Origin of the sequence: Acinetobacter sp. ANC 4558, assembly GCF_002135375.1 — a bacterium.
In the GTDB taxonomy this organism is placed as follows: Bacteria; Pseudomonadota; Gammaproteobacteria; order Pseudomonadales; family Moraxellaceae; genus Acinetobacter.
In genome coordinates this window covers 173,014-288,356 of record NZ_NEGH01000003.1, presented here as the reverse complement: position 1 = coordinate 288,356, position 115,343 = coordinate 173,014, and the positions used below count along the sequence as shown (strand labels likewise).

Here is a 115,343-nt window from a genome sequence, read left to right as displayed (position 1 = left end):
CTAAAATCATTCAATTCTGGTTTTCATAAAATTAATCAAGATGACGTGTTATGGCATGTAATGATCAAGGATTATCCAGATCAGCGTTATATTTTAATTCGTGATTACACGTTATTTGAAAGCAATAAAATTTATTTAATTTTAATTATTCTCGCGATTTTTTTGACCAGTGGCGTGCTAAGTTTAGGTTTAGTACTTCTCACTATTCGTTTTATTGTGCATCCGATTGAACAACTTGAACGTTTGGTGCGTCAACAATATCAGGCTGAGAACATGCTTCAATTGAGTCAACATTTTCCTGAAAATGAAATTGGTCGTGTTGCACAGGCCTTTGATGACGTTTATCAGAAATTATTTATTACATTACAACGTGAAAAGTTATTCAGTGCAGATTTAAGTCATGAATTACGTAGTCCTTTAATGGTGATTTTAAGCAGTTGTGAATTATTAAGTCAAAATTCAATGACAGAAAAACAGTTGAATCGAATCTTGAAAATTCAAAAATCAGCGGAAAATATTTTGGCACGTGTACAGGTATATCTTGATTTAGCACGGCAAAATCCAATTGATCAAAATATTGAAAAAATGTTTTTATTTGAGATTGCAGAGCAGGCGATTGCAGATTGTCAGGATTTAGCCCAAAACAATCAAATTGAATTAATTTTACGGCAACAGCAAACTACGAATATATCTTATCCGTATATTTTCACTTATACGATTTTAATGAATTTAATCAAAAATGCGGTTGAATATGGTGGTGTGCACACTCAAGTTACCATTGTACTTGAAGATACAGGTTTTTGTGTCTTTGACAATGGAATTGGTATAGATGAAGTTGAACAATCTGATGTTTTCGATCCATTTGTACGCTATCAGCATGCTTCTCAGCATAATTTAGGTTTAGGATTATCATTGGTACAGCGTATTTGCCAATACCTTGATTGGAAAATTACGTTGTCTTCAAGTCCTAACCATGGTTCACATTTTCAGATTAAATCATCTAAAAGCTTACATGACATCGCTCCACATTCGTAGTAAATTATGATAATTTCCAGTCAGTTGTAATAAAGCATTTGGATGAGCATGTTCAGCAGTTAAGGTCTGAATTGCAATATCCATATCAAAAAGAATGGAACGTTGTGATTGTTCGCGAACTAAACTTTCTATCCAAAAAAATGCAGCAAAACGTTCGCCATCTGTGACTGGATTGACGCGATGTACACTGGTTCCAGGATAAACAATCATGTCTCCAGCTTTGAGTTTAATTTTTTGTTCGCCATAGGTATCGCGAATGACTAATTCACCGCCTTCATAGCTATCGGGATCGGACAAAAATAATGTAGCGGATAAATCTGTACGAACACGTTCTTTGACACCTTTAATGCCACGAATTGCATTATCAATATGAAAACCAAAATGCCCACCATGATGATAACGGTTAAAGAGAGGCGGATAGATGCGTTTAGGCAAAGAAAATGACATAAATAATGCATTTTGACTGATACGTTGAATTAACTCTTGACCTAACTGGATTGCAAAAGGATTATCTTCATCTAACTGTAAATTTTCTTTCACTTGTGATGATTGTATACCAGCAGTTTGTTTGCCATTCACCCATGATTGTATCTTTAATTGTTGACATAATTGTGCAGCTTCGTCTGGACTGAATACGGATTTTATTTCAATGATCATATGATTATCTGTCGATATTTCAAAATGGTTGCAGAAGAATGTTTTGAGTTTATGATTGACCTTATCGAGAATAAGGTCAATCTTGATAAGATTTAAAATCTAAAGTTTAAAAATGAAAATCAACAGTTGCAACAAATGTACGTCCAGCACCTGGAATACCATAGAGTTGATAACCATCCAAAGAAGCAGCAATTCGGCTGTAATAAAACTTATTGAAAAGATTATCAATATTTAAACCAAAACCGATTTGATCGTTGTATTTATAATGTGTAGCAACTGAAGACAACCAGTAACTTGGTGCTCTTTCATTATCTTTGACCATGACTGGATAAAGTTTGCCATTATAAATTGCATTACTGCTGTTGTTGGATAAACCACCTACGTAAATATTATCACTATAACGACGCTCACCTACATATTGTAGCCCATAGCTTAGGTTCAACTGATCACTGACATTATAAGTGTTCCATAAACTGAAACTATTTTTAGGTAAATTCTTTGGTTCAGCGCCTTCATTGACACCTTTGGTAATTTTGCCATGCATATAGCTATAACTTGTCGTGATATTCCAACGATCAGTAATTTGCCCTGATGCGGTGAGTTCCAAACCATCAACTCGTTTCGCAGGCAACTGACGTACGACATATTCATCGTCACCATATTCCCAACTATCTGAAAGTTCAGTACGATAAAGTGCCGCAGTTAATGATAATTGTTGATTAAGCACATCCCACTTTGTGCCTAATTCTGTCGTTTTGGCTTTGGCAGGTTTGTAATTGCTCTCTGAATTTGAACCATAAATGTTATTATTTGTGGTTGCACCAACTGCTGAAGGTTGTTGAGCTTGGCTGTAGGAAATATAAATACTGCCATTTTCTGCTGGTTTATACGTCAAGCCAGCTCTGGTGCTCCATACACCATCATTTTGCTTATATTCTACTAAGGCATTATTTTTAGTGACCTGTTGCTTTAGGTCAAATCGATCATAACGTAGTCCTAAATTTAGTAGCCATTTAGGGCCAAATTTAAGCGTATCATTAAAATAATATCCGATATTATGAATGGTTGCTTTATTTGTTGCATCTCCAACACGTGTGCTGACAGCACCTAAATCAAAACCTTTATCTTGTGTTGATAAATCAATTGTTGGATTTAAGCTTGCTTTTAAAGTATTACGAGCTAAATCACCATAGCTTTCACGATAAAGTTCAACCCCAGTGGCAACATCATGCTGAACGATTCCTGTATTAAATTTAAATTCAGCATTGGTTTGGTTGGCTGCGATGATATAACGTTTAGACGTGGTAAGCGAGGTTAGACGTAACTTTGCCAAAGGATCTAAACCAGAAGTAATTGGAGTTGAACCGTGCAAAATACCATCAGATAAATCTGACCCAACATAACCATAAGATTCGCCAAGAAGATTGTTAAAACGGGCAGGGCTTAAAATAGTTAAACGATCAGTTTGTTGATAGCGGCTGATATTACTTAATTTAATATTCTTGCTGAGATCATGTTCAATTTTAAATGTGGTTTGATCATTTTTAATTTGATCTGTATACAGGTTTTTATCACCATACCAAGCGTCACGTGCCACAGTTGGCATCCGTTTTCCACCTGTACCACGTTGAATTGGTAAACCAGTATCTGGAGTATTATCATCATCTTGATGCAGATAGTTGAGATGAATACGTGTTGCCGTACCTAAACCTGTGGCAAGATCAATTGCGCCGCCCCAACGATCGTTATTGACGACATTACGTTCAGATACTTCATTATAATGTCGCATTAAGTTGATACGAACAACCGAAGTTTCATCAATTTGTTGGTTAATATCAGCAGTAGCACGACGATATTGATCAGAACCTAAACCAAAACTAAAATCACGTGAATTGCCTAAGTGCGCTTTTTTATTGACAAGGTTTACACTACCACCCACTGCTGATGCACCCGATTCAATTGAACCTGTTCCTTTGAACACTTCAGCTTGCTCAAGGTTGAAACTCTCAGTGCGGTTGGACATACCTGCATCTCGAATTCCATCTACAGTAATGGCTTGCTCCGCAGAAAAACCACGAATTGAAAATAAATCGCCCCAACCTAAATTGCCCTCTCCAGACATAAAGGTAATTCCTGCGACATTTTTCAAAACATCTTGAAGGCTTTGTGCATTTTGTTCATTGATTGTTTTAGATGAGACAATACTGACACTTTGTGGCGTATCTAAGAGAGGTTGAGTGAATTTGTTTGAATCAATTTTGGCAGGTTGATTGGATACAGCTTCAAGCTTGATTAAAGGGAGTGCCACTGCAGGAGATTCGGCTGCACGGGTATGTCCGATAAAAGAACTACCAATAAGCATCCCTAAAGAGGATAACTTTAATAACTGAATGGATTTATCTCTGATGCCATAAGTATTTGATGACATTACACACCTCAAAAGCGAAAGATTTTCAATTGCATTTGGAGTATATTTTTTTAGTTGTTAATATTTTGTTAAGATGAGGGGAATAAGGAGAAAGAATTTAAAATTTTCGTTGAAGTCAGAATTTTTTCAAGAATTAAGTTGGCTTGATACTTTGTTATCACTTGGGTAGCGTAGATTTAGGGTATAGAAGGTGTTATTTTAAATCGTGCTGATTTTTAGAAATTTGAACAAAAGTTTACTCATTTATGCTGAATTATTAGAAGTTTAAAGTTTTAAGTAATGTAAGAACGATAGTCCAACATTAAATAAGAATACGTAATTGTCTTGCTTTATCTTAAATTTAAGCAATTTAGATCTTGTAATGATTCAATATATCTAAATTAAATTTTATCAAATGATGAGCTTTTTTATAGTTTGGTATAGTATAGGAAATCACATACAAAAATATATATTTATGTCTGATTTATATAAATATCGATATACTCGAATTGGTACGACAGGGTGCATACCAACACATAAAATTTTTATTAATACCCAAGATAATAAAATTGCGAAATTTGTATTTGCAGATGATACTTTTATCTATGGTGTGGTTTCTGATTGGTTTTTGAGGAATTCTGATTTTGATACGCGAAGACCAATATGGAGTGAGGAAAGCCCATCTTTTATCGAGAATGAAAAAAGATTATTGGAAATATATAAGGCTTCCCATCCATTATTTAAAACTGAAATCAATACAAATTAGATTGAGTTATAGATCAAAATTAGATTTCTCCTGCTTAAAACTCATATGATTTAATCAGGAGAAGAAAAATAAGGTTTTGATCAGCAGTTTAATGATCATCAAAGAATTAACTGCATTTCATGCCACTTTTCGCCACCGTGACTAGATTCTGAAATTTTACAATATTCAAAACCAAACTTTGCATAAAATTTGACGTACTGATCTTTGCAGATTAACTGAATGCTCTGTTTATTGAGGTCTTTCATTATTTTAATAAAATTATGAATAAGCTGAGAAGAATAGCCTAAACTTTGGAATTCAGGATGTATTACCACAGACATAATTACAATATGAGAGGCACTAGACGAATGTCCTATTAATTCTTTAAAATTTTCATCAGACATCACCACTTCATCTGTACATCCACTATTCATAAAACCAATAACTTTATGATTGAGTTCTAAAACAATAAATCCCTCAGGATATTGTTCAGCACGTATTCTGATTTTTTCAAGCGTGGCTGCTTCTTCTGCAGGATATGCAGCAGATTCTATTTCAAAGCAATGATCAATATCATTCGGAGTTACTTGGCGAATTGCAATATTCATAGATCGGTGCGGTTCTTTAAAGATGGAAGTTATTATTCTAAAATATTTTATAAGTGTATATGATGCAATTTATTCTATCAAATAATGAAATTTATGCATTTAATTCCCCATAATTTTGATCTTAATTTACTTTCAGTTTTCTATGCTTTGTATAGACATCACAATGTTATTCAGGCTGCAGAATCATTATTTATTAGCCCTTCTGCTTTTAGTCATGCTTTAAATCGGCTCAGGACTGTTTTAAACGATCCACTTTTTATACGAATTGAGGGTGAAATGAAGCCGACAAAAAAAGCGGAGGAGATCGCACCATTTATTTTTAATAGTCTTGAAACACTGTCGATAAATTTATTCAGCAATGAAGAGTTTAATTGTGAAAGTAGCACTTATGAATTTTATATTAATTCCACTGAATATACGGCATTTAGTATATTACCTTCACTTATTCAAAGATGTAGACAATTGGCACCTAATATTCGCTTTAAGATTCTGCATGAAAATAAAAGTAATTCTTTTAAGAATATACAACTTGGAAAGATCGATTTAACCATCGGGTATTTGGAGCAAGAAGAAACTTTACCCAAAAATATAGAATCTGTTAAGTGCTTTACTGATCGATATGTTGTTGTGGTTCCAAAAGGAAAATACCAATCGATTGATTTAGATGTGTATATTAAAAATAACCATATTCGTATCAATGCTTGGCATGATCATGAAGGAATCATTGATCAATCTTTAAAAAAACTGGGCTTAACCAGAAATATAGTAGTTGAATTGCCTCATATTATGAGTAGTCCTTATATGATAGAAAATTCAGATTTAATGATTAGCTTGCCGTATAGAGCAGCAAAAGTACTTAAAGATATTTATCCGATTGAAATATTTGAACTATCATTTAATGTGCCAGAGTACGAAATTACGATATTTTCATTACAGCAAGAGCATTTAAATGATGCTCAAGCTTGGCTAATGAGTCAGATTAATGAGATATTTAAATGATAAAAATAGTTTTTAATTTAAGTTTGTATATTTCTTGAATTAAATTGATTTTTAATTAAATGTTTACATTAAATTTGAGCATGTTCAGCAACAATTTTGAATATTTTTAGATGATACTCTATGAAATTTCTCTCCATTATTTATTGATTATACTGGTTGTTAAATCATCATAGAGATTTGTTAAATCGTCGTACAGCTTTGTACACTTAGATCATTGCTGCACAACTTTAGAGCCAAGAATGAAAAAATCATTATTTATCAGTTGTATATTATTATTGATATCAAACTTTACGTCTGCTGGAAAAATTTATACAGAATTTCCATCTCAGGTGGATGCTAATCAGAAATATGTATTTTATTCTCATGGTTTGATTTTAGAGGGAAATATTGATACACCCATTAACCCTAAAAAACCACAATGGGGGATGTATGATTTTCCAAATGTTAAGGAACAATTAAGTGACAATGCATATAATCTAATTGCATATCATCGACCTAAAAATACCGATAAATATGAATATGCACATAAGTTAAAACATGACGTAGAACACTTAATACGTTTGGGGGTGAAGGCTGAAAATATATCATTAATTGGCTTTTCTAGAGGTGGAGAAATAACGCTTTTGGCATCTAATGCTTTAAAAAATGAAAAAATTAATTATGTAATTCTTGCAGCATGTTTGGGTGATATTGAACGTGATCCGAATATAAAACTCTATGGACGGGTTTTATCGATTTATGAAACCTCTGATGAGGTTGGGTCTTGTAAGACAATTCAAGAAAGAAGCCCACGAATAACATCTTTCACAGAAAAAGCAATTACGACTAATCAACAACATGGTGCTTTTTTTAGACCAAATCAAATTTGGATTGAACCGATAAAAACGTGGATCAATGCATTTTAAGAATTGATCATTCATTTAAAAGTGTGAGGTAAATATTCACACTTTTAAATATATCGATGAATGGATGAATTGTATTAAGGTTCTACATTTAAACCATATTGAATTAAATTTGGATATTCATAGGGCGAATCTTCCGCAGGATAGCGTAAATTTTTAACCCCATAAATCTTTGCAATATTCCATAAAATACTTTCGCCAGCAGGAAGTGTTTGAAATTGTAGCTGGTAAATTGGATCTTGATAGGCACGATCACTGTCTATAAAGGTCCAACCTTGATGTTTAAATGCTTGAATGATATCTTCTAACCATGCCGCATTAATTGCTCTAACATGTAATAAAAGTACATGCTTTGGCGAACGCCCGATAGTTTGTAATGCTAAACCATCATAATATTGTGCTCGGTCAAGCAAATGATGGATATACGCTTGTTTGAGTTTATTTATACTATTTTGATCATTTTCTTGCTGATATTTTAAGAAGAGTAAATTGTAATACCAATCACTAGCATCAATGCTAACCGCACCAGATTGATAATGATTTTCTGTTAGCCATTGACGGACACCGTCCCGTTTTTCGATTGTATTTCCTTCTTTTAAGTAAGGGAATCGATATCTAGGAGTAAAACCTGTTAAATCCTTGAAAGCTTGATGACCTTGTTGCATATCTTGCAAATAATTAGATAAGGTTACTTCACTTTTATTTAAATTAAGATGTAAGTTGGAGTGATTGCCAATTCGATGACCTTGTTCTCCCCACTTTTCAACAATACTTAATCCATTTTGTGATCCGACTTTGCTGAGGCTTGGATATAAAATGACTGAAATTTCATTTTTCTTTAATGTATTTAGAATTGCATCATTAATCTGAGATGCATCTGGATTCGTATCAGGATCTAATCCGTCATCAAAGCTTAAGGTGAGGCTTTTTGCAATGGCGATATGAGATAAGCTTAGTAAATATAAACTAAGAATAATTTTTTTAAACATAAAAAGGCTCTATTCTTCCATTTTGTAGAGGTAAGTGATATCACGCATTAAGATGCTGTTATGTCCGTATTTGAAAGTTGATCGTTCAATCTATTTGATAAATATTACTTGGTTATTCTATATGATAAATACTTTTATACATAAAAACACATGAATTTGGGTGCTTAGGGCATTAAAGTGATTTATCGCAAAGATGTTTAAGGTAAAGATCGCATAGATTGTTATTAATTTTATTGAGATTAATTGATTTTTTAGTTTACTTTCAAAATAATTTATTTCTACTGATATCGTATTTTACTTAAGAAAATTAGTTGTTATTATTCAAAATAATGTGAAATTTAAAACTAATTCAAGATATTTTGAAAAATCTATTTAAATTTATAAAATATTGTTTTAAATAAAGTTAATTAAAATTTTTTAATCAAAACATAAAGACACAAATCCCTGATTGCTATGAAGTTTATACTGGAATATGTTGGTAAATACCAATAAATATTCGAGTTAAATCATGAATAATCAAAAAAAATATATGGGTGAAACAGTACTTAATAATTCGCTTTTAAATCAGGGAACAGCTTTTTCAATAGAAGAGCGAAAACGACTTGGTTTATTAGGTTTATTACCTGAGAAAGTTGAAACTGAAGATGAACAATTGCAACGTGTTTTGTTTCAAGTAAAAAGTCGTGCAAATGATTTAGATCGTTACATTTATTTATCCGCATTGCTTGATACCGATGAGGTTTTGTATTTTAAAACGCTTATGTCAGATCCAGCTTACTTTATGCCATTAGTCTATACTCCGACAGTAGGTGAGGCATGCCAAAAATTTGATGAAATTATGCGTCGTCCCCGAGGTTTATATTTACCTATTACTCGACAGGCAGAGCTTGATGAAATTTTAAAAAATTGGTATGAACCAGATGTTAGATTTATTGTCGTGACTGATGGTCAGCGTATTTTGGGTTTAGGTGACCAAGGTATTGGAGGAATGGGAATTCCAATTGGTAAATTATCCCTTTACACTGCATGTGCAGGGGTTCCTCCTCAAGTAACTTTGCCGATTACATTAGATGTTGGTACCGATAATGCCGATCGTTTAAATGATCCAATGTATTTAGGTTTAAAACAACCGCGTGTAACTGGTGAAAAGTATGATGAATTCATTGATGCTTTTATTCAATCTGTGCAGCGAGTTTTTCCTAAAGCATGTATACAGTTTGAAGATTTTGCTTTCGCACACGCAGCACCAATACTTGAAAAATATCGTGAAAAAGTTTGCTGTTTTAATGATGATATTCAAGGTACTGCAGCAGTTGCACTGGCGGGTATTCAAACAGCTTTGAGAATTACTCAAGCGAAGTTATCCGCACAAAGAATTTTATTTTTTGGCGCAGGCACAGCGGCTGTTGGAATTGCGACCTTATTTACCAAAGCTTTAATGATGGAAGGATTGAGTGAGGAAGAGGCGAGAACACATTGCTGGATGTTTGATATTCATGGTTTATTACAGAGTCAACGTCATGATTTAGCCGATTTCCAAAGACCATTTGCTCACGAGCATTCTGCTGTTGGTCGTTTTGTTGATGCAATTAACACACTTAAACCAACCGCAATTATTGGTGTTTCTACGGTTGGAAAAGCCTTTGATCAAGCAGTAATTGAAGCGATGGCGCAACATAATAGCCGACCGATTATTTTCCCTTATTCAAACCCTACTGAACATTCAGAGTGCTCAGCACAAGAAGCTTATCAGTGGTCAAATGGTCAAGCTGTTTTTGCCAGCGGTAGCCCATTTCCACCGGTACATTTTAACAATAAAGTCTTTGTTCCAGGGCAAGGAAATAATGTTTATATTTTTCCTGCAATGGGAATGGCAATTTATGCAACTGGTGCAAAGTTAGTTACGGATGAAATGTTCATTGTTGCAGCACAAGCACTCTCGAAAGAGGTTTCTAACGAATATTTAGATATGGGCCTAATTTATCCACCACAAAAAGAAATTTTAACGGTATCGTTAAAAGTTGCCGCTAAAATTGCTGAATATATTTTTCAACATGGTTTTGCTTCTCTTGATCAACCCGAAGATATTAGTGTTTATATTCAACAGCTTGCCTATACTCCTACTTATCCAGCGGTGTAATACGCGTTTAAGGCAGTATTGGAACATCTGACTGGGAGTTGACTATGCTACATATTATTCTTTCTGCGATGGGGCCAATTATTGTTGGCTTACTTGTCGGATTTATCTGTGGGAAAAAGAAATATTTTAAGGAAGAAACAGAACAAGCTTTCGCTGATTTTGTTGTAAAAATTGCTTTACCAGCAGCACTTTTTGTTTCTGCTGCAACCGTTTCACCCAGTATTTTATTGAATTTTGATTATTTTTTATCTTTAGCTGCGGGCTTAATCATCACCTTTATTATTGGTTTGATTGTTGCCAAGTTTATTTTTAAACGTAATCGACGTGATGGAACAATGCAGGCCTTGACGATGTCATTTCCTGATATGGCGTATTGTGGACCACCAGTACTTTTAGCGACCGTTGGTTCTTCAGGACTCATTGCTATGGTCATGGGTAATTTAATTTATACCGTGATCATTCTACCTATTGCAATGTTGCTATTAGGCAATGGCGATAAAAAGCAAAGTATAGGCCGTGCAATTTGGAAAAGTGTTTATCAGCCCTTAGTCATTTTACCTATTCTTGGTGCGATTGTCGCAATCTCTGGAATTAAACTTCCAACCGTATTTTATAATTCAGTTGATGAGCTGGGTAAATGTGCGGGTGGTGTAGCCTTATTTTTCCTTGGTTTAATGATTTCTCACATTAAGCTAAAATTCAATTTTGAGATGCTTTGCAATATTTTTATTAAGAATATTCTACAGGCGATTATTATTTTGGTCGTTGCGATTGGTTTAGGTTTAGAAGGTGGATTGTTAAAATCAGCTTTTATTATTGGTATTTTACCAACAGCAACTGCTGTGCCAGCACTTGCAATGAGTTATAAAGCATATGAAGAAAACGCAGCAGCAGCTGTATTTTTAAGTACTTTGTGTTCTTTGGTCACAATCGTGTTAGGGATTATTGTCATTGAAACATGGTTATAAGATTGAGTTATATAGAATAAATTTCTATAGACACATAAAGGCAGGATCGCAATCGCGATCCTTCTCTTTTTAGGACTAGTTCTGAATTGAAGTCATGAGGTGTTCTTTGGAATCATCAAAGCGCTGAACAGTCTAAAGTTGTGCGCCATTTTAGCGATAAGTACAACAAAGTAACTTACGATTCTTGGCTTGCGCATGTTCAAATGAATGATTTAAAAGTTAACTTAGAAAAAATGAACAAAGCCCATGCGTTGCAAATTAAAAATAAAACACGTTCAGCGAATGACAAACATTACGATAAGTTTAAACAAGCCAATTATGCTTAAAAGATTTAACCACATTACATAAAAATGAAGATGATGCAAAAGTCCTTAAAAATTGAGTTAAAGATACATCAGGTGTCAGATCAGCTGAATTTCAAGGGGGACTTAAATTATCTGTGGCAAGAATGTATGTGATTGGTTGTAGGATAATCAGTTTAAAAGAAGGTTCAAAATAATTTTTTATTTATCTGCTTTAAGTAGAGTTACAATATCAAGATTAATAACAATGGATATAATATAATTATTTTATGAAAAATAAATAAAAATTAAGCACATACAAAAAAGAATTTATAGATTCTTTTTTGGTATAAGTAAAATACAGATTATAGCCAAAACTACAACATATGTAATGTTCTAAGTCTATAAAATGATCCTAGAAAGCTCTTGTAAATAGTCGATTCAAGAAAAATTTTGAGTTGATTTTTCACTTTTAATGATTGTGAAAAAGTGAGTAGAACACCAAAATTACACCATTAATATGTAAGGTACTGATAATTATAAGGAGTATCTATATAATGATTTTAGTAACAGGTGGGTTAGGCTTTTTAGGTTCTCATATTGCTATAAGCTTAATAACTAAAGGACACGATATTGTCATTGTAGATAATTTATCTAATTCTAATCTTCAAATTTTAAAACGCCTTGAATATATCGCTCAAAAATATATTGCATTTGTTAAAGTAGATTTACGGAATACCCCAGCATTAATAAAAGTTTTAGAATCTTATCCAATTACTGCAGTAATTCATGCAGCAGGCTTTAAGTCGCTTGCCGAATCTGTGATAAAACCTTTGGAATATTATAACGCAAATGTTAGTTGTATTATGAGTTTGTTTCGTGCAATGCAACAAACAGGCATTCGAACATGTATATATTTATCAAGTTTACAAGTTTATGGAAGATCGAGTCTAAATTTAACAGAAGATACTGTAATTAATTATGCTTACGATAATCCTTATATAAGATCACAACAGATGGTTGAGCAAATTATTCAGGATACTTTTATTACTGATAATGAATGGAAAATTACTATTTTACGAGTAGGAAATGTGGTTGGTGCATTTGAACATGCTATTTTGGGTGAAATGATTCCGCCATTCCCTAAAAATATTGTGTCTTTAGCTTTGCAAGCTTCTATAGGAATTCGTGAGAATATTGAGTTAAAAAGATGTTCATCGACACAAGACTTTACCGTAGAGCGTAGTTTTGTCCATGTTCTAGATTTATGTTCAGCTGTGGAACAGAGTTTAAAATGGTTATCTTTACAATCACATATATTAGAAATATTTAATATCGGTGGTTATACATTGTCTATTATCGGTCTAATACAAGTGATTGAAAATGTGACTGGGCAAAAAATTAATGCCATTAGCCATGCGTATGATAATTTTCATGAGCTCGCACAAATTGGTACACAAAGCATAAAGGCCAAAGAAAGTTTATCTTGGCAAGCAAAAAGAACAATTCAGCAAATGATTTCAGATCAATGGCAATTTTATAATCAAGTGTTAAATGGGCGGTAATATTGGGTTAAAATTTAAGAGATTTTTTTGTAAATAATTATCATTTACAAAATCATTTAAATTACATAATATAAATGTGTAGCCATAGCATGCAGATTTTGCTAGCGCCAAGAAATTAATAAGGATTTAGAGGTTAACTATGCAAACACGTATTGAACATGACACAATGGGCGAAGTTGCTGTACCAAGCAACGCTTTGTGGGGTGCACAAACTCAACGTAGTTTACAGAATTTTAAAATTGGTGGGGAAAGACTTCCAAGACCAATGATTCGTGCAATGGGGCTAGTGAAAAAAGCCGCAGCAATTACCAATGCTGAATTAAAACAAATTCCACAAGAATTAACGAATTATATTGTGGGTGCAGCAGATGAAGTAATTTCTGGTCAGTGGGATGAACAATTTCCATTGGTCGTTTGGCAAACGGGTTCTGGCACTCAAAGTAATATGAACTGTAATGAAGTCATTGCTAATATTGCGAATCAAAAGTTAGGAAACCCTTTAGGTTCACAAAAACCAGTACATCCAAATGACCACGTAAATCGTGCGCAATCAACGAATGATTCATTTCCAACTGCAATTCATGTGGCGGCAAGTCTACAAATTAATGAACTTTTAATCCCTGCCGTAACTCATTTACGTAATACTTTAGAAGAAAAATCTAAAGCATTTTCTGAGATTGTCAAAATTGGACGCACCCACTTACAAGATGCAACACCATTAACGTTAGGACAAGAGTTTAGTGGTTATGTTTCTCAGCTTGATCATGGACTAAAACGTTTACAACAGGCATTGGAAGGTTTATATGAGCTTCCTTTGGGAGGGACAGCAGTGGGTACTGGGTTAAATGCACACCCAGATTATGCTGAAAAAGTTGCAACTGAATTGGCAAATTTAACAGGCTTACCGTTTATTACCGCACCGAATAAGTTTGAAGCTTTAGCTGGGCGTGATGCGGCAGTATTTGCCTCAGGTGCATTAAAAACATTAGCAGCAAGTTTAAATAAAATAGCCAATGATATTCGTTGGTTAGCGAGTGGACCTCGATGTGGTTTTGGTGAATTAAGTATTCCAGAAAATGAACCAGGTTCAAGTATTATGCCAGGTAAAGTGAATCCAACTCAAAGTGAAGCAATGACAATGGTTGTTGCTCAAGTGCTTGGCAATGACACAACAATTAATGTTGCTGGAGCATCGGGTAATTTCGAGCTTAATGTATTTATGCCAGTGATTGCATTTAATTTATTACAATCTATCCAATTACTTGGAGATTCATGTAATAGTTTCAATGAGCATTGTGCCGTAGGTATTGAGCCGAATTACGAAAAAATCGATCATTTTTTACATGATTCTTTAATGTTAGTGACAGCTCTTAATCCAGTGATTGGTTATGAAAATGCTGCTAAGGTTGCAAAAACAGCTTATAAAGAAGGCAAAACATTAAAGCACGTTGCGGTTGAACTAGGACTTGTTACAGCAGAGCAGTTTGATGAAGTTGTTCGACCAGAAAATATGGTTTCACCAAATGCGAAATGATGAGTGTAAAATTGACATTAATTTGATCGTATCATAAATCTTAAATTGAATGATCAGTAATTTTATTTTTTATGCAGTACTATATAAAAGATATTATTACTGATTTTTTACGTTGAGGGTGTGTCTCAAATAATATGTAATAAACATTATGCTCTTAGGAATGGTTAAATATTTGAATTAAAATGTACCAATCACATAAAAAAATTGAATAAATAGCACAATTAAAAAATGCAATTAGTTATACATATTAAAAAATCACAAGATATAGATTTAATCATTCGATAAAGTACTTCCAGTTATTACTGGAAAGCTTGAAGAATTGTGATTGAATAACTTGTTATAATTGTTAAAATACATTTCAGTTTTTCTTGCTATTTTTTTATTTACATTGATTTGTAAAATTTTGAATTAGTGAATATAAAACAGTAATTTACTGAAGGAATACCTTAATGCTTGCGATTTATTTAACAGATGCGAAAAAAGAAGTTCAATTTAATGATTACCCAGGCGAGCATCCTGTTAAATTTATTTTAGATTTGAAGAAAATTTTTCCAAGTGTAATGGAGCTTTTACTTCCTGTTTTACCAGAAAATGAAAATATGGAAGAAATTACATGGGAATCAACGTCTCAAGATTTTGAGTTATTTCAATTATTGTTAAGCGGATGGGGAGTAATCGAACTTAGATTAGTCACAATTGCACAATTCAGAGATAAAGTATTCGCAGATGGGATTGTTAAAAAAGCACAAACTAAACGCAAAGAATTGGCAAAAACTCAAACAAAATTAACAACAGTTGAATTGGACTATTTAATGATGCATGAAATTCATGCACAAATTGATGCAGAATTAGTCGAAGTAGGCGAGAAGTTTTATTTACCAATTTTACGTGATTTATGGAAGAATAAAATTTCTCTGAATGTGGTAGAGGCAAAATTTTAAAAAAATAAAAATGATGTTAATTATTTTTAATAAATCATTTTTATAGATTGTTTTGTAATGTTTTATAAGACATTTTTATGAATTTATCAGCTGAGTAAATTGAAAATTAAAATGTGTGCTACATTATTAACGGTCATATTTTAAATGTTATTATTTTAGATGAATAACATGAAATATATTCATTTAATCACTGTTATAGGATGCATTTATGTCAAATCAGTTTATTGATTTAATTACACAACGCCGTACAATTTACGCCATTGGTAAAAATATTGAACAAAGCCCAGAATATTTAATCGATTTGATACAAAATGCGATAAAACAAAGCCCTTCTTCATTTAACTCACAGTCATCACGTGCTGTTATTTTATTAAATGCAGAAAATGAAAAGTTCTGGAATTTTGTAAAAGAAAAATTAAAATCATATGCTAAAGATGAAGAATCAGCAGCAAAAACTGCAGCAAAAATGGATAGTTTTTCTGCAGGAACTGGGACGGTTTTGTTTTTTGAAGATCTAGATGTGGTAAAAGGTTTACAGAAACAATTTCCATCTTATGCAGAAAATTTTCCAATTTGGTCAGAGCATTCAACAGCAATTGCTCAATTCGCAACTTGGGCTGCATTGCATACAGAAGGTCTAGGTGCATCTTTACAACACTATAATCCTATTGTAGATGAAGAAGTTCATCAAGCATGGGATATTCCTGTGAATTGGAAATTACGAGCACAACTTGTTTTTGGTTCAATCGAGGGCGAAGCAAAAGCAAAAGAATATATGAATGATGATCATCGTTTTAAAGTTTTTAAATAAAATAATGTTTATAAGTAAAAAATCCCAGATCATGGGATTTTTTACTTTCAGTTGAATTGATTTTTAATTTATATCGTTTATCTCTTTAATGTTGTTTTTGATCATGTAGTAAAAAGTAGAAAATAATGCAAATAAACGCTGAAATACCACTATATAAATAAAGTTGGGCGTAATTGATATAATTTAAAGCGATACCCAGAAAGTATGGACCAAAGCCTAACCCTGCATCTAAAAAGATATAAAATGTTGATGTTGCAAAACCCATACGCTCTAAAGATGCACTTTTAACAGCAATAGTTTGGCATACTGATTGTATATTGCCATAGCCAAATCCAAGTAATCCAGCACAAAGTAAAAATATAGAAGAGGTCTGTGCAAAACTTAACAATATTAAGGCGCAGCCCATGAGAATAAAAGCAGGGTAAATAATAATATTTTCACCTCTTTTATCCATCAAGGGACCTGTAAAAGGGCGTGAAACTAAAATAGCAATGGCATACATTAAAAAGAAAAATGAGGCAGCAGGAACAAGATCAATTTCTTTAGCATACAAGTTAATAAAAGAGAGTACACCTGAATAACAGATGGAGGTAAAAAGAATAATGATTGAAATAGGAAGCGCTTTAGGCTCAATAAATCGAGAAATAAATGTTGGTTTTAGTGGTTGTTGCGTCGGATTGAGATGTTGTTTTTGGGTGAGAGATATATGTGAGATATTAATAAAAAATGCAACAATAAGGCAATTAATTGAAATTGCAGTCGAAAGTAAGAAAATAGCGTCATAACTGAGATTAAACATCATCCAAATAGCCAAGAAAGGGCCAATTGCTGTACCCAGTGTACTACTCATGCTGTAATAACCGATACCTTCTCCACGACGGGGAGCAGGTAAAATTTGAGCAATAATGGTACCGAGTACAGATGAGGCAATACCCATCATGAAACCATGGCTAAAACGGATTAAAAGTAGCATTTCTAAGTTTAAGGGAAGAAAATATAATATAGAGAAAATTAAAAAGCCTGAAAGACCCATAATGAGCGTTTTTTTTCGCCCTAATTTATCCAAAAACTGCCCAACAATAAGACGACCAATAAGCGTGCCAACAATGAATAAACCTGAAACTAAACCAGCATTCGCTGTCGTTGCATTTAATTCGGTAACGGCATAGCCAACAATTACAACGACTAGTAAATAAAAAATGAGAACCAATTGGAAATTTATAGCACTGACTAGAATAAAATTTCTTGTCCATAAGCGAGCAGCTGAATTACTCATGAAGATCACCACGTCTTGATTTTTCTAATTGATCAGTTAATTGTTGTAGAAGAGTCGTAGACTGCTTCACCTGTTCTGAATCCAAAGTTTGTATTAATCGAGATTCAAACTCATCAACCACATGTGAACATTGTTTAAATAACTCTCGACCAGTTGGACTTAATATGAGTTTCTTTTGGCGTTTGTCATCTGTTTCAACTTGTTGTAAAACATTTAACAACATTAAACTGTGAATTCGTTTTGCAATGGAGGGCTTTGAAACATTTAAATAATCTGCGATTTCTATAGAGGTACATCCATGACGATCTTCGATCACAAACAGCACTTGCCAAAGTGAATAATTGAGCTTGTATGGTACTAAGAGTGTATTGATTTCATCACTCATTATTCTGGCGCAACGCAATATGGAAGTACGAAACTTTAAAGAGGTATTCAAAATAGTTAATCAGGGTAACCAAATGAGGTAACTCTACTCTGAAGACTTATTAAATGCAAGTTGAGTTAAAATAGCCTAAGCAATATTAAATATAAAAATAAAAACATCATAAAATTAAAAAATGCAGTACTATTAAAACTCGTTAAATATTAAGATAGAACACAAATGTCACAAAAAACCGCAAAAATGTCACCACTACAAGAACTCATCGCAGAACAAAAACTATTATGTGAAGAATTTGAATCTGCTTATATTGAGTTAAATGGTCATGATGTGGTTGCAGTTGCTGTACAAACACTGAATCAAGAACCTATTGTCGGGATTCGAAAACCACCAAGTACTGAAGAAGGTGTAAGTTGGTATATTTATGGTGGAGAATTACAAGAGGGTGAGGATTTTTTTGAAACAATGACCATTAAAAAATTACAAGATATTATTCCAGAAGTGCTTCCATACTTGGCATTAGATATTGGCTATAGATTTATGATTGATGGTGATGATTATGAAGATGTTTGGAAAGAAGGCGATCTAGAGTAATTTTATAATAAAGACGTGAGTAAACCAAAAAATATATAGAACATAAAAGAAAGTATAGGCTTTCTTTTATGATTTTCATTCTGGTATGACATTCTGAAAATGATAAATATGACAATTTCATGAATATTTAAAATTGTGTTTATGCTTAAATTTTTTCTTAATAAGAATTATTTGTCGAATATCTTTTTCTATCGTAAATATAATATGTTATAAAAAGATATAAAAAATAATAGTAATAAAACTGATGAAGATAAAAATAAATCAATATATGGGGGTATTGGGCATGGGATTCATATTGATGAGTACATATACCTTTGCTCAAAATAATCTAGATTATGAAATATGTATGAAAGCAGCTAAAAATCAAATGAAGGAATTGAAATCATGCCAAATGGATGAATACAAATTACAAGAAAAACGCGTGGATGTGCAACTAAAAAAATTGCTTTCAAAATTAGAAGATAATCAACGTGAATTATTACAGATCAATCAAGATCGTTGGCTCATACAGCGTAAAAAAATGTGTGGTATTAGAAGCGTAGAAATTCAAGATGCACCAATTGTACAGCTACATTGTCTGGTCAAGGCGACAGTAACTCGGGCAGAATTATTAGAAGTCCAACTTCGTAATAAAAATTTGCTCTAAACATGTAAATCCATATAAAACATGCGGCAAAACAAGGTATCATTAGCTGTTATAAATTTTGACCTTGGAGACACCTTAAGTGGATCGACCGACAATTAGTGCTGAAAATTTACAGGAAGCTGCTGAAAACTTAATAACCATTCGTGATTTTATTCGATTTGGGGTTTCAGCTTTACGTCAATACGATGCTCACTTAGGTCAAGGAACAGAAGATTATTTTGCTGAAAGTTCAGCTTTAGTATTACAGACACTTTCATTAGATTGGAATGCAGATGCTCAAATATTAGATGCTAAACTGCTTCCAAGCGAGATTGCTGAGTTTTTAAGTTTACTAGAACGTCGAATTAATGAAAAAGTTCCTACATCATATTTATTGAATTTAGCTTATTTCTATAATAAGCCATTTTACGTTGATGAACGTGTACTCATTCCACGTTCACCAATAGCAGAGCTTATTGAGAATCGATTTGCACCCTATTTCTTAGGTGAAAATGAAGAAATGGGAGCTGCTGTTAATAATTTACCAGAAAATGCGACCCCTAAAGCACCACAACGCATTTTAGACATGTGTACAGGTTCCGGCTGTATAGCAATTGCTTTAGCATATGCTTTCCCTGATGCAGAAATTGATGCGACAGATCTTTCTAAAGAAGCATTAGAAGTTGCTCAAATTAACTGTGAACATCATAATAAACAATATCAAGTGGCTTTACTTGAATCCGATTTATTTGAAAAAATTCCAGCTGAAAATCAATATGATTTAATTGTATCAAATCCACCTTATGTCGATGCAGAAGATATGGCTGATCTTCCAGAAGAGTTTCTACATGAGCCAGAATTAGCATTGGCTGCAGGACAAGATGGTCTTGATTTAGTGAGAAAAATGTTGGTTCAAGCAGCTGATTACCTAACTGTAGATGGCTTAATTGTCATTGAAGTGGGTAATTCTGAATGGGCAATGCGTCAAAATTTCCATACGGTTGATTTTTACTGGTTACAATTTCAAAAAGGCGGTACTGGAATTTTTGCATTAACAGCAGAACAGTGCCGTAAATTCCGTGAGTTATTCATTCAATCTATTCAAGCATAAGGAGTCGTTGAACGTGGCAGGTAATAGTATCGGACAACTTTTCCGTGTAACGACTTGTGGTGAATCTCATGGCGTTGGCTTAATGGCTATTGTTGATGGTGTTCCACCTGGAATTGAGCTTTCTGAAGCAGATCTACAAAAAGATTTAGATCGTCGTAAACCAGGAACATCTAAATTTGCCACTCAACGTAAAGAACCCGATGAAGTTGAAATTATCTCTGGTGTATTTGAAGGTAAAACAACAGGAACTTCTATTGGATTATTAATTCGTAATACTGACCAAAAATCTAAAGATTATGGAAATATTGCGCAAACATTCCGTCCAGGACACGCAGATTATACCTATACACAAAAATATGGTTTCCGTGATTATCGTGGAGGTGGGCGTTCTAGTGCGAGAGAAACTGCAATGCGAGTCGCAGCAGGAGCAATTGCAAAAAAATATCTCTTAGAAAAATTTGGCATTGAAATTCGTGGACATGTAACTCAAATTGGTCTTGAGAAAACTGAAAAGTTAGATTGGGCGGAAGTCACGAATAACCCATTCTTTTGTGGTGATGTTGATGCTATTCCACGTTTTGAAGCATTAGTTACGTCTCTACGTGAACAAGGAACGAGCTGTGGTGCTAAACTTGAAATTATTGCATCAAATGTGCCTGTAGGTTGGGGTGAGCCTGTATTTGATCGATTAGATGCTGATATTGCACATGCCATGATGTCAATTAATGCGGTAAAAGGTGTTGAAATTGGTGATGGTTTTGCAGTAGCAGAGCAATTTGGACATGAATCTCGTGATGAGCTGACAACGGAAGGTTTCCTTGCAAATCATGCTGGCGGAATTTTAGGTGGTATCTCAAGTGGTCAAGACATTCGTGTTGCCATTGCTTTAAAGCCAACAGCTTCAATTACGACATCTGGAAAAACGATTAATTTAAATCGTGAAGATACGGATGTATTAACCAAAGGTCGTCATGATCCTTGCGTAGGGGTAAGAGCTACCCCAATTGCTGAAGCAATGTTTGCAATTGTACTCATGGATCACTTTATGCGTCATCGTGCCCAAAATGCAGATGTAATTGTGCCATTTGAACCGATTTAAATTAAATAAGTTTAAAAAACCAGACATGATGTCTGGTTTTTTATGATGCTAATCGTCAATTATTATTAACAAAAAAAATTGTAGTTTTTTTAAAAAGATAGATTATTAATAATAATTAAATTAATGATCAATAAGAATGAAAATTTTGCATTTAAATGAATTAAACGGTGTTAAAGTTGTCATCAATAGCATTTTAAAAAGGTTTTTTATACAAGAAAAAATTCACTTTTTTAGTTTAATTCTTGTGATTGTAATTTCATCTGTTTTATCTGTATTAGCGCCTTATATATTTTCACTTGTTATTAATGAAATCAATGAAAATAACTATTTAACTCAATTTAGTACAGGTTTATTTATTTATGCAATTTTAATTGGATTATCTTTAGTTTTTAAAGATGCTGTGACTTATATTGCTGTTATTATGGCAGAAAAAATAAAATATATTAGTTCGATGATTTTTTTTAATAAACTTATTCAAAAATCGTCAACATTTTTTATAAAATATAATCCTGCAGAAATACAAGCGATGCAAGATATAGGAATATCGGCTTTAAATAGAGGAACACAACTTTTAATTACATATTTTATACCTGCAATTATACAAGTAGTACTTTCTTGCTTGCTATTGGGCATAAAGTTAAACGTGACCGTTATGCTGATTATTTTACTGTATGGCGTTTTTTTTATTAGTGTTGCTTATTATGCGAATAAAAATATTAATAAATATTTAGATGTTGCAATCAATGAAGAGCAATTAAAAGCACAAATAATTGGGAATACAATATCGATGATTGAAACATTACGATATTTTAACGCAGGTATCTGGATAGAGAAAAAAATAAAAAAAGCTTCAGATGTTGTACTTAAAAATATAACTTTATATGCATTAAAAAATATCCAATATTCAATTGTTTTTGGTGTTGGAATCTGTATACAGTTTTTTATTACATTTTATATATTTATACCAGAGGTTCAAGCAGGTCACCTGAATATAGGGGATTTGGTACTTTTTAATACCTTATTACTTCAACTAAATAAACCTTTTGAATATATTGGAATGTGTATTTTAGAGTTTAATGCAGCTTATATAGAACTTAAACCTTTTGCAAAAATGTGGAATGTATTTGAATTTTATGAACAAACCAATCAAAAAAGAATATTAAAACATAATATTGGAAAATTACAATTTAATACCGTTTCATTTCATTATGAAAATGGAAAAGGGATTGAGAATATTAGTTTTAATGCGCAAAGAGGTCGCATTGTTTTTTTATTCGGAGAAAGCGGCAAGGGAAAATCAACAATATTTAAACTTGCGTTAAAAGAATTAGAACTTGAGCGAGGAGAAATATTAATTAATGATATTCCTCTAAATTGTATTTCTCGAAATGAGTGGTTTTCTAAAATTGGCGTGATTCCTCAAGAAGTAATGTTATTGAATGATTCAATTCAAAATAATATTTGTTTAGGGCGAAATTATGATCAAAATAAGTTATATCGAGCAGCAGAAAAAGCACAAATACTCACACGTATATTAGAGATGCAAGATGGATTTGATACCGTTATTGGAGAACGAGGATTAATGCTTTCAGGTGGGGAGAAACAAAGAATCGCAATTGCTCGGGCTTTATATGCAGAACCTGAATTTTTATTTTTGGATGAAGCAAGTTCAAGTTTAGATCAAGAAACTGAAATTGAGTTTATGTCCTATATTCGGACATTACAAAATGATGTCACGATTATAGTCATCACGCATCAAAAAAGTTTGATGAATTCTAATGATTATATTTTTCACCTATAAAAATACAGCTATATAATTAAAATTTAGAAAAGTATAAATACATTGTCAAATATGCTTTGGCATATTTGATAGGATTATGCATGTTTAAAATTGTGACCTAAGGCGATGTTTTTAAGTAATTTATTATGAACTAGTCGGAATTTTGAAAAATATTGTTAAGTTTTTTACAAAATGTATACATATAGAAAATATTGAACAACAATTGGTTAACTATTTGTTGTATTTAATTTTTTTTTCTTAACTTACATTCGAAAGATCACATGAATATAAATTAATTTAAAGTAAATAAAAGGACAATAGATATCATGATTCTTTCGACAAAATCTGAGTCTCATTCTTTAGGTAATTTTATGATCGCTCCATCTTTAAGAGCTGATTTATGGATTGAATTACTTTCAAAAGCTCGTTTACTTGCATCTAAACCAGAACAAAAAGTAGTAGATGAATATTCGAAGCATTTAGAGCATATCCGAAAAATTGAAAAGTATTTTGCATTCCCGAGTTTAGAAAAATTGCATGAATTAGATATTCTGTTGAAAGAACAAGAATATAAAGCATTACTGAAAAATACTCAGTTTATTGCAACAGCAATTATTTCTGAAAAATATATGCACGATGCAAGTCTATTTGAGGATCGATATTTAGATGATACTGTAATCGCAGATCGAACTCCTTCTGCAATTAGTAGCTCAAATTATCGTCCATATTTTGAGGTTTTGAGCGTCGTTCCTCATGAGATTTCCCGCTGGCAACATATTGTGCACGAAGCACGACAAATGCGTCGTCCTGAAGACGAATTTGTATATGAACCTGTTGTTGTCGGAAATGCAACAGATGCACTCACTGCGATTATATTAAATTCTCAAATCAATGCTGTTGTTTTATATCAAGGTTTTACTACTCATGCCAGTGAAGATAACTCTATTATTGAGGGTTTAAAATCTGCTTTAAATTTAGATCTTGGTGAAGATGAATCTGAACATGCGATTAAATTAGCGAAGATTATTCATCATTTACGACCTGAAATTGATATTTATTTATTAAGTGATTTTGAAGTTGAAAAAATTGTAAGTTCAGCTGAAAGTAAATGTATTCGTCGTGTATTTTATCAAGTAGAAGAACCATTAGAGCTACATTTATCAATTATTGAGGGTATTCATGAGCGTTATGAAACTCCATTTTTCAATAATCTTAAAAAGTATGCATTAAAACCAATTTCAACTTTCCATGCATTACCAATTGCCCGTGGTAAGTCTGTGTTTAAATCCAACTGGATTAGAGATATGGGGGAGTTCTATGGCGTTAATTTATTCTTAGCTGAAAGTTCTGCAACAACAGGTGGTTTAGATAGTTTGCTTGAGCCAACTGGAAACATTAAAGTATCTCAAGAACGTGCTGCAAAAGCATTTGGGGCAAAAGAAGCTTATTTTGTCACGAACGGTACTTCAACCAGTAATAAAATTGTATTACAGGCTTTACTTGCACCTGGTGATATTGCCGTAATTGACCGTAATTGTCATAAGTCACATCATTACGGCTGTGTCTTAGCAGGGGCACAACCATATTATGTGGAAGCTTATCCATTAACTGAATATTCGATGTATGGTGCCGTACCATTACGTGAAATTAAAACAGCATTGCTAAATTTACGTGATGAGGGGTTGTTAGATCGTGTGAAATTGGTTGATCTAACTAACTGTACTTTTGATGGGCAAGTTTATAATGTGCGTCTCGTGATGGAGGAGTGTTTGGCAATTAAGCCAGATTTAGTTTTCCTTTGGGATGAAGCATGGTTTGGCTTTGCACATTGGTCGCCATTATTGCGTAAACGTACCGCAATGGGGGCAGCGAAAGAATTAACAGAGTGGTTTACCACAGCAGAAGCTCAAAAAAATTATGATGATCAACAAGCTACACTTGGTGCTCACCCATCAAAAGAAACATTATTAAATACGCGACTTTATCCAGATCCAAGTCAGGCGGTTGTGCGTGTCTATCAGACGAATTCCGTACATAAGTCTATGTCAGCATTACGTCAGGGTTCTATTATTTTGGCACATGATGTTTATCATCATCAATTATTGGGACGCTTTAAAGAAGCAATATTCACACATTCTACAACCAGTCCGAATCAGCAGTTGATTGCTTCATTAGATATTGCACGTAGACAAATGGAGCTAGAAGGTTATGGTTTGGTCAATAATTCGATTCAGGTTGCTTTAACAATTCGTCGTGAAGTCAATAATCATCCTTTAATTTCAAAATACTTTAGAATTTTAACCAATGAAGAGATGGTACCAGAAGCATATCGTGTTAGTGGTGTGAAAGATTATACTTCTCATGAAATTTCTTGGGCGGATGCAGCACGAAGCATTCAGGAAGATGAGTTTTTATTGGATCCAACGCGTATTACTTTATTCTGTGGTTCTGCTGGGTTTGATGGTACGTCACTAAAAAAATTACTAGCAGACAAATATAATATTCAATTAAATAAAACCTCTAGAAATAGCGTATTACTCCAATCGAATATTAATAATACACGAAGTGATGTTGCTGCATTAATGCGTGTTCTGATGGAAATATCAAGTGATTTAGAAGACAAATTAAAAGAAGATGGGCAAAGAATTATTTTCGATAGTAATGTTAAATCTTTAGTGGAAGATGTACCTCATTTGCCGAATTTCAGCAGATTTGAATCACGCTATAAAGATGATCAAGCCAAAGAATCAAAACAAGGTGATATTCGTCGCGCCTTTTTTGATGCCTATGATGATCAAAACTGTAGTTATATTTTATTAAATGATCATAAATTAGATGAGCTAATTGCTCAGGATAAAGAGCTTATTTCAGCAAACTTTGTGATTCCTTATCCACCTGGGTTTCCAATTTTAGTCCCAGGTCAAATTATAACTTTAGATGTTGTTACGTTTATGCGTAAATTAGATGTCAAAGAAGTTCATGGCTACGATGCCATTAAAGGATTAAAAGTCATTGGCTTATTTTAAATTGTAAATATTTAGGAAACTTTATAGTCTGGCTTAAATTTAATGTCAAAACCCATCGTTTTATGCGGTGGGTTTTCACTCATTAGAAATGCCAAAACTTAAGAGCTATACATTCAAGCATAGATTTATATGGTTATTTATCATCGCAAAGATCGCGATATTAAGGAAAGCATATGCAATTATATCACTGGTTTGAGACTACGCTACGTAGTTACCCAGAGTTAGCTATTTTCCTCTCGGTAGCTTTGGGCTTTTTAGTTGGTCAATGGAAATTCAAAAGTTTTAGTTTAGGTGCAGTGACTGGCACATTATTGATGGGAATTGTGATTGGTCAAATTGGGATCGATATTTCATCACAAATCAAATCTATCTTCTTCATCATGTTCTTATTTTCGGTTGGATTTGGTGTGGGACCACAATTTGTTCGTGGTGTAGCAAGTGATGGTTTACCTCAAGCAGTATTTGCTGTTGTAATTTGTTTACTTTGTTTAGGCTGTATTTATATTGCTTCGGTTATTGCTGGATATGGTCCAGGTTTAACAGCAGGTTTATTGGCAGGATCACAGACAATTTCTGCCTCTATTGGGCTTGCAACAAATGCAATTACTCAATTAGATTTATCGCCCGAGGCTGTTCAAACTGAGCTTTCGCAAATTCCAGTTGCTTATGCTGTGACGTATATTTTTGGAACAATCGGTACAGGATGGATTTTGGCATTTTTAGGACCAAAATTAATAGGTGTCAATTTAGAAGATGAATGTGCTCGTTATGAACGAGATATGGCGCAAGGGACACCTGAAAATGGGATGCAATCTGCATGGCATGAATATATTATTCGTGCCTATGAGCTATCTCATGAAAAGCTGTCAGAAGAAGATATTGCAGGTAAAACAGTTCGACAAGCTGAAGAGCTTGCACCTGAGCGCGTATTTGTAGAGCGTATTCGTCGAGATGGAAAAATCATTCCATTTGATGCAAATACTGTGCTCAAAGTTGGTGATATTGTTGCCGTTTCTGGTAAACATGAAATATTAGTACATTGGTCAAATCGTGCAACAGAAGTTGCAGATAAAGAGATTATTGATATTCCCGTTGAAGAAGTCGATGTCATTATTACCAATAAAAGTGCTAATAAGAAAACACTGTTGGAATTGTCGAAGTCTCCTCAGACGAAAGGTATTTTTATTCGACGTATTCGTCGAGGTTCTATGGGGGTGGATATTCCAGTATTTGCGCAAACCAAACTTTACCGTGGTGATATTCTTACCATCAGTGGAAGCACTAAAAATGTAGCAGCTGCAGTCGCAGAATATGGCTTTGCGGATCGAGCAACAAGTGTTACAGATATGGTATTTGTTGGTTTTGGTATTGTCATTGGTGGACTGATCGGTGCAATTGTTATTCCTATTCATGGTGTGCCGATAACACTGTCAACTGCAGGAGGGGCATTAATATCGGGTCTATTCTTTGGTTGGTTACGAAGTTTTCAACCAAAATTAGGAAGCGTGCCAAGTGCTACCTTATGGTTTATGAACTCTGTGGGTTTGAATATTTTTATTGCTGTGGTTGGTATTACCGCAGGGCCTACCTTTGTGAAAGGTGTACAACAAGTCGGCTTTGAAATGTTTTTTTGGGGAATATTTGTCACTGGAGTACCTATGCTTTTAGCTCCATTGATTGGGAAATATATTTTCAAATTCGATCCAGCAATTAACTTGGGATGTTGTGGTGGAGCAAGAACCAGTACGGCATCTGTTGCAATGGTTGCTGAAGTCGCTAAAAGTAATGTTCCAATGTTGGGGTATACGGTTCCTTATGCCGTCAGTAATACACTATTAACATTATGGGGTATGGTTGTTATCTTATTAATTAGTTAGTAAGTTTTAGAATAAAATGGGTATCTTAAGATGCCCATTTTATTTATAGCGTCTGATTTAAGTATTAAAAAATCATAATCTCTATCATAATTAAAAAATTATATATATTTCATATTAATATAAAAATTTTAAAATTTATAACCTATGCCAATATTAAAGGAATTTAATAATTTGTTATCAATCGCATTATTTGACTTAGTGCCTTCATAACCAATATCAACGAGAAAATTAGGTGTAATATTGATTTGCGTACCTACGCCATAAGTTAACGATGGTGATCTACGATGATATTCTTCTTGTTGTGATACAGTATTTTTAGTTAATGTTGCATTTGTGACACCTAATCCAAGTAATCCATAAAAGTTAAGATATTTATTAACTTTATAGGTTGGACCTACTGATGCTGAGAAATATTTTGTTAAACTGTCACTTTGATAATATGAGTTCGCAGTTTCAGTCGTGGCTTTTGATTGACCTTGCATAAAGTTGAGAGAGTAAATAACGCCCCATTTATCATTTAAGTCATTTGTAGCCTTTAGATTTAAGCCTTGAAGTTTGTCTCCATCAGTTATTTTAGCATGTGAATATCCTAAAGAAAAAGAACCGCCAGCGAAAGCAGTTGATGTAAGTAATGTAGAAACCGTAAAAATGTAGAAAATTTTCATAATATAAATCCATCTGATTAAAAATAATATTTAACTTATTAACTAAATAATAAATTTTGACGGATTCTATAGTTTAAATTTTTATAAATCTATATTTGGGGTTCTATCGATATGGCTATTTGAATTGATTTTAATTTTTATTTAATGAATAGTAAGATATAAATAAGTTTTAAATTATGCATAATTTAATTATTTTATGAATAATGTGAATTAATTATATCAAAATCATTGTTCTCATTTTAAATTAAAAAATAACTTAGAATTATAATGTTTTAATTTGTAAATTAATTGTGTTTTTAATCATTATAATTAAAATGGAAAAAACATAAATAAAAAAGAGCACATTTTGTGCTCTTTTTTATTAGGAATTGACTATTGAATGAACCAAGTATAATAGCCTAGAATCATTAATGGCCACGCAATCCATGGACTGAATAACCATTTCCAAAGCCAAAATCTTGGCTGAAATCCGACACCATGAATAAATCCACCAGAGATTCCGATCATGATAAACATCATGGCGCGGTGACTATATCCGCCATCTGCATCTAACATCGCAGATGGATGAACCAGTAAAACTGCTGCAAGTGGGAATGCCAATAAACATGAAATGATCATCGCATATTTATTTGGTTTTTTTTCTACTGAATTCGAAATCATCGTGACATCATTCATTTAACTATTCCTCATCAAGATCTTGATGATTTTCCATGTAAAGTGCACTGAGTACACCAGCAAAGCAGGCCATCAAAACACCTAGAATCCATGCAAAATACCACATAATTTATTCTCCTGTACAAGACCTTAGTAAAGGCTATGCGTATTTTCTTTAATATGTTTAGTCGTAACAACCCCCCACATTTTGTAATAACACCAAGTGGTGTAAATTAAAATGAGTGGTACAAAAATACACGCAGCGACAGTCATGACAGTCAATGTCATATGGCTAGAAACAGCATCCCACATCGTCAAGCTTGATACAGGGTTAGTACTAGATGGCATTAAGAATGGGAATAATGCAAAACCAGCAGTTAAGATTGCACCTACAACTGAAAGAGATGTTCCTAAGAAAGTTAAACCAGCTTTAATTTTTCCTGCGGAACCTATCACAATGAGTGAGCCTAAAATTGCCATAATCGGCGCAATCATCGTAATTGGATATAGACTGTAATTATTCATCCAACCTGGATTTGCATCAGTGATGACCACTTTAGCCAATGGATTTGCAACACCATTAACATCATAAGGTTGTTGTAATGTATAACCTTGAATCCCACCAAAGTATAACCAAGCACCAGCACCAAGGAAGCATACTAAAAATACAATTCCCATGATTTGCGTTGCTTTAGATGCACGCTTTTGTAATGCGCCATCGGTACGTAGCATTAACCAAGCACCGCCATGTGCACAAAGCATAGATAAGCTTACAATTCCACAGACAAGTGCGAAAGGGTTAAGCAGGGCAAAAAAACTACCTTCATAGAATGAACGTAAAGTTGGGTCAAAATGGAATGGTACACCAAGGAACATGTTTCCAAAAGCGACACCAAAAACAAGGGCTGGTACCGCACCACCAATTGCTAAACCCCAATCCCAAGAATTACGCCATTTAGTATTCTCAAGTTTAGATCGATAATCAAACCCGACGGGTCTTAAGAACAAGGCGAATAAGACTAAGAGTAGTGCCCAATACATTCCTGAAAAGGCAGTCGCGTAGAGCATTGGCCAAGCAGCAAATAAAGCCCCTCCAGCCGTAATAAACCAAACTTGGTTACCATCCCAGTGCGGTGCAATGGTATTAATTGCTGCACGGCGTTCATCATCCGTTTTTCCAACAAATGGCATGATGGCCATTGAACCCATATCGAAACCATCTGTGAGTGCAAAACCGATAAGTAATACACCAACAAGAACCCACCAAATTATTTTGAGAATTTCATATTCGATCATGCTTGAGACTCCTCATTTGCCTTTTTAGCAGCTTCAAGTTTCTCGAAGTGGTATTTCCCCGTATGCAGAGAACTTGGGCCAAGACGTGAGAATTTGATCATTAAATATAATTCAATGACAAGTAACACGGTATAGAATAATGCCAGAGCTGTAATAGAGCCAATAACATCTGCTTCACTTAAACTAGAAGCCGAAAGATAAGTTGGTAAAACTTCACCAATGGTCCAAGGTTGGCGACCGACTTCTGCAACATACCAACCAGTTTGAGCAGCAAGCCATGGAAGCGGTAATGCAAAAAGTGCAAATTTTAATAGCCATGGTTTATGTTCTGCATTGCGTTTAGCGACAGCATACGCAGCTAAGACAAAGAGCAATAGCATTAAGAATCCTGATGCAACCATAATACGGAATGCGTAGAACAACGTAGGAACATCTGGAATACTATCTTTTGCAGCAGATTTAATTTGTTGCTCATTGGCATCAACTACATTGGTGGTATATTTTTTAAGTAATAAGCCGTAACCTAAATCTTTTTGCGATTCAGCAAAAGCAGCTTTAAGTTCAGGACTTTGATCACCACCACGTAATCTTTCAAGATGGTCATATGCAACCATACCATTACGAATACGTTGTTCATGTAGGGTGATGAGCTCTTTGACGCCCATAATCGGGGTATCTAAAGAACGTGTCGCAATAATACCCAAAACATAAGGTATTTTTATCGCATACTTGGTGGTCATGGTATCGCTATCAGGGAAACCAATTAAGGTAATTGCCGCTGGAGGAGGTTGAGTTTCCCATTCAGCTTCAATTGCCGCAAGTTTAGATTTCTGGACATCACCAACTTCATAACCAGATTCATCACCTAATAAAATAACAGAAAGTGTTGAAGCTAAGCCAAAGACAGCGGCAATAGCAAATGAGCGGCGTGCAAATGGTAAATCACGTTTTTTTAATAAATAAAAACTTGAAATCGCGAGTACAAAAATAGCGCCTGTCACATAACCAGCTGAAACGGTATGTACAAATTTTACTTGAGCTACTGGGTTGAAAATTAGCGCACTAAAGTCCACTAACTCCATTCGCATTGTTTCATAATTAAATGCTGAGCCGACAGGGTTTTGCATCCAACCATTCGCAACAAGAATCCATAATGCAGACATATTGGAGCCTAAAGCAACCAACCAAGTTACGCATAAATGCTGTACTTTTGAAAGTCGATCCCATCCAAAAAAGAACAACCCAATGAAGGTCGATTCTAAGAAGAAAGCCATTAAACCTTCAATGGCTAATGGTGCCCCAAAAATATCACCCACGTAGTGCGAGTAATATGCCCAGTTTGTACCAAATTGAAACTCCATAGTTAACCCAGTTGTGACACCGAGTGCAAAGTTAATACCGAAGAGTTTTCCCCAGAATTTGGTCATGTCTTTATAAATTTCTTTACCAGAAATCACATATGTGGTTTCCATGATGGCAAGTATAAAAGCGAGACCTAAAGTGAGTGGAACAAATATAAAGTGATACATCGCAGTCATTGCAAATTGGAACCGCGATAGATCGACCACGCTTTCAGAAATCATCAACGTGTCTCCTTGTTTATGGAAGGGCTGCCAGCTATCCGCTCGGCAACTTGATTGTCAAAATTTTTTGGAATCGTTGGCTCATCAAACCAAATGTTTTTTATGACAAGTAAAATAACAACTTTAATAATTAATATCGCTGTTATTTCACGAATGATACGTTTGTTAAAATCATTACGTTTTGTGCTCATATCGATAAGCCATATTTTTAAAATATGATTTATATTATTGATAATTTATGAGAAAAAAGAAATAGACTAATCAGTTTTAATGAATAATATATTTTATTTCGTTTAAAATCATGTTGTTACATTTTATTTTTGCTTTAAAATTATACTAATTATTCATTTTATTAATCCTGACTATTTTAGTCGAAATTAATAAATATAATGTAGACTAAAATAGTCAGGATTAATTTAATACTAATAATTTTATGCTGATTAAAATAACTAAATTTTCTTATAAAATAATTTTAAAAATAGTTTTTAAAAAATAATTTAAATAAATATTACAGTACAGTTATTGTATTTAATCTGAAAATTTAAAACAATAAGTGTAATATATTGGATTAACAAATTTACGCAATACAAACTTAAAATTACGTTTGATAACAAATAAATTACATAAAGTAAAAATAATCAATAAGTAAACAATAAAATCAGATAAATATGCAATTATTGATCTAGAAGCTGATTTAATTTTGCTATGCGTTTAGCAATATAATGAGATTTTTGTTGTTTAATAAGTAGAACTTGGGCACTTAGTTCAAGTTCACCAAACTCAGGTTCGACTTGAATATGATGTAATTGACCATATTCATCTCGTACGCGAGCTTGAGCAGAAGAACCAGGTCTTGCATTCCCACTAGAAACCGTGGCTAAACGACCAATTAATATAATATTGCCACGATGCATTTTAGGTTTAATCACTTGATCAAGGCAATGAATCATAAATACTGTGAAAAAAACTGCAATAATTAATACAGGAATAAAAATATAGTATGAAGGAACAAAGGTATCAAATTTAGCAAAAATGACGAATTCGATAAAATAACCAGCAACACTAAAATTTAATAATAAAAATATGAAAATTAGTATCTTAGAGAACTTTACATTAATAAGAGGAGAGTTTTTAAGTGATTTTGGGAAAAAAGCTTTAAAAAAAGAACTTGGTTTTATATTGAAATAATAACCTGTGGTTTCAATTATGCTCAGTACCACAAGAATGATCAAACTTAAGTGAAATGGAATTAAGTTAGAATCAAAAAGGAAGTTTTGCATAAAAGAAACCTCAGTAAATAAATATATTAATCTACAAGATAAATGCCACCATCAGAATGCACATTAATATGAACTTTTTCAAGAGATTGACCTTGGCATGGCCCTGAAATACATTCACCTGTTTCAACAATGAATAAAGCACCATGTGTAGAACATTCGATATATTCTTGATCACGATCTAAAAATTGATTTTCTAAAAACTCAAGTTCAACTTGTAGATGTGGGCAAATATTTTGATAGGCAAAAAAATGACCATCTCTTTGTGTGATAAAAATAATTTCGCCATTTGGTATTTCAAAAGCACGTGCCTCACGCTCAGGAATATCGTCTGTACTACACACTTTAAACATTAAATTCAGCCTTGTTTGAATTCTTCAAATAATTTTACATATTCTTTTAGCTCTAAGCGAGGACCAAATTTAGAAACAACTTCACTTGAAATTAATACAGCGAGTTCAGCCGATTGTTGAAAAGTATGCTCAGAATTTAGAGCATATAAAAAAGCCCCAGCAAATGAGTCACCAGCGCCAACCGTATCCACAGCTTTAACTGAACGCCCGTTTACTGTAAATTCATGACCATCGGTAGAGATTAAAGCACCTTTATCTCCCAATGTAATGACAATGTGTTGACTAAGTAATTTCAATTTAATTAATGCAGCTGCAATATGATCAGTCTCTGTATACATCAATGCTTCTTGTTCATTACAAAATAATAAATCAACGCCATCTGCAATAATTTCATTCAGACCATCACGTGCATATTGCACCATCGCAGGATCAGATAAGGTGAGTGCAACTTTGACCTGATTTGCTTTTGCAATTTTACGAGCTTGCTTCACTGCAATACGCGCACTATCACTGCTTGATAAATAACCTTCTATATACAGCCATTGTGCTGTTTTTAGGGGCTCAAAATCAATTTGTTGTTCATTTAACTCAGCTGTAATACCCAAGTAAGTTTGCATCGTACGTTCAGAATCTTCAGTTACGAGAACCATACAAGTACCAGTAACACCGTCACTGACCGATTTGGGTGATGATTTGATTCCTGAGTTTGTTAGATCGGTGAGGTAGATTTTACCTAATTCATCATTTCCAACTCGACAGGCATAAAATGCAGATCCACCTAATGCGGAAAATGCGACTGTTGTATTTGCGGCAGAACCACCAGCGGCTTGACCTTTATAATTTTGAGTTTTCAATAAGTTGTTGTATAAATTTGTTTGTGTTTCACCATCTGCTAGCTGCATATTGCCTTTTTGTAGGTTTTGTTGAGTTAAGAAATCGTTAGAAACTCTGAATTCTTGGTCAATTAATGCATTTCCAATTGCAAAAAGGTCAACTGTAGCCATGTTTTTGAATCACGTTAAAAATAAGATGGACAGTTTACATGAATGCTCAGCATTGCAGTAGTTTAATGAATAAAATTCAACATTCTATATAATAGCTGGATGAGTTTTATGAAAGATAGACAGGAATTGGTCAGGAATTATATGAAGATAGTGATTAAAGAAGCAAAGATACTCCCACAAGAAATTGTAGAGCTAGAAAAAGAGGCCAACGAGGAAAGTTTTAATTTTGTTACAACGTTAATTGATGAGTTTAACAGTGGAAAAAACTGTTTTAACCAACCTGGGGAGTTTTTTTTAACTGCATATGAAAATAACAAATTGATTGCGTGTGGTGGGTTAAATCAGCAATGGAATGAAAAAGATTTAGAAACGCGCATTGGTCGTGTGCGTCGTTTCTATGTTTTACCGCAATATCGTAAATATGGTGTAGGAAAACAGCTTTTACAACATTTAGAGAAAAAAGCAATCACTCATTTTTCAGCCTTATGTCTATATACAGATACGCATCCTGCGGCTCATTTTTATCAAAAAATGAATTATGTATTTGTAGAAAACCATCCGAATTATAATTATTTCAAGTATTTGATTTCGTAATTTAAGTATTAAAAGCTATATTGTATGAAATCTCTATAATATAGCTATTTTATAAAATTTGAATTTTTTATCACTTTTTTAATTTTGTGTTAAGTATTTTGATAAATACTTTAAGAATCAGGATTATTGATTTTTTCTAATGAACACACACGACTTAAAAATACAACAAACAGAAGATTTAATTCAAAAAGTTCCTCAAATAACAGTCATATTTTGGTTAACCAAAATATTTGCTACCACTTTTGGTGAAATAGCAGGTGATGCTGTTTCAATGTCGCTGAATTTAGGTTATCTGATCAGCACAGTAATTTTTGCTATTCTGTTCATTACTTTTGTTGTTTGGCAAATTAAATCATCAAAATACCGCCCCTTTATTTATTGGTTTACAATTATTGCAAGTACGACAGTGGGCACAACATTAGCAGATTTTGTAGATCGATCGTTAGGAATAGGCTATTGGGGGGGAAGTAGTTTATTATTCCTCTGTGTTAGTCTTTCATTATGGCTTTGGTATAAAACTGAAGGAAGTATTTCACCTCATGTTGCCCATGCTCCTCGGATAGAATTATTTTACTGGATAACGATAACGTTCTCACAAACATTAGGTACAGCATTGGGAGATTGGTCTGCAGATACAGCAGGACTCGGATACTTAGGAGGCGTTGCTTTATTTGCCTGTTTAATTTTATTTACTTTATATTTATATCTATTCACACCTATTTCACGAGTTTTATTATTTTGGACAGCATTTGTATTAACACGACCACTTGGCGCAGTTGTCGGAGATTTTTTAGATAAACCACTGAGTTCTGGAGGTTTAGATTTAAGTCGTTTTACTGCATCTATCGTGTTATTTTTTGTGATGATGGTTTGCGTATTTTGGGAGCATTGGAACTATCAAAAACGACATAAATAAGACTACATTTAAATACAGATAAAAAGCAGCCATAAATAAGTAATTTTTATTTTGACAAAATACCAATCAATCTGCTTGGAATATAGAGAATATATCATTTTCTTCTGGTTTTTAGCGTATAATGTAGAGTCTTAAAAGCATTTATTTTGGAGCTAGCATGACTGTAGATGTCACTGAAACCATTACTCAAACTGTTCATCCTGCGTTTCAGTTGATACGTCAACACCATGTGGAAGCCTTAGATATTTTAGTCTCAGAATATCAACATAAAGTGACAGGCGCTGTACATTATCATTTGGCAACAAATCATGATGAAAATGTATTTTTGGTAGCTTTTCGTACTCAACCCATGGATTCAAAAGGTGAAGCACATATTTTAGAACATACAGCTTTATGTGGTTCTGAAAAATTTCCGGTGCGTGATCCGTTTTTTTTAATGATTCGTCGTTCACTTAATACATTTATGAACGCATTTACGGCAGCGGATTGGACTGCATATCCTTTTGCTACGCAAAATAAAAAAGATTTCCAAAACTTATTAACTGTTTATTTAGATGCAGCATTTGCCGCAAATTTAAACCCACTTGATTTTTCTCAAGAAGGTATTCGAATTGAGTTAGAAAATGGTGAGCCTGTGTATAAAGGTGTGGTATTTAATGAAATGAAAGGGGCAATGAGCTCTCCTTCAGATCAGCTATATCATCAATTGGCACATCATTTGTTCCCAGAAACAACGTATCATTATAATTCTGGTGGTGACCCAAAAGATATTCCAGATTTAACTTACGAAGAGTTAGTTAGTTTCTATAAATCTCATTACCACCCAAGTAATGCCGTATTTATGACGTTTGGTAATGAATCTGCATATCATTTACAAGAGCAATTCGAAACATTGGCGCTGCATAAGTTTCAAAAAGGTGAAACATTATATTCAAAACCAGAACGTCGATTAACAGCACCTATTGAAGTGACTGAGACTTATGCCGTAGATGCAGAAGATTTAAAAGATAAAACTTATCATATTATTTCTTGGTTATTGCCTGAAGCGAGTAACATTAAATTACGTTTAGGAATGCGTCTTGTTGAAGGTGTTTTATTAGAAAATTCTGCCTCACCTTTACGTCATTATTTAGAAACATGTGGTTATGCACAATCTACAGGTCCAATTATGGGCGTAGATGATTCTAATTTTGAAATGACATTTTTCTGTGGGGTACAAGGTTCAAACCCTGAATATGCAGAAGAATTTAAAAATGGCGTATTGAATATTCTAACAGAAATGGCATCTAAGCCTGTCGATACTGCGTTGGTTGATGCAATATTACATCAAATTGAATTACATCAACGTGAAATTAATGGGGATGGCACGCCATATGGTTTAAGTCTCATCTTAAATGGTTTAGGAAGTGCGATTCATCATTCAGACCCAATTCATGTTTGGGATGTAGACACTGCAATAGAACAAGTCAAAGAAGAATTAAAAGATCCAATGTGGCTGTCTCATTTAATTCAACAGCATTTATTGGACAATCCACATCGTGTTCAAATGACGTTGGTTCCAGATGCAACTAAATCGGTGAAAGAAGCAGAAGTTGAAAAATCACGTTTAGCCGCTATTGGTCAAAAATTAACAGAGGATGAGAAAACTGAAATTATTGCGCAAACTGAAGCATTAAAAATTCGCCAAGATACGCCAGATGATTTAAGTTTGTTACCTAAAGTGGGCTTGCAAGATGTTCCAGCAGCCTTACAGATTGTACAAGGCCAGCTGCGTGAAATTATTTCAAATCAAATTGATACACCATTAAACTTATATCATGCTGGCACGAATGGAATTTACTATCAGCAGGTCATCATTAAAATTCCAAATGAAATTGTCATGTCGCCATATTTTAATCTGTTATCTATTTTAATGGGTGAAGTGGGTGCTGGAGAATATGATTATCTTGAGCTTCAACAGCTTCAAACCGCTGTAAGTGGTGGTTTAGGAATGGGGGCATCGCTGCGCTCAAAAGTAGATGATAAAAATGAAATCAGTGCATGGTTGACGCTTACAACAAAATCATTGGTGCATAATTTTGAAGCGATTCGATTGCTTAAATTAGCATTTGAACAGCTAAGATTTGATGAAAAAGATCGAATTATTGAGCTTTTACAACAACGTAAAACACGTTGGGCTTCACGTATTTCTGGCTCTGGGCATAGCTATGCAATGCAAATAGCAGGTCGTCATCATAGTGCTTTAGCATTACGTGATTATCACAATACCGGTTTGGGTGCCTTAAATTGGTTAACAGATTTAGTTTCATCAATTGAAAAAGATGATGCAGCTTATGATGCTTTAATCAATGAATTAAAAACGATTCATACTTTGTTATTGCAAGCGCCGAAGCAATTTTTATTGGTTTGCGAAGAACCACAATCTGATCGTTTAGTTGAAGAAATTCAAAATGTTTGGGACAAATTAGCTGTTCCTGAGATTACGCAAACTTTAACGCCTGTGTCTGTGAATAATACAACTGATAATGAGGCATGGTTGATTCAAGCAAATGTTCAATTTTGCTCATCGGCTTATCAGGCTGTTGAAGTTTCACATCCAGATGCTGCACCATTAATGGTTCTTGCTGCTTACTTACGTAATGGTTTCTTGCATAGTGCAATTCGTGAGAAAGGTGGGGCTTATGGTGGTGGAGCAAGCTATGATGGAAATGCATGTTCTTTCCGTTTTTATAGTTATCGTGATCCACGGTTAGCAGAAACGTTTAAAGATTTTGAAGCAAGTGTTGAATGGTTATTTAATACAGAACAGCAAGAGCATCAGCTTGAAGAAGCAATTTTAGGATTAATTGCTGGAATGGATAAACCTGGCTCTCCTGCGGGCGAGGCAATTACAGCATGTTATGCATATTTGCATGCACGTACACCAGCTTTTAGAAATCTATTGCGTGAACGCTTATTGGCTGTTAGTTTAGAAGACTTAAAACGAGTTGCAAATCAGTATTTGCAACAGCAAACACCTGAAAAAGCGGTAGTTGCGCCAATAACAAAACGTGAAGAATTAGTGAATTTAGGCTTTAATATTCAACAGGTCAAATAAACACTATTTCTTGGAAATAGTATGATATCTAACTCTTATCAGTACACAACAAGGGCGTTGTGTACAATGATTGTATGCTTGATAGCGCCTTTGAAAACCTCTGCTCAAAATGCGGGGAGTATATTTGAGAATATGACCCCTGAACAATGCTCTGCCTTAGTTTCTAATGCAGAGCGTTTAGCATGTTATGACTATAGATTTAGGCAGCATGTTATAGAAACACCTGCGGTTTTTTTTCAGCAAGATGAATCGCAGTCCTTAGAGCGTTTATCTAATACAGCTAATATAATTACTCAACAATCAGATCAATTACATCCGTTTAAGTCATCCAAAAATATATCTTTATTAGATCAACGGTGGGAATTGACACCAGAAACTAAAAAAGGAGTTTGGCGTTTAAGTGCCTTTCAACCTGTTTACGCACTGCCACTATTTTGGACCACACGTAAAAATGAATTACCAACCAGTCCAAATCCACGAAATACTGTGCCTAAAAGTGATCAAGAAAACTTAAACTCAATGGAATCTAAATTCCAGATTTCAATGAAAACCAAAGCAATTGAAAATATTTTTGGAAATAATGGTGATTTGTGGTTAGGTTATACACAATCATCTCATTGGCAGGTCTATAATTCAAAGGAATCACGACCATTTCGTGCAACCAATTATGAACCTGAAGCGAGTTTGATGTTCCGCACCAATTATAACATTTTAGGCTTAAATGGTCGTTTATTGGGCGTAGGATTTAATCATCAGTCGAATGGGAGTTCAGATCCTTTTTCAAGAAGTTGGAATAGGGTGATGTTTAATATTGGATTTGAACGAGAAAATTTTGTTTTAATGATTCGTCCTTGGTTTCGAGTTCCTGAAACAGGCAAAGATGATGATAACCCAAATATTATCGATTATATGGGTCGAGGTGATATCACGACTTTTTACAAATGGAAAGATCAACATTTTTCGTTAATGCTTCGTCATAATTTGAAAACAGGTTCAAATGCGCATGGGGCTGCACAATTTGATTGGACATTTCCAATTAATGGAAATTTAAGAGGGTATTTACAGCTATTTGATGGTTATGGTGAAAGTTTAATTGATTATAACCATAGAGCAACCTATATCGGTTTAGGAGTATCTTTGGTCGATTGGTATTAATTTGAATAATGTATTTTATTTTTCCGTTAAAGCCATTCCTTAGGAATGGCTTTTTTATCCAATTTGAATATCGGTGTTGGGATGATGAATTCTCGATTTTTGCGGTGTTGCAATTAGATATGCCAAGGTTAATGGACCCAATCGACCTGCAAACATGAGTAGCATTAATATAAATAAACTTTCAGGTCGAAGTTCATCTGTAATACCCCGAGATAAACCAACGGTACATGCTGCTGAAACTGCTTCGAATAATAAATCGATAAAATTATGCCTAGGTTCTAAAATAAGAAGAGAAAATAAACCTATAAAAATCAAACTGACAGTAATAAAAATGACAGCTAATGCTTTAAATGATGTATGGCGAGGTACGGAATGATTAAATATACGTAGTTCCGGACTCCGTCGTAAGAAAGTAATGACACTAAGTAGAACAATCACAAAAGTACCTACTTTAATACCGCCTGCAGTACTTAATGAACCACCACCAATAAACATTAAAAGCATAGTGACCAAGGCTGAAGCTTCTGTCATGTCAGATAAATTAAGACTGTTAAATCCAGAAGATCTAGGTACAGTTGCTTGGAACCAAGCATTCACAGCTTGATCGCCGATTGACATCGGAGCCAAGGTTAAAGGATTGGAAGCTTCTAAAATCCAAATCACAATAAAAGCAATAAGATTAATACAGGCGATGGATGTTAAAATTAATTTACTATTTGGGGAGAGTGTTTGCCATCGTTTGGCTTGCTTGATATCCATTAGAATAACAAACCCAATTCCACCAATAATATAAAGCATACTAATTGTAAAAGTAATAAGATATTGACCTGAAAAGCTCATTAAGCTATTGGGAAATAAAGAGAATCCACCATTATTAAATGCAGATACACTATAGAAACTCGCATAAAAAAAGGCTTGTAAGAAATTATAATCTTTCATCCAAGCAATGGTTAAAATAGTGGTGCCAATTGCTTCAAAAAACAAAGAATAAAGTAAGACGCCTTTAATCGTAAAAGATACTTTGCTTAAGCTGGTTTGCCCAATAACTTGCTGTGCCATTACTTGTTGCTTTAGGCCTAATTTATCAGACAGGCTTAATGCCGCTAAAATTGCAAAGGTCATAAAACCTAAACCACCACATTGCAGTAGAATCATGATGATTATTTTACCAAACACGGTATAGGCTTCGCCGACATTCACGACCGATAATCCAGTAATGGTAACAGCTGATGTTGCAGTAAAAATTGCATTAATCCAGCTTAAATCTCCTCGGTGAGCAAAGGGTAATTTAAGTAAAAGTGAGCCGATAATGATAAAACTTAAAAAGCCTAGTGCCAATAAACTAGGTGGGCTCAAATTGATAAATCTTGAATTGGAAGTCTGAGGCGATGTTTTTATAAATTTCATTATCTTGGCTTTAAGGTAGAAAATGTTTAGATAATCTGCGTAGGGGCTCAAGTAACCCTTCTACAATAATGATGTCATCTTTTTGCAAGATTAAATTCGGATCAGGATGATAAGATATTTCTACTTCTCTTTTATGTAAGATGGTTTTGACTTCTGGAACATGATCCATAATGCTATGTAAACGAAGACCTTGTAAATTCTCTTTAATTTCAACCTTTACAATATAGTGATCATCACTTAAAGCCATATAACGGCTCACCATGGGATAGCTTAACGATTGAGCTATCCGAATTCCCATATCCTCTTCAGGATGAATAATTTTATCTACATTTAAATGCGTTAAAATCATATGGTGTGCTTTTGACTTTGCTTTTGCCCAGATTTTTTTAATGCCTAAATTTTTTAAGTGCAGTACGCAAAGAATACTTGCTTCAATATCTTCTCCGATTGCGACGACGACAGCATCACAATTTTGAATATTTAATTCGTTTAAAACATGTTCATCCGTTGCATCAGCAATTGCAGCATGAGTAATGTTTTCAGAAATGTTTTCTACATTTTTTTTTTCAGAATCTATACCCAATACATCGTGTTTTAATTTGACTAATTCTGTTGCTATGGTTGCACCAAAACTTCCTAAGCCAATAACTGCAAATTGAGCCATTGTAAACCTTTTAGATTTCAAGTGATTAATTTCTATTTTTATAATAGCGTTTAAAAGGTAAAAGTGCAGTAATTATTAAATTAAGTTAATTCTATAATTTGGTTTTGAAACTATTATGCTTGAATTGTGATATATTTTATTTATATTATATAAAAAATAAATAACATCAAAAATATACAATATACAGATAACTCGTTAGTTAAAATGTTTTATTGTGTTAATATTGTCACATATTGGCAAGCCTTAAGGCTTTTAATGATGATCTCAAAATCTAAAATTTTAGTTATTTTATTCGTGAGCGTATTCCTTATTTCTTGCTCAAAAAAAGAAGGTTCCATCTTTGAAGATAGTAATGCTACCTATCAAGCCGAAGGTACAACAATCGTAGACGAACAGAATAATACTTCGACCATACAACCACTTGTTCAGCAAAGACCTGAAGTTTTATTAATGCCTCATATAAATGAAATTGAACAGCGTCATCAGATGGTTCGTGAAGCAAATATTCAATTTACAACGCAAGATACCATTAAAACGGCACTAGCTATTGATAAAATGACAATAGATTTTGGTGGTTATGTTGAACAAAAAAATATAAATTTTCAGATTATTGATGTGAAAGTACAAAAAGTTGCAGATGGTAAAATTAAAATTTTTGAAAAAATAAACCCTGTTGCAGATATTATTGTTCGTATACCAAATGAAAAAGCAGCTAATTTTGTGAATGATCTTTTACCGTTAATGCATTTTTTAAATCAGCAACTATATTCTGCCAAACGATATGAGTTAAAGTTATTAGAAGGCGAGGTTAATGAAGCACAAAATAAAAATGAAAAAGTTAATAATATTTCTCATTTGAGCCAGCTTGAAATTCGTGACCGAGCCTGCTATAGCACAATCATTATCAATATAAATCAGCCTGTAATTGTACGTGAACGAACAGATATTGATATTGATACTATTGCCCATTTAAATACAGATGGTTTTTGGATAAGAGCGTGGCGTGGAATCCAATGTGGATGGATTGTGACATTAGATTTTATTGTGATTTTAATTGCTATTTGGCCACTTTATTTATTAATTATCATCGGGGTTCTGGTTTATTATTTCATAAAATCTATTTTAGAAAAATATAAATAGTAATATATTTAGTTTCTACTAAAAAAGGCATACTAAATACCTTTTTTAGTTTTATTTAGACTAGTCTAAACATTCTATTATGCTTTTCCAATACGCCATTGGTAAGGTGGCAAGGTTCCATTTACACTAAAGTCGCCCACAATGCGGTCTTTAAATATGCGAGGATTATGCGATGCGAGCGTACGGATATTTCTCCAATAACGATCCAAGGCTAAATTTTTATCGGTTGCTGAGGCACCTAATGCATCAAAAATAATACTTGAAGCATTTAATGCCAAATCGATAATAATTGTTTGTGATTGTGCAATTTCAAGTTCAGCAATTGCATTTTGATCGGCTTCTAAAAGTTCATTTTGACTAAATGCTGATTCATAGGCACGTTGTAGTGCTTGTGCATTTTTTTCAATGATTGCATTGGATGTGTAAGCTGCTCCACGAACCTTTCCTACGACTTGTAAAACTTGTGGATCTTGACGTACGTGTTGGGCATTAGCATGACTATAATTTCGTGTACGTTTATCAACCAATTCTGAGAGTTCATATGTCGCACTACGGGTTAAACCTGTAATGATTGCAAGTTGAATTAATTGATAATATGCTGCAGAGTATTTGAATCGATCATCATCTGGTAGGATATCTGTCGGATTGACTTCAACATTTTCAAAAATAGTGGTACCGCTTGCAGTGAGCACTTGTCCGAAACCATTCCAGTCATCCAGAATAGTGACACCTGTACGATTTCTTGGTACTAAAATGGATGCAGACTCGCCTTGAAGATCACTGATGCCGACATCAATCCAATCTGCGTATAAGCTGCCAGTGGTATAATATTTTTTCCCATTCAAATGAACAGTGCCATCGTCTTTTTTTACCAAGTGAGTGCTAAACTGATCTCTTGCTTCCTGTCCGCCTTCAGACCATGCACTGCCGACTGTTTCGCCTTGACCAATACGTGTCAGCCACGTCGTTTTAAACTCAGAATCTGGACTTAATAGTACATCTTCAGTAAAACCAAAATGGACGCGTAATATTTGAGGTAAGTTTGCATCGGCTTCTGCTAATTCTACTAATAAAGTAAATAACTCAGGAATTGTTGCGTCAAAGCCATTATATTCTTTTGGAATACGAAGGCGGGTAAAACCTGAATCTTTTAACCATTGTAATTGTTCAAAAGGTAAAATATGTTCTTTTTCTCGAACATTGACCGATGCTTTAATTTTTTCAAAAATAGGGCGAAATTGCGCGGCTAATTCATCATATCGAGCAGAAGGTCCTTGACCCCAGACTTGATAGATCAGTGAATCGATACTTGGTCGATGCTTTAATTGAGTTGATTGTTGTAACTCTACTAATGAAGTCATAATCAATATATATGTAGCTATAAAACCAAAATTATTATTCTTATGTATCTAACAATAAATTAACAAAAATATATAATGAAATATTGAATTATTATTAACATATAAATAGAAAAGCATATTCAAAAATTGAAATTAGAGTGAAAAACTAACAGTAAAATATAAAAAATATTTATTTTCAATTGGTTGTATGGTTTTTGTGTAAATGAATCGAAATATGGGAGAGAGATAAAAGTTTAAATTTCATTAAAAAAAATAAATTTGGATAATTAATAATCAAATTCAGCACCAATATAGTGCTTTTTTATTTCTTATAAATTATACGCATAACGTTATGCATATTTTTCAAATGAAATAAAAAGATAAGCATTTTTAATTTTAGTATTTATATAACAAAATATCTTTGCTAATAATTCATATTATCAAACCTGAATCTTGTTCAAATTTAATCTTATGACTATTTCGACCCAACTCCCAACGGTGCAATCTATTATCCAAGCACATACCTATTTGAAACAACAAAAACCTTTGGTGCAATGTCTTACGAATAGTGTATCTGTTAATTTTATGGCAAATGTATTACTAAGTGCGGGTGCATCTCCTGCTATGGTGGATAATCCTGAAGAGGCTGCTGAATTTGTACATTTTGCTCAGGCAGTAGTGGTAAATTTAGGCACACCAACTTCCGCACTAGTTGAGTCTATGAAACTCGCGATTACTGAAGCACATAAAATCAATAAGCCTTGGATTTTAGATCCAATTGCGGCAGGAGCTTTGTCATGGCGTGGACAGTTAGCAGCCGATTTTTTACAGTTTAAACCAACCATTATTCGTGGAAATGCATCTGAAATTATTGGATTGGCAGGCTTGGGTTCAAATCGTAAAGGGTTTGATAGTTCAAATGATCCTGCACATTCTGTACAAGCGGCAAAAGCACTACTTGAGTATACCTCAGCAGTTTCTGCATCTGGTGAGGTCGATCATATTGTGGCAAAAACCTACATTGATCAGAAAGAACAATATTGGGTTGCTAAAATTAAAGGGGGGAGCTATTTCTTTCCACTTGTTACCGCTTCAGGTTGTTCATTAGGTGCATTGGTCGCTGCTTATAGTGCTGTAACTGATCCCTTTAATGCAGTGGTGAGCGCACATGCACATTTTGCAGTTGCAGGTCAAAAAGCCCATTTAAAAGCGGATGCTCCTGGAGATTTTCAACGCGAATTTATTAATGAATTGTACAGAGTATCTGCTGAAGATTTTGAAATTTACTTAAATTTTCAAATTGAAGAATTAATTCTTGTATGAGTTATTTAATCCAAGCTCCTGAGTTGGTGCAGCAACTCAGTAAAGTACAGCTTTTCGAGGTGGGTGCAAAAACAGCAAATTTAGATGCTGCACAAATTGCATATCAGGAGTTTTTAAATGCGCATATTCCATTAGCGCAATATGTAGACTTACATCAAGATTTTTGCAATTTAAATACACATTTACAGTATCAGTGTCCAACTGAAATTGAAATGCATGTGTCGATTCAGAAATTTAATATTGATTGGCATAAACCTGTTGTTATATACGATCGAGAAAATCATATTTGGGCAGCACGACTATTCTGGGTTTTAACTGCGTATGGACATCCTGATGTTCGATTATTAAATGGCGGGTTACATACTTGGAAAACCTTAGGTTATGAGATCCATCAAGGTCAAAGTCAGATTGTAACTCCGTTATCAAAGTACATTTATCCGAAACTGAATACCGATTATTTTGCAAATTTAAATGATGTCAAAAATATTATAGAACATGATTCACCTGTTCAATTATTGAATGTTCTTCGTGAAGTTGTTTTTCGTGGTGATGAGCTACGTTACGCACGAGCAGGACATATTCCCAGAAGTATTAATATCCCGTTTTCATTTTTCTTAGATGAAAATGGTCAATTTATAGAACCAATTTTAGATGTATTTGCTCATTTTGAGCTCGATTTAAACCGAGAAATTATTATTTACTGTGGTAGCGGCGTGACTGCAAGCGGTGCTGCATTGGCACTTCTACAGGCGCGAGCAAAATCTGTCAAAATTTATGATGGATCAATGTCTGAATGGAGTGAACATTCAGAACTGCCACTGAAAATAATAAACTGATGTAAGAGGAATAAAGTATGGCGATTAAAGCATTATGGTATTTAAGTACCGCAGATGGACATTATCCATGGATACCTGAAGGTTTCTTCCCCGTAGATTTTGAGCGCTATAAAAAACTTGCTCAAACGATTGATCAAGGTGGATTTTTTGGTGCTTTAGTTGCAACTTGGCCAAATGATCCATTGACTTCAGCTGCGTCAGTTGCGGGTTTTACGCAGAAAATGAAATTTTTAGTGGCTGAATATGCTGGATTAACGCCTGCAAAGTTACTTGCGGAACAAGCGCTAACATTTGAAAAATTTCATGGTAGTCGTTTGCTATTTAATCATATTAATGGAACACCACAACGAATTTCAACGTACGGCATTAGCTTAGAAGCTGAAAAACGTTATGCTTTAGGGCAAAGTTACTGGGAAGAATTTCAAGAACATTATCAAAAAGGCTATCGTTCTTTATTTCCAAATACTGATTTTACCATTGAGCCAACCTCAGAAAAAGGGATTCCACTCTGGGGAACTGGAGATTCTACAGCAGGCGTTCAACATGCTGGGCAAGTTGTTAATGTTTATTTATTGATGCTTCGTGAATTAGATCGAGTGAAAGATCAATTTTCACGGGCTGTGGAGGCAGCTCAACAGAATGGCCGACGTTATGACGACTTAGGTGCATTAACCAGTGTCACAGTACGAAAAAATCAACATGATGCTGAAAAACATTTCTATCAAATTTTTGAGAAGACTGGTGTAGATTTACTTAAGCAGAAATTAGATGTCTCTATTCAGCGTAAAACTGGAGGAGATGAAAATATCAATACGTTTCAAGCACCTGATGCTCAGCGTCAAGAATGGGTGGATTACATTCGTCAAGGGAAATTACCTCCTTTGGAATCATTGCGTTTAGAAAATAATTTATATGCGGGTATGAGTGCTTGGTCTTCACTTGATATTTTTGGTTATGCATCCTCTGCGGCCTATTTGGTTGGTAGTCCGGAAAATATTGCAGCACAGGTTGAGCAATACCATAAAGAAACAGGTTTGAGCGCATTGATTATGTCGGGCTGGCCTTTAATTGAAGAAGCGCAAATAACATCTGAGTTATTACTTCCTTTATTAAAGGAAATTGGTGAGTAATGCAGTATCAACTTTCACATCATGCAACTGGGATTACTTTAAATTGTCAAGCGGTGCTATTCGACTTAGATGGCACACTTGTTCAATCCACATCACTCATTTCAGATATTTTACGAGCATGGGCGATTGAGCAACAGTTGGATCCAATTCAAGTCATTGATTATAGTCATGGAAAACGTACACAAGATATTGTGGTGCATTTTATTGAAGATGAATGTCATTCAATTCATTATGAGGCATTAACCCAAAAATTTTTGGAGGCAGCACATCAAACTCAAGCCATAAAGGGGGCGATTGCATTTATTCAATTATTAAATGCACAGAATATCCCTTGGGCGATTGTCAGCTCTTCAGAAAATGCGCTAATTCATTCACGTATGTCAGCTGCAGGATTTCCAAAGCCTCAGTCTGTCGTTTCAGCAGAAATGATTCAACAAGGAAAACCTCATCCTGAAGGTTATTTATTGGCAGCAGAAATGTTGCAAGTAAGCATTCAACATTGCCTAATTTTTGAAGACTCATCAGCTGGCATATTGGCTGCTGAAGCTGCAGGTGGTCAACTGATTGTCGTTGGTCATTCTCAGAAAAATTATATTTGTATTCAAGACTTCAAAGAGTTTAACTAATATTCTTTTTACTTAATACAGTGGATGATCCTTGAAGAGTTGTAAAATCCAAGCGATGAACACTTGTTGTCGTGGTGAAACAAGTGTTTTCGAAGGGTAAAGTAAAGAGACGGGTAATGATGGCGCTGGGATATTCGTCAAAATTTCGCATAAACTGCCATTTTGAATCTCTGAGGCAAGGGCATAGTGTGGAACCTGAATGATTCCCAGACTTTGCTTTGCTGCAGCTGTGTAAGTATGAGCACCATTCACTTGAATTTTAATCGGTAAATCATAAGCTTCTACTTCATGATTGTGTAAAAATTCAAGTGGAAGATTTTTTTGTCGAGCTGTCGAGTAAAATCCCACCATAAAGTGCGCATTGAGTTGATCTACATTGCTTGGTGTTCCATATTCTTGTAAATATTGTGGACTGGCTAAAGTCACTTGTTTAATTTGTCCAAGATGTCGCACAATGAGGTCGCTATTATTTAATTGACCAACACGAATAACACAATCAATTCCTTCTTTAATCACATTAACATAGCGATCACTTTCTGAAAGTTGTAATTGTATTTGTGGAAATTCTTTTAGAAATTGGTGTATATGTGGAAGAATAAAATGAGATGCAAAAATACCATGTACTTCAATTCTTAATATACCTTGTGGTTTTGCATGCAAAAAATCATGATCAGATTCGTGAATATAACTTAATATATATTTACAACGTTCATAATAAATATGACCTTCATGCGTTGGTTTTACTTGTCGTGTCGTTCTAAATAATAAACGCGTATTTAATTGTGATTCGAGCTGCTTAATGACATCTGTGAGCGTAGAGCGTGGTATCCCTAATATGTGCGCAGCTTTGGTAAAACTTTGTTGTTCTACAACGTGTATAAATGCAGACATCGCATTTAATTTATCCATCTTTTTTATGCTCACATTGTTCGGGTTATTCGGATAAAGATGTCAGTTTATACTAGATTATCTTGCTTTTAATGAACAGTATCATAGCAGCAGTTGATCGATAAAGGCATCATGAAATGACGGCAAGAAATGATTCTAAGCAAAAAAAAGTGATATTAATTACAGGTGCTTCAAGAGGGATTGGTGCATATACGGCTTGTTTACTGGCAAGCCAAGGTCATCAGGTTATTATTAATTATGCACATAATGATCAAGAAGCAAATCGTATTGTAGATAAGATTCAAACGGCTGGTGGTTCTGCATCTGCATTTAAAGCCAATATTCAGTATGCAAATGAAGTTAAAAATTTATTTGATTATGTAATACAGACGTATGGAAAATTAGATGTATTGATTAATAATGCTGGAATCTTACGTTTAAATAAAATTGAACAATTAGATGATGACAGCATTGATGAAGTTTTTGCAATTAATGTCAAAGGTGCAATTTATACCATGCGAGAAGCTGCCCAACGACTTGAACAAGGTGGAAAAATTATTAATTTATCAAGCAGTGTTGTTGGTATGAATTTAGAGGGATATGGGGTCTATACTGCCTCAAAAGCTGCAATTGAATCTCTAACAGTTATTTTAGCAAAGGAATTAAGAGGGCGAAATATTACGGTAAATGCGATTGCCCCTGGACCAACAGCGACTGAGCTTTTTCTAAATGGTAAAAGTGAAGAGCTAATTTCTAAACTCAGTTTAGCAGCGCCTTTAGAACGCTTAGGTACTGTGGAGGATATTGCAGCTGTTTTAGATTTTGCGGTCAATGACGGAAGTAATTGGGTGAATGGACAAACATTACGTGTAAACGGTGGAATTATCTAAGCATTGTGTATGACTCATTGACGTGAATCAAGAACAAAACATTTTTTGTTCTTGATAGTTATTTTTACGGTATGGTTTTATACCACTGTGTGGTTTGAGTTTCAGTCGTGAAAATTTGCCCCATTTCAGGGGTAAGGGTATGAATGCCATAAGATTGCATCAATGGAACACTCTGAATGACGGACTCATTCCAATGATGTAATGCCATACTATAAGCTCCCCAATGTACTGGAACTACAGCCTTTGCACCAATATCTTTTGCTGCTTGCGCTGTTTGTGCAGGACTCATATGTATTGCAGACCACTTTTCATCATATTGTCCATTTTCCAAAAAGGCGAGATCAATAGCGGGAAAGCGCCGTCCAACCTCTGCATAATGGATACCATAACCATTATCACCGCTATAAAAAATGGTCTGTTGAGTATCTTGAATAATCCATCCCGCCCATAAAGATTGATTTGTATCACGTAGACCTCGGCCTGATGCGTGATGTGCTTCTGTTGCTGTAATTTTCACTTGATCCAGTTGATAATCTTGCCACCAATCCAGTGCAATAATGTTTTGACTCGCGACCCCCCATTTTTCTAATGTTTTGTCTAGACCTAAAGGAACTACATACTGTGTTTCAGGAGAATGCTTAACTAAATATTGAATGGTCTTTTTTTCTAGGTGGTCATAGTGATTATGAGAAATAATCACTAGATCGATGAATGGAAACTCATGAATCTGTGCGGGAGCATCTTGAAAACGATGCATCATAAAACCCAAAGGGACAACCGATTTACCAAAAACAGGATCAACGGCAATGGTTTTCCCACTGACACGCATAAGTAGGTTCGAGTGCCCAAACCAAATAAATTGATTGTCTTGAGGGTTACTCAAAAATACATTCCAATCTGGTTTTTGCATAGGGAGCGTGTGTGCTGGGGCACGTTTTTTTTCATTGTAGAACATATCCCAAAGTGTACGAACGGCGACTGAAAAGGAAATCGGTTCTTCAATAGGATGGCGATTTACAAATTGTTGTTGAGTGACATTATAATGATCACTCTGGGGTAAGTTTAAATTTTGTGGCATAGCAGAGAGATAACTTAGTGGGGTTATGAGGAGAAACGTAGGAATCCAAATTCTTTTTTTCATGTGTGAATCAACATTAAAAATGAGTATATATTCAGTGAGTAACGTTAAACGTTATTCTTATTTGAAAGTGGCGTCATCACGTAGCGTATCAATTAATGCACGTAATCCTGCAGGAATTAAACGATGACCTGGGAAATATAAAGCCATACCTTCATAGGTAATTTCATAGTCTTTTAAGATAGGAACTAACTCACCTCTTGCAAGTTCCTCTCGAATACTCCAATCATTAATATAAGCAATACCTGATCCATCTTTAGCGGCATCAATTGCAATATTTTGATTATTTACAATCAGATTTCCTTTGGGTTTTATGTCGATAAATATGCCATTATCCGTGAACTCCCAATGGTAAATTTTTCCAGACGTAAAACGAAAAGCAATACAATTGTGTTGACTGAGATCATGCGGAGAGGACGGCACACCATATTTTTCAAAATATTCAGGAGAGGCAACCACCAGCGGACGGAAATATTCAGGTCCAACAGGAATACAAATCATATCTTTAGGTACTAGACTCTTAAGACGAATCCCTGCATCCATACCTTCTTTTACAATATCGACTAAATGTTCTTGGACAATAAGTTCCAATGTAAGCTCAGGATATAATTTTGAAAATTTATTGAGTATTGATGGAAAAAGAATTCTAGCTGCTACTTCAGCAGTGCTGATTTTTAAAACGCCTTTGGGGGTATTTCGAAATTCAGTAACATCATCTAAAACACTTTCTAATTCAGCAAGCGCGGGACTCAGGCGTTGTAAAAATGCTTGTCCAGCATCAGATAAGAATACACTGCGAGTTGTTCGGTTAAATAGACGAATCCCCATGTCTGCTTCTAATGATGAAATTGCATTGCTAAGTGTCGATGCAGATACACCGAGAGACTGTGCTGCTTTACGAAAATTACGATGTTTTTCTATCGCAATCACAGCTTGTAGGTCAAATAAAGTTGTTTTAGCAAATTTCATCATTGTTTCATCTTAGGATAGAATATTTAGGGATTTAAAGCGTATTTTAGGTGATATGCCGATATCGTAGCCAAATACCCCCTGCATCTAATGCTTCTGTATGTATGAGCTGATAAGCTGTCGATACCGCATTATTTAATTCATTTGTACCATGAAAGAGTGTTATCGCGTGATCATCGCCAGAAATGACTGGAGAAATAATTAAGCTAATTTCATCGATATAATTTTCTTTTAAAAAATAACCATTAGTACGTCCGCCACCAGAAACAATTAAGGTTTTTATTCCAAATAAATTAGATAACTTTTCTAAGGCTAAGCCTAAATCTAATTGATTTTCTCCAGCAAAAATATATGAAATTTTCCGTTGTTTTAAGTATGAAACATATTCATCTTTCACCTGATGTGTTAATACTTCAACAATATGGGCAGCGGGTCGATCTTGATAATGTAGCGTATTACTTTCCCACGCAACTTTTCCAGTGGTATCAATCACCACCATATAAATTTGAGCATGGGGTTCTGCGATATAATCTTCTTTAGGATATATCGGTGCATCTATTTCAAACATGGGCTGTTTGAAAAAAGTAAAACTCTCTTCCATCGAAATACGACCACTGAGCCAAGCAGTTGCATGAAATGTATGATTAATTCTTTCATATGCAGTTGTTGCAGGAATAATCTCTGGGGAGGCTAAGAAATCACCAGATGTTTTCCCATCTAAAGAAGTCAACATATGACAAATAATATAGGGTCTTTTCATTGTATTTCTCTAAGATAACTTATTTTCTTGGCAATTGTGTACGTGCAAATTTTTCGTAATTTTCATCACTGAATTCACGTCGCGCACGAACCAATTGTTCAACACCATAAGGTGAACAATAACGTAGCTTATCTGTGGAATCTGTGGTTGCATCAAAAATATCTTGTGCGACTTGTTCTACCGAAGCTGCGCCAATTGCCATTTTTCCCATTGCATTATTTACATTTTCAATGAAACTATCGTAGCTTGTAATATCACTATTTCCTGTATTTTCTTCTGCTGCACGTTGATGAAATGGGCTTATAATGCCACCTGGTTCATAAATTTTGGTGATAATATTTTGTGATGCTAATTCATAAGAGATCGATTCTATAAACCCTTCTAAAGCAAATTTAGTTGATGCATAAATTGAAATGAGAGGGAGCCCCACAATTCCACCACAAGAGCTGACATTTAAAATCACTCCACCACCTTGTTGGCGAAAAATAGGGGTCATTTGTTGAATAACATTCATTACTCCAAATACATTGACATCAAAATTTTTCCGCACTTTATCCATAGGCATTCCTTCAAAAATGCCATATTGTCCAAAGCCTGCATTATTAATGACGAAATTGATTTGTCCGAATATTTTAATACCTTCTGTTATTGCATGTTGAATGCTTGAAATATCTTCGACATCTAATCTGACTTTAATTAAGTTTTTAATTCCATCTAAGCTTGTATTAGCTTCAGGTGATCGCATTGTTGCAATCACACTAAAACCTTTTGCTGCAAATAATTTCGCAGTTGCTTCGCCAACACCTGATGAACAACCTGTGATTAAAACCGTATTTGACATTGAATATTCCTCATGATCTGTTGTTAAAATCCTAGCGAAAAATGATTAATTTGTTAATCCGAAATATATGCATGAACTGTTTTGAATTTCAAAACAATAATATTAAATTTTAAGTTGACATATTGTATTACAATAATATAATAAAAATATTAACGAGACAAAGGAATGCGTATGTCACTTAAAAGTGAAGTCATCGGTTTTATTGGTTTGGGAATGATGGGTTTACCTATGGTTCAACAAATCAATAAGCACGGATATAAAATATATGTTTCAGATCTTGATCATGCAAAAGTAGATAAAGCATTAAGTTTTGATGGTATTGAGCAATTGGATTTAAATAGGCTTCATCAGATAGATATTTTGATTACCATGTTGCCAAATTCAAATATTGTAGAAAAAGCATTACTCGGAGACGAAGACAGGGACGGAGTTTGCGCCCAGTTAAGAGAAAATACAGTCATTATTGATATGAGCTCCTCTGAGCCGTTACGCTCAAGAGCATTAGCAAAGACTTTATCTTTAAAGGGCTTTCAATATTTAGATGCGCCTGTTTCAGGAGGAGTAAAAAAAGCGGTCTCTGGTGAGATCACTATCATGGTTGGCGGACCTCGCCAATTATTTAATGAACACATTGCATTGCTCAAGAGTATGGGAAGTAAAATTATTTATGTCGGTACGAGTGGTTCAGGTCATGCAGCAAAAGCATTAAATAATTATGTGTCGGCAGCTGCGATGACAGCAACAATAGAGGCTTTAAAAGTTGCTGAAAAATTTGGTATCGATCCAGACATTATGACAGATGTCTTGAACTCATCATCAGGTAAAACCAATGCATCTGAAAATAAAATTAAACAATTTGTTTTAAATGAAACATATGCTTCAGGTTTCTCACTTATTTTAATGAATAAGGATTTAAATATTGCTAAAAATTTAACAGAAAATTTGCAATTTAATTTGCCTTTGAGTGATGCCGTTTTTAAGTTTTGGAACACATCGGCAAAAGAATGTCAGGCTAATGTAGATCATACGGAAATTTATAAAAAAATTGGTAATCTAGATGGATAACATGATGAAAATTGATCAGTTTTATATTAATGGACAATGGACTCAACCACATGGAACAAATGTATTAGAACTCATTAACCCATCTAATGAAGACGTGGTTGGGGTGTTATCTTTGGGTAATCAAGAAGATGTGAATGAGGCCGTTAAAGCAGCACGAAATGCATTTTTAAGCTATTCGAATAGTACCGTAGAATATCGAATTAACCTTTTAGAAAATATTCTGAACATTTATAAAGAAAAAATGGATGAATTTGCAGAATTAATTCGTATAGAAATGGGATCTCCCATTACTTTTTCTAAAAATGCTCAAGCTTTACGTGGTGTGGTTCATTTAGAAGCAGCAATATTGGCTTTGAAAAATTTTAATTTTCAGAAGTGTACAAATACAGGTTTTATTTTGCATGAACCAATTGGTGTTTGTGGTTTGATTACACCTTGGAACTGGCCGATTAATCAAATTATGGTGAAAGTAGCTCCTGCTTTAGCGACGGGCTGTACTGTTGTACTTAAGCCAAGTGAATATTCATCTTTAAGTACACAATTGTTTGCACAAGTTTTACATGAAGCTGGTGTACCTCATGGGGTATTTAACTTGGTTTATGGTGATTATGAAGTCGGTGAAGCCATTTCATTGCATCCCGATATTGATATGATTTCTTTTACTGGCTCGACGCAAGCAGGAATTAAAGTTGCTCAAAATGCAGCTCTTACCGTAAAACGTGTTGCACAAGAGCTAGGTGGAAAGTCACCAAATATTGTCTTGGATGATGTTGACTTTGATACGGTAATTACTCTAGCAGTTGCTGCTTGCTTCACGAATTCAGGGCAATCTTGTTCAATTCCGACGAGATTATTAGTCCCTCAAAGTCAGTTAAAGCATGTCGAAACAATTGCAATTAAAGCCGCACAGTCTTATGTCGTAGGTGATACATCAAATGAATTAACGACACTAGGGCCTTTGGTTAATTTAAAACAGTATGAACGAGTTCAGTCTTTGATTCAGACTGCAATTAATGAAGGTGCAACATTAATTCATGGTGGTCTAGGTAAACCAGAAGGGTTAGAGAAAGGATATTTTGTAAAACCAACTATTTTTTCTGATGTGCACTCGAAAATGATCATTGCTCAAGAAGAAATTTTTGGTCCTGTACTGGTCATACTTCCATATTTTTCTGAATCTGAGGCGATTGATATTGCAAACGATAGCCCATATGGGCTGGCATCTTATATTCAATCGAATGATGAAAATAGGGCATTTGAAATTGCCAAAAGAATACGTGCAGGTAACGTACAAATTAACTATCCACCTCCAGATTTTAATGCACCTTTTGGCGGTTATAAACAGTCTGGCAATGGTCGTGAATGGGGCGAGTATGGATTACATGAATATTTAGAAATTAAAGCAGTGATTAAACGTAATGGAGTATGTAAATAATGACAAATTCAAATTTTGATCAAGGATTTAAAAACAGAAAACAGGTTTTAGGTGCAGTACATGTTGAAAAATCTTGGGAAAATGCGGATGAGCTGAATAAACCCATGCAAGAGTTAGTCACAGAATATTGTTGGGGTGCTGTCTGGGGAGATGAGACTTTAGACTACAAAACTAGAAGTATGTTGAATATCGCAATGTTGACCGTTTTAAGCCAACATCATGAACTGAGCGTACATGTTCGAGGTGCGATTACCAATGGTGTTTCACATGAAGAAATTGCAGCAATTATTCGGCAAGCTGCTGTTTATGGAGGAGTACCGTGTGGTTTAGCAGCAATGAGAGTTGCTTCAGATGTGATCAAGTCAGTTTGAATCTTTGAGGGGTAATTTACCCCTCATGACTTTAATATTTATTTTGTAGCATATTCTTGATGTATTTTCTCAAGAATCTTTAAAGCTGTTTTTTCTGCATTTTCAACATGTTTATTTGATAGTTTTTCAGTTAGATCGTGGTTTCTAGCCCGAATCGCATCAAGAATTTCTTTAATTTCAAATATACTTTCTTGTAGTCGTTGTTCATCAAGTAGAGAGGTTTTACGTAAAATATTGACTCTTGAATTAATGCTATTAATGACATCTTGAATTAAGGTGTTACCACAATGTTGGAATAATATTTCGTAAATTTTATTTTTAGAATGAATAATAGATATTTTTTCTTTGCTTTCTAAATCTTTTTCTAAATCATTGACTGCATTTGCTAATAATTCAATTTGTTCAAGTGTCGAATTTTGTGAAAATAATTTAAAAGCATAACCTTCCATGACTTTTCTTAGGGCATAGATATCTTTTGCCTCTTGGATCGAAATCAAAGTCACAATTGGACCTTTGTGAGGAATAATAATAATTAATTTTTCAGCTTCAAGTTTCCTCAATGCTTCTCTTATTGATGTTCGGCTCACACCCAACATTTCACAAAGTTCTCGTTCGACTAACTTCTGATTTGGGTGGAAATATCCAGTAAGAATACACTCTCTCAATTTATTTTCCACTTGCCCTCTTAATGTTTCGGGTTGGATTAATAACTGATCTTGACTATTCATATGCTGTTGAAAAATTCGAATGAAATGATATCGATCATATAAGATATATGATTGTAATACAATATGTATATTTTTAAAGATTTAGGTAAAATAGATTGAAAAAATTATAATAACGTATTATTGTAATACAAAATTTACTTAAGGGAATTAAAGTGAATACCAAAGCAGCTGTTTTAAGAAATATGAATTGTAAGTTTCCTTATGCACAAAGCCGCCCTTTAATCATTGAGGAAATTGAGCTTTTGCCTCCTGGTCCTGATGAGGTTCTATTAAAAATAAAGGCTGCCGGCATTTGCCATTCAGATTTATCGATTATAGAAGGTGTGCGTCCACGACCACTGCCGATGGTTATTGGGCATGAAGCTTCAGGGGAAATTGTTGAAGTTGGAAGTAATGTCAAAAATTTTGCGATTGGAGACCATGTTGTTTGTAGCTTTGTACCTTCATGTGGAGAATGTTTACCATGTTCGATTGGCAAACCATCTTTATGTGAACCAGGTGCAATTTCAGGGGCTAAAGGCACGCTTTTTTCAGGCGCTCAAAAAATTAAAAAAGATACAGAATTCTTTTTCCATCACTCAGGTATTTCAGCTTTCTCTGAATATGCAGTGGTATCAAAGCACTCTTTAGTGAAAATAAAACAAGATATTCCTTATGAATATTCAGCTTTATTTGGCTGTGCAGTATTAACGGGTGTCGGTGCAGCATTAAATTCATCTAGTTTAAAAATGGGTTCTACTGTTGCCATTATTGGTATGGGTGGAGTTGGAATGTCTGCTTTACTGGGCTGTATTGCTGCGGGTGCTAAGGAAATTATTGCAATTGATGTAAATGATAAAAAGCTCGAATTTTGTAAGGAATTGGGTGCAGATCTTTGTATTAATTCAAATGATCCTGAGGCAGATCATAAAATTAAAGAATTGACGCATGGAGGAGTCGATATTGTGTTGGAGTTTGCAGGTCATCCAAGTGCGATTGAATTTGCATGGAAAATAACAAAAAGAGGCGGAGAAATTGTCAGTGCGAGTTTAGCCAAACCCAATGCAACATTTCAGCTTCCCTTAACCAATTTAGTCACAGATGAAAAAAAAATCTCAGGATGTTATATGGGTTCAAGCGTACCGCGCCGTGATATTCCAAATTATATCGATTTATTTTTAAAAGGAAAATTACCTGTAGATCGATTAATTACGCATAAATTGAAATTAGAAGAAATTAACGAAAGTATGGACCGTCTAAAGTCAGGTGAAGCGATTCGTCAAATTATTATGTTTTAAGTAAACGTATAGGAAATGAATATGGAAAAGGAAATAAATTCCATAGCAGGGCAACCTGCTGAACACATGGAAGTTCCAGATCAAGCAACAAAAAAAGTCATCTTTGCTGCATCTGTCGGAACCGTATTTGAGTGGTATGAGTTCACTCTTTATGGTGCACTTGCAGCTGTGATTGCATTAAACTTTTTTTCGGGTTTAGACCCATCTACAGGATTTATCTTTGCATTATTAATTTTCGCGGTCGGTTTTATTATGCGGCCTGTTGGTGCAGTTGTATTCGGTCGGATAGGCGATAAACTTGGCCGAAAAAAGACCTTTATGATTACAGTGATTATTATGGGAATTAGTACCGTGATTGTCGGTTTACTTCCAACATATAATCAGATTGGCATTTGGGCCCCCTTATTGTTGATTACAATGCGAATGATTCAGGGATTGGCGCTAGGTGGTGAATACGGTGGGGCAGCAACGTATGTTGCAGAACACTCAACTTCTAAAAATAGAGGGCTCAATACTTCTTGGATTTCAGCAACTGGAACACTTGGATTATTATTGGCATTTGCAGTCATTATGATTTCACGCTGGCTGACTGGAGATGAGTTTAATGAATGGGGATGGCGTATTCCATTCTTATTTTCGTTATTACTGTTACTTTTTTCAATAAAAATTCGTAAAGGTATGGATGAGTCACCTGCATTTAAAAAAATGCAGAAAGAAAAAACATTATCTAAATCGCCATTAAGAGATACATTTTTAGACCCAACAAATATTAAAAGATTATTAATTGCATTCTTTGGAATTTGTGGGGGAATGACATGTGCTTACTATATTGCAGTACTTTATCCGACTTTCTTTTTAACGCAAATTTTAAAAGTTGATCCCCAAATAGCAAATTCTGTTGTCACAATATCATTGATCGCTGGGATACCAATGTTTCTCTTTTCAGGGTGGTTGTCAGATAGAATCGGTCGTAAAAAAACACTTTTAATCGGTTTTACATTAACTGCTTTGGTGATTTTTCCTATATTTAAAGGCGTTGCATATTTTGCAAACCCAAGTATGGTCGCAAGTTTGGAAAAAACACCTATTTATTTAAACTTACCCACAGAAGAAAAATGCTCCTTTATGTTTAATCCGACGGGAACTCGACAATTTACTAAACCGTGTGATTTAGCAAAACAAGCATTAGCAAATAGTGGGTTAAGTTATACAACAGTACAAGACGCGAATATCTCGAATGTATCTATTACGGTTGGCAATACTCATATTGAAAACTTTCAAGTAGGGGAAGAAGGATATAAAGAAACGATTGCTAAGATTACGACCAATTTAAAAGAGAATTTAGCAGCCAATAACATTCCAACAGAAGCAAATGCAGATGAGTTTCGAAAAGGACCTGTCATTGCATTACTTATTGTACTGGTATGGTGCGGTTTATTTACCTTAACGCCTGTTGCACCAGCATTGCTTGAAATGTTTCCTGCTAAAATTCGTTATACATCAATGTCATTCCCTTATCATTTTGCAAGTGGATGGGTTGGTGGACTTTTACCAACAATTGCATTTGCCATTTCAATCCAAACAGGAAATATATACTTTGGTTTATGGTATCCCGTGTGTTGGATTGTTTTATCTTTATTCGTTTGTTTGATCTTCTTTAAAGAAACAAAAAATGTAGATATTAACAAGTAGTACGAATAAAGAAAGCTCACGCATTGTGAGCTTTCTTTATAAAAAAGCGAAGAATTAAAATATATTTCTTCTTTAAAAGACATAATATAAAGTTAAAAATTAGATTTTAGCGATGATATTAAATTGAAGGCATGTAACTTTCATTGTCATAACGCGATAAAAAATAAAATTAAATGTCTTTATATTAAATGTACTTTTCTTATAGTATAAATTTAATTTACATTCAGGCTATTATTAGCTCCATCTATTATGATCGACCTCAACTTAGTCAAAGTATTTATTACAATTTACGATACGCGTAGTGTTAGTATTGCGGCTGAACGTTTAAATATTACTCAGCCTTCAGTGAGTCATAATTTATCTAGATTAAGACATATATTTAAAGATCAATTATTTACAAGAACAAAAGAAGGTATGATTCCAACGGCGTATTCCGTCCAATTATATGAATCTTTGAATCAACCCTTAATTGATATTGAAAACACCATTGGTGAAGTGACAAATTTTGATATTAAAAATAGTGAGCGTTGTTTTAAAATTGCCTTAACAGATATTGGTGGAATGTATTTTTTACCTAAAATTTATGAAGATTTAGAAAAAATTGCACCAAATATCTCTTTGGAAGTGGTAACTGTCGATATGAATAAATTATCAGACTGGCTCATTACTGGGAAAATTGATGCAGCAATTTGTAATAAAAATCTCGAAGAAAGAAACTTAAATACGCTTAGATTATTTCAAGAAAAATATGTGTGTTTAGTTAGCCGAAATATAAAGCTTATCAACAACAAGTTGGATTTAGATACGTTTCTTAAAGAAAATCATGCAGTTGTTTCAGCATCTACGGGTCATAATTTAGTTGAAAGTTATTTGAATCAAAAAGGTCTAAGAAGAAAAATAAAATTGCGCGTTCCACAGTTTAGTATTCTGAATGAATTAATTGAAAAACATAATTTAATAGTGACAGTGCCTTCGAGAATCGGGGCATATTTTGAAGCGAATGAAAACATTAATATTTATGAGCCACCATTTCAATTACCAGAGTTTGATGTCACCTTACATTGGTATAAAAAAGCAGGAGATGTCATTGCACAAAAATGGTTTATTAATTTTTTACAAGATACACTTTCATGATTGAGTATTCATGCAAAAACAACATTTTACTCATACTTTGTATTCAGGTGAAATAGAAGCAAAAAAATTATAAATATAGATTTAAACTATAATTAATAATATTTATTATTCATTTGATCTATATTTTTAATCCTCCTATGATTTGTGTATAACACCACAATCAGGGAATTATTGTGAAGACAGTTCATCACTATACTTATGAAATTTTAAGAAATAATGAAATAACGACAATATTTGGAAATCCAGGTTCAAATGAACTTCCTTTTTTAAAGGATTTCCCTGTAGATTTTCAGTATATTTTAGGCTTACATGAAGGTGCTGTGGTTGGGATGGCAGATGGATATGCCCAAGCAACTGGACGCCCTGCATTTGTTAATCTACATTCAGCAGCAGGGACAGGGAATGCGATGGGCGCTTTAAGCAATGCTTGGAATTCTCATACGCCTTTAGTGATTACATCGGGACAGCAAACTCGTGCAATGATGGGTGTTGAGGCCTTACTGACAAACTTAGAGGCAGCACAATTACCTAAGCCATTAGTAAAGTGGAGTCACGAACCAGCAAGTGCAGAAGAAGTTCCACATGCAATTAAACGTGCAATTGATATTGCAGGTGCTGAAGCTGCGGGGCCTGTGTATGTCTCTATTCCTTATAGTGATTGGGATGTTGAAGTAGACGAGCAAAATGATCATTTACTGACGAAGAAAGTTGTTGATTCACAATGTTTGTCTCATCATTATTTAAATATAATTGCTGGAAAAATTAATCAAGCTACAAATGTTGCCATTGTTTTTGGAACAGATATTGATCGACAATATGCAAATGAAAGTGCCATTAAATTTGCTGAAAATTTAAATGCTCCTGTCTGGGTTGCACCATCCTCTCCTCGTTGCCCATTTCCAACAACGCATCCCCATTTTCAGGGAATTTTACCTGCCAGTATTGCAGGTATTTCAAGCATATTTGAGCAATATGATCTTGTACTTGTTTTTGGTGCACCTGTATTTCGTTATCACCAATATGAACCAGGTGAATATTTAGCAGCACAAACCAAACTCATTGCATTTTCGTGTGATATTCATGAAGCGGCCAGAGCTGCAATGGGAACGAATTATATTTGCGATCTAGAGGATTGTTTAACTCGATTAAGTGAAATTGTAGAGACAAAAACGACGAATGTCCCATTGCGCCCAACAGTTGAATTAGCGGAGTCAAGTCAACATCAGTTTATTCAACCTGAACGTTTATTCGATTTGATTAATCAGTTCAGTCCTGAGCACACAATTTATACCAATGAATCAACCTCTACCACCAATATACTTTGGGAGCGTTTAAGCTTAACAGGACAAGGCAGTTATTATTTTGCAGCCGCAGGTGGTCTTGGATTTGCAATGCCAGCAGCGGTTGGAATTCAATTGGCACAGTCACAGCGAAAAGTTGTTGCAATTATTGGCGATGGTTCTGCGAATTATAGTATTACTGCGTTATGGACTGCTGCTCAGTATAAAATTCCTGTTATTTTTATTATTCTTAAAAATGGAACATATGGTGCATTACGTTGGTTTGCAGATGTTTTGAATGCTAAAAATGTACCTGGAATGGATGTCCCAGATATCAATTTTAGCCAAATTGCTCAAGGTTATGGCGTAAATGCTTATAGTGTTTGTCAAGATGAAGAATTTATTTACACTTTTCAGCAGGCATTAAATTCAGATAAGCCAACATTGATTGAGGTTTTAACAGCAAATCATCAGTAAATGATGAAATCCAAAGGGTAAGGTAGCAGGGTGCAAAGGAGTAGCAACGTGCAAAATGATCCAATTATTCAAGCATTTCAAAAAATTTTAAAGCCAACTCAAATATTGATTGAAAAGCCGATTATGTCACCTTATTTGAAAGGATTTAGAGTTGGAAAAGGAGATGCAATTGCTGTTGTTATTCCCCATACTTTACTTGAATTATGGAATATCTTAGTGTGCTGTGTCACACACGATGTTGTGATGATTTTACAAGCAGCAAACACAGGAGTTACAGGTGGTTCTACGCCTGACGCGGACGATTATGACCGAAATGTTGTGGTGGTCAGCACCAAAAAATTAAAAGGTTTACATTTATTAGAACAAGTGAATCAAGTCCTTGCCTTTCCTGGAACCTCATTAACAGAGTTAGAAAATGCACTGAAGCCTTATGGAAGAGAACCACATTCCGTTATTGGTTCTTCATGTATTGGTGCTTCTGTAATCGGGGGTGTTTGTAATAATTCAGGTGGCTCCTTAATTCATCGAGGTCCTGCTTATACAGAAAAAGCATTATTTGCGCAGATTGATGAAAATGGAGCATTAATCTTAGTGAATCATTTAGGCATAGAATTAGGTAGTACACCTGAGGAAATTTTTCAAAATTTAGAACAGAAAAATTATCAAATTGAACAAAATGATTTGTGGGATGGTCGAATTTGGGCAGAAAATTATGCAGAGAATTTACGGGATATACATACCCCAACACCAACCCGATATAACGGTAATCCTACATACTTATATGAAGCTGCTGGATGTTCAGGAAAACTCGCAGTCTTTGCAGTGAGATTACCGACTTTTGAACAAGCTACAGATTCTGTGACCTTTTTGATTGGAAGCCATGATGAATTAGCACTAATTCAATTACGTCAATATTTATTAAAGCATTTGTCGGTGTTGCCAAGTCAAGCAGAGTATATTCATCAACACGCATTTCAATTAACACAGCGTTATGCAAAACATATGTATAAAGCCATTGATATTTGGGGTGCTGAAAAAATTCCTGAACTATTCAATTTAAAATTCAAAATTGACCGTTTTTTTCAAAAAGCGCCATTTTTTCCAAAAAATATGGCTGATCGTTTCATTCAACTCTTTAATCGCATGACTCCCTCTTGGATTGAACCGAGAATATTAAACTTTCATCAGCAATATCCCCACTTGCTGATGCTTAAAATAGATGCACAACAAAGGCATGAATTACAGCAGTTATTGACTCATTTTTCATCTGAAAAACCAATACAGTTTTTCCAATGTACAGCAAAAGAAGAAAAAAATATTTTTCTCATTCGTTTTGCTGTCGGTGGGTGCATTATTTACTATTGTGAAAGCCATGAAATTGATCCAAATCAGCGCTTGGTTTCATTTGATGTGGCATTTTGTAGAACAGACCAGCAATGGTTAATTCAATTACCAGAACACTTACAGAATCAGGTTTTAATGGAAAGTTGCTGTGGGCATTTTTTCTGTTTTGTTTCTCATCAAGATTATTTATTAAAAGATGGTGTAGATATAAAACAGTTTAAAAATGAAGTTCTTACTTATCTAGAATCTCGTGGAGCTAAATATCCTGCAGAACATAATGTAGGACATTTATACAGTGCATCCGCAGATTATCAAGCACATTTAAAACAACTAGACCCAACAAATAGTTTTAATCCTGGTATCGGCAAAACCAGCAAATACAAGTATTGGAATCCAATTGGAAAAATCTAGTTTAAATGAAATAAAGGAAGTCACTTTGTCTCGTAAATTAATTAATGTAGAAGATTATCGCCTGCAAGCGAAAGCAACCTTACCTCGGATCATTTTTGATTATTTGGATGGGGGTGCTGAAGATGAAAAAGGATTACAGCAGAATAGAGCGGTATTTGATCAATGGCGGTTTAAACCTCACCGCTTAATTGATATTAGCCGTAGAGATATTTCTTGTGAATTATTTAATAAAAAATGGGATGCTCCATTTGCCATCGCACCGACGGGTTTGAATGGTTCATTATGGCCTAAGGCTGATAGCCTATTAGCAAAAAGCGCAGCCAAAGCAAATATTCCATTCATGCTTTCAACGGCATCAAATATGTCGATAGAAGACGTTGCACAAGCATGTGATGGCGAAAAATGGTTTCAGCTCTATGTTGTACATCAAGAGCTCGCTATACAAATGGTCAATCGGGCTTTAAAAGCAGGATATACAACCTTAATTATTACACTTGATGTTGGTGTAAATGGGTATAGAGAACGAGATATTAGAAATGAATTTAGTTTACCTTTACGTTTATCACCGAGTTTAGTGATGGATAGTTTATTACATCCTGCATGGTCTTTAAGATTTTTACGTAGTGGTATGCCTGAATTAGCAAACTTTGTGACTTCCGAGGCAAATAGTTTAGAAGTTCAAGCGGCACTTATGAGCAGACAAATGGATGCAAGTTTTGATCTGGAGAGTTTAAAAAGAATTCGAGAAATTTGGCCACATACATTATTGGTTAAAGGTATTGTTCGTCTTGAAGATGCACAACGTAGTATTGAATGTGGTGCAGATGGAGTTATTCTATCTAATCATGGTGGTCGACAGTTAGATTGCAGCATTTCACCTATGGAAACACTGAATACAGTTGCTCAAAATATGCAAGGTGCTGTCTTAATTGATAGTGGTTTTAGACGAGGCTCTGATATTGTTAAAGCTTTATGCTTAGGGGCAGACATGGTTTGCTTAGGACGCGCGACGTTATATGGTCTAGCAGCAAAAGGAGAGCAAGGTGTGGATGATGTGATTCATTTACTTAAGCAAGATATTGACCGTACATTAGCGCAATTAGGCTGTAGTTCGATCAAAAAATTAAGTGCTGAGTACTTGGTGAAAATTTAATATTTTCAATCTATTATTTGATGAATGATATAAATCCTAATGAATGAGTAAAAGGTTATTTTGAGACTGAAAAGAGAAACGTTACATATCGGAAAAATGAGCATTAATAGTAATTCATGACTGATATGTAAAAGCTTTTTTAACACTTAATTTAAAATAGATAGCGGATGATCAATAGACGGAAATGAATATCATTTATTTAACGATTCAAAATATAAGTCTAAAAAATTTGAAGAAAACTTGCAGATGAAGAGAAATATATACTTTAATATATTGTGTTTTTCATAAGTAATTGTATTTATAGATATAAAAATAATTGGGTAAAATAAATATTCATATTTTTAAGTTTTTTGATGAATAGAACTTGTATTCAGATTGTTTTTTTATATAATTGAGTGATTACTCATTTTAAGTTTTTATATATTATGGCTCGTCCGCTCAGCCCAGAAAAACATCAAGCACTTCTGATGTCAGCAATGCAAGCAATTGCAGAGCAAGGCGTATTAGCGACGACCTCTATAATTGCAAAAAAAGCGGGTGTTGCTGAAGGAACCTTGTTTACCTATTTTGAAAATAAGGACAAGTTATTTCAGGAATTATATCTGTATTTAAAAAAAACATTGTCTGATTCTATGATGCCAAATTATCCACATCATGAAAAACATCAGGTTCAATTACAATATTTGTTCCAAGGTTATGTGCGTTGGGGATTGCGAAATCCTGAAGGTCGCCGTGCACTGACACAATTAATGGTTTCAGGACTTATTTCAGAAGATTCTATTGCAGTTGCGTCCGAACCATTCTTAGATGTTTATCATATGTTTGAAGATGCTGTTATTCAAAAAATTTTAATGGAAGCTCCAATTTCATTTATGACTTCCATTATTGAAGATATTGCGAATACCACCATTAACTCAATGACAAACAATGAAAAAGAGACAGATTACTATATGTCTTTAGGCTTCGAAATTGTTTGGAAAGCAATTCGATATTAATTTTTTTAAATATTAAATGATTGATTAATCACTCACTAAAAGGTAAATACAATGGCAAAATGGTTTATTACAGGTGCTTCTAGCGGACTAGGTTTAGAACTGACTAAAAAATTACTGGTTGAAGGGCATACTGTTGTCGCAGCTGTACGCCGTACAAATATTCTTGAGGAATTACGACAAGAATACCCACAAACATTAATAGTTGAATCACTTGATGTTACCGAGACAGCACAAATTAAACGCGTAGCATTAAGACATCCAGATGTTGATGTTGTGGTAAATAATGCGGGTGGAGCAATTATTGGGGCTATGGAAGAGTTGACAGAGCAAGATATTCAACAACAAATTTCATTAAATTTGCTTGCTCCAATTCATATAACACGGGCTTTTTTACCTACATTTCGGGCCAAAAGCTCAGGAACATTTATTCATATTACCAGTATTGGGGGGAGAGTGAGTTTTGCAGCAGGCTCTTTATATCATGCTGCTAAATTTGGTTTAGAAGGTTTTGCAGAATCAGTAAGCCAAGAAGTTTCTGAATTTGGAATAAAAACACTCATCATAGAACCTGGTTCAATTAAGACAGGCTTTGTTGCTAATATTCAATGGACGAATGAATCAGATTTTTATAAGAATAGTACAGTCGGTCATTTACGCCATTGGATTCAAGAAAATGGTGAGGAAACAACATCTGGAGATCCTAAAAAAATGGCAAATGTTATTTTTAATTTAAGTCAGTTGGAACATCCACCATTACGGACAACCCTAGGTATTGATGCTTATAGCACGTTAGAAAAAGCATATCAAAATAGTTTGTCGATCTTGCAATCACAAAAAGAGTTAGCTGAGTCTGTTGCATTTGAAGGAAAAATGGGTTTTATCCCAAGTTAGTTAAATATCACGTGATGATATGTGTAAAAGAATGATATGAATCGATGTCATATTTCAACTGAATACACTCAAAAAACATGAGATACAGGCAATTTAAGAAGGTAAAAAAATGTCAAAAGTTTGGTTAATAACTGGTGCTGCACGTGGATTAGGTTATTCTATTGTTAATGCGGTTTTAAATAATGGTGATTATGTTGTTGCAACAGCTAGAAATACATCTGTATTTTCTGAACTTAAAGAACAATACCCAGAACATTTTACAAGTTTCGAATTAGATGTGACGAATGAACAACAAGCACAAGATGCTGTAAATTATACTCTTCAGCATTTTGGTCGTTTTGATGTATTGGTAAATAATGCGGGGTATGGCGAAATTCAACCCTTTGAACACGTATCCTCGGTAGACTTTAGAGCACAAGTTGAAACAAATTTGTTTGGTGTTGTGAATATGACTCGAGCAGCCATTACACCTATGCGCAAGCAAGGTTATGGCACAATTTTGCAAATATCTTCGGCAGGCGGTCGTTTAAGTAGTCCTGGATTATCTGCATATCAGGCTGCAAAATGGGCTGTTGGGGGCTTTAGTGATGTTGTGGCATTAGAAGTCGCACCTTTTGGTATCCGAGTTTGTACTTTAGAACCAGGTGGAATGCGTACAGATTGGGGACATCATGCGCGTTCAACAATCGACAAATTACCTGATGATTATCAAGAGAGCTTAGCAACATTTAAGTCTTTTATTGACACCTATGCTGGTCAGGAAGTCGGAGATCCTGAACGGATCTCGAAAATCATCATTGGTCTTGCAGCACAGTCGCAACTTCCAAACCGCTTATTACTTGGTTCAGATGCATTGCAATATGTAAGCGCTGCTGAACAAGTTCGTGATAACGATTTAAAACATTGGAAAAATGTAACATTAGCTGCTGACTTTGGTTCAGAAAATGTAGAATTTCCAAACTAATATGCTATTCATTATGATTATTCAAGAATGTGAGATTCATGTTCTTGAATAATTGGTAGTGTATTAAGAATGTTCTTTTATATTTTAATCATCAATATAGTATTTTTTATTAAAAATGTATAAAAAAAATACAATTAATCAATAAAATAATGATAAGTTAAAGTGCTATGATCTAGCATAAGTCTTTAATATTGCATTATTATACAGTTTAGATGTTAGTTGAGCCTCTTAATATCTATACTAAATATAAATAAAGGTATTATGATCGATGAGCGATGATTCAAATCGTGTGAATTTACAGCCTTCCGCCAAAGAAAATAGAATATCAACAACAGCATTAGTTGGGTGTGAGGAATGTGACACGATATCTAGAAAAGTAACACTGGCATCTGGTGAGCGTGCTTTTTGTGCGTGTTGTGGTGGTGAGCTTTATCAACCCCCAAAATCCTTAATGAATCTTTTAGCTTTGGTTGTGACGGCACTGATAGTATTTGTGTTAGCAAACAGTTATCCCATCGTTATTGTTGAATTACAAGGAAATAGTTCAGAAACGACTTTAATTGGTGCTGCAATGGCCATGTTTAAGATTGACCGCGCTTTTGTTGGTACACTGATATTGATCACCACATTTATTGTGCCATTGATTAATATTTTGTTGTTGCTTTATGTTTTAAGCTCTGTAGAAATACGAAAAATTCGTCCAAAATTTTTAATTCCAGCATTGCGTTTGTTATCGGCATTTCGTACTTGGGCGATGGTTGAGGTTTTTTTAGTGGGGGTGCTCGTTACACTCGTGAAATTAGTGGGAATGGTGGTGGTTATTCCAGGTATTGCTTTATGGGCATTTGCAATATTGAGCATTTTAATGGTTGCCATTGCATCGGTACAATTGCAGAATATTTGGAATGAAATTGATCGGTGTATGTCATGAAAATACAAGACATTTTCAAACAATTCACGACACAGCATAAGAATAAAGATGATGCCTTAAAAAATCATCCTAGATATATACGTGCGCAAGATTTGTCACTCATGATTTGTCAGTGCTGTGGCTTATTAAATACATATGAGCCGAATTTAGATAATCAGAAAAATATGACTACTAAATGTACGCGATGTAGTACCAAATTACGTTATCGTAAACAAAATAGTTTATCTCGAACTTTTGCATTAGTACTTGCAGCGAGTATTTTATATATTCCAGCAAATTTACTCCCGATGACTATTACCGATTCTTTATTTGGAAGCCAAAAAGATACCATATTAACTGGGGTTATCTATTTTTGGCAAAGTGGCGATTATTTGGTTGCAACGATTATATTTTGTGCAAGTATCTTTATTCCATTATTAAAACTCATTATTTTATTTTTTTTATTAATTGCTGTCCATTTTCAATCTACACAACGTGTAGAATTTTCACCATCAACATGTGCAAAGTTATACCGTATTGTTGAAATGGTCGGTCGATGGTCGATGATTGATGTATTTGTGGTCTCATTACTCACCGCATTAATTCAAATACAATCACTAGCAACCATTTTTGCAGGGCCAGGAGCTGTTGCTTTTGCTGCAGTTGTTGTATTGACCTTATTTGCATCTTTAAGCTTCGATCCTAGAATAATATGGGATAATTACTTCATTGCACTTGATCGGGATTTAAAACAAGACAAGTTATCTGAAAATTTAACGATTATTAAAGAAGATCCTATACTTTTTAATAATTCCTCAAACGCTAACCAATAAGAATGATGGATATGTCTGAAAATACCCCGACGAATGAAAGTCCAGAACCTAAAAAAACAGTCACAATACAAGTGAATGAACATGAGGTGAAGCAAATTAACAGTCAAACGTTGCCTGAGCCTAAAAAGAAAACAGGGAAGTGGAAATTGTCCATCATTTGGTTAATTCCAATCATTGCACTTTTAATTGCAATTTCACTTGCTGTTAAAGCCTTTCTCAGTGTAGGGCCAACGATTAGTGTATCTTTTAGAACCGCAGAAGGATTGGTTGAGGGAAAAACGGCGGTTCAATTTAGACAAGTGAATATTGGTTTAGTTCGTCAAATAAAGCTTTCAGATGATTTATCTCACGTGATTGTACAAATTGAATTGACTAGAGACGCGAGTAATTTTGCTTCCACCGATTCAAAGTTTTGGGTTGTTCGTCCTCGTATTGGTACAAGTGGGATTTCTGGAATTGACACCTTATTGTCAGGATCTTATATTGAAGTTGAGGGTGGAAAGGCTGCTGAGAAGAAAAAGGACTTTATTGGTCTGGAGTTTCCTCCCGTTGTTTCTTCTGACGTTCCTGGAAAATCATTTCTCTTAAAAGCGAGTGATTTAGGTTCACTTGATATTGGTTCACCTCTGTATTATCGTCGAATTAACGTAGGGCAAATTACAGCTTATAAACTTGCAAATGATGGAACTTCCGTTGAACTACAAGTTTTTGTTCGCGCACCTTATGATAAATTCGTAACAACAAATGCTCGTTTTTGGCAGGCAAGTGGTATTGATGTAAGTCTAAATGCTTCAGGCTTTAATCTTAAAACACAATCTCTGGCAAGCATTGTCGCGGGTGGAATTGCATTTGGTTATCCTGAGCATGCGAAAAAAGCAGAGGCTGCCGCAGATAAAAGTAATTTTGTGCTTTGGGGATCACAAGCAGATGCATTGAAAAATCCTGATGGTAAAGCGTATCCAATTGTCATGTATTTTGATCAATCATTACGTGGTTTAGCTGTGGGAGCGCCTATTGATTATATGGGCATTGATATTGGTGAAGTAACCTCAATTAATGCAGAGTTTAGTGATAATCATACTCAAATGCATATGCGGGCTGAAGCAATTATTTATCCATCACGAATCGCAGATGGCTCTGAAATGGATCCTAATGGTACTATCTTCAAAAACTTTATTCAAAATGGTTTACGTGCGCAAATGCGTACAGGAAACCTCATAACAGGGCAAAATTATATTGCCTTTGATCGATTCCCTAAAGCTAAAGCAGCATCATTAAAAACGCTTACAAATGGCATGATCGTTGTACCAACTGTGCCGCCTGAGTTAAGTAGTTTGCAAGCACAAGTATCTGTAATTGCAGATAAACTGAGCAAGTTCCCACTGACAGAGATTGGTGGTGATGTTCGCACAACCTTAAACAATATGAACACTGCAATTAATTCTACAGATAAATTAATTAAACAGCTTGATGGACAACTTGCACCTGAAATGCAAACAACGTTAGATGAAGTTCGTAAAACTGTGCAATCTGCTGATTCAATTTTATCGAGTGATTCACCGATGCAACAAGATATACGTCGTGCAGTTCAACAAATGACACGTGCTGCTGCTTCTATACAACTTATGGCAGATTATATTGAACAGCATCCTGAATCGTTAATTCGTGGGAAAAAACCAGAGGCGAAAAATGCGAAATAAAATTAATTTTACAAGAATGAATTTAAATAAAATGAGCATAGATTCTGTTGCGACCCGTTTTACCAATTTGAAACTACATCAATGTGGAATTTTCCTGCTTGCTTTGGGGGTAGGTGTTGGTTTCACTGGATGTTATCGATCAGTTGCTCCTAATTTTTATACACTGACACCTAAAATTACCCCTCTGGTTAGTTCAAATGTTAAATTAATTGAAGTTGTACCTGTTAGTTTACCTGAACGTTTGAATACCCCATTATTGGTATTACAGAATTCAAATGGTCAATCTTATATGTTGGATAATCAACGTTGGACATCAAGTTTGAGTAATGAATTACAAAGTGGTTTATCTGCTGGGCTACAGCAAAAGTTAGGGGCAATTGATGTTTATAATACAGGACTGACAGGAGGCAAAGCGTCTTATACCATTGCTACGGAATTTTCACGTTTTGATATTGTAGAACACATTGATAAAACAGAAGTTGAAGTCATGGCAGCATGGGTCATTAAGCGTAATGAGTCAAATAAATTAAATCGACAGAATACTGGAGAGAAGGAGCAGAAGGAATATGCACAATTAAATTGTCGTATGAGTTTTAAAAATAAAGTGATCGGACAAGAGCGTAACTTTTTGAATATTGTGAGTACTTATCAGAAATCACTTAATAAAATCATAGATGCTATTGCGACATCTACCATAGCAGTCGATGAGAGAAAAATACCTAAAATTGAAGGCGTGATGTGTTCTTAACCATTATTTACTTCACTAAACTTATATATACCTCATAAAGAAGAATTTATGAGGTATATTCTTATCATTTACGATTGGATGTTATAGCACTGCTTCAATTTTAAATAATCATAATAAAAACTATTTGTTTTGTAACGTGCATAATTACAATCGACTTTAAAGCTTGTTTCCTTTTCGTTATAGAGCATTTTAACTAAAGTATGTCCCTGATTATTTTGATAAATATCCCATTGTAAATTTGCGGCCATGGGCGAAATCTCTTCACCACGCCAAGTGCTTGTTTTATAACTGAACGTTTGATTGAGTGGTAAGGGTTGCATCATTCCTTGCAATTCTAAACTTGTTGCGAGTGGGATAATAATTTCAGCATGAGCAAAACGTAAAATAGCGGCATTTTTTTGTTTTGATGAAATGACTTGGTCAATTTGTTGAAATAAATCTTGCTTTAATGCTTCTGCTATATTTGAGGTAACTGCTTTTCCTGCGGTAAAGCTTGGACCTTTGCTATAAAAGTCATTTGCATCATTATATTCTGCATAAAACTTTGCAGCATGCTTAGGCATATATTTTTTGAAATCTGTTGCACCTAATTCATCTTTCATCCCTTCAGTAATTGAATATAATTCATATAAATATGCAGCAGCATCAACTGCATTACTGATGGTATTTTTACCTTTCCCTTTTTCGGTGACTTGCGTTCCATCTGGTGCTGTCACGGTAAAAGAGCCAACATTGCTAAAAGTATAATTATTTAGTCCAATTTTTTGGATAAAATCAGCTTTAAATAATGGACTTAAGACTTCATTTGCTATAGTTTGAGCAGTCGTGTCTATTGAGATTTCTTTGAGCTTTTGGGCTAAATCTGCATTATTTTCTTCAAAATTCTGGTAATCAAGACTTGCATCATATACTTTTTTTTCTAAGGCTGTTTGAATCTGGGTTAAATCATCTTTATTATTTAAACGATGAAAATAAAGTGTAAATCGATTAACACCACCATCTGCAATGCTCGGTACACTATTGCTATTTAGGCTTGTGTAACTGGTTGGGGTCATGAGTTTTTTAAGATTAGGCTGCTTTGTTAAAAGTTCATGACTAAAGAACTTAGCACTATCTACAGCACGATCTACGCCAGAACTTTGAATTTGTATTGATTTTCCTTGTAATTGCGCATTTTCAAATAATTGAGGTAAGCGTTGTAGCAATCGATTTGCAATACCACGGTGTTCCTTAATGCCAATGGATGTTTCATTTCCATAACCATACTGACGAATGCCTTCGACTCCAAAACCAAGTAAAATATTGGCTTTCATCATCGCTTCTAAATCTATGCCCAATTGTTCTCCCAAAGGAGTTAATGCATTTTCCTCTTTTGCTTTTTTCCATAAATTGTAGAGTGCTAAATCATATTTAATACTTGATAAACCACGTGAACCATGTCTTGCTACAAGTTCGGTAAAAACGGGATTATAACCTTTAGGGGAAGCTTCATAGCTCTCTAATTTTTGTTGAGGTTGATAGGCAACTTTTGTTTGTAAATAGCTGGATTCAGGTAATGGGGTGGTTGGTTTATTTGAATCTTTAGTTATACTGGTATCGTCATTATCACATGCTACTAATAGCATTGCAGATGAGATTAATCCTAGAGAAAGTAAAAATTTTGCAGTCATTTTAGATGATTTTAATGAAAATGCTTAGGGTAGTGAGTGAACATGTCAAATAGATGAAAGTTCCACATTAAATTTAAATATATAATTTGTAAATATCGGTGTCTGGTAATGAGTTTTTGGTAATTTTATCAATATATATTTCACAAAAAGCATATCAAATAAGACCATTGTAAATTAGATTTTATCATTCATGATACGTTATAGTTAATTTTTATGTGAATAGGATAATAATTATGACAAGAGCAAAAGATGAAAGATTAATTACCATTATTGGATGGATAGCAACTTTTACCTCAGTTTGCATGTACGTCTCTTATATTCCTCAAATCATAGACAATTTAGCAGGTTATAAAGGAAATCCAGTCCAACCTTTTGCGGCTGCAATTAATTGTTCATTATGGGTAATATATGGTTTAAAACGTAAAGATTATCCATTAGTTGCAGCCAATAGCCCTGGAATTATTTTTGGCGCCATTGCGACAGTGACGGCATTTTAAGTTTTACATTTCGCAGTGTTAAATGATTTATATCAGCTTTATTAGAAATATAAATTCATAACCAGTATTTTACTGATTTGGGGTGATATAAAATGAAATCTTACAATAGATTGAATTTTAAAATAAAAAAATGAACTAATTAATTATAAATTAATAAAATTAGCAACTTAAATGAAAAAATTACCCAGTACTTCCCGCAGCATTTATCATTACAGTAAACTAAGATAATCATAGAAGCTTATGTGCTATATCTGTGAATAAGACAAAAATATAAAAAATACCCATCAATTAAATTTAATAATTATATAAATGATAGTGATTATTGTTTTTATTACTATTGGTGATAAACTTATTGCATGAGTTTTCTCTATTAATCAAATAACTTGGTGCTTAAATTTTTAAATATGCAATTGAATATGATTGCTTTTAAAATGAATAATGGCAAAAAGATTGAGGTTATTTGAATAGATAGAGTGATTCCTCCACTTTTTAACATATTTTAGATCTCTGCTTATGTCCTATTTCTCTAGAAAACAACAGAAACCGTTATATTTAGCGATCCAAGCTATTTTAATTTCATCACTGGGTATGTTGTCTTTGTCGCAGGCAAAAGCTGAAGAAACAAAATTTACACAGGTTGAAAATAATGATCAACCTTCTGAATTACCAACCATTACATTAACAGCAGAAAATAATACAATTTCAGAGAGTACCGATAGTTATACAATCAATAACTCAAATACAGCCACAAAATTAAATTTATCTTTACGACATACCCCTCAAACGGTTGAGGTATATACACGTGAGTATTTAGATGATCGAAATATCGATTCATTTCAAGATCTGCTGAGTAATATTACGGGAGTCTCTACCAACCGAACAGATGAACGACAATCTGCATATGCCCGTGGCTTTGAGGTAGATTATTATCTAATCGATGGTATGCCCAGTACACTAACGTTAGGAACAGGTGATCCAGATTTAAGTATCTATGACAGAGTAGAAGTTGTAAAAGGTGCCAATGGTTTAATGGTTGGTGCGGGCAGCCCTGCAATGGGATTGAATATGATTCGAAAACGAGCGATTTCAAAAGAATTTTCAGGAAAAATACAAGCATCTGCAGGTTCATGGGATAGTTATTCAAGTGCTGTAGATTTATCTGCACCATTGAATCATGATGCATCCTTACGTGGTCGTATTTTTGTAAAACATTCTGATGAAAAGTCATTTATGGACTTTTACTCAAAAGAACGTAATGTTTTTTATGGTGCAGTAGACTATGATGTGTCAGATAAAACATCTCTATCATTTGCAGCTTCATATCAAGAATTAAACCGAGATGGGGTGAGATGGGGCGGACTACCTGCCTTTTATACAGATGGAACAAGAACAGATTTTGCTCGATCATTGACAGTGAGTTCAGATTGGACATTTTGGGATGTCAAATCTACAGCGTTGTTTGCGAATTTAAAACATAATTTGTTTAATGATGTGAATTTAAATGTCGCTTATGCTTATCGGAGAGATGATACCGATAGTTTTCTGTATTATACGACTGGACGTGTTGATAAATTAACCAATACCATACCAATTCAAAATGCATCGGTTTATAGAGATAAAAAACGGACAGATGAAAATAATATTGATATTTATTTTTCTGCGCCATTTACTGTTGCAGGTTTGGATCAAGAAATTATTCTAGGTGGTTCATGGAATAAAAGTGAACTTAAAAAGAATACGTATGGACAAACATTTGTTTCAAATGATCCTGCAAAAACTAAACAGAACTTAATTGATTTATTGGGGCAGGATGTCATTGATTTTAATCATATGAATACTCGGCTTAGAGGAAACTTAGCAATGGATAAAGTAAATCCATTGAATGAAACGACTCAAACTGCTGCCTATATATCTGGAAAATTTCATATTTTAGATCCGTTACGAATTATTGCAGGGTTGCGTATTTCAAATTGGAAATATGAATCTGAAAATAAAATTGGTAATCGCGAATTTAAAAATCAACTAACACCATATATGGGCATTATTTATGACATATCTCAAGATTATTCATGGTATGCCAGTTATACCAGTATTTTTAAGCCACAAAACAGAAAAGAAAAAAATGGAAACTTCCTTGATCCAGTAGATGGAAAAAGTTATGAAACAGGGATTAAAGGTGCATTTTTTGACAACCGCCTAAATGCAAGTTTAGCGATCTTTAGAATAGAACAAGACAATGCGGCACAACTACTTTTAAATGAGAAAGGTGAAAATGTTAAGGTAGATGGATTGACTGAGAATGCGTATTACGGAACAAAGGGTGTAGTCAGTAAAGGCGTGGAATTCAGTATAAGTGGTGCAATTAATGACAATTGGAGTGTCAATTTAGGTGTTGCAAACTTCAGTGCTAAGGATGCTTTTAAGAAAGATGTAAATCCAACAAACTCAAGAACCACTGCAGATTTCTTTATTAAATACCAAGAGGATCATTGGTTTACAGGAACAGGTCTCAATTACTATAGCAAAATTTATACACCTGTAGAGAACGTTAAAATTGAACGAGGCAATTTATACTTGGCGAATGCAATGATTGGTTATAAGTTTGATCAGAATATTAGTACACAATTAAATATTAACAATATTTTTGATAAAAAATATTATGATGGAATTGGTGCTAGTGCTATGGCGTGGGGAGCGCCACGTAACGTTACATTTAGCGTAGACTATAAGTTTTAATGATTCATTTTTGAAATGTAGTATTTAAATAAAAACCTCAACGATAAAGGTTGAGGTTTTTTGATGAACGTTGAGATCATAATGAAAACTAGTTTAAAAATGTATCTAATGAGTTTTCAACAGCAAAAACAGCGGCTTGTACGCGACTATTTAACTCCAACTTTCTTAAAATATTTTGTACATGCACTTTAACGGTGGATTCTGCAACATTCATTTTTCGTGCGATCACTTTATTGCTTGCACCTTTGGACAACCAGTATAAAGTTTCTTTTTCACGTAAAGTTAATATAGATAAAAGATCTTCTTTTTTTTCTGCTACTGGATCACGTAATTGTAAGATTAATTTTGTAGTCATTTCTGGTGATAAAATACTATCACCATCCAAGGCTTTATGAATACTTTCAAGTAGAAAATTTGTTTCTATATTCTTTAATAAATAGCCTCGAGCACCTAAACGCATACATTCTGTTAAATCTTGGGCATCTTCTGAAACCGTTAAAAGAATGACGATAAGATTAGGGTAACTATTTAATAATTGTGGTAGTGCTTCTCGACCGTTCATAGTCGGCATATCGAGATCAAGTAAAACCAAATCAGGGCGTAGTTGTTCAGCAAGTTTTATTCCAGCTAAACCATCGGTTGCTTCACCAACAACATTAAAATTTTCTTCTTGCTCTAATAAAAAGCGTAATCCTGTACGAAAAAGGGTGTGATCATCGATGAGCAATATATTTATAATAGTCATTTTCGTGTCCTTTAAAGCTGTTGACGTTGGATAGAAACATGAATACAAGTGCCTTGATTTATTGTCGATTCTATGTGAAAAGAACCGTTCACTTGTTTAATGCGTTCTTGCATAATATTTAATCCAATATGATGACCGTGCTCAGGTTTTTTACTATTGTAATTAAAGCCGATGCCATTATCTTGAATACTTAAAACAATTATTTCAGTATTATTATTAAAGTGAATAGTAACTTTTTTTGCATGTGAATGTTTTCGTACGTTTGAGAGTGCTTCTTGGATAATAAAAATAAATTGTATATGTTGCTGTGGGGTAAGGTCGACATTAGAAGATTGATATTTTAATTCAATTTCGATATTGGTTTGTTTTTTAAAACGTTCAAAAATGGAATACAAAACCTCTTCAAAAGATTGTTGATTTAATTTTAATCGAAAATTATTCAGCAACTCTCGTACATCGTCATAGCATTGTTTAATTCCTGTATTTAAAAAATCTAAATGCTTTTCAACGCGAGCCTGATCTTGTTTTTTTATGGCTTGATTGAGCATTTGCAATTGCATATTCATAAATGATAATGATTGTGCAATACTGTCATGCAAACCTTGTGAAATCATATTTCTTTCTTCTAAAACAGCAAGTTGTTTTTCTTTTAGAACTAATCTATTATTTTCAATGGTTGTTGCAAATTGACCACATAAAAGCTGAATTAACGATTGATTAGAGTAAGCTTCGGGTGAACTTTTTTCAAAATATAAGGTCATTAGTCCTAAAGTTTGCTCTCTTAAATGAATTTTATATACGATTAAATGATTCAAACCAAATTTGCGGCATAGGAATTCTGTAGATTCTTTATTTTGAAGATCGATATTAATATGAATGCTTTTTGAACAGAGCGCAGTGCCACAAAGACAAGACTTTGTTTCATTACATGCTTTATTTTTGATTAATTCGTGCGGTAAATTTATATGATGTGCAGTCCACATCTGCAAACCTTGTTGATTCAGAAGGCGAATACTTCCAGCTTTAGCAAATGATAAATCCATCATTTTTTGTAAAAACATATCTAACATCTGATGATCAAATGGCATTTTATGTAAATGATCTGTAATGCTATATAAGGTTGCTAATTCATGATTGGTTTTTTCTAAATCTTGTGTTTTCTGTTGAACTTTATGTTCTAAATTTTGATATGAATTTTCTAAACTATTTGCCATTTGATTAAACCCAACAGAAACCTGATGGAATTCATCATGTGTTTGTAAGTTCAATCGGACATTAAGATCACCTTGTGTAATTTTCTGCAATCCCTCATTAATACTTGATAAGGGGCGAATGACTAACCGATTTAATAAGTGAAGAGATAGCAGTGCAGATACGAAAGCCATAAACATCAATAAGATTTGAGCAATTCGCATCACATAAATATTATGTGTATTTTGTGATTCAATATTTTTAACTAACTGATTGATTTGTTCTATAAAATAAGGTGTTTCAAGAATGAGTTGATGCTGCAATTGAGGGTTATTCTGTGCCTCAATAAATTGCGGTTTAATTTTTTTAAATTCTCGATTAATTCGTTCTATTTGTTTAGTATATGGTGCTTGTTCGAAAGGGTTCCAAACTGTTGGTGTGTTATTTAAAATAGAGAGAAATTTAATTTTTTCTTCAAAAACATTAATTTCATGATGAAGTTGAGTGTTTTGTTGTGATTGAGCTAAAATGACCAAATAATAAACTTGCTTACGTAAACTTCCAGCTTCATTAATTGCAATACCTCGATCTTCTAATTTCCACGTAATATTCAAAGTAAGACCAACAAAAAATAACGCACCAATAAGCCATAAACTAATGGCGAAAAAAAGTTTATGAGATAAAGTATTCAGTTTAAATAAGTTCATTTTAATGTTTAACAACTTTATTTTTTACTCCATTCACCAGAGCGACCACCCGTTTTGTAAATGAGCTGAATATTTGAAATTTTCATTTCTTTATCAATCGCTTTAAGCATGTCATATATGGTTAACAAACCAATATTAGTTGCACATAATGCTTCCATTTCTACACCAGTTTGGCCGACACTCTCAGTTGTAACTTGAATGATAATTCGATGCTCATTAGGAAATAATTTAAACGCTACAGAGACATGTGTAAGCGAAATTGGATGACATAACGGAATTAAAAAAGACGTTTGTTTACTTGCCTGAATAGCAGCTATACGGGCAATTCCAAGTACATCTCCCTTTTTATTATTACCATCTAAAATACATGCAAAAGCAGCCTCAGAAAGAAAAATACTTCCTTCAGCAATTGCACTACGTTTCGTTAATTTTTTTTCTCCGATATTGACCATATGAGCTTGCCCATGCTGGTCAAAATGTGACAACTGTTGATTGAATGACATATATATTCCTTTTGTTTTTAATTATTTTACTCTTCTTAAGAGGGGGGCAATATCGGTCAAAGTGATTATTGTTGATCTTATTTTAACGATCTAGACTATAAAATAAATACTTGGTATGAGATAAATTGTATGATTTATATTCAATATTTTGGACCATTAGCATCTGAACTTGGAATTCGAACTGAAACACTTCCTTGGAATAATGGTGGGACAACAGAGACTTTATTAGAGTTACTCAGATCAAGAAATTCACGTTGGAAAAATGCACTTGCTGCAGAAAAGATTTTCAAAATAGTTGTAGAAAAAAAAATTTGCCATGATGTTGTTGAAATTTTAGATGGCGCAGAAGTTGCAATTTTACCTCCTGTAACTGGAGGCTAATCCATGAACCTGCTTATTCAAATTGAAAATGATACTTTGAATATTAAACAATATCAAAAATTTATAAATTCATTGAATCATGATTATGGCGCACAAGTAACATTTACGGGCTATGTTCGTAAGCATGATTATGCAGAATCAATTACGTACTTATACATTGAACATTATCCACAAGTGACTGAGCAAGAAATTAAAAATATTGTTCAACGGGCACAGCAACAATGGCTATTAGAAGCAGTTGTTGTTGCACATCGTGTTGGAAATATAGCAGTTGGGGAACCTATTGTTTGGGTGATGACACAAAGTAAACACCGATTAGATGCCTATGCTGCGAATGAATTTATCATGGATTATTTAAAAGTATCAGCACCATTTTGGAAAAAAGAGTCCTTTCAAAATGGACATGAATGTTGGGTTAATGCAAAAGATTATGATCAAGAGAAATTTAAAAAATGGGTCAATTAATCAATGCTCATTTAGGTGCTTTAATTCTCGCTGGAGGTTTAGGCAGTCGAATGGGGTATAAAAATAAAGGTTTAGTTCGATTTGGTACAGATCATTTAATTGATCCAATTCTTTCTGTTTTAAAAAAACAGTGTGTTTATGTTGCAATAAGTGCAAATCAAGATGTTGAGCAATATACCAAAAAAAATGTTGATGTGTGGATAGATCAAATACCTTGGAAAGGTTTAGGGCCGTTGGCTGGTGTATGTAGCAGTGTTCTTCATTTCCCTGAACATATTGAATATATACAAGTTGTTCCTTGTGATTCTCCGTTTTTAAATTCAACGATTATTCAACGTTTAACTCAAAAGCTTCTAACAACTCATGCCTTAGCTGTTTATGCAAAAACTGAATCACAAATTTATCCCGTTATTTTTCAATTTAAACGTTCTGCATTGTTGCAGTTATCTGAATATTTAATTGCATCAAATAAACGTAGTATTCGGCAGTGGCTCATTGAAATTGATGCAATTGCAGTAAATTTTGAAGAAAATGAAAATTTTATCAATATAAATGACCTTAATACACTAAATCAATATATGAAAAATAAGAGATGAATGATGACATTAATTTCCTATGAACATGCATTTGATAAATTAATTCAACAACTCAGCGCAACCCAAAAAACAGAGCTTGTTCCTATTGAACAGGTGTTAGGAAGGGTTTTAGCCCAACCAATTATTGCACAATTTAATTCTCCAATTTTTGACAATAGTGCAATGGATGGTTATGCAATTTGTGGACTCAATGAACAGCATTGGACACTCACTGATTATGTTGCAGCAGGTGACTCAACTCAGCATATACAAATGAAGGCTGGCGAAGCAGTGAGAGTTTTTACAGGAGCCGCGATCCCAGTGGGTACAGAAGCGGTAATTGCGCAAGAAAATGTTAATATTGTTAATAATACAATAATTTGCTTAGCGTCGATTAAGGCAAATCAACATATTCGATTTCAGGCTGAAGAATATGCTAAAAATGAAGTTTTAATAAATAAAAATCAATGTATTAGTGCAACGCAGATTGGTGTAATTGCAAGTCAAGGGATAACCAAAATATTATGTTATCAACAATTAAAAGTGACTGTTTATTCCAGTGGTAATGAACTTCAAACATTAGATCAAGAATTACAAGAAAATCAAATTTATGATAGTAATCGTGCAATGTTGTTAAGCTTATTAAAAAATAATCCCTTTATTCAATATAGCGATGGGGGAATATTACCAGATGATGAAAACACAATTCAGGATCAATTGATGAATGCTGAAAAAACCAGTGATGTTGTTTTAATCTCTGGTGGTGCATCTGTTGGAGATAAAGACTATACCAAGAAAGTTCTTGAAGAATTAGGTGAAATACATCATTGGAAAATAGCAATTAAACCGGGAAAACCCTTTGCATGGGGAAAAATTAATAATACAAAAGTTTTTGTACTACCTGGAAATCCAGTTGCTTGCTGGGTGACTTATTTTGTTCTAGTTTTACCTGCATTAAAAATTTTAGCAGGTATTAATCAAGCGTATGCGATACCGAAGCGTATACAAGCAAAAGCAGCGTTTGAAATTCAGAAAGTTCAAAGTCGACTGCAGTTCTTACGTGGAAATTTAATAATAGAAGAATGTCAGTTGCACGTAAAAATTCATCCACTCCAAAGTAGTTCGATGCTTGTCAATTGTGTGAATAGCAATGTATTAGCGATAGTTCCTGCAAATGAAGTAATCGAATATGGTCAAAATATTCAAGTGATCTATTTAGATTTAATTTAAGAGGTTGTAATGGAAACAGTAAAAATTGGTTTAGTGTCTGTAAGCGATCGTGCATTCAATGGCATATATCAAGATCAAGGAATTCCTGCACTCAGAGAATGGTTAACGATGGCTTTAAAAAATCCATTTCATTGTATAGAAAAATTAATTCCAGATGAGCAAGAATTAATTGAGCAAGTTTTAATTGATTTAGTTGATATTCAAAAGTGTGATTTAATTTTAACCACTGGTGGCACAGGACCCTATCCAAGGGATGTTACTCCAGATGCAACATTAAATATTGCTGATCGTATTATTTCAGGGTTTGGTGAGCAAATGCGTCAAGTGAGCTTACATTTTGTACCTACCGCGATTTTGTCTCGTCAGGTTGGGGTCATTCGAGGTAATAGTTTGATTTTAAATTTGCCTGGGCGACCTAAAGCTATTGCGGAAACTTTATCTGGTGTCAAAACCGAAGATGGACAGATTAAAGTTCATGGTATTTTTGCAGCAGTTCCTCTGTGTATTGATGCAATTGGTGGACCATATATTGAAACAAATCATCAAATTTCTGAAACATTTAGGCCAAAGAATTTTGATTAATTTTATGGAGCACCGCGATGTATAAAAAAATAATATTAGTGTGGGCTTTTCTATTTTGGCAAACATCGGTTTTTTCGGCAGAAATTACGGTTGCAGCCGCATCAAGTTTAACTGATGCTTTTAAGGTTATTGCGCAAGATTTTGAAAAGAAATATCCAAAAACTAAAGTAAATTTAACATTTGCTTCATCAGGAACCTTATTGCAACAATTACGGCATGGTGCGCCTATTGATGTTTTGGCTACAGCAGATCAGCAAACCATGAATGAAGCACATACATTTGGCTTAATTCAAACTAAAACTCGAATTAATTTTACATCCAACCAATTGGTCCTGATTGCACCAAAGAATAGTAAAATTCAAATAAATGACTTGAGGATTTTAAAGCAAGAACAAGTGAAACATATTGCAATAGGGAATCCTGCGTATACGCCTGCTGGACGTTATGCACAAGCCGTATTAAAACAACAAAATTTATGGGCTACAATTCAAAAGAAATTAATTAAGACTCAAAATGTGCGTCATGCTTTAGATTATGTTGCACGTGGTGAGGCACAGGTTGGATTTGTTTTTTCTTCAGATGTGCTGAACCAGATAAATAAAGTAAAAATTGTAATGAATATTCCAACTTTACAACCGATTCAATATCCAATTGCAGCGACGACTAAAACACAGCATATTCCTGAATCTAATTATTTTATTCAATACGTGAAAAGTGAAGCAGGACAGAACGTTCTACAACACTATGGTTTTAGATTTTAAATTATTATGATGTGGATTGATCAAATACAACCCATCGCAATAGCACTGTGGCTTTCATTACAAGTTGCATTTTTTGCGACATTGATTAATTTTATCTGTGCTGTGTTATGTGCTGCATTTTTATTTAAATTTAAAAATCGATGGACCAGTTTATTTGAGAGTTTTTTAACTTTACCTATGGTTTTACCACCAACGGTACTTGGCTATTATTTATTGGTTTGTTTTGGTAGTCAAAGTGTTTTTGGAGATTGGCTATCTTCTTTAGGCATTCAACTGATTTTTACCTTAAAAGGTGCAATTATTGCGGCTGCTGTCGTGACATTTCCATTGGTATTGAAACCTATTCAAGCTTCATTTGAACAAATTCCTCAAGTTATTTTAGATTCATCAAAAGTCATTGGTTTAAGTGAGTGGCAACGCTTAGTGATTATTATTTCACCTATGGCATGGGAGTCTGTACTTGCGGGATTATTATTAGGATTTGCACGTAGTCTAGGTGAGTTTGGTGCGACATTAATGATTGCAGGAAATATTCCAGGTAAAACTCAAACGATTTCTATTAGTATTTGGGAAGCTGTACAGGCAGGAGATGATCAACTGGCGATTGCTTTAGTCGTCATTATTTCGATCGTTTGTATCGCGATTCTATGGTTAGTAAAAATACTCAATCAACGCCATTGGAAACAATAAAATGAATAAATCACCAAAGATCATCAATATGTCAGTTGAGTTCGAATATCTTTATCAAATTGCGTTACGTAAAAGATCGTCACAACCTCTTGATTTATTGAATTGCCAATTGATATCGAATGCGAAGTCAATTGTGATTATGGGAGCATCAGGTTCAGGAAAAACATTATTTTTAAAAAGCTTAGCTGGATTACTCTCAATTGATGAAGGATACATTCATTTTCAGGATCAAACATTTTTAGATATACAAAACAAGATTAATATGCCGATAAAAAGTAGAAAAATATCATATTTATTTCAGGAGTTTGCTTTATTTCCCCATTTAACCGTTGCACAAAATATTGCTTTAGCAAGCACAAGATCAATTTTTAGTCTAAGAAAAAATAAAGCGGTAAAAATTGCTGAAAAATGGTTGGATTTAGTTGATTTATCTAATTTTTCATTAAGCTATCCACAGCAATTATCCGGTGGTCAAAAACAGCGTGTAGGGTTGGCGAGGGCTTTAGCTGCGGAACCTAATCTTTTATTATTAGATGAGCCATTTTCTGCTTTAGATCAACATTTACGTGCTGAAATGAGACAATGGGTCAAATGGATTGTCGAACAGCATAATATTCCCATGATTTTAGTGACACATGATATTGATGACGCTGATTATTTTGCAGATGAATTGTGGACAATGCAGCAGGGCGTTTTAAGCAAATAAAACCCGATAAGAATAAATCAATTAGAAAAATAGATTATCCTCCTGTCATGGACATGACTCGAATAAGTTTTTTAGGTTTTTCTATAAATTCATGTTGGAATGGTTTTAATTGGACAGCATGTTGAATTGCGCGTTGTAATTCAAGATCATTGACATTATTTTTAAGCAATGGGGCGAGAGAATATTGGTGTTCATGACCTAGACACATATATAAAGTACCATCAACCGACATACGAACGCGATTACAGCTTTGGCAAAAATGCTGAGATAATGGCGTGATATATCCCATTAAAAATGTACCTTCTTGATTTTGCCAATATCGTGCTGGCCCACCACCATATTTTTTTTCAGTGGGTTGTAATTGAAAAGTTTTACTTAATCTTTCAATTACAGGCTGTAAATTGAAATATTGATGATTTTGGGCAGTAGCTCCCATTGGCATAAGTTCAATTAAGCGAAGTATAAATTCATTTTGAATACAGAATGCGACCATTTTTTCAATTTCATGTTCATTGATCCCAGTCAATACCACCATATTAATTTTTGTTTTTTCAAAACCTGCATTTTTCGCTGCTTTTAGACCTTTCATTATTTTTGCTTGAACATCTGTTCCCACTATTTTATATAAATTATCTTGTGAAAGAGAATCTAAGCTAATGTTTAAACGATCTAAACCAGCTTGTCTTAAGTCATCTGCATAATTTTCTAATTGTGTTGCATTTGTACTTAAAGATAAATCTTCAACTCCATAAATTGATTTTAAACGTTGTACTAGTTGGACGATATTTTTACGTAACAAAGGTTCACCGCCAGTAAGTCGAAAACGGCGTGTTCCCAGCAATGCAAATTGTCGAACAATACGTTCAATTTCGTCAAAATTCAACCAGTGTGAAGGTTTTTCAAACTCTGTAAATCCTTTAGGGATACAATACGTACAACGTAAGTCACAACGATCAGTAATGGAAATACGTAAATAATCTACGGTGCGTCCATAAGTATCTTGTAGCATAACTTGCCTCTATTTTAGGAATTTTATAAAAATTATACGTTTTGTATCGTTCAAATTCTTTTCATCAAAAGGAGGATTTATCTAGTTATAAAGGCTTAGATATTAATTGAGTAATTAGTGAAGACGACAAACAGGACAGTTAGGATTTTTCTCTAATACTAAATCATAGGTTGAGAAATTAAGCCCCTCAAATTGTACGAATTTTCCTATGGAAGAGAAGCCAAATCCGATAATAAGCTTCATAACTTCCGCTGCTTGAGCGGCGCCAATTTGATGTACAAGTGCAGAAAAGACCCCATTTTGTGAACAGCTTTTATCTTCAGTTTCTAACTGTGGAAACATACAGGCATAACAAGGAGAATGGGGCTGATTATGGTCAAAGACGGCCAATTGACCACTAAATTGAATGACTGATGCACTGACTAACGGAATATGATATTGAACTGCTGCAGCATTAATTAAATGTCTGGTTTTTGAATTGTCTGTACAGTCAACAATGACATCGCTTTGTGGCGCATATTGAGCCAGCAAATTCGTATCAATACAAGAATTGATTGCAGTAATTTTGATATTTTCATTCCGTTGTAATAAATAATGCGTTAAAACATCAACTTTAGATTGTTGAACATCTTTTGCAGTAAATGTAAATTGCCTTTGTAAATTACTATAATCGATCATATCATGATCACAAAGAATTAAATGTCCAATGCCTGCACCAGCTAAAATAGGAATGCATGCATTCCCTAAACCACCACATCCAATTACCATCACAGTCGCGTGTTGTAGTTTTTCTTGACCTTCTAAGTCGATTTCATCTAGAAAAATATGTCGACTATAACGGAGTAATTCATTTTCATTCATAAGGCAAGATACTGTAGTTATTTTGATGAAGACGACAATGGGTTCCTATCATTATATTTAATCTATTTATAAGATAGATGCCCATTGGGTTGTTAAATTAACGACGACGGACTAATTGTGGCGTACGGCGTAAGTAACTCAAAATACCAAATCCACTCCAAATATGAACCAATCGAGTGAATGGGAAAATTACAAATAAGGTCATTCCCATAAATACATGAATCTTAAACAGCCAGTTCGCAGGTAGAATATAGCTTGCTGCATCACCTTTAAATGTCACAATGTGTTGTACCCAAGTCATCAGTGCAACCATTTCCTCACCATCTGTATGCTGTGCAGATATACTAATGGTCGATAATCCGAGTAACAGCGTAATTAATATCCAGATTAAGACTAACTTATCACGCCAAGTTGTATTTGCACTCAAACGATCTGAGCTTAAGCGGCGAATGATCAGAATGAATAAACCACATAAACATATAAGTCCCATAACCCCACCAGCAATCATGGCAAATATTTGTTTTTGACTATGTGTTACGCCGATATAATCCCAAAATGCAATTGGTGTAAGTAAACCGACTAAATGTCCAAAGAATAACCCAAGAATACCGATATGAAATAAAATATTTCCTAAGCGAAGTTGTCCTCTGTGGAGTAATTGGCTAGATTCAGTTTTCCAGCTATATTGCTCGCGATCAAAGCGAATAAAACTTCCAAGAAAGAAAATCGACAACGCAATATAAGGATAAATACCAAAAATAAATTGATTTAAATAACTCATCATATTGCTCCTATACATTCAATTGCTTTGAACGAGGTTGAATTTGGATAATTTGTATATCACTTGGTTTTTTATTTAAGAGAGGTTCTGTTCCATCCATTAGTGGGCCAAATGTTTCTAAGGCTTCATCCATATCTCGAATTGGTGCTACTTTTAACTCTTGTGGTTCTATTGGTGACAAATGAATCAGTAGGTCAATAACACTGGAATATAATGAATCATTTTTACTTAAATTTTCACCAATGTATGCGATCACATGAATCGCTTCAGCTAGAAGTTGGCTTGCTTGTTGCTCAGTTTGTAGTGATAAAAACTCTAAAAATAATGGTAAATAATCTGGTAATTCGAAACCTTGTGGTTCGAAACCTTGTGCTTGATATTCATGGAGTAGATTTACCATCGCTTCACCACGATCACGATTTTCGCCGTGTAAATGTTCGAATAAATGTAAAGAATGGTTTGGAGTTCGATCAAATGTTGCAACATAATTTTCTTGTAGTGTGATTAAATCTGTTGCGCACAAGTGTTGTAATAAAGAGGATAAAAGATCAAACCATTTTGGCCATTTTTTTAGTTCTTTATTAATATCTGTAATAATAGCATCTTGTAAATCTACACTCGGATAGCTCAGTAATGCAGAAGAAAGTTTAAATGGATTCATGATTTTCCTCCTCCACGTGTGCTAAAGAACACTGTGGGTGATGCTTTACGTTGTCCAAATAAACTGGCAGAAGATGTTCCATCTGAGCAGCCATTACCAAAACTAAAGCCACAAGCGCCTTTATCCATAAAAGTATCTTCGGCATATTCTTTATGAGAGCTTGGAATTACAAAGCGATCTTCATAGTTAGCAATGGCCATAATTTGATACATTTCTTCAATTTGCTGACTGGATAAATGCGTGCTTTGTAATATTTCAGTCATGCTAATATTTGTTTGCGGAACATGTTTTTGACGCATATAACGGCGCATTGTGAGCATTGTTTCAAGTGCTTGTAATACAGGTTCTTCTTTACCCGCTGTGAGTAAGTTCGCAAGATATTGTAATGGGATTCGTAAATCTTTAACTTCTGGAATAAGTCCATGTTTTCCAATGACACCACTTTCAATTGCAGATTGAATCGGGGATAGAGGTGGAATATACCAAACCATTGGTAAAGTTCGATATTCTGGATGTAATGGAAATGCTACTTTCCATTCAATTGCCATGCGATAAATAGGTGAATTTTTCGCAGCATCAATCCATGCTTGAGGAATACCTTGTTTGAGTGCTTCTGCTTGAACAATTGGATCGTTTGGATCTAAGAATAAATCGAGTTGTGACTGATATAAATCTTGTTCATTTGAAACTGAAGCAGCCTGTTCAATTTTATCGGCATCATATAACAAGACACCTAAGTAACGAATTCGCCCTACACAGCTTTCTGAACAAACTGTCGGTTGTCCTGCCTCTATGCGTGGATAGCAAAAAATGCATTTTTCAGCTTTACCACTGGTCCAGTTATAGTAAATTTTTTTGTATGGACAACCTGAAATACACATTCTCCATCCGCGGCATTTATCTTGATCAATCAAAACAACACCATCTTCTTCACGCTTATAAATTGAACCTGAAGGACAAGATGCAACACACGCAGGATTTAAACAATGCTCACATAAACGAGGTAGATACATCATGAAGGTATTTTCAAAAGTAGAATACATTTCTTTTTGAATACCTTCAAAGAGCTGGTCTTTAGAACGCTGATGAAACTCACCCCCTAAATCATCTTCCCAGTTTGGTCCCCAATGGATTTTATCCATTTTTTTCCCTGTTAATACAGAGACAGGTCTTGCTGTTGGCGGTGTTTTCATTTCGGGAGCATTTTGTAAATGCTCATAATCATAAGTAAAAGGTTCGTAGTATTGGTCAATACTTGGTAAGTTTGGGTTCGAAAATATATTTGATAATATTTTTAGTTTACTGCCTTGTTTTAATTCCAACTTACCATTTTTTTTACGAACCCATCCTCCTTTATGAATATTTTGATTTTCCCATTGTTTGGGGTAACCAATACCTGGTTTAGTTTCTACGTTATTGAACCAAGCATATTCAATACCATCGCGACTGGTCCAAACGTTTTTACATGTAATTGAACAAGTATGGCAACCAATACATTTATCAAGGTTTAGCACCATACCAATTTGTGCTCTAATTTTCATCTTATTTTCCTTATACCTTCGCCATTTATTTCACTTGTTCAGCGGGTGTATCTAGCCAATCTACATGTTTCATTTTGCGTACAATTACAAATTCATCGCGGTTTGTTCCAACGGTACCGTAGTAGTTAAAACCCCAAGATAATTGTGCATAACCACCAATCATATGCGTTGGTTTTAATACGGTTTTGGTCACTGAGTTATGAATACCACCACGCTTTTTAGAAACTTCTGCACCAGGAACATTAATAATCTTTTCTTGTGCGTGATACATCAGAATCATCGTTTCAGGAACACGTTGGCTGACCACAACACGAGCAGTGAGTGTTCCATTGACGTTAAAGACTTCAACCCAATCATTATCGATAAGACCCGCTTTTTGGGCATCTACTTCAGAGATCCAAACATGTGGTCCACCACGTGATAAACTGAGCATTCTTAAATTGTCAGAATAGGTACTATGGATTCCCCATTTCTGATGTGGGGTAATAAAGTTCAAAACTATTTCAGTTTCACCATTTGCGTGTTCACCTAGCATTTTCGCCGTCGTTTTTAAATCAACTGCTGGTTTGTAAACGCAGAAACCTTCACCAAAAGCTCTCATCCATTGATGATCTTGATAGAATTGCTGACGACCAGTTAATGTTCTCCAAGGTATAAGCTCATGAACGTTGGTATAACCTGCGTTATAACTCACTTCTTCACTTTCTAAACCAGACCAAGTTGGTGAAGATATAATTTTACGTGGCTGCGCTTGTACATCACGAAAACGAATCGAATCATGTTCACGTGGCGTTGCTAAATAGGTATGATCAATCCCCGTATTTTTTGATAAGGCACCCCATGCTTTAACTGCAACATGACCATTGGTTTCTGGCGCTAATGTTAAAATCATTTCCGCAGCATCAATTGCAGTATTCAGTTTAGGTTGCCCTTGAGCAATTCCTTCTTTATGGACTTGGTTAATGCCTCTTAAAATTTCAATTTCATGTTTTGTATCCCAGCTGATTCCTTTCCCCCCATTTCCTAACTTTTCAAGCAATGGTCCCACTGACGTAAATTTCTGATAAATTTCACCATAATTACGTTCAACTAGCGTCATCGCTGGCATTGTTTTGCCTGGTATTGGATCACATTCACCTTTTTTCCAATCTTTGGCATCAAAAGGTTGACCAAGTTCTTGTGGGCTGTCATGCATTAAAGGTGTTAATACAATATCTTGTTGAGTCCCAAGATAATGTTTGCTCATTTCAGAGAATTTTTTCGCTAAGCCTTTATAAATTTCCCAGTCCGTTTTACTTTCCCACAGTGGTTGTACAGCTTCACTTAGGGGATGAATGAATGGATGCATATCTGAAGTATTTAAATCATCTTTTTCATACCAAGTTGCGGTTGGTAAAACGATATCTGCATATAAACATGTTGTAGACATACGGAAATCGAGAACAGTAAGTAAATCTAATTTACCTTCAACGGCAGGGCGAACTTTAATTTCTTTTGGTTTGATACATTCATTTTCATCGCTCATTACAGCATTTTGTGTACCCAGTAAATATTTTAAGAAATATTCATGACCTTTACCTGATGAGCCTAAAATATTAGATCGCCAGACGAATAAGTTACGTGGGAAATTTGCAGGATTGTCTGGATCATTACATGCCATATCAATGGTGCCATTTTTCAGACCATTGACTGTATATTCGATGGGATTTTGCCCAAGTGTTTTCGCATTTTGCGTAATCTGGAGTGGATTAACAGAAAGCTCTGGCGCAGAAGGTAACCATCCCATGCGCTCAGCTTTTGTATTATAATCAATCATCGACATGTTGCTTAATTCATGACCTTGAGTTGGAGCCAATATTTCATCCATTCCCAATTTTTCATGACGCCATTGACTTGTATGTGCATAAAAGAATGATGTTCCATTCATTTGGCGAGATGGGCGTTGCCAATCAAGTGCAAAGGCAAGTGGTGCCCATCCAGTTTGTGGACGTAACTTTTCTTGTCCGACATAATGACACCAACCACCGCCAGATTGCCCAATACATCCACACATCATCAGCATATTAATAATGCCACGATATGACATGTCCATGTGGTACCAGTGATTCAATCCAGCACCAACAATCACCATAGATTTACCATGTGAATCATGTGCATTTTGTGCAAATTCACGAGCGACTTGAATGACTTTATCGGCAGGAACACCCGTATGTTTTTCTTGCCATTTTGGAGTGTAGGGCACATCATCTTCATAACGTGCAGCAACATTTTCACCGCCCAAACCACGATCAATACCATAGTTAGCAACAGATAAATCAAAAACTGTTGCGATATAACACGTTGATCCATCAGCAAGTTGAATTTTCTTAACAGGAACTTTACGTAACATGACATCATTTGCATCTTGACCACCAAAATAGTCAAATGCGATATCAATAACTTCATCATGATGTTCTATCAAACTGAGTTGAGCTTTTACTGCTTGGCTTGTACTATTTTCAGCTTTTAAGTTCCACTTACCGTGTTCACCCCAACGGAAACCTACAGAACCTTTCGGTGCAGCGAGTTCGCCAGTTTTTTCATCGATAATTAAAGTTTTCCATTCAGGATTATTTTGTTCATTAAATTGATCATTGAGTTGGCTAGCGCGTAAATAATAACTTGGTGTGTATTGACCCTCTTTTTCTTTTATAGTCACCAGTACAGGAAGATCCGTTAAACGACGACAGTAGTCTTGGAAGTAATCTGATGGTTTTTCTAAATGAAACTCTTTTAAGATGACATGTCCCATAGCCATTGCTAAAGCAGCATCTGTACCTTGCTTTGGTGCAAGCCATATATCTGAGAACTTAACCATTTCGCCGTAATCTGCAGAAATAGCAACAGTTTTAGTTCCCTTATAACGCACTTCTGTATAAAAATGTGCATCTGGTGTACGTGTCATTGGAACGTTTGAGCCCCAAACCATTAAAAAGGTCGAGTTATACCAATCTGCAGATTCAGCAACGTCTGTTTGTTCTCCCCAAATTTGTGGGCTAGAAGGAGGGAGGTCACAATACCAATCATAAAAAGATAAAGAAGCACCACCAATTAAACTTAAATAGCGTGCACCAGCAGCATAACTTACCATTGACATTGCGGGAATGGGAGAAAAACCTAAAATTCGATCTGGACCATAATTTTTAATTGTATAGGCATTTGCTGCCGCAATAATTTCATAGGCTTCATTCCAGTTGCTTCGAACAAAACCACCAAGACCGCGCTTGGATTTATAAGACTTGGCAATTTCTGGTGTATTTGTAATGTATTGCCATGCTTCTATCGGATTTTTTGTTTTACGGAGGTCACGCCAAACTTTAGCCAAATGACCACGTAACATTGGATATTTTACGCGCTGTGCTGAATAAACATACCAACTATAAGAAGCGCCACGTGGGCAACCACGCGGTTCATGATTTGGCAAATCTGGGCGTGTTCGGGGGTAATCGGTTTGTTGTAATTCCCAAGTGATTAAACCATTCTTAACAAAAACTTTCCAACTACATGATCCTGTACAGTTCACACCATGTGTAGAGCGAACAACTTTGTCATGACTCCAACGACTTCGATAAGCATTTTCCCAATCACGACTTTCATTAGTAACACTTCCATGGTGATTTGAATAAGTTTCAGTGGTTCGGTTTAAAAAATTTAACCGATCTAAAAAATGACTCATAAAGATCTCCGTCTAACACGGCTATGTAATAATACTGATCTTGATTTTACAAATTGAAGAGAATGGTCACTATTGGTCAGAGGTACTGAATATCTTGAATTGGACTAATCCTTTTGGGGGGGATTAAATTAATTAATTTAGATCTAAAAGTACGTCTATTTCTTTAAAAAAAATCCCTTAATCATTTAGAAAAAGGGATATGTTGAAAAAAGTTTAAACATGATCAAAAATTAATATTTGTAAAATGAATTTAGCATTTTACTTCTGCTTTATCACTGGCATAGAACCACCAGTTAATTAAAATACAAATTAAATAAAATATGATAAACCCGATGAGTGCAGGGACAGGGCTGCCAGTCATATCTAAAGAGGTACCAAAGCTTTTAGGAATGAAGAAGCCGCCATAAGCACCAATTGCCCCCATAAATCCAACAATTGCAGCAGACTCTTTTGCTGCCTCAGCGTCGGCTTGTTGTTCATTTAATCCGAGTTTTTTCGCATTTCGACGATAAAGTGTTGAAAAAATTCGAGGTGCTTGCGCAAAAGTAGATGCATTACCAATACCCGTCGCTGCAAATAAGACCATGAAACCAATAAAGAAACCTAAAAATGTCCCTTGCGAGGTAGCATTGGGTAAACTAATAATAACTCCCACCACGGCTAAAACCATCAGTACAAAACTTGTTTGCGTTACTTTAGATGCTGCAAATTTATCTGACAACCAACCACCAACAACACGCATTAATGCGCCAACTAAAGGTCCTAAAAAAACATATTTGATAGGATCTACTGTTGGAAAAACTTGCTTGGTCAGTAGTGCAAAACCTGCCGAGAAACCAATAAATGAACCAAAAGTACCAATATATAGCCAGCACATTAACCAATTATGTTTTCGTTTAAAAATGACAGCTTGTTCTTTAAAAGATGCTTTGGCTGAATCAATATCATTCATTCCAAACCATGCGGAAATAGTGGAAAGAATAATAAAAGGAACCCAAACAAAACCTGCATTTTGTAACCATATTTGATGACTTGAACCATCAGGTCTGGTCATTATTTGAGCTTGTCCACCAAGCACGCCAAATAACGAAAATGTGATCACCAGTGGTACAATAAATTGGACGGTTGAAACACCTAGATTACCTAAACCCGCATTAATTCCCATTGCGCTCCCTTTTTCAGATTTTGGAAAAAAGAAGCTAATATTTGACATTGATGAACTAAAGTTTGCACCTCCAAAACCACATAATAGGGCAAGAATAACCATTGTTAGATAACTGGTGTTTGGGTCTTGTACTGCAAAACCTAAACCAATTGCAGGAATGAGTAAGCTCACTGTTGATATTGCTGTCCAGCGACGTCCGCCAAATATAGGGACGACGAAAGAATAAAAAATACGTAATGTTGCACCAGACAATGCAGGTAATGCAGCTAACCAGAATAATTGATTTTTAGTATAGTTAAATCCAATTGCTGGCAACTGCACAACTGCTACGCTCCATACTTGCCAGATAGCAAAGGCGAGAAGTAGTGCAGGAACAGAAATCCATAAATTTCTTTTGGCAATTTTTTGACCCGTTTTATTCCAAAAATCTGGATCTTCTGGTTGCCAAACTGATAAGTTCTTAGCCATGAGAATACCTTTAATTTTGTTTTAAAATTTCTTTCTTTTGCAATGGTTTAAATGAAAAATGCATCCAAACTAAACTGATACAGACGCAGCCATAGAGCAACATAAATGAACTAGATCGAATTCCAGTAAAATCAACGAGCAGTCCAAACATAATGGGCAATAAGAAGCCGCCTATACCGCCTGCTAAACCCACAACACCAGAGACTGTTCCCATGTCTTCAGGGAAATCATCTGCAATAAATTTAAAAATAGATGCTTTGCCAATTGCCATCGCAATTGCGATAACGAAGAGAAGAATGGTAAAGACAGTGGCATTAATGCCAATATGAAATTGAGATGAACCATTCACAGTTTGAATAGACATGTCAGTCGATGGATAGGATAAAATGAAGAATGCAACCCAACACACCCACATGACCAACCAAGTTACTTTATAGGCGCCGTATTTATCTGATAACCAACCACCTAATGCCCGTAGTGCACCACCTGGTAAGGAAAAACAAGCAGCTAAGAAAGCAGCCTGAGTCAAACTAAAGTGATATTCTTGGACATAGTAACTCACCATCCAAAGTGCTAACCCAACATAACCTCCAAAAACAACTGAGTAATATTGGCTATAACGTAAAACTGCTGGGTTTTTAATTAGCCTAAGCTGGTCAATAAAATTTACAGAAGGAGCAACTCGATGTTTAGAGTCACTATACGTCGTAAACCAAAACATCAACGCACATAAAAACAAAATCACAGAATATAGCGTGGGAATAAATGTCCAACCATATAAAATAATTAATGTTGGTGCGATGAGTTTATTTAGGGCACTTCCTGCATTACCAGCACCAAATATACCCATAGTCAGACCTTGATGTTTACGATCAAACCATTTCGCTACATAGGGTGTGCCTATGGAGAAAGAGCCGCCAATAAGTCCCATCCACAAACTGAGTAACAAAAATTGCCAATATTGCTGTGCATATTGCAGAAGAAAAATGGGAGGAATACAAATAAGCATGAGAATAAAGAAAACAATGCGACCACCATAGCGATCTGTCCAAATACCTAATGGCACCCGAATAAGAGAACCAGAAAGCACTGGCATTGCAGCCAATAATCCAAATTGAGTTTCTGTTAACCCGAGTTGTTCTTTGATTGGAATACCGAGAACGGCAAAAATCATCCAAATCATGAAACAAATCGTAAATGCTACTGTACTCGAAATTAGTATACTATTTGCTTTATAACGATGAGTTTTCATAAGTGTTTCCCTGACTTAATGTCAGATTTCTATGACTAGGTTAGGGGATTATGAAAAATGATTAAATTCATCAAATTGGCAAGAGATATAAAGCATTTGGCTAATATCAATCTAGTTCTTTTGGTTAAAAAGAAACTTCTGTTAAATTTTAATTTATAGTTTTTTAAAGTGCGGTATTGTTCTTGGTAGATTTAAGCTTTGGCTAAAAATATTGAGTTATACATATGAATGTGATTGGAAAGGATCACAAATATATTGTCTTAATGTGTTTTTATAAATTCATCAAATAATTAAAGTAAATCAGTCAGTTTATTACTTCATTAAAGTACTATTTAACAAATCAATAGTAGTCTATATTCCCCATTTTTTTCTAAAGGAGCTCTATGAACACAAGGGGAAACTTGCTGTGTTGGATGATCTACTGCTAAACGCCAAAGATGTCCTGAACCTAAATTCACTGATTGCGCATTAGTCTTGGCTAAATAATGTAAATCAAAAAAATTCTCTACGAGAAATGCTTCAAATTCAGCCTCTGGACCATGATATAGCTGTTTTAGTTTCGCTCTAATTTCTGGAATTAAAATTTTTTGTTGAACCTGATTTTGGGGAAGGATATCGCTTGCAGGACCAAAATAAGTACATAAAAAAGTATCCGTTTCAATCGGTGAACGATCAACATGATAAGAATATACATCGGTGGAAATAAAATCCAATTCATCATCTCTTTCATAATTTTTAAGTAAATTAAGTGAAGGAGATGCACCAAAATCAGTGAGTAATTGTATATCTTTTAAGATGGTTTCTCTTGCTAAGTTTCCATTTGGGGTCAATCTAAGTGCAAAAAGATCTTCAACTGAAATTTCGGTAATATTTTCTTTTAACTGAAGTTTATGAGTAATCTCTTCAAAATCACCGAGCAAGTTTCTATGCCAACACATGGCATTACAGTTTCCTTGAAAACTGCTATTCACAAGCGCTAAAAAAGTGGATACAACGTTAATTTGTTCATTATCAGAAAAAGAATGTGTCATATGTGGGTTAAATATTTAACGATGCCAGTAATATACACTGAGTTTACTTAAATGCAGCATAATGCTTGGAGATTTAAACTCAAAGAACATGAAGTGGTGCATAATAACTGATGATAATTAGTGCATTTTTATGATTCCTAAAGTCATATTTAAAGTTAAAATTAAATATAAAAAGAAAATGCTAAAATCACTATTTCTTTATTTTTCTTTGTTCTAAGCAGAGAAGAGAGCATTTATAGAAAATAGATTATCTTTATCTTGTTAAATGAATATAGGGGAATTAAATCGCCAGTGTCTTGAATTGATGAGAAAAAGTCATTGGGTTGGTATTTTATTTCCCTTCTATTCCAGAAATATATATGAGATTCTGCCCGAGAATATCTGTAAAGATAAACAATTTGAAATAAAAGAAATGGATTGAAAGATCACTTGATTGGGATCTAAAGCAAAAGCAAATAATGAAATTAGCGGTTACAGACTAAGTAAATAGTAGGTGATTTGCTATAAATTATTTTGCTAGGGATATAAAATGAAAATGATGTATTTAAAAGCATGTCTAGGAATGTCCATTGCGACATTGTCATATTCAGCATTTGCTGAAATTCATCTAGGTGATGCGAAAAGCACTTTAGGCGAAGTAACATTTTCTGGTGCTTTACGCGCAAATTACCATGATAAGCATTTTGGTGAACCTGCATCAAATAATCGGAAAATTAAGTTTGATGCAGCAATTTTTCGTCTTGGCTACGACTCTCAACGTTGGCTAGCTAATGTTGAATATCGATGTTATCAATATGATAAATTATGTGATTTTTCTACATTAGTTTATGCTTATGCTGGCTATAAATTGAATGAAACTGATCGATTAACAGTCGGTTTACAAGCCATTCCATTTGGTCCAGGGCGATTTTGGGATAGCAGTTTTTACGCAGGAATTAATAACACAGCTGGTTTACAAGATGTTTTAAATTTAGGCATCAATTATCATGTTGAATTTTCGGAACAAACCAAAGTCGATTTAGCCTATTTTGCCCGAGATGGTGGACGCTATAAAGGAAATGGTGATGCAGCGCGATATACTGCAAATTTTGTTCGGACCGATGACCCAGACAAAACCAATTTGAAAGAAAAAAATATGTGGCTAATGCGCGTGAACCAAGATCTTGGTTTTTTATCTTCTGATGATTTTAATGCGTCAGTTGGAGCGAGCTATTGGCATTCTGAAATTGAAAATAATACGAATCATCAAAAAGGTTCACGTAAAGCTTGGGCGTTATTTAGTCATATCAATTATCAAAAGGCTGCATTTACCTTAACGGGGGGTAAATTATCAATTGATAATAAAGATCCTCAACATTCACATAGTTCAACGATAGGTGCATTTGACACAGAATATGATTTGGCAAATAAGGGAAATTTTTATACTTTAGATGCCTCTTATAAGTTTCAAACGATGGACAATGGTTTAAATATTTCACCATATGTAGTATATAGTGCCTATGATAAACGTAATCACGATGATCATAACTCCGAACGTCATATTGCAGGTGTAGCTTGGGATTATAAAAATATCTCTTTTTATACAGAGTATATCATGAGTAAAAATGATCCATTTATTGGAGGAAATTTCGACTCATTGGCGGTAGGTGATACAAATAAATGGCATAAAATGCTGAATTTAACCTTCATTTATAATTTTTAACTAACAATCACAACGATTATTAGAAATATCGTGGTCAAATATATAGCGTCATAACAGAATCATCTGGTGACGCTATATGTTTAATATAAACACAAAACAAATATTAATCAAAATATGTTTACACTAAGTATAAACAGCATTGATGTATTTATGACTCATGTGGCTTAACAATATTAATTTCTTTTAACCATTTTGTCAGATCAATTAACTTTGATAGACCTACTTTTTCTGGATGTACATCTAACCAATACCCATAGTCACTTTCAGTGTGATGCGGGTGAAATTGGAGTAATGAGCCATCTTTCAATTCTTGTAAAATCATACGTTGATCAACGACTGCAAAACCCATACTTGCTTTGGCTGCTGTAATAACTTGATCTAATGTATAGAGTTCAATACCAGATTGTTTAATATTTTTTAGATCAATTTGAATATCACTATGTTCGAGCCATTTTTCCCAGATAGACAAACGCCCCCCTTGGTACGCAATGTGCAAAAAATTACTGGTCTCATCTGCAAGATGCTGTGACCTTTGCATTAGATCGGGAGCACAAACAGCAATAAACCGTTCTTTACACAACAGTTGACTCTCAAACCGAGATTTTTCTTTAGTACCAAATCTAATTTCTGCATCATAAATGAATTCAGATTCTGCATGAGAATGTATGGTTAAATGTAATCTTGGGTTTTTTTGTTGAAATGAAAGTAATTTGGGAATTAACCATCGGTTCGCATAAGTCGGTGCACATAATATATTGAGTTTGGTATTGATATTTGAGTGATTAAAGCTTTCGACGGCGTTATCAATAATTTGAAAAGCTGAATCTAATTGGTGGTAAAGCATTACACCTTTAGGTGTTAAATTAATATTTTGTTGATCTCTTAAAAAGAGAGGTGTTCCTAATAAGTCCTCTAATCTTTTTACTTGTTTACTAATGGCACTACTAGTGACATTTAAATGTTGTGCAGCTTTATTAAAACTTAAGTGCTTTCCGACAATATAAAATGCACGCAGTGAATTCAGCGATGGAAAACTCATATCCCCTCCTTAGGGTAATCACATCCAAATCATTAACGGATAATAAAATAGTTTTATGTAACCATCCTTATGCGTGATAAAGCATGCATAGACTATCATACAAGCCATTCATTAGAGGAATAAATAGTAAATGATCTGAATAAACATACACTGCTGATACTTTTTCTCTTGCTTCAGAATTAATGTCATTTGCTCAAACATGATCGCTATAGCATATATCAATTGATGAAAATGCTATCGAGTGAAAAAATGAGAATTGAAAGGGATTTATTAGGCGATGTTCACATAGAGACAGATGCTGCCTATGGAAGTCAAACACAGAGAACACTCAATATTTATCCAACACAACATGTCAAAGTATTGGGAGATTACCCTGTATTTTTACAATCATTATTGCAACTTAAAAAAGCATGTGCCTTAACTAATTTACAAAATAATGAGTTAAGTCAACCAAATGCACATGCAATAGTTGCTGTAATTGATCAACTATTAAATGAAAATTCTGTTGAGCTAAAGAAGTATTTTGCAATCCATGCTTATCATGGCGGTGGCGGTGTTGGTATTAACATGAATCTTAATGAAGTGATTGCGAACTTAGCAAATCAACTTTATTTTGAACGACCGTACGGAAGTTATTCACCGATTCATCCAAATAATCATATTAACTTAAATCATTCTACAAGTGATTTTCTAAAGACATCTATTCAAATTACAGTCATTAAAATATGGGAAAAATTAAAAATATCGATTGATCATTTAGAACAATCGATGCGTCATTTCATTTTACAGTATGGGGCAGAAAAAAAGCTATCAAGAACCTGTTTACAAGATGCTGTAGAAGTCAGCTTTGGGCAAATGTTTGGTGGTTATTTATTTGCTATTTCTCGTCATATGATTGAATTACAGCATAATATTGATGAGCTGCATGGGATTAATATTGGCGGTAATATCATTGGTAGATCAGGTGATTGTTCAACAGCATTTTATGAAAATATTATGTTGGAATTATCTTCTATTACACAGAATACGAATTTATTTCGAGTAGAAAATTTATTTGATGCTTCACAAAATAATGATGTATTAATTCGTTTTTCGAGCAATTTAAGCCAATTTGCATCCACCTTAATTAGAATTGCAAAAGACTTAAGATTAATGTCTTCAGGGCCTGAAACTGGGTTCAGAGAGTTAACATTAGCTGCTGTACAACAAGGCTCATCTGCAATGCCAGGTAAAATTAATCCAAATATACCTGAATATGTCATCCAGACCGCTTTTCATGTCATCGGGCTTTGTCACAGTATTCAAGTTACCCAAATGCATGATGAATTAGATTATTCACCATGGCAAACCTTTATTGCCACACAATTATTTGATGTACTTTACTTATTAACTGATGCAATTGACGTATTTTCTGAGCATTGCATTGCAGGTTTAAAGCCAAATAGTCCTCAGAATTTAAAAAATTTGGAATCATTGATTCCAACCATGGTTCAGCTATCAAAACAGGTAGGTTATGCCGAAGCCTCGAATGTCTATAAAAAATTTCATGGTGATTTAGATCAGATTAAAGCCTTTATAAAAACGCTACAAGGGAATTAATGTTTCATGGCATGGAATTTTTGTCGTTTGCAAAAAAATTCCTAAGAATTAATCTGAGCTCAGATATTTATTGAAGCGTTTTTCAAGGGAGTTGCTGTAATGGCACATAATTTAGAACAAAGTTTGCAGTGGGCAACGCAATGGTTGGCAAAGCCAAAGCTGCAATATACGAATGGAAGCTGGTTGCAAGGTGATAGCGATGAAATTTGGCATGTAAAAAATCCTGCAAATAATCAGGTGCTATGTGAATTTGAAATGGCAAGTGCTGCTCAAATTGAGCAAATGGCGATTGATGCAAATCAAGTTCATGAAACTAAAGTATGGGCAAAAATTTCACGTACTGAAAAAGCCAATGTACTGAAAAAAATTGCACAACTGATTCGAGATCATCAAGAGAAATTCGCTGTTCTAGAATCATTGCCCAACGGAAAGTTATATAGCGAATCCTATGATGGCGATATTCCGACATGTGCTGATATTTTTGAATATTATGCGGGTTGGGTTGATAAATTCTATGGTGAAAACTGTCCAGTAGAAGATGGGTTTCTGAACTTTACCACCAGAGAGCCAATTGGTGTATGTGGGTTAATCGCACCTTGGAATTTTCCTTTATATCAAGCGAGTCTCAAAATCGCACCTGCTTTGGCAATGGGAAATCCAGTTATTTTAAAGCCTTCTGAATATACGCCTTTAACAGCAATATTCTTGATGGAATTGATTGACGAACATCTCGACCTACCAAAGGGTTTAATTAATCTTCTGTTAACCAATGGTGTGCATGCCAATCAACTGACTTTAAGTGAAAATATACATAAAGTTTCATTTACAGGAAGTACGGATGTTGGACGTAAAATTATTGCAAATGCAGGGCGATCAAACTTAAAAACTGCAACTTTAGAGCTAGGTGGAAAGTCACCTTGTATTTTCTTTGAAGATACACCTGCGCTAGATGCTTCCATTGATCGTGCCTTTGAAGTGATGTTCTCTTGCAAAGGCGAAAAATGTTCTGAACCGACTCGTTTTATTATTCATGATTCAATTTACGATTATGTGGTTGGACGTTTAGTTGAAAAAGCCAATGCAGTGAAATGTGGTTCACCATTTGATCTTACAGCTCAACAAGGTCCACAGTGTAATGAAGCACAATTTAATAAAATTATGCAATACATTGAAATTGGAAAACAGGAAGCCGCTCTAGTCGCTGGTGGATATCGTGACGTTGAAGGGGACAATGCAGCAGGATTCTATATTCGACCAACCATTTTCTCTGATGTAAATCCTAAGGCAAGAATTGCACAAGAAGAAATTTTCGGTCCAATTCTTTGTTGTATTCGTTTCTCTACTGTTGAACAAGCAATTGATATCGCAAATGATACGCCATATGGCTTAGCCGCTGGAATTTACACCTCAAATATCTCTCTTGCACATCAAGTCGCTGAAAAAATTGATGCCGGAATGTTATTCATTAACCGCTATGGTTGTTATGGCTTAAGTAGTCCTTTTGGTGGATTTAAGCAAAGTGGTTGGGGTAAAGAAATGGCGAATCACTCTCTTGCATCTTATACAAAAGTGAAATCCGTTTGGATTAGCTTTGGCGAATACTAAAATTTAAAAAGGATTTTAAACATGCAATATGTTCAATTAGGCCAATCAGGTCTTAAAGTTTCACGTCTATGTCTTGGCACAATGAACATGGGTTCAAAGCAGTGGAAACCGTGGATTTTTGATGAAAAAGAAAGTGAGCCAATCATTGCGCACGCTTTAGATAATGGCGTGAATTTCATTGATTTGGCAGACTTTTATTCGCAAGGTGAAGGTGAGCGAGTGGTCTGTAATGTGCTAAATCGTATTGCCAAACGTGATGATCTTGTGATTGCAACTAAAGTCGGTTATGCGATGAGTGATAATATTAATGATACAGGTCATTCACGCAAGCATATCATGAAATCAATTGATGCATCTCTCAAGCGTATGAATATGGATTATGTCGATATTTATATGCTGCATTTTTATGATATCCATACGCCTATTGAAGAAACTATGCTGGCGCTACATGACATTGTGAAAGCAGGTAAAGCAAGATATATCGGTGTTTCAACAATGTATACATGGCAACTTGCTAAAATTTTACAAGTTTGTGAACGTTATAACTTGGTCAAACCGATTAATATGCAGCTACAACTGAACTGTGCTTATCGTGAAGAAGAAAGAGAAATGATCCCTTTTTGTCTCGATCAAGGTTTAGGGATATCCGTTTTTAGTCCACTTGCCCGTGGTCTATTAGCCAATGATTTTCAGTCTACACGCAATAAGACGGATTTCTTCACAGCAGAAATGTATAACGATCAAACCTCATTAGATATTGCACATTCAGTTGCAAGTATTGCTCAACTGAGAAATTGTTCTTCTGCGCAAATTGCACAAGCTTGGGTACTCAATAAACCTGAAATTAGCTCAATGCTTGTTGGTGCAGATACGAAAGAACAGTTTGATAGTGCATTACACGCGTTAAATATAACACTCAGTGATGACGAATTATTTGAATTAGAACGTAATTATACACCTTGTGATCTAATTAATGATTATACAGCAGGAAAGCGTATTCCGCGCGTCGCACGATCAAGATAGATCCTATCTGATCTAATGCTATGAGCGAGGAGAGCCTCAGGCTCTCCTTTTTAATGGAAATAATAATAAAAACATATCGTATGAAGGGAGTAGGCAGATGAGTAATGCCCAAAAAATTGTTTTAGATCATGTTCCTTTAAATAAGTTTCACATTAAATTCGCAGGAATTACATTAGGTGCACATTTTACGGATGGCTATGCCATTGGTATTATTGGATTCGCGCTTACACTTTTAGCCCCTCAACTTGGTTTATCACCATTTTGGCAAGGCTTAATTGGCAGTTCTGCATTATTAGGACTGTTTTTAGGTAGTATGTTTTTTGGTTGGCTCGCAGATATTATTGGACGAAAGTTAGTCTTTACGATCAGTTTTATTGTGATCACTTTCGCAAGTCTTTTACAATTGTTTGTAGAAACTGCATTAGGTCTATTTATATTACGTGTCATTATTGGTATTGGTCTAGGTGGAGATTTTAGCGTAGGACATGCGCTTTTATCTGAATATTCACCTAAAAAACATCGGGGTATTTTACTGTCCTCTTTTAGCGTGGTTTGGACAGTTGGTTATGTTGCTGCAACATTTGTTGGATATTGGCTTTCTAAAATTTTACCTGCCGATACCGCATGGCAATGGATGTTAGCTTCATCTGCGATACCTGCTGCGATTATTATGTTCGCACGTATTGGTACACCTGAATCTGCAAGATGGTTAATGCTAAAAGGGCGGAAGGCAGAAGCAGATCAAATCTTAAATAAACATTTTGGACCAAATGTCTATATTGATGATGTACAGAGTTCTGAAAAAAATGCATCGTTCATGACCTTGTTCAGCCGACAATATATTAAAAGAACTATTTTTAACTGCGTATTTTTTGCATGTATTGTTATGCCGTATTTTGCAATCTATACCTTCTTACCACAAATTTTAAATGTGATGGGATTAAGTCATAACTCAACCACCGACCTTATGCTAAATATTTTCCTTATTGTGGGTGCAGTTGTCGGTATTTATTTGACACATAAAGCGACACGTAGAGGGTTTTTAATTAGTTCTTTTGCAGTATTGGTTATTAGTTTATTGGCTTTAGCATTATTTCCAAGTTCTTTGGTCATTTTTTCAATACTGGCATTTTCAATATTTACTCTAACACTATCGGCTGTGAGTAATTTAGTGGGTGTTTTTCCAGCAGAAAGCTTTCCTACTGAAATACGAGCAACTGGTGTTGGCTTAGCAATCGCATTTAGTCGAATTGCATCTGCAATCAGTACTTTCCTATTACCTGTTGCATTATTGAATATCGGTACGACCAATACTTTATTATGTTTGGTTGCAGTACTCGTCGTTGGTTTGGTTGTTTCAGTACTTTGGGCACCAGAAACTAAAGACAAAACACTTTCAGAAGCAGGCAATGCTTAATATTGATATTAAACATATCATTTAGGAAGTTAAATAGGAAGAGGAGAGAGTAATTGATGCAAATTGGGATATTTAGCATCAATTACTCCGTTTTTATTTAAAATATGAAAAATATATCTTCTTTACAAGTTGCTAATGATTATAAAGATTTATCTATTTTTTGCTGATTATAGATTTTATGATATTTTCACATAAATTTTGTTAAACAACTGTGATAAAAAAGTAATCTTAGTATGTATCTTTAGTAACATTTCTATATGGTATTTTGTAATTGAAGATGTTTTTCTTCCAGAAATAATTCAATAAGATGAACGTCTAAATTTTATTGGCGAGGAGAAACATGGTTATTCTAGGCTGAATGAATTACAAGTTATTCTTGGTGAGGATGAGATCAGACCTTATCTGATTAGTATACAGTGTTGTGTAGGCCACAGTCTCAGATATCATATTTAACTTATGTTTACCTGAAGTCTACTTCATAATTTTATTTATGAATAATTAATAATAATTTTAATAACTTATATCACTAAAATTCCAAATATGATAATGATTGGTTCATGAACTTACCTAAAAACTCATATTTCACTACCTAAAAAGAGCTCAAGAGCAGAATTAAGGTTAATCAATTAACTTTTGAAATTTAGTCTTAGCTATTTAGTTTTGTTTGATCAATAAGATGTTGAATTGCAAGTGAAGTAGTCAATGTCCCATGAATAAAAATTTTATGCAGACTCTATCAAATGGGTAATTGATCATTTTAAAAAATTAAATTTGATCTGTTTATCTAAAATAATTTAATTGATTTTCTAATCAAGTGTTCGGAACTATATAGTTCTTTTTCTCATATTCACAGGAGAAGTAGCATTAAGAAAGGTTAAAAGACATAAGACTATCCATATCTTATATTTGAAGAACCCATGGTGTTTTTCCCTCAAAGAGTATGATCTATTTTCATTTAAAGGCACTCCATTCAAAATTAGTGACACTTGGTCCATCACAGGTGCTTTTCATCACCTAGTGCATAAAAACCAGTTTTGTCATTAATTAGAACGAGGTTTAAGGTTATTACTTTTCATGTAAGCGTTAAAGCCTTGAAGATTCTTCATTGACTTTTCATAGAACAAAATTGATAGTGAAGTAAACACAAAGTTCAGAAGAAAAAAGATGAGAAACCTAGTGATAGTAATTGAAGATAAGGTACATGTTTCTCAAGGTACCCGATTTTTTAATTTAAATAGATTTTTGATTTACACCTTTTGATAGTTCTTCCACATGTTTAGAGTACCGATCAGTCAAATATGCTGATTAATGTGCTGAAAAAACAGGAGAAGAATCCGAAATTATTGAGTATATGTCTGGGCCTCCAAGTGTGAGAGTTACTGGAAAAGTCTACTATCCATTCCTATTCGTGGTTTATTAGTCATTTTCATTCCAAGTAGACCATTAATATGTAAAATTATATAGCCAATTTTGCCGATACCTAACGATTCATACTCACACCACGCTCAGAAAAATATTGCTTCAGTTAAATATTACTTTTATTAAGTAATTTTCGTAGAGAGCTTGTATTAGGGAAGCCTGTTAAATGACCTGCATATTCAATTTTATACCCATTCTCGATTAATGATTTAGCTTCTTCTAATCTGATCAAATTAATGTATTTATGTATAGTAATCCCAGTAAAAGTTTTAAATGATCGCTGTAAGTGTCTTAAGGATATATTATGATCTTCGGCAAGTTGTGATTGATTAATATTCTGGGTGTAGTTCTTAGAAATATAATCTTGGACTTTATGAATTAAAGGACTAATATGATTTCGATATTGAATATGAATAGAATGCTGAGAATCATTGGACATTCTACGTCTATACACAACTAAATCACGCGCTACTTGCAGTGATAGATTTAAATTAAAACATTTTTCAAGTAAGTATAAAATTAAGTCAATTCCCGCTGTAACACCAGCGGTAGTAAAAATATTTTTATCTTTGACAAAAATTTGATCGGGAACTACCTGTAGTTGTGGGTATTTCTTTTGAAGTATATTCGTAAGAGAATGATGTGTAGTACATTTTTTGTGGTCTAGAAGACCAGACTGAGCAATTAGAAAACAGCCTGTACAGATACCAATTAAAGTAATATTGGGATTATAAATTGAATTAAGCCATTTGGCACTTAAAATGCTTTCAGGATCTTTAAATATCTCATCTTTATACTGACTAGCAGTAACTATAACTATTGAATTATCTTCAATTACCGTTGGTGGAGGATCGATGTTAATAACTTTTAAATTCTGAGCTGAATTAATTTTATCGATGAAACCGATATAATGTATTTCAAAGTTTGCTCCTAATAAAATAGCTTCTTGTAGGGCTTGGGCAGGCCCAGCTAAATCAAGTAGATGAAAGTTTTTATTTAATAAGAAATATATATTTCTACTATCATCCATCTCGCTGGACCTGTATTATCTAAAAATCAAGAATATTTTTTCATATTACGGATAATTTAAATGTATTACAAATTAGTTTTAAAAAATTTTACTATATTATCTACTGCTATTTTAGTAGCTTGAGGATTGAATACTATTGGTACATTTCCTCCCTTTCCTTGAAAAGCATAAGGATCGTAAAATGTAGATGATTCTTGACGGTTGTCGAAACCATGAGTTGCATTATTTAGCTGAATTAAATTGACCTTACTCGAATCCACTTTATTAAGTGTATGAGTGAGTTTTGAACAATCATTTGGTTTATCATAAAGATCTTTATTACCTGATATAATCAAAGTGTTAATATTATTTCTCAAATTTTTAAAATTATATCCTGGTACTTTATTGTAAGCCCAACAAACTGGGTAGTTAGCAACCATCGCTTTTAACTCGGGTGGGGCATTATAGCTAGTATCACTTAATAACATAGATAATACGCCGCCCCATGAGAAACCTATTAATCCAATTTTTTGACTATTAACTTTTTCATTAGTTTTTAAATATTCAATTGATGCTAAAATATCTGGAATAGTTTCATTTACATGCTGTGGACGCGATAAACCTCCTTTCAGATTTCTTGCACTCCACATATCAATTTCAAGTGTAGCAAATCCACTTTTATTAAGATTTTCAGCATAAAGTTTTCCTCGCTCATCAACCCCACCAGATCCATGAGCAATAATAACGACTGGCGGAGTTGTAACATTACTAGGAATGGTTAATTTAGCAGGTAATATATTTTGTGATTTTGAACTTTGAATAGCGACATATGAATATTTTACGGGGTTATCGTAAACTTTAAAATTATCACCGTACGCATTTATATTAAAAAGCACTAGCACTGATAAAATAATTTTACTTTTTTTCATTTTTACTTTCACATAACTTGAGTTAAAAGAAGATGTTTTTGCATTTTGACAGCTTGATTTATGGCTTGATCAAGATCATTAATTAGGTCAACTTCGTTTTCCAGTCCTATACAAAGACGAATAAGATTTTGGCTAATCCCCACTTTCATACGCTCTTCTTCTGAATATTTACAGTGAGTAGTAGAGGACGGGTGTGTGACCATCGAGCGACTGCCACCAATATTTGTACAGTTTGTAATAAGTTTTAAGTTATCTATGATTTTCCATGCTGTATTCATGTCACCATTAATCTCGAATGAAATGATTGGTGTATGACCGGTTTGTTGCTTTTTAACAATTTCACTATTGGTATGAGTACTGCTAAAAGTAGAATAAATTTTATTTACATAGGGGTGATTTGAGAGCCATTCATAAACCTTATGAGTGATTCGTTGATGAGTAAGCATCCGGCTCTCTAACGTATCAATACTTGATGAAAGCAACCAAGCATTAAAAGGGCTTAAACAGGTACCTGTATGGCGCAAATAAACCCTAAGTTGGTCAATATGACTCTGTTCACCAGCTATAACACCACCCACGCATCTTCCTTGGCCATCAAAGAATTTTCCAGCGCTATGAAGAGACAGTGTTGCCCCAAAAGCTAATGGCTTTTGGAATATTGGCGTGAGTAAAGTATTATCAACAATAAAGATAATATTTTTTTCTTTAGCTATTTTACTTACTTTTGCAATATCAATAATTTGTAAAATTGGGTTAGTTGGCGACTCAACAAAAATCATTTTGGTATTTTGTTTAATATGGTTCGATATTCTTAAATCTTCAGAAATTTCAAAGGTGGAAACTTCCACACCAAACTTAATAAGAAAATTTTTAAATAGGCTAGTTGTTGTTCCGAAAATACCATCTGCAACTAGAATATGGTCGCCATTCTTAAGAAAACAAATAGCTAGAGCTAGATAAGCTGACATACCTGAAGAAAATGCTAACGCATCATCAGCACCTTCTAGAAGAGCTACTTTATTTTCAAAAAGACGTACAGATGGATTAGTAAAGCGGCTATAAATATTGCCTTGTGTGCGGTTATTGAAGCGTTCACTTGCATCAAAAGCTGTATCAAAATCATATGCTGCAGTCATAGCAATAGGATCGCTATGACAATCATCTAAACTTTCTCGGTTAGCATGAAGCATAGAGGTAAGGTGATTAAGAGTCATTAATTATTTCCTTTAGAATTAGGGGTTTATTTGTATAATGTTTAAAAAAAAGGAATAAACTTGCGAATATGGAAGTGAGTGAAATCAGGCTAAGCATTAGTAGGTAGAGAGTATAATTATTATTAAAGTCATAAATTATTCCGCCTGACCATACCGAGATGAATACAAAAATTTGATGAAATAAAAATAGATATCCAAATATTTGTCCTTTAATTTGTGCTCCATACCATTTGAGGCAAAGCAAAGAACTAATAATCACTGTACCCATATAGGTAAGACCAAAAATAAAAGCAAAAGCTAAGAAGGATAGGTCAGTATTAAAAATTGAAATATAGATAAAAAGTAAACAACGAACTAGATATAGTGCTGCAAGGGTCAAATAAAGATTTGCATAACGTATTATTATTGCAATGAAAATTGAACCGATGATTTCTGCAATACCTAGAGTACTTAATGCTGTAGCGATTAAAGTTGTGTTAGAGTCAAATAAGAAAAAAGTTTTATTCTCCTTAATAAGTGGTAGTAAATGGACATCAATAAAGGCCATTGCCATACCACATCCCCCGAATGAAAGGGTAAGAAATAAAAAATTAAAAGATGTCAATTCCTTTAGAACTTTAGGTTTACTTTGTAAGCTTTCTTTCTTCTTAGCAGGAATTATGACTTTTTTATTAAGTAATAACCCACATGGCAAAATGACAATTAAAAATAGAAGAAATACAATGAAATTTGAATATTGCCAGCTTAGGAATGTTGAAAAATAAACCCATAATGGTGATAAGACAATAAAACCTATTGCTGTACCATTGGATAATATAGCGAAAGCCATTCCTTTATTTTCATCTTTAAATATACTGTCAACAAGTATGGCAAATGGAATAAATGTCATCGCAGTTATAGCGTATGCAGCAAGAACACCTAAAGATAAAAAAAGAATATATTGTGATTGATTAATCGAAATTAATCCAAAGAGCACGATTGCTACTACAATACCGGATAAAATTGTTTTTAACGGACCATATTTGTCACAAATATAGCCAGTTATCGGTGAGAATATACCTACAAATAATCCAAAGATAGCACCCAGCAATGATAATTGGGCACGTGACATTTGGTAAATATCTAATAAATCTACAAAATATACTTGATATAATCCCTTAATGGATGAAGCCATTAAGGTAATCATTAATCCTAGAATTACAATACTAGATTTATTATTTAAATCTAAAACTGATTTAAGCATTTTCGGCTACTTTAATTTGAGAATTACTATCTAATTTATCAAGTCCATAGTATTCATAAATACCTTGATACATTTGATAGAATAGTTTGCAAGTATGATCAATTGCTTCAATAGCTTCTTCTTGAAGCTTTACATTTGTGCAATAATCAACCAGTAGAGATAGGCCTTGTTTTACGTGGCCAACATCTTCTTTTTGGTGAACAGAGAAGAAATAGAGATCTTCATCTTTAAGGTTGTATGTTTTACCTAAGATATTATGTCTTGCTTCTTCTCCAATTTTTTCAAGGTTTTGACCTTCACTAGCCACCATAACTGCTGCAGCGCCAATATGGTAAAGCTCTGGATTTCTACAAGCATTCAAACGATAATCGATGAGTTCTTGCGTATTTTTTAATGCTGTTGCTGATTCACGTTCTTCATCAGATATACCGATTGCTTTAATAAAGTCCTGCATTAAATAAACGTGATTTTTGGTTTTTGATAAAAAGCCAGTTTGCTCCTCATACATATTATGTAATAGATGAATTTTATGTTTTTGAATAGGACAGTAGAAAAATAGGTTTTCGATATATTCTAAAAAAAACTTTGTTAATTGGTATCCTTGTAAACTGGTAAACTTTAAGAGATCTAGATTTGGTTTATTTTCATTCATAATATGATTGAAAAGCGGGTGGCTTAAGGTAAGGTTCTTATTTAAGGTTTCACGCATTTTTAAACGAAATTCTTTTGGGGCTAACATTTCAATCTCACTTCAATTAAGTTTAGGTTGGGTTAATTCGAATAATTCACGGCTTGATTGAGCCATATAAATTCCTTTAAATTTTTCTTTATTTAATCTACTGTAATCCTCTAAAATTCCATAAACTCTAAAACCACACTTCAGCCAAATTTTATGGGCAGGGCTATTTTCTCTGACAT

At 34.3% G+C, this 115,343-nt stretch carries 102 protein-coding genes and 2 pseudogenes (2 of these 104 only partly in view); 59 read left to right on the top strand and 45 right to left on the bottom strand.

The features are described 5' to 3' along the window. On the top strand, positions 1-1,035 hold the 3' portion of the coding sequence (locus B9T31_RS05910; protein WP_086181029.1) for a sensor histidine kinase. The gene continues 258 nt to the left of window position 1, outside the view; the window shows 1,035 of its 1,293 coding nt (coding positions 259-1,293); its start codon lies beyond the left edge, outside the window; its stop codon occupies positions 1,033-1,035. On the opposite strand, the gene B9T31_RS05905 is transcribed toward B9T31_RS05910, so the two are convergent. Both B9T31_RS05905 and B9T31_RS05900 read right to left on the bottom strand, forming a co-directional pair. Next, complete coding sequence (locus tag B9T31_RS05905) at positions 1,009-1,692, bottom strand: Fe2+-dependent dioxygenase (protein ID WP_086181028.1); 684 nt, start codon at positions 1,690-1,692, stop codon at positions 1,009-1,011. The two genes, B9T31_RS05910 and B9T31_RS05905, sit on opposite strands and share 27 nt — an antisense overlap. A gap of 106 nt (positions 1,693-1,798) precedes the next feature. Beyond that, positions 1,799-4,120, bottom strand: a complete 2,322-nt coding sequence (locus tag B9T31_RS05900) for a TonB-dependent receptor (RefSeq protein WP_086181027.1) — start codon at positions 4,118-4,120, stop codon at positions 1,799-1,801. 454 nt (positions 4,121-4,574) lie between these two features. Here B9T31_RS05900 and B9T31_RS05895 point away from each other — a divergent pair, with 454 nt between their 5' ends. Beyond that, positions 4,575-4,865, top strand: a complete 291-nt coding sequence (locus B9T31_RS05895) for a hypothetical protein (RefSeq protein WP_086181026.1) — start codon at positions 4,575-4,577, stop codon at positions 4,863-4,865. Between the two features lie 98 nt (positions 4,866-4,963). On the opposite strand, the gene B9T31_RS05890 is transcribed toward B9T31_RS05895, so the two are convergent. Next, positions 4,964-5,452, bottom strand: a complete 489-nt coding sequence (locus B9T31_RS05890) for a GNAT family N-acetyltransferase (protein ID WP_086181025.1) — start codon at positions 5,450-5,452, stop codon at positions 4,964-4,966. Between the two features lie 93 nt (positions 5,453-5,545). Between B9T31_RS05890 and B9T31_RS05885 the strand changes: the two genes are divergently transcribed. Both B9T31_RS05885 and B9T31_RS05880 read left to right on the top strand, forming a co-directional pair. Beyond that, complete coding sequence (locus tag B9T31_RS05885; protein WP_228145987.1) at positions 5,546-6,451, top strand: LysR family transcriptional regulator; 906 nt, start codon at positions 5,546-5,548, stop codon at positions 6,449-6,451. Between the two features lie 239 nt (positions 6,452-6,690). Next, complete coding sequence (locus tag B9T31_RS05880) at positions 6,691-7,356, top strand: alpha/beta hydrolase (protein WP_086181023.1); 666 nt, start codon at positions 6,691-6,693, stop codon at positions 7,354-7,356. A 74-nt stretch (positions 7,357-7,430) separates the two neighbouring features. On the opposite strand, the gene B9T31_RS05875 is transcribed toward B9T31_RS05880, so the two are convergent. Further along, positions 7,431-8,342, bottom strand: a complete 912-nt coding sequence (locus B9T31_RS05875) for a polysaccharide deacetylase family protein (protein ID WP_086181022.1) — start codon at positions 8,340-8,342, stop codon at positions 7,431-7,433. A gap of 508 nt (positions 8,343-8,850) precedes the next feature. Between B9T31_RS05875 and B9T31_RS05870 the strand changes: the two genes are divergently transcribed. The 7 genes from B9T31_RS05870 to B9T31_RS05840 all read left to right on the top strand — a co-directional run bounded on the left by B9T31_RS05870 (position 8,851) and on the right by B9T31_RS05840 (position 16,582). Next, complete coding sequence (locus B9T31_RS05870) at positions 8,851-10,482, top strand: NAD-dependent malic enzyme (protein ID WP_086181021.1); 1,632 nt, start codon at positions 8,851-8,853, stop codon at positions 10,480-10,482. Between the two features lie 44 nt (positions 10,483-10,526). Next, entirely contained in the window at positions 10,527-11,450 is a 924-nt protein-coding gene (locus tag B9T31_RS05865) for an AEC family transporter (RefSeq protein WP_086181020.1), read from the top strand. A 140-nt stretch (positions 11,451-11,590) separates the two neighbouring features. Then, positions 11,591-11,776, top strand: a complete 186-nt coding sequence (locus tag B9T31_RS05860; RefSeq protein WP_086181019.1) for a hypothetical protein — start codon at positions 11,591-11,593, stop codon at positions 11,774-11,776. A gap of 512 nt (positions 11,777-12,288) precedes the next feature. Continuing rightward, complete coding sequence (locus B9T31_RS05855) at positions 12,289-13,296, top strand: NAD-dependent epimerase/dehydratase family protein (protein WP_086181018.1); 1,008 nt, start codon at positions 12,289-12,291, stop codon at positions 13,294-13,296. Between the two features lie 139 nt (positions 13,297-13,435). Continuing rightward, positions 13,436-14,830, top strand: coding sequence for a class II fumarate hydratase (fumC, locus tag B9T31_RS05850; protein WP_086181017.1), 1,395 nt, complete (start codon positions 13,436-13,438; stop codon positions 14,828-14,830). Between the two features lie 449 nt (positions 14,831-15,279). Beyond that, on the top strand, positions 15,280-15,771 hold the full coding sequence (locus B9T31_RS05845; protein WP_086181016.1) for a hypothetical protein: 492 nt from the start codon (positions 15,280-15,282) through the stop codon (positions 15,769-15,771). Positions 15,772-15,979: 208 nt separating this feature from the next. Next, positions 15,980-16,582 (top strand): nitroreductase family protein, encoded by a 603-nt coding sequence (locus B9T31_RS05840; RefSeq protein WP_086181015.1) that lies wholly within the window; start codon positions 15,980-15,982, stop codon positions 16,580-16,582. A gap of 85 nt (positions 16,583-16,667) precedes the next feature. On the opposite strand, the gene B9T31_RS05835 is transcribed toward B9T31_RS05840, so the two are convergent. Continuing rightward, on the bottom strand, positions 16,668-17,858 hold the full coding sequence (locus B9T31_RS05835) for an MFS transporter (protein WP_086181014.1): 1,191 nt from the start codon (positions 17,856-17,858) through the stop codon (positions 16,668-16,670). Then, complete coding sequence (locus B9T31_RS05830) at positions 17,851-18,243, bottom strand: MarR family winged helix-turn-helix transcriptional regulator (protein ID WP_171264701.1); 393 nt, start codon at positions 18,241-18,243, stop codon at positions 17,851-17,853. The genes B9T31_RS05835 and B9T31_RS05830 overlap by 8 nt, the downstream gene beginning before the upstream one ends. Positions 18,244-18,459: 216 nt before the next feature. Here B9T31_RS05830 and B9T31_RS05825 point away from each other — a divergent pair, with 216 nt between their 5' ends. The 7 genes from B9T31_RS05825 (at position 18,460) to aspT (ending at position 28,349) form a co-directional block, all read left to right on the top strand. Next, the gene (locus B9T31_RS05825; protein ID WP_086181012.1) at positions 18,460-18,831 is read left to right on the top strand and encodes a hypothetical protein; all 372 of its coding nucleotides are present in this window, start codon (positions 18,460-18,462) and stop codon (positions 18,829-18,831) included. 298 nt (positions 18,832-19,129) lie between these two features. Next, a complete protein-coding gene (locus B9T31_RS05820) occupies positions 19,130-19,477 on the top strand; it encodes a lysozyme inhibitor LprI family protein (RefSeq protein ID WP_171264700.1) in 348 nt (115 codons plus the stop codon). Between the two features lie 79 nt (positions 19,478-19,556). After that, on the top strand, positions 19,557-20,567 hold the full coding sequence (gene prmB / locus B9T31_RS05815) for a 50S ribosomal protein L3 N(5)-glutamine methyltransferase (RefSeq protein WP_086181010.1): 1,011 nt from the start codon (positions 19,557-19,559) through the stop codon (positions 20,565-20,567). Between the two features lie 13 nt (positions 20,568-20,580). Further along, the gene (aroC, locus tag B9T31_RS05810; protein ID WP_086181009.1) at positions 20,581-21,666 is read left to right on the top strand and encodes a chorismate synthase; all 1,086 of its coding nucleotides are present in this window, start codon (positions 20,581-20,583) and stop codon (positions 21,664-21,666) included. A gap of 136 nt (positions 21,667-21,802) precedes the next feature. Further along, positions 21,803-23,467 (top strand): ABC transporter ATP-binding protein, encoded by a 1,665-nt coding sequence (locus B9T31_RS05805; protein WP_086181008.1) that lies wholly within the window; start codon positions 21,803-21,805, stop codon positions 23,465-23,467. A gap of 350 nt (positions 23,468-23,817) precedes the next feature. After that, entirely contained in the window at positions 23,818-26,472 is a 2,655-nt protein-coding gene (locus B9T31_RS05800; protein ID WP_086181088.1) for a decarboxylase, read from the top strand. Positions 26,473-26,645: 173 nt separating this feature from the next. Continuing rightward, on the top strand, positions 26,646-28,349 hold the full coding sequence (aspT, locus tag B9T31_RS05795) for an aspartate-alanine antiporter (protein ID WP_086181007.1): 1,704 nt from the start codon (positions 26,646-26,648) through the stop codon (positions 28,347-28,349). Between the two features lie 128 nt (positions 28,350-28,477). Here aspT and B9T31_RS05790 read toward each other — a convergent pair whose 3' ends face one another. The 9 genes from B9T31_RS05790 to B9T31_RS05750 all read right to left on the bottom strand — a co-directional run bounded on the left by B9T31_RS05790 (position 28,478) and on the right by B9T31_RS05750 (position 35,181). Continuing rightward, positions 28,478-29,014 (bottom strand): Ail/Lom family outer membrane beta-barrel protein, encoded by a 537-nt coding sequence (locus B9T31_RS05790; RefSeq protein WP_086181006.1) that lies wholly within the window; start codon positions 29,012-29,014, stop codon positions 28,478-28,480. A 372-nt stretch (positions 29,015-29,386) separates the two neighbouring features. Beyond that, positions 29,387-29,689, bottom strand: a complete 303-nt coding sequence (locus tag B9T31_RS05785; RefSeq protein ID WP_086181005.1) for a cyd operon YbgE family protein — start codon at positions 29,687-29,689, stop codon at positions 29,387-29,389. 4 nt (positions 29,690-29,693) lie between these two features. Further along, the gene (gene cydX / locus B9T31_RS05780) at positions 29,694-29,795 is read right to left on the bottom strand and encodes a cytochrome bd-I oxidase subunit CydX (protein WP_086181004.1); all 102 of its coding nucleotides are present in this window, start codon (positions 29,793-29,795) and stop codon (positions 29,694-29,696) included. Between the two features lie 23 nt (positions 29,796-29,818). Further along, positions 29,819-30,964: a cytochrome d ubiquinol oxidase subunit II gene (gene cydB / locus B9T31_RS05775; protein ID WP_086181003.1), complete on the bottom strand. Its 1,146-nt coding sequence runs from the start codon at positions 30,962-30,964 to the stop codon at positions 29,819-29,821. Beyond that, positions 30,961-32,547, bottom strand: a complete 1,587-nt coding sequence (locus B9T31_RS05770; RefSeq protein ID WP_086181002.1) for a cytochrome ubiquinol oxidase subunit I — start codon at positions 32,545-32,547, stop codon at positions 30,961-30,963. Before B9T31_RS05770 ends, cydB begins: the two co-directional genes overlap by 4 nt. Further along, positions 32,547-32,738 (bottom strand): cytochrome oxidase putative small subunit CydP, encoded by a 192-nt coding sequence (cydP, locus tag B9T31_RS05765; protein WP_086181001.1) that lies wholly within the window; start codon positions 32,736-32,738, stop codon positions 32,547-32,549. The genes B9T31_RS05770 and cydP overlap by 1 nt, the downstream gene beginning before the upstream one ends. 483 nt (positions 32,739-33,221) lie before the next feature. Continuing rightward, a complete protein-coding gene (locus tag B9T31_RS05760; RefSeq protein WP_086181000.1) occupies positions 33,222-33,827 on the bottom strand; it encodes an OB-fold-containig protein in 606 nt (201 codons plus the stop codon). A gap of 26 nt (positions 33,828-33,853) precedes the next feature. Continuing rightward, complete coding sequence (locus tag B9T31_RS05755) at positions 33,854-34,177, bottom strand: Rieske (2Fe-2S) protein (RefSeq protein ID WP_086180999.1); 324 nt, start codon at positions 34,175-34,177, stop codon at positions 33,854-33,856. 5 nt (positions 34,178-34,182) lie between these two features. Continuing rightward, entirely contained in the window at positions 34,183-35,181 is a 999-nt protein-coding gene (locus B9T31_RS05750) for an adenosine kinase (RefSeq protein ID WP_086180998.1), read from the bottom strand. Positions 35,182-35,322: 141 nt separating this feature from the next. Here B9T31_RS05750 and B9T31_RS05745 point away from each other — a divergent pair, with 141 nt between their 5' ends. The 4 genes from B9T31_RS05745 (at position 35,323) to B9T31_RS05730 (ending at position 40,943) form a co-directional block, all read left to right on the top strand. Then, on the top strand, positions 35,323-35,775 hold the full coding sequence (locus tag B9T31_RS05745) for a GNAT family N-acetyltransferase (RefSeq protein ID WP_086180997.1): 453 nt from the start codon (positions 35,323-35,325) through the stop codon (positions 35,773-35,775). Positions 35,776-35,914: 139 nt separating this feature from the next. Next, positions 35,915-36,691, top strand: a complete 777-nt coding sequence (locus B9T31_RS05740; RefSeq protein WP_086180996.1) for a hypothetical protein — start codon at positions 35,915-35,917, stop codon at positions 36,689-36,691. Between the two features lie 157 nt (positions 36,692-36,848). Further along, positions 36,849-39,788, top strand: coding sequence for an insulinase family protein (locus B9T31_RS05735; RefSeq protein WP_086180995.1), 2,940 nt, complete (start codon positions 36,849-36,851; stop codon positions 39,786-39,788). A 21-nt stretch (positions 39,789-39,809) separates the two neighbouring features. Beyond that, the gene (locus B9T31_RS05730; protein WP_086180994.1) at positions 39,810-40,943 is read left to right on the top strand and encodes a phospholipase A; all 1,134 of its coding nucleotides are present in this window, start codon (positions 39,810-39,812) and stop codon (positions 40,941-40,943) included. Positions 40,944-40,997: 54 nt separating this feature from the next. Here the strand turns inward: B9T31_RS05730 and B9T31_RS05725 are convergent, their stop codons facing one another. After that, positions 40,998-42,350, bottom strand: a complete 1,353-nt coding sequence (locus tag B9T31_RS05725; protein ID WP_086180993.1) for a TrkH family potassium uptake protein — start codon at positions 42,348-42,350, stop codon at positions 40,998-41,000. 10 nt (positions 42,351-42,360) lie between these two features. Continuing rightward, on the bottom strand, positions 42,361-43,014 hold the full coding sequence (locus B9T31_RS05720) for a potassium channel family protein (protein WP_086180992.1): 654 nt from the start codon (positions 43,012-43,014) through the stop codon (positions 42,361-42,363). A 255-nt stretch (positions 43,015-43,269) separates the two neighbouring features. Here B9T31_RS05720 and B9T31_RS05715 point away from each other — a divergent pair, with 255 nt between their 5' ends. Then, a complete protein-coding gene (locus B9T31_RS05715; protein WP_228145986.1) occupies positions 43,270-44,154 on the top strand; it encodes a DUF4349 domain-containing protein in 885 nt (294 codons plus the stop codon). Between the two features lie 77 nt (positions 44,155-44,231). On the opposite strand, the pseudogene B9T31_RS05710 reads toward B9T31_RS05715, so the two are convergent. Beyond that, positions 44,232-45,455 (bottom strand): annotated as a pseudogene (locus tag B9T31_RS05710) (acyl-CoA dehydrogenase family protein); the annotation flags it as partial. A 510-nt stretch (positions 45,456-45,965) separates the two neighbouring features. Here B9T31_RS05710 and thiM point away from each other — a divergent pair. From thiM to B9T31_RS05690, 4 genes are read left to right on the top strand one after another with little or no spacing between them, the layout of a single operon-like run. After that, positions 45,966-46,817 carry a hydroxyethylthiazole kinase gene (gene thiM, locus B9T31_RS05705; RefSeq protein WP_086180989.1) on the top strand — a complete coding sequence of 284 codons (852 nt, stop codon included), beginning with the start codon at positions 45,966-45,968 and terminating at the stop codon, positions 46,815-46,817. Beyond that, positions 46,814-47,653, top strand: a complete 840-nt coding sequence (locus B9T31_RS05700; RefSeq protein WP_086180988.1) for a sulfurtransferase — start codon at positions 46,814-46,816, stop codon at positions 47,651-47,653. The genes thiM and B9T31_RS05700 overlap by 4 nt, the downstream gene beginning before the upstream one ends. Before the next feature lie 17 nt (positions 47,654-47,670). Continuing rightward, complete coding sequence (locus tag B9T31_RS05695; RefSeq protein WP_086180987.1) at positions 47,671-48,783, top strand: LLM class flavin-dependent oxidoreductase; 1,113 nt, start codon at positions 47,671-47,673, stop codon at positions 48,781-48,783. Beyond that, positions 48,783-49,409: an HAD-IA family hydrolase gene (locus tag B9T31_RS05690; protein WP_086180986.1), complete on the top strand. Its 627-nt coding sequence runs from the start codon at positions 48,783-48,785 to the stop codon at positions 49,407-49,409. The genes B9T31_RS05695 and B9T31_RS05690 overlap by 1 nt, the downstream gene beginning before the upstream one ends. A gap of 12 nt (positions 49,410-49,421) precedes the next feature. On the opposite strand, the gene B9T31_RS05685 is transcribed toward B9T31_RS05690, so the two are convergent. Then, positions 49,422-50,318 (bottom strand): LysR family transcriptional regulator, encoded by an 897-nt coding sequence (locus B9T31_RS05685; RefSeq protein ID WP_086180985.1) that lies wholly within the window; start codon positions 50,316-50,318, stop codon positions 49,422-49,424. A gap of 116 nt (positions 50,319-50,434) precedes the next feature. Here B9T31_RS05685 and B9T31_RS05680 point away from each other — a divergent pair, with 116 nt between their 5' ends. Then, entirely contained in the window at positions 50,435-51,187 is a 753-nt protein-coding gene (locus tag B9T31_RS05680; RefSeq protein ID WP_086180984.1) for an SDR family oxidoreductase, read from the top strand. Positions 51,188-51,251: 64 nt separating this feature from the next. On the opposite strand, the gene B9T31_RS05675 is transcribed toward B9T31_RS05680, so the two are convergent. Genes B9T31_RS05675 through B9T31_RS05660 form a run of 4 tightly spaced genes read right to left on the bottom strand, consistent with a single transcriptional unit; the run spans position 51,252 to position 54,895 of the window. Continuing rightward, positions 51,252-52,328 (bottom strand): MBL fold metallo-hydrolase, encoded by a 1,077-nt coding sequence (locus tag B9T31_RS05675; protein WP_086180983.1) that lies wholly within the window; start codon positions 52,326-52,328, stop codon positions 51,252-51,254. Between the two features lie 57 nt (positions 52,329-52,385). After that, positions 52,386-53,297, bottom strand: coding sequence for a LysR family transcriptional regulator (locus B9T31_RS05670; protein WP_086180982.1), 912 nt, complete (start codon positions 53,295-53,297; stop codon positions 52,386-52,388). A gap of 43 nt (positions 53,298-53,340) precedes the next feature. Further along, complete coding sequence (locus B9T31_RS05665) at positions 53,341-54,054, bottom strand: RibD family protein (protein ID WP_086180981.1); 714 nt, start codon at positions 54,052-54,054, stop codon at positions 53,341-53,343. A gap of 19 nt (positions 54,055-54,073) precedes the next feature. Beyond that, complete coding sequence (locus B9T31_RS05660; RefSeq protein WP_086180980.1) at positions 54,074-54,895, bottom strand: SDR family oxidoreductase; 822 nt, start codon at positions 54,893-54,895, stop codon at positions 54,074-54,076. Between the two features lie 171 nt (positions 54,896-55,066). On the opposite strand from B9T31_RS05660, the gene B9T31_RS05655 reads away from it, so the two are divergent. The 3 genes from B9T31_RS05655 to B9T31_RS05645 are packed head-to-tail and all read left to right on the top strand — an operon-like array spanning position 55,067 to position 57,766. Continuing rightward, positions 55,067-55,960 carry an NAD(P)-dependent oxidoreductase gene (locus B9T31_RS05655; protein WP_086180979.1) on the top strand — a complete coding sequence of 298 codons (894 nt, stop codon included), beginning with the start codon at positions 55,067-55,069 and terminating at the stop codon, positions 55,958-55,960. A gap of 4 nt (positions 55,961-55,964) precedes the next feature. Beyond that, entirely contained in the window at positions 55,965-57,395 is a 1,431-nt protein-coding gene (locus B9T31_RS05650; RefSeq protein ID WP_228145985.1) for an aldehyde dehydrogenase family protein, read from the top strand. Beyond that, the gene (locus tag B9T31_RS05645) at positions 57,395-57,766 is read left to right on the top strand and encodes a carboxymuconolactone decarboxylase family protein (RefSeq protein ID WP_086180978.1); all 372 of its coding nucleotides are present in this window, start codon (positions 57,395-57,397) and stop codon (positions 57,764-57,766) included. The genes B9T31_RS05650 and B9T31_RS05645 overlap by 1 nt, the downstream gene beginning before the upstream one ends. Positions 57,767-57,804: 38 nt before the next feature. Here B9T31_RS05645 and B9T31_RS05640 read toward each other — a convergent pair whose 3' ends face one another. Next, positions 57,805-58,494, bottom strand: coding sequence for a GntR family transcriptional regulator (locus B9T31_RS05640; protein ID WP_086180977.1), 690 nt, complete (start codon positions 58,492-58,494; stop codon positions 57,805-57,807). A 152-nt stretch (positions 58,495-58,646) separates the two neighbouring features. Here B9T31_RS05640 and B9T31_RS05635 point away from each other — a divergent pair, with 152 nt between their 5' ends. The 13 genes from B9T31_RS05635 (at position 58,647) to B9T31_RS05575 (ending at position 74,303) form a co-directional block, all read left to right on the top strand. Beyond that, positions 58,647-59,771 (top strand): zinc-dependent alcohol dehydrogenase family protein, encoded by a 1,125-nt coding sequence (locus B9T31_RS05635; RefSeq protein ID WP_086180976.1) that lies wholly within the window; start codon positions 58,647-58,649, stop codon positions 59,769-59,771. Between the two features lie 21 nt (positions 59,772-59,792). Then, positions 59,793-61,463, top strand: coding sequence for an MFS transporter (locus B9T31_RS05630; protein ID WP_228145984.1), 1,671 nt, complete (start codon positions 59,793-59,795; stop codon positions 61,461-61,463). 249 nt (positions 61,464-61,712) lie between these two features. Continuing rightward, complete coding sequence (locus B9T31_RS05625; RefSeq protein WP_086180975.1) at positions 61,713-62,597, top strand: LysR family transcriptional regulator; 885 nt, start codon at positions 61,713-61,715, stop codon at positions 62,595-62,597. 173 nt (positions 62,598-62,770) lie between these two features. Next, positions 62,771-64,354, top strand: coding sequence for a benzoylformate decarboxylase (mdlC, locus tag B9T31_RS05620; protein ID WP_086180974.1), 1,584 nt, complete (start codon positions 62,771-62,773; stop codon positions 64,352-64,354). A gap of 48 nt (positions 64,355-64,402) precedes the next feature. Beyond that, positions 64,403-66,109, top strand: a complete 1,707-nt coding sequence (gene dld / locus B9T31_RS05615; RefSeq protein WP_086180973.1) for a D-lactate dehydrogenase — start codon at positions 64,403-64,405, stop codon at positions 66,107-66,109. Between the two features lie 25 nt (positions 66,110-66,134). After that, positions 66,135-67,262: an alpha-hydroxy-acid oxidizing protein gene (locus B9T31_RS05610; protein ID WP_086181085.1), complete on the top strand. Its 1,128-nt coding sequence runs from the start codon at positions 66,135-66,137 to the stop codon at positions 67,260-67,262. Between the two features lie 425 nt (positions 67,263-67,687). Next, positions 67,688-68,257, top strand: a complete 570-nt coding sequence (locus B9T31_RS05605; protein ID WP_086180972.1) for a TetR/AcrR family transcriptional regulator — start codon at positions 67,688-67,690, stop codon at positions 68,255-68,257. 51 nt (positions 68,258-68,308) lie between these two features. Beyond that, entirely contained in the window at positions 68,309-69,148 is an 840-nt protein-coding gene (locus B9T31_RS05600; protein ID WP_086180971.1) for an SDR family NAD(P)-dependent oxidoreductase, read from the top strand. A 109-nt stretch (positions 69,149-69,257) separates the two neighbouring features. After that, positions 69,258-70,112 carry an SDR family oxidoreductase gene (locus tag B9T31_RS05595; protein WP_086180970.1) on the top strand — a complete coding sequence of 285 codons (855 nt, stop codon included), beginning with the start codon at positions 69,258-69,260 and terminating at the stop codon, positions 70,110-70,112. A 268-nt stretch (positions 70,113-70,380) separates the two neighbouring features. Further along, positions 70,381-71,043, top strand: coding sequence for a paraquat-inducible protein A (locus B9T31_RS05590; RefSeq protein ID WP_086180969.1), 663 nt, complete (start codon positions 70,381-70,383; stop codon positions 71,041-71,043). Beyond that, the gene (locus tag B9T31_RS05585) at positions 71,040-71,855 is read left to right on the top strand and encodes a paraquat-inducible protein A (protein ID WP_086180968.1); all 816 of its coding nucleotides are present in this window, start codon (positions 71,040-71,042) and stop codon (positions 71,853-71,855) included. The genes B9T31_RS05590 and B9T31_RS05585 overlap by 4 nt, the downstream gene beginning before the upstream one ends. Before the next feature lie 11 nt (positions 71,856-71,866). Then, positions 71,867-73,555: an intermembrane transport protein PqiB gene (locus B9T31_RS05580; RefSeq protein WP_086180967.1), complete on the top strand. Its 1,689-nt coding sequence runs from the start codon at positions 71,867-71,869 to the stop codon at positions 73,553-73,555. Positions 73,556-73,586: 31 nt separating this feature from the next. Continuing rightward, positions 73,587-74,303, top strand: a complete 717-nt coding sequence (locus tag B9T31_RS05575; protein WP_086181084.1) for a PqiC family protein — start codon at positions 73,587-73,589, stop codon at positions 74,301-74,303. A 68-nt stretch (positions 74,304-74,371) separates the two neighbouring features. Here B9T31_RS05575 and B9T31_RS05570 read toward each other — a convergent pair whose 3' ends face one another. Continuing rightward, positions 74,372-75,973 carry a histidine-type phosphatase gene (locus B9T31_RS05570; protein WP_086180966.1) on the bottom strand — a complete coding sequence of 534 codons (1,602 nt, stop codon included), beginning with the start codon at positions 75,971-75,973 and terminating at the stop codon, positions 74,372-74,374. 233 nt (positions 75,974-76,206) lie between these two features. Between B9T31_RS05570 and B9T31_RS05565 the strand changes: the two genes are divergently transcribed. Then, positions 76,207-76,470: a SemiSWEET family transporter gene (locus tag B9T31_RS05565; protein WP_086180965.1), complete on the top strand. Its 264-nt coding sequence runs from the start codon at positions 76,207-76,209 to the stop codon at positions 76,468-76,470. A 513-nt stretch (positions 76,471-76,983) separates the two neighbouring features. Further along, complete coding sequence (locus B9T31_RS05560; protein WP_086180964.1) at positions 76,984-79,206, top strand: TonB-dependent siderophore receptor; 2,223 nt, start codon at positions 76,984-76,986, stop codon at positions 79,204-79,206. An 88-nt stretch (positions 79,207-79,294) separates the two neighbouring features. On the opposite strand, the gene B9T31_RS05555 is transcribed toward B9T31_RS05560, so the two are convergent. The 3 genes from B9T31_RS05555 to moaC are packed head-to-tail and all read right to left on the bottom strand — an operon-like array spanning position 79,295 to position 82,352. Next, on the bottom strand, positions 79,295-79,951 hold the full coding sequence (locus B9T31_RS05555) for a response regulator (protein WP_086180963.1): 657 nt from the start codon (positions 79,949-79,951) through the stop codon (positions 79,295-79,297). An 11-nt stretch (positions 79,952-79,962) separates the two neighbouring features. Continuing rightward, on the bottom strand, positions 79,963-81,864 hold the full coding sequence (locus B9T31_RS05550; RefSeq protein WP_139840900.1) for a histidine kinase: 1,902 nt from the start codon (positions 81,862-81,864) through the stop codon (positions 79,963-79,965). 2 nt (positions 81,865-81,866) lie between these two features. Continuing rightward, on the bottom strand, positions 81,867-82,352 hold the full coding sequence (moaC, locus tag B9T31_RS05545; protein WP_086180961.1) for a cyclic pyranopterin monophosphate synthase MoaC: 486 nt from the start codon (positions 82,350-82,352) through the stop codon (positions 81,867-81,869). Positions 82,353-82,481: 129 nt separating this feature from the next. On the opposite strand from moaC, the gene B9T31_RS05540 reads away from it, so the two are divergent. From B9T31_RS05540 to B9T31_RS05505, 8 genes are read left to right on the top strand one after another with little or no spacing between them, the layout of a single operon-like run. Then, a complete protein-coding gene (locus B9T31_RS05540; protein ID WP_086180960.1) occupies positions 82,482-82,733 on the top strand; it encodes a MoaD/ThiS family protein in 252 nt (83 codons plus the stop codon). A gap of 3 nt (positions 82,734-82,736) precedes the next feature. After that, positions 82,737-83,198 (top strand): molybdenum cofactor biosynthesis protein MoaE, encoded by a 462-nt coding sequence (locus tag B9T31_RS05535; RefSeq protein ID WP_086180959.1) that lies wholly within the window; start codon positions 82,737-82,739, stop codon positions 83,196-83,198. Next, a complete protein-coding gene (gene mobA / locus B9T31_RS05530) occupies positions 83,186-83,794 on the top strand; it encodes a molybdenum cofactor guanylyltransferase (RefSeq protein ID WP_086180958.1) in 609 nt (202 codons plus the stop codon). Before B9T31_RS05535 ends, mobA begins: the two co-directional genes overlap by 13 nt. After that, positions 83,795-85,003 (top strand): molybdopterin molybdotransferase MoeA, encoded by a 1,209-nt coding sequence (locus B9T31_RS05525; RefSeq protein WP_086180957.1) that lies wholly within the window; start codon positions 83,795-83,797, stop codon positions 85,001-85,003. A 9-nt stretch (positions 85,004-85,012) separates the two neighbouring features. Next, positions 85,013-85,585, top strand: coding sequence for a molybdopterin adenylyltransferase (gene mog, locus B9T31_RS05520; RefSeq protein WP_086180956.1), 573 nt, complete (start codon positions 85,013-85,015; stop codon positions 85,583-85,585). Positions 85,586-85,602: 17 nt separating this feature from the next. Then, positions 85,603-86,346 carry a molybdate ABC transporter substrate-binding protein gene (gene modA, locus B9T31_RS05515; RefSeq protein ID WP_086180955.1) on the top strand — a complete coding sequence of 248 codons (744 nt, stop codon included), beginning with the start codon at positions 85,603-85,605 and terminating at the stop codon, positions 86,344-86,346. 6 nt (positions 86,347-86,352) lie between these two features. Continuing rightward, on the top strand, positions 86,353-87,036 hold the full coding sequence (modB, locus tag B9T31_RS05510; RefSeq protein WP_228145983.1) for a molybdate ABC transporter permease subunit: 684 nt from the start codon (positions 86,353-86,355) through the stop codon (positions 87,034-87,036). A 1-nt stretch (position 87,037) separates the two neighbouring features. Continuing rightward, positions 87,038-87,742, top strand: a complete 705-nt coding sequence (locus B9T31_RS05505; RefSeq protein WP_213033224.1) for a sulfate/molybdate ABC transporter ATP-binding protein — start codon at positions 87,038-87,040, stop codon at positions 87,740-87,742. 34 nt (positions 87,743-87,776) lie between these two features. Here the strand turns inward: B9T31_RS05505 and moaA are convergent, their stop codons facing one another. The 9 genes from moaA to B9T31_RS05460 form a co-directional block, all read right to left on the bottom strand. Then, positions 87,777-88,751, bottom strand: coding sequence for a GTP 3',8-cyclase MoaA (moaA, locus tag B9T31_RS05500; RefSeq protein ID WP_086180954.1), 975 nt, complete (start codon positions 88,749-88,751; stop codon positions 87,777-87,779). A 114-nt stretch (positions 88,752-88,865) separates the two neighbouring features. Next, positions 88,866-89,612, bottom strand: coding sequence for a HesA/MoeB/ThiF family protein (locus B9T31_RS05495; RefSeq protein WP_086180953.1), 747 nt, complete (start codon positions 89,610-89,612; stop codon positions 88,866-88,868). 97 nt (positions 89,613-89,709) lie between these two features. Further along, positions 89,710-90,393 (bottom strand): respiratory nitrate reductase subunit gamma, encoded by a 684-nt coding sequence (gene narI / locus B9T31_RS05490; protein ID WP_086180952.1) that lies wholly within the window; start codon positions 90,391-90,393, stop codon positions 89,710-89,712. A 10-nt stretch (positions 90,394-90,403) separates the two neighbouring features. Next, positions 90,404-91,054, bottom strand: coding sequence for a nitrate reductase molybdenum cofactor assembly chaperone (narJ, locus tag B9T31_RS05485; protein ID WP_086180951.1), 651 nt, complete (start codon positions 91,052-91,054; stop codon positions 90,404-90,406). Further along, on the bottom strand, positions 91,051-92,595 hold the full coding sequence (gene narH / locus B9T31_RS05480; protein WP_086180950.1) for a nitrate reductase subunit beta: 1,545 nt from the start codon (positions 92,593-92,595) through the stop codon (positions 91,051-91,053). Before narH ends, narJ begins: the two co-directional genes overlap by 4 nt. 25 nt (positions 92,596-92,620) lie before the next feature. Further along, positions 92,621-96,310, bottom strand: coding sequence for a nitrate reductase subunit alpha (locus B9T31_RS05475; protein ID WP_086180949.1), 3,690 nt, complete (start codon positions 96,308-96,310; stop codon positions 92,621-92,623). A gap of 250 nt (positions 96,311-96,560) precedes the next feature. After that, positions 96,561-97,943: a NarK family nitrate/nitrite MFS transporter gene (locus B9T31_RS05470; protein WP_086180948.1), complete on the bottom strand. Its 1,383-nt coding sequence runs from the start codon at positions 97,941-97,943 to the stop codon at positions 96,561-96,563. A 10-nt stretch (positions 97,944-97,953) separates the two neighbouring features. Further along, positions 97,954-99,195: an MFS transporter gene (locus tag B9T31_RS05465; protein WP_086180947.1), complete on the bottom strand. Its 1,242-nt coding sequence runs from the start codon at positions 99,193-99,195 to the stop codon at positions 97,954-97,956. Positions 99,196-99,527: 332 nt separating this feature from the next. After that, a complete protein-coding gene (locus B9T31_RS05460; RefSeq protein ID WP_086180946.1) occupies positions 99,528-100,226 on the bottom strand; it encodes a DUF1826 domain-containing protein in 699 nt (232 codons plus the stop codon). A gap of 529 nt (positions 100,227-100,755) precedes the next feature. Between B9T31_RS05460 and B9T31_RS05455 the strand changes: the two genes are divergently transcribed. Then, on the top strand, positions 100,756-101,928 hold the full coding sequence (locus B9T31_RS05455) for a hypothetical protein (protein WP_086180945.1): 1,173 nt from the start codon (positions 100,756-100,758) through the stop codon (positions 101,926-101,928). Positions 101,929-102,076: 148 nt separating this feature from the next. On the opposite strand, the gene B9T31_RS05450 is transcribed toward B9T31_RS05455, so the two are convergent. Then, entirely contained in the window at positions 102,077-102,967 is an 891-nt protein-coding gene (locus B9T31_RS05450) for a LysR family transcriptional regulator (RefSeq protein ID WP_086180944.1), read from the bottom strand. A 249-nt stretch (positions 102,968-103,216) separates the two neighbouring features. On the opposite strand from B9T31_RS05450, the gene B9T31_RS05445 reads away from it, so the two are divergent. The 4 genes from B9T31_RS05445 (at position 103,217) to B9T31_RS05430 (ending at position 108,611) form a co-directional block, all read left to right on the top strand. Next, the gene (locus B9T31_RS05445; RefSeq protein WP_171264699.1) at positions 103,217-104,566 is read left to right on the top strand and encodes a lyase family protein; all 1,350 of its coding nucleotides are present in this window, start codon (positions 103,217-103,219) and stop codon (positions 104,564-104,566) included. A gap of 99 nt (positions 104,567-104,665) precedes the next feature. Further along, complete coding sequence (locus B9T31_RS05440) at positions 104,666-106,171, top strand: aldehyde dehydrogenase family protein (protein ID WP_086180942.1); 1,506 nt, start codon at positions 104,666-104,668, stop codon at positions 106,169-106,171. 21 nt (positions 106,172-106,192) lie between these two features. Then, complete coding sequence (locus B9T31_RS05435) at positions 106,193-107,194, top strand: aldo/keto reductase (RefSeq protein WP_086180941.1); 1,002 nt, start codon at positions 106,193-106,195, stop codon at positions 107,192-107,194. 97 nt (positions 107,195-107,291) lie between these two features. After that, a complete protein-coding gene (locus B9T31_RS05430; protein ID WP_086180940.1) occupies positions 107,292-108,611 on the top strand; it encodes an MFS transporter in 1,320 nt (439 codons plus the stop codon). Positions 108,612-109,841: 1,230 nt separating this feature from the next. Here the strand turns inward: B9T31_RS05430 and B9T31_RS18220 are convergent. From B9T31_RS18220 to B9T31_RS05400, 7 genes and pseudogenes are all read right to left on the bottom strand, one after another. Beyond that, positions 109,842-109,916: pseudogene (locus B9T31_RS18220) on the bottom strand (arsenical resistance protein ArsH); the annotation flags it as partial. Positions 109,917-110,136: 220 nt separating this feature from the next. Beyond that, positions 110,137-111,060 carry a GlxA family transcriptional regulator gene (locus B9T31_RS05425; protein ID WP_086180939.1) on the bottom strand — a complete coding sequence of 308 codons (924 nt, stop codon included), beginning with the start codon at positions 111,058-111,060 and terminating at the stop codon, positions 110,137-110,139. Positions 111,061-111,125: 65 nt separating this feature from the next. Next, positions 111,126-111,968: a dienelactone hydrolase family protein gene (locus B9T31_RS05420; RefSeq protein WP_086180938.1), complete on the bottom strand. Its 843-nt coding sequence runs from the start codon at positions 111,966-111,968 to the stop codon at positions 111,126-111,128. Between the two features lie 8 nt (positions 111,969-111,976). Continuing rightward, the gene (locus B9T31_RS05415; protein WP_086180937.1) at positions 111,977-113,182 is read right to left on the bottom strand and encodes a trans-sulfuration enzyme family protein; all 1,206 of its coding nucleotides are present in this window, start codon (positions 113,180-113,182) and stop codon (positions 111,977-111,979) included. Then, positions 113,172-114,425, bottom strand: a complete 1,254-nt coding sequence (locus tag B9T31_RS05410) for an MFS transporter (RefSeq protein ID WP_086180936.1) — start codon at positions 114,423-114,425, stop codon at positions 113,172-113,174. Before B9T31_RS05410 ends, B9T31_RS05415 begins: the two co-directional genes overlap by 11 nt. Further along, positions 114,418-115,164 carry a TenA family transcriptional regulator gene (locus tag B9T31_RS05405; protein ID WP_086180935.1) on the bottom strand — a complete coding sequence of 249 codons (747 nt, stop codon included), beginning with the start codon at positions 115,162-115,164 and terminating at the stop codon, positions 114,418-114,420. The genes B9T31_RS05410 and B9T31_RS05405 overlap by 8 nt, the downstream gene beginning before the upstream one ends. Positions 115,165-115,176: 12 nt before the next feature. After that, positions 115,177-115,343: the end of a GNAT family N-acetyltransferase gene (locus B9T31_RS05400; RefSeq protein WP_086180934.1), read on the bottom strand. 397 nt of this gene lie beyond the right edge of the window; only the last 167 of its 564 coding nucleotides appear in the window; the start codon falls outside the window, past its right edge; the stop codon is at positions 115,177-115,179.

Coding starts and splice junctions, on each gene's coding strand:
- B9T31_RS05905 (WP_086181028.1), bottom strand. CDS start 1,692: ATGATCATTGAAATAAAATCCGTATTCAGTCCAGACGAAGCTGCACAA.
- B9T31_RS05900 (WP_086181027.1), bottom strand. CDS start 4,120: ATGTCATCAAATACTTATGGCATCAGAGATAAATCCATTCAGTTATTA.
- B9T31_RS05895 (WP_086181026.1), top strand. CDS start 4,575: ATGTCTGATTTATATAAATATCGATATACTCGAATTGGTACGACAGGG.
- B9T31_RS05890 (WP_086181025.1), bottom strand. CDS start 5,452: ATGAATATTGCAATTCGCCAAGTAACTCCGAATGATATTGATCATTGC.
- B9T31_RS05885 (WP_228145987.1), top strand. CDS start 5,546: ATGCATTTAATTCCCCATAATTTTGATCTTAATTTACTTTCAGTTTTC.
- B9T31_RS05880 (WP_086181023.1), top strand. CDS start 6,691: ATGAAAAAATCATTATTTATCAGTTGTATATTATTATTGATATCAAAC.
- B9T31_RS05875 (WP_086181022.1), bottom strand. CDS start 8,342: ATGTTTAAAAAAATTATTCTTAGTTTATATTTACTAAGCTTATCTCAT.
- B9T31_RS05870 (WP_086181021.1), top strand. CDS start 8,851: ATGAATAATCAAAAAAAATATATGGGTGAAACAGTACTTAATAATTCG.
- B9T31_RS05865 (WP_086181020.1), top strand. CDS start 10,527: ATGCTACATATTATTCTTTCTGCGATGGGGCCAATTATTGTTGGCTTA.
- B9T31_RS05855 (WP_086181018.1), top strand. CDS start 12,289: ATGATTTTAGTAACAGGTGGGTTAGGCTTTTTAGGTTCTCATATTGCT.
- fumC (WP_086181017.1), top strand. CDS start 13,436: ATGCAAACACGTATTGAACATGACACAATGGGCGAAGTTGCTGTACCA.
- B9T31_RS05845 (WP_086181016.1), top strand. CDS start 15,280: ATGCTTGCGATTTATTTAACAGATGCGAAAAAAGAAGTTCAATTTAAT.
- B9T31_RS05840 (WP_086181015.1), top strand. CDS start 15,980: ATGTCAAATCAGTTTATTGATTTAATTACACAACGCCGTACAATTTAC.
- B9T31_RS05835 (WP_086181014.1), bottom strand. CDS start 17,858: ATGAGTAATTCAGCTGCTCGCTTATGGACAAGAAATTTTATTCTAGTC.
- B9T31_RS05830 (WP_171264701.1), bottom strand. CDS start 18,243: ATGAGTGATGAAATCAATACACTCTTAGTACCATACAAGCTCAATTAT.
- B9T31_RS05825 (WP_086181012.1), top strand. CDS start 18,460: ATGTCACAAAAAACCGCAAAAATGTCACCACTACAAGAACTCATCGCA.
- B9T31_RS05820 (WP_171264700.1), top strand. CDS start 19,130: ATGAGTACATATACCTTTGCTCAAAATAATCTAGATTATGAAATATGT.
- B9T31_RS05805 (WP_086181008.1), top strand. CDS start 21,803: ATGAAAATTTTGCATTTAAATGAATTAAACGGTGTTAAAGTTGTCATC.
- B9T31_RS05800 (WP_086181088.1), top strand. CDS start 23,818: ATGATCGCTCCATCTTTAAGAGCTGATTTATGGATTGAATTACTTTCA.
- aspT (WP_086181007.1), top strand. CDS start 26,646: ATGCAATTATATCACTGGTTTGAGACTACGCTACGTAGTTACCCAGAG.
- B9T31_RS05790 (WP_086181006.1), bottom strand. CDS start 29,014: ATGAAAATTTTCTACATTTTTACGGTTTCTACATTACTTACATCAACT.
- B9T31_RS05785 (WP_086181005.1), bottom strand. CDS start 29,689: ATGAATGATGTCACGATGATTTCGAATTCAGTAGAAAAAAAACCAAAT.
- cydX (WP_086181004.1), bottom strand. CDS start 29,795: ATGTGGTATTTTGCATGGATTCTAGGTGTTTTGATGGCCTGCTTTGCT.
- cydB (WP_086181003.1), bottom strand. CDS start 30,964: ATGATCGAATATGAAATTCTCAAAATAATTTGGTGGGTTCTTGTTGGT.
- B9T31_RS05770 (WP_086181002.1), bottom strand. CDS start 32,547: ATGATTTCTGAAAGCGTGGTCGATCTATCGCGGTTCCAATTTGCAATG.
- cydP (WP_086181001.1), bottom strand. CDS start 32,738: ATGAGCACAAAACGTAATGATTTTAACAAACGTATCATTCGTGAAATA.
- B9T31_RS05760 (WP_086181000.1), bottom strand. CDS start 33,827: ATGCAAAACTTCCTTTTTGATTCTAACTTAATTCCATTTCACTTAAGT.
- B9T31_RS05755 (WP_086180999.1), bottom strand. CDS start 34,177: ATGTTTAAAGTGTGTAGTACAGACGATATTCCTGAGCGTGAGGCACGT.
- B9T31_RS05750 (WP_086180998.1), bottom strand. CDS start 35,181: ATGGCTACAGTTGACCTTTTTGCAATTGGAAATGCATTAATTGACCAA.
- B9T31_RS05745 (WP_086180997.1), top strand. CDS start 35,323: ATGAAGATAGTGATTAAAGAAGCAAAGATACTCCCACAAGAAATTGTA.
- B9T31_RS05740 (WP_086180996.1), top strand. CDS start 35,915: ATGAACACACACGACTTAAAAATACAACAAACAGAAGATTTAATTCAA.
- B9T31_RS05735 (WP_086180995.1), top strand. CDS start 36,849: ATGACTGTAGATGTCACTGAAACCATTACTCAAACTGTTCATCCTGCG.
- B9T31_RS05730 (WP_086180994.1), top strand. CDS start 39,810: ATGATATCTAACTCTTATCAGTACACAACAAGGGCGTTGTGTACAATG.
- B9T31_RS05725 (WP_086180993.1), bottom strand. CDS start 42,350: ATGAAATTTATAAAAACATCGCCTCAGACTTCCAATTCAAGATTTATC.
- B9T31_RS05720 (WP_086180992.1), bottom strand. CDS start 43,014: ATGGCTCAATTTGCAGTTATTGGCTTAGGAAGTTTTGGTGCAACCATA.
- B9T31_RS05715 (WP_228145986.1), top strand. CDS start 43,270: ATGATGATCTCAAAATCTAAAATTTTAGTTATTTTATTCGTGAGCGTA.
- thiM (WP_086180989.1), top strand. CDS start 45,966: ATGACTATTTCGACCCAACTCCCAACGGTGCAATCTATTATCCAAGCA.
- B9T31_RS05700 (WP_086180988.1), top strand. CDS start 46,814: ATGAGTTATTTAATCCAAGCTCCTGAGTTGGTGCAGCAACTCAGTAAA.
- B9T31_RS05695 (WP_086180987.1), top strand. CDS start 47,671: ATGGCGATTAAAGCATTATGGTATTTAAGTACCGCAGATGGACATTAT.
- B9T31_RS05690 (WP_086180986.1), top strand. CDS start 48,783: ATGCAGTATCAACTTTCACATCATGCAACTGGGATTACTTTAAATTGT.
- B9T31_RS05685 (WP_086180985.1), bottom strand. CDS start 50,318: ATGGATAAATTAAATGCGATGTCTGCATTTATACACGTTGTAGAACAA.
- B9T31_RS05680 (WP_086180984.1), top strand. CDS start 50,435: ATGACGGCAAGAAATGATTCTAAGCAAAAAAAAGTGATATTAATTACA.
- B9T31_RS05675 (WP_086180983.1), bottom strand. CDS start 52,328: ATGAAAAAAAGAATTTGGATTCCTACGTTTCTCCTCATAACCCCACTA.
- B9T31_RS05670 (WP_086180982.1), bottom strand. CDS start 53,297: ATGATGAAATTTGCTAAAACAACTTTATTTGACCTACAAGCTGTGATT.
- B9T31_RS05665 (WP_086180981.1), bottom strand. CDS start 54,054: ATGAAAAGACCCTATATTATTTGTCATATGTTGACTTCTTTAGATGGG.
- B9T31_RS05660 (WP_086180980.1), bottom strand. CDS start 54,895: ATGTCAAATACGGTTTTAATCACAGGTTGTTCATCAGGTGTTGGCGAA.
- B9T31_RS05655 (WP_086180979.1), top strand. CDS start 55,067: ATGTCACTTAAAAGTGAAGTCATCGGTTTTATTGGTTTGGGAATGATG.
- B9T31_RS05650 (WP_228145985.1), top strand. CDS start 55,965: ATGAAAATTGATCAGTTTTATATTAATGGACAATGGACTCAACCACAT.
- B9T31_RS05645 (WP_086180978.1), top strand. CDS start 57,395: ATGACAAATTCAAATTTTGATCAAGGATTTAAAAACAGAAAACAGGTT.
- B9T31_RS05640 (WP_086180977.1), bottom strand. CDS start 58,494: ATGAATAGTCAAGATCAGTTATTAATCCAACCCGAAACATTAAGAGGG.
- B9T31_RS05630 (WP_228145984.1), top strand. CDS start 59,793: ATGGAAAAGGAAATAAATTCCATAGCAGGGCAACCTGCTGAACACATG.
- B9T31_RS05625 (WP_086180975.1), top strand. CDS start 61,713: ATGATCGACCTCAACTTAGTCAAAGTATTTATTACAATTTACGATACG.
- B9T31_RS05605 (WP_086180972.1), top strand. CDS start 67,688: ATGGCTCGTCCGCTCAGCCCAGAAAAACATCAAGCACTTCTGATGTCA.
- B9T31_RS05600 (WP_086180971.1), top strand. CDS start 68,309: ATGGCAAAATGGTTTATTACAGGTGCTTCTAGCGGACTAGGTTTAGAA.
- B9T31_RS05595 (WP_086180970.1), top strand. CDS start 69,258: ATGTCAAAAGTTTGGTTAATAACTGGTGCTGCACGTGGATTAGGTTAT.
- B9T31_RS05590 (WP_086180969.1), top strand. CDS start 70,381: ATGAGCGATGATTCAAATCGTGTGAATTTACAGCCTTCCGCCAAAGAA.
- B9T31_RS05585 (WP_086180968.1), top strand. CDS start 71,040: ATGAAAATACAAGACATTTTCAAACAATTCACGACACAGCATAAGAAT.
- B9T31_RS05580 (WP_086180967.1), top strand. CDS start 71,867: ATGTCTGAAAATACCCCGACGAATGAAAGTCCAGAACCTAAAAAAACA.
- B9T31_RS05575 (WP_086181084.1), top strand. CDS start 73,587: ATGAGCATAGATTCTGTTGCGACCCGTTTTACCAATTTGAAACTACAT.
- B9T31_RS05570 (WP_086180966.1), bottom strand. CDS start 75,973: ATGACTGCAAAATTTTTACTTTCTCTAGGATTAATCTCATCTGCAATG.
- B9T31_RS05565 (WP_086180965.1), top strand. CDS start 76,207: ATGACAAGAGCAAAAGATGAAAGATTAATTACCATTATTGGATGGATA.
- B9T31_RS05560 (WP_086180964.1), top strand. CDS start 76,984: ATGTCCTATTTCTCTAGAAAACAACAGAAACCGTTATATTTAGCGATC.
- B9T31_RS05555 (WP_086180963.1), bottom strand. CDS start 79,951: ATGACTATTATAAATATATTGCTCATCGATGATCACACCCTTTTTCGT.
- moaC (WP_086180961.1), bottom strand. CDS start 82,352: ATGTCATTCAATCAACAGTTGTCACATTTTGACCAGCATGGGCAAGCT.
- B9T31_RS05540 (WP_086180960.1), top strand. CDS start 82,482: ATGATTTATATTCAATATTTTGGACCATTAGCATCTGAACTTGGAATT.
- B9T31_RS05535 (WP_086180959.1), top strand. CDS start 82,737: ATGAACCTGCTTATTCAAATTGAAAATGATACTTTGAATATTAAACAA.
- mobA (WP_086180958.1), top strand. CDS start 83,186: ATGGGTCAATTAATCAATGCTCATTTAGGTGCTTTAATTCTCGCTGGA.
- B9T31_RS05525 (WP_086180957.1), top strand. CDS start 83,795: ATGATGACATTAATTTCCTATGAACATGCATTTGATAAATTAATTCAA.
- mog (WP_086180956.1), top strand. CDS start 85,013: ATGGAAACAGTAAAAATTGGTTTAGTGTCTGTAAGCGATCGTGCATTC.
- modA (WP_086180955.1), top strand. CDS start 85,603: ATGTATAAAAAAATAATATTAGTGTGGGCTTTTCTATTTTGGCAAACA.
- modB (WP_228145983.1), top strand. CDS start 86,353: ATGATGTGGATTGATCAAATACAACCCATCGCAATAGCACTGTGGCTT.
- B9T31_RS05505 (WP_213033224.1), top strand. CDS start 87,038: ATGAATAAATCACCAAAGATCATCAATATGTCAGTTGAGTTCGAATAT.
- moaA (WP_086180954.1), bottom strand. CDS start 88,751: ATGCTACAAGATACTTATGGACGCACCGTAGATTATTTACGTATTTCC.
- B9T31_RS05495 (WP_086180953.1), bottom strand. CDS start 89,612: ATGAATGAAAATGAATTACTCCGTTATAGTCGACATATTTTTCTAGAT.
- narI (WP_086180952.1), bottom strand. CDS start 90,393: ATGAGTTATTTAAATCAATTTATTTTTGGTATTTATCCTTATATTGCG.
- narJ (WP_086180951.1), bottom strand. CDS start 91,054: ATGAATCCATTTAAACTTTCTTCTGCATTACTGAGCTATCCGAGTGTA.
- narH (WP_086180950.1), bottom strand. CDS start 92,595: ATGAAAATTAGAGCACAAATTGGTATGGTGCTAAACCTTGATAAATGT.
- B9T31_RS05475 (WP_086180949.1), bottom strand. CDS start 96,310: ATGAGTCATTTTTTAGATCGGTTAAATTTTTTAAACCGAACCACTGAA.
- B9T31_RS05470 (WP_086180948.1), bottom strand. CDS start 97,943: ATGGCTAAGAACTTATCAGTTTGGCAACCAGAAGATCCAGATTTTTGG.
- B9T31_RS05465 (WP_086180947.1), bottom strand. CDS start 99,195: ATGAAAACTCATCGTTATAAAGCAAATAGTATACTAATTTCGAGTACA.
- B9T31_RS05460 (WP_086180946.1), bottom strand. CDS start 100,226: ATGACACATTCTTTTTCTGATAATGAACAAATTAACGTTGTATCCACT.
- B9T31_RS05455 (WP_086180945.1), top strand. CDS start 100,756: ATGAAAATGATGTATTTAAAAGCATGTCTAGGAATGTCCATTGCGACA.
- B9T31_RS05450 (WP_086180944.1), bottom strand. CDS start 102,967: ATGAGTTTTCCATCGCTGAATTCACTGCGTGCATTTTATATTGTCGGA.
- B9T31_RS05445 (WP_171264699.1), top strand. CDS start 103,217: ATGAGAATTGAAAGGGATTTATTAGGCGATGTTCACATAGAGACAGAT.
- B9T31_RS05440 (WP_086180942.1), top strand. CDS start 104,666: ATGGCACATAATTTAGAACAAAGTTTGCAGTGGGCAACGCAATGGTTG.
- B9T31_RS05435 (WP_086180941.1), top strand. CDS start 106,193: ATGCAATATGTTCAATTAGGCCAATCAGGTCTTAAAGTTTCACGTCTA.
- B9T31_RS05430 (WP_086180940.1), top strand. CDS start 107,292: ATGAGTAATGCCCAAAAAATTGTTTTAGATCATGTTCCTTTAAATAAG.
- B9T31_RS05425 (WP_086180939.1), bottom strand. CDS start 111,060: ATGGATGATAGTAGAAATATATATTTCTTATTAAATAAAAACTTTCAT.
- B9T31_RS05420 (WP_086180938.1), bottom strand. CDS start 111,968: ATGAAAAAAAGTAAAATTATTTTATCAGTGCTAGTGCTTTTTAATATA.
- B9T31_RS05415 (WP_086180937.1), bottom strand. CDS start 113,182: ATGACTCTTAATCACCTTACCTCTATGCTTCATGCTAACCGAGAAAGT.
- B9T31_RS05410 (WP_086180936.1), bottom strand. CDS start 114,425: ATGCTTAAATCAGTTTTAGATTTAAATAATAAATCTAGTATTGTAATT.
- B9T31_RS05405 (WP_086180935.1), bottom strand. CDS start 115,164: ATGTTAGCCCCAAAAGAATTTCGTTTAAAAATGCGTGAAACCTTAAAT.